This window comes from Luteimonas sp. MC1825 (assembly GCF_014764385.1).
Taxonomy (GTDB): Bacteria; Pseudomonadota; Gammaproteobacteria; order Xanthomonadales; family Xanthomonadaceae; genus Luteimonas.
Genome location: NZ_CP061714.1, coordinates 1239708 through 1353858, shown reverse-complemented (window position 1 = coordinate 1353858; position 114151 = coordinate 1239708). Strand labels below are relative to the sequence as shown.

Genomic DNA, 114151 nt, shown 5'->3' with positions numbered 1-114151 from the left:
TGCTGGCGGACGCGAAGAAGTTCGGCGACGCCCGCCGCTCGCCGCTGGTCGAGCGCGGTGCCGCGCAGGCACTGGCCGAGACCGACCTCGTGGCCAGCGAGCCGGTGACCATCGTGCTCAGCCAGAAGGGCTGGGTACGCGCGGCCAAGGGCCATGACGTCGAGGCCTCGGCGCTGTCCTACCGCGAAGGCGACGCGCCGCTGCAGGCGGTGCGTGGGCGCACCTCGCAGCAGGTGGCCTTCCTCGACTCCACCGGACGCAGCTATTCCACCCTCGCGCACGGCCTGCCGTCGGCGCGTGGCAATGGCGAGCCGCTGACCGGGCGCTTCTCGCCGGTGGCGGGCGCGGCGTTCGTGGCGATGGCCAGCGGCGAGAACGACAGCCGCTTCGCGCTGGCGTCATCGGCGGGCTACGGCTTCGTCACCCGCTTCGAGAACCTGACCGGACGGCAGAAGGCCGGCAAGGCGATGCTGTCGCTGTCGCCCGAGGCACGCGTGCTGCAGCCGGCGCCGGTTGCGAGCGTGGAGCGCGACCGGATCGTGGCGGTGACCAGTGCCGGACACCTGCTGGTGTTCCCGGTGTCGGAACTTCCCGAGCTCGACCGCGGCAAGGGCAACAAGATCATCGAGATCCCGAAGCCCAAGCGTGCCACCGAACGCGTGGTGGCGATCGTCTCGGTGCCGGAGGGCGGCAGCCTTTCGGTGAAGTCAGGCGCGCGCACCATGACCCTGTCCTGGCGCGAGCTGGAACCCTACATGGCGGCGCGCGGCAGTCGCGGTGGCCTGCTGCCGCGTGGATGGCAGAAGGTCGACGCGCTCTCGGTGGAATAAGACCGCATAATCGATCCTTCCTGAGGGGGAGGATCGTGCATGGTGCGCTGGTGCCTGCGGCTGGCGGCGTTGATGTTGCTGTGCGTGGCGCTGGCCGCGCTGGCGGGATGGTGGGCGCTGCGCGCCAGCCTGCCGCTGCTCGACGGCAATGCCGGGCTGTCCGGCCTCGCGGCACCGGTCACCGTGACCCGCGATGCGCTCGGCGTGGCCACCATCGACGCCGGCACCGAGGCCGATGCGATGCGCGCTCTGGGCTACGTGCACGCGCAGGAACGCTACTTCGAAATGGACCTGATGCGCCGCACCGCGGCCGGCGAACTCGCCGCGCTGTTCGGCCCGGTCGCGCTGGATGCCGACCGCGCGCATCGCGTGCACCGGATGCGCGCACGCATCGCGGCCAATCTCGACGCCATCCTCGGCGACCGGCGCGCGCAGCTCGATGCCTATGTCGAAGGCGTCAATGCCGGGCTGGCCGCGCTCGATGTGCGCCCATGGCCCTACCTGCTGCTGCGCACCGCGCCGGAGCCGTGGCGTGCCGAGGACTCGGCGCTGGTCGCATTCGCGATGTACTTCGACCTGCAGGACGCCGGCAACGCGCGCGAGCTCGCGCTGTGGAAGGTGCGCCCGCACCTGCCCGCGGCGCTGCATGCGCTGGTCACCCATGCCGGCTCCAGCTGGGACGCGCCGTTGTCCGGCGATGCGATCGGCGATGCCACGCTGCCCGGCGCGGACGTCCTCGACCTGCGCCGGCTGCCCGCGCCGGACCACGGCGGCACTGGTCCGCTGCCCGACGCGCCGGAGCCGGGCAGCAACAACTTCGCGGTGGCCGGCACTCTGACCGCGGATGGCCGCGCCATCGTCGCCGACGACATGCACCTCGGCCTGCGTGCGCCCGGCACCTGGTTTCGCGCGCGCCTGCACTACGCTGATGCGGGCGCGCAATCCGGCGGCGTGGATGTGTCCGGCTTCACCCTGCCCGGCCTGCCCGCGGTGATCGTGGGCTCGAATCGCCACGTGGCCTGGGGCTTCACCAACAGCTACGGTGACTACCTCGACTGGGCGCTGGAAACGCCCTGCGGCCCGAGCCCGGCCCGCGGGTGCGCCGCGGTGGAAACGCACCGCGAGACGATCCTGGTCGCCGGCGCGGACCCGGTGGCGCTGGACGTGCGCGAAACGCCGTGGGGCACGGTTTTGCACGAACTCGACGATGGCCGCGTGCTCAGCCTGCGCTGGACGGCGCACCTGCCGGGCGCGGTCAACTTCGGCCTGGCCGGCATGGCGCGCGCCCGCGGCATCGACCATGCCCTGGTGCTGGCGCGCGATGCCGCCATGCCCACCCAGAACCTCGTCATCGGCGACCGTGGTGGTCGCATCGCATGGCGGCTGATCGGCCCGCTGCCGCAGCGCGCATCCGGCTGCACGCCGGTGCAACCCGTCACGGAGGCGGGCAGCGACGCGTGTCCGCCGTGGGCGGCCAGCACCCGCAACGCCCCGACCCTCGCCTCGCCCACCGTGGATCGCCTGTGGACGGCCAACAGCCGCGTGGTGAGCGGGCCCTCGCTGGAACGCATCGGTGACGGCGGCTACGCGCTCGGTGCGCGCGGCGCGCAGATCCGCGACGCGCTGCGAGCGGCCGACCGCTTCAACGAGCGCGACCTGCTCGCCATCCAGCTTGACGACCGCGCGCTGTTCCTCGCGCGCTGGTGGCGGCTGTTGCGCGAGCGCTCGGCGACATCGCCCACGCCGGCACTCGCGGTCCTCTCCGCAGCCGCGGCGGAGTGGGAGGGTCGCGCCGATCCCGCGTCCACCAGCTACCGCGTGGTGCGTGCCTGGCGGATCGCGGTCAACGAGCGCATCGCCGATGGTCTGCTGGCGCCCGCACGCGCGGCACTCGGCGACGACTTCGCGATGCCGGCGCTGCCGCAGCTGGAAGGCGTGGCCTGGCCGCTGGTGTCGCAGCGGCCGGCGCACCTGCTGCCGCGACGCTTCGCCAGCTGGGAGGCGCTGTTCGAGGATGCCGCCGTGGCGGTGCGCGACGAACTGTCGGCCCAGGGCCCGCTGGCCGCGCGCAACTGGGGGGAATACAACACCGCGCGCATCTGCCATCCGCTGGCGTCCGCGCTGCCCAGGCCGGCGCGCGGGTGGCTGTGCATGCCGGCCGATGCGCTGCCCGGCGACACCCACATGCCGCGCGTGCAGGGCCCGGCCTTCGGCGCGTCGCAGCGCATGGTGGTGTCACCCGGCCGCGAGGCCGACGGCTTCATCCACATGCCCGGCGGACAGAGCGGCCATCCGCTGTCGCCGTTCTGGGGCGCGGGCCACGACGACTGGGTACACGGCCGGCCCACGCCGTTCCTGCCGGGCAAGGCCGAACATGCACTGGTGCTCGCACCGCGCTGAGGCGCGCAGGCGTCACACGCCGGCGGGCTGGTGCACGCCGATCACTGCGCGCCCGGACGGATCAGCCTGGCCTGCGAACGCCGCGTCCCAGGCAATCGCCGCGGGCGACGAACAGGCGATCGACGGCCCACCGGGCACGGTGCGCGCGCAGGCCGCGCCGGGGAATGCATCGTCGAACAGGCTGCGGTACCAGTACGCTTCGCGCGTCAGCGGCGGCGCGTACGGAAAGCGCTGAGCCGCTTCGGCGAATGCGCGCGCGCCGACGACCTGCGCGGCATGCGCCTTCAGCCCGTCGATCCAGCCGTAACCGACGCCATCGCTGAACTGCTCCTTCTGCCGCCACAGGATGGCGTCGGGCAGCAACCCGTCGAATGCCTCGCGCAGCACCGCCTTCTCGATCGGCGGGCGCGCCGTGCCGCGCTGGCGCACCATTTTCTCGTGCGCGTCCATGCCCATCGCCAGGTCGAGGAACTCCAGGTCGAGGAACGGCACGCGCGCCTCGACGCCCCAGGCCATCATCGCCTTGTTGGCGCGCAGGCAGTCGTACTGGTACAGCGCATCGAGCTTGCGCACCGTCTCCTCGTGGAACGCGCGCGCGTCGGGCGCCTTGTGGAAGTACAGGTAGCCGCCGAAGATCTCGTCGCTGCCCTCGCCCGACAGCACCATCTTCACGCCCATCGCCTTGATGCGCCGTGCCAGCAGGTACATCGGCGTGGATGCGCGCACCGTGGTCACGTCGTGGCTTTCGATGTGCCGGATCACCTCCGGCACCGCGTCGATGCCTTCCTGCAAGGTGTAGATGAAACCGTGGTGCACGGTGCCGAGTGCGGCGGCCGCGACTTCCGCCGCTGCGAGGTCTGGCGAGCCTTCCAGGCCGATGGCGAACGAGTGCAGCCGTGGCCACCACGCTTCGGACGCGTCGTCATCCTCGATCCGCCGCCGTGCGAAACGCGCCGCGCAGGCGGCGACCAGCGACGAATCCAGCCCGCCCGACAGCAGCACGCCGTAGGGCACGTCGCTCATCATCTGCCGATGGACGGCCGCTTCGAAGGCGTGCCGCAGCGCGTCCGCTGCGACCACCATGCCGCGCGTCGCGTCATGGTCGCGCCACGCGGGAGAGAAGTAGCGGTGCAGCGTGCCGGTCGCGGTGTCGTACCAGTGGCCCGGAGGGAACTGCGCCACGTCGTCGCAGTGCCGGGCCAGCGCCTTCATTTCGGATGCGACCCACAGCCGGCCGTCACCGTCATGGCCCCAGTAGAGCGGGCAGACGCCGATCGGATCCCGCGCAATCACCGCGCGACCGCGCACGCTGTCCCACAGGGCGAACGCGAAGATGCCGTTGAGCCGCGCCAGCCACGGGCCGATGTCATCCGCCTCTGCGCCGGTATCCGCGCGACCGGCGTGATGGCTGTACAACGCGTTGATCACCTCGCAGTCGGAACCGGTCTGGAACGCGTAGCCATCCTGCAGCCCGTCCTGCAGCTCGCGATGGTTGTAGATCTCGCCATTGACCGCCAGCACCAGGCTGCCGTCGGCCGAACGCAGCGGCTGCGCGCCGCCGGCCGGGTCGACGATCGCCAGCCGCTCGTGCACGAGGAGTGCGGCCGGTTCGGCATGCACGCCGGACCAGTCCGGACCGCGATGGCGCTGCAGCGTCGAGAGCGACAGCGCCAGGGGACGAAGCAGGGACACGTCGGCCCCGAGGCGAAGGTCGAAGATGCCGAGGATGGAACACATGGCGTAGCTCCTTGTGCCGGCAATCACCGGCGGTGGAACGCCTGCGCGGAAACGAAAAACCCGCGCCGGGCGCGGGTTTCGGGTTGCCTGGCTGGTGTCGCCTGCCTAGTCGCCCGCCCGCGGATCGCGCACGCGATTGTCCGAACCGCGATTGTTGCGGTTGCAGGCAGTGCGCGTGGCGGCGGGGTGGCGGGACATGGCCTCGAAACTAGCCTCCACTCCACGTGGCCGTCAAGCGCGCGTGACGCCCTCTTTCCTCCCACCCGCTGAACGCGTTCCGCACGGGTGCCGATGCATCACCCCCGATTCATCGCCTGGGGATCCAGAATGTCGCCACCCTCAAGGAGCGAACGAACATGACCCGGAACCACCGCATCCGCACGCTCGTACTCGCGCTGGGCCTTGGCCTGGCAGCCACCGCCGCCACCGCATCCGCCCAGACCATCGGCTACAACACCCGCACCGGCGATGTCTGGGTCGATTCACGCCTGGGCGAGATCAACGACTATGGCCGCCAGTACCGCGACCCGTTCATGGACGAGATGACCGGCTATTACGGTGCGCCGCGCCCGCTGCTGGTCGAACTGCTTGACCAGCGCCGCTGGGCCCCGGGCGACGTGTACTACGCCTGCGCGCTTGCGCATTCGCTGCGCATCCCGTGCCGCGACGTCGTGCGCGAGTACGACCGCCACCCCGGCCAGGGTTGGGGCGCGACCGCGCAGCGCTTGGGCATCAAGCCCGGTTCACCGGCGTTCCACGCGCTCAAGCGCGGCCAGGTGGATACCTACGGCCGCTGGGGCCATCCGATCGTGATCGACCGTGACGTGCGCGTCGACTGGTCGCGCCCGGATCGCCGCGGCGGCAAGGCCTCGCACGACAGGCCGGGCCGCGGGCACGCGGAGCATGCCGCGCCGGGCAAAGGCCAGGGTGCAAGCCAGGGCCGAGGCAATGGCAATGGCAATGGCAAGGGTAGCCAGGGCAACGGCAAGGGCCGCGGCAATGGCAACAACGGAAACGGCAACGGAAACGGCAAGGGTCCCGGCAAGCCCTGAACGTCGCGGCCGCGTACCGGCCACCTGATAATGGCGACGGCCACCGCATTCCGGTGGCCGTCGCCGTTTGCGGCTCAGGCGGGAGTGAGCAGGTGCTCGATCAGCGCCTGGTAGATCCCGGGCAGCGCTTCGAGATCGGCAACCGCCACATGCTCGTCGACCTGGTGGATGCTGGCGTTCACAGGCCCGATCTCGATGCACTGCGCACCCAGCGGCGCGATGAAGCGCGCATCCGAGGTGCCGCCACCCGTGCTCTCCTCGGGCTCGCTGCCGGTCATGCGCGCCAGCACCTCGCGCGCGGCGGCGCGCAGCGGCCCTTCCGGCGTGTGGAACGGCTCGCCGCTGCGATGCCAGCCAACGTCGAAGTCGAGGCCATGGCGGGCCAGCATCGATTCGATCGTCGACTCCAGCCGCGACGCATCCCAGTGCGGGTTGTAGCGCAGGTTGAAGTGCACCGTGAACTCACCCGGGATCACGTTGCCCGCGCCGGTACCGGCCTGCACGTTGCTGACCTGCAGGCTGGTGGGCGGGAAGCTCTCGAAGCCGTCGTCCCAGCTTCGCGCGGTCAGTTCCGCGAGCGCCGGCAATGCGGCGTGCACCGGGTTGCGGGCCTTCTCCGGGTACGCGACATGCCCTTGGATGCCGCGCACCAGCAACGTCGCCGACAGCGAACCGCGACGGCCGACGCGCACCAGGTCACCGAGGCGCGAGCTCGATGAAGGTTCACCGGTAATGCACCAGTCGATGCGCTGGCCGCGTTCGCGGAACACCTGCGCCACCCGGCGCACGCCGTCGATCGCATCACCCTCCTCGTCGGAGGTCAGCAGCAGCGCGACGGTGCCGCGATGGTCCGGGTGCGCGGCCACGAAACGCTCCATGGCGACCACGAACGCCGCCACGCTGCCTTTCATGTCGGCGGTGCCGCGACCGTACAGCCTGCCGTCGCGCACCTCGGGCACGAACGGGTCGCTGGCCCAGGTTTCGCGCGGGCCCGGCGGCACGACGTCGGTATGGCCCAGAAGCACCAGCACCGGCCCACTCTCGCCGTGCGTGGCCCACAGGTTGTCGACCGCGCCGAAGCGCAGCGGCTCGCAGCCGAACCCGGCGCGCGCCAGGCGCTCGGCGAGCAGCACCTGGCAGCCGGCATCGTCCGGCGTCACCGACGCGCGCATGACCAGTTCCTTGGTCAGCGCCAGCACCTCGCTCACGCGTCCACTCCAAAGCGCTTCCTGAAGCTGTTGTCGCTGAAGCCCTGGCTGAGCACGCCATCGTCGGTGACGACCACCGGGCGCCGGACCAGCTGCGGGTACTCGCGCAGCAGCAGCCTCCATTCGGCATCCGAGCCCGCCGCCTTGCGGTGCTCCGGCAGCTGGCGCCAGGTGGTCGACGCCTTGTTGACCAGCAGCGCAAAGCCGCCGGCCTGCGCCGCCCACTCCTGCAGCACCTCGGGCTCCGGCTTGCTGGCGCGGTAGTCGACGAACGTGTGCGCGATGCCGAAGCGGTCCAGCCACTTGCGCGCCTTGCGGCAGCTGTCGCAGTTGTCGAGCCCGTACAGGGTGGTCATCGCCGGCCTCCGCGCGCGCTCAGAGCGCGTGCCCGCGCAGCAGGTCATTGACCGAGGTCTTCGCGCGCGTGCGCGCGTCGACCTGCTTGACGATCACCGCGCAGTACAGCGAATGCGTGCCGTCCGCGGACGGCAGCGAGCCCGCCACCACCACGCTGCCCGGCGGCACCACGCCGTAGCTGGTCTCGCCTGTCATGCGGTTGTAGATGCGCGTCGACTGGCCGAGGAACACGCCCATGCCGATCACGCTGTGGTGGCCGACGATCACACCTTCCACGACTTCGGAACGCGCGCCGATGAAGCAGTGGTCCTCGATGATCGTGGGCGTTGCCTGCAGCGGCTCCAGCACGCCGCCGATGCCGGCGCCTCCGGAAATGTGGCAGTGCTTGCCGACCTGCGCGCAGGAGCCGACCGTCGCCCAGGTATCGACCATGGTGCCGGTGCCGATGTGCGCGCCGATGTTGACGAACGACGGCATCAGCACCACGTCCCTGTCGATGAAGCTTCCGCGCCGCGCGATGGCGCCCGGCACCACGCGCACACCGGCCTTGCGGAACGCGGCTTCGTCGAAATCCTCGAAGCGCAGCGGGATCTTGTCCCAGTACGGCGACGGCCAGCCTTCCATCACCTCCATCTCCTGGACGCGGAAGTACAGCAGCACCGCCTTCTTCAGCCATTCGTTGACCGTCCAGCCACCGGCGCCGTCCGGCTCGGCGACGCGCAGGCGGCCACTGTCGAGGCCGTCGATCACGCGCTCCACCAGTGGCCGGGTCGAGCCCTCGAGTTCCTCCGGCGTCAGCGTGGCGCGTCGCTCCCAGGCGCTGTTGATCATGAAGGCCAGGTCATGTTCCGGCTTCCTGGCGGCCGGTTCGACGGCCACCGAGGGCGCGGGCCTGGAGGCTTTCTTCGCGGACTTGGTGGCCGGCGCGGGGGCGGTGGCTGGCGTGGGTTTCGCGGCCGTCGACGGCGCGGTGGCCTTCGCCTCGGCGGTGGCCTTCGCGCTGGCTGCCTTCTTCGCCGGCAGCTTCTTCTTCGTGGTCATGCGGGGGGTTCTCCATCGATCCTGGCCAGCAGCGCGTCGTGCAGCCGTGCACAGGCGTCCTGGTCCAGCGGTGTGTTGTCCTGTCCGGTGATCCGGAACACGTCCTCGGCGCGTGCGCCGAAGGTGGCGATGCGTGCGTCGTGCACGCGCAGGCCTTCGCGGCGCAGGACATGCGCGACGTCGGCCAGCAGGCCTGGCCGGTCGGTGCAGACCAGGCTGAGCACGGTGGCACCGCCGTCTGCGGCAGTGGCGAAGTCGACCTGCGGCGGGATGCGGAAATGACGCAGGTGGCGCGGCTGCGCGCGCCGCGCCGGACGCACGCGGTCCAGCGGTGCGGCGAGCACCGCCGCCAGCCTGCGCGCGATGCCCTGCGCGTCACCCTCGGCACGCGCGTCGGCGGGAAGCACCTGGAAGCTGTCGAAGATGGCGCCGCCCGGCCCGTCCAGTGCGCGCGCGTGCTGGATCTCCAGGCCCAGGCGGTCGAGCGTGATCACGATCGCCGCGAACAGGCCGTCGCGGTCATCGCCATGCACGAACACCTCCATCGCCTGGCTGGCGGCGGCCAGCAGCCGCGCGCGCACCACGACCCCGGCGTCACCGGCTTCGCGCAGCGCGCCGGCCTGCCATGCGATCTGCTCGGGCCGCGCGCGCAGGAAGCTCGCCTCCGGGAACTGCCGGAGCAGCACCTCGGCCTCGTCATCGCCCACCCCGTCCGCGACCAGCAGCGCCTTGGCCGCGGCGTGCGCCTCCACGATGCGCTCACCGGCGGCCACGGGATGTTCCAGGCCGCGGCGAAGCGCCAGGCGCGTCGCGTTGCGCAGGTCGGCCAGCAGCCGATCCTTCCAGGCGTTCCACAGCTTGGGCGAGGTGCCTGCGATATCGGCGCAGGTGAGCAGGTAGAGATGGTCAAGGCGCTCGCGGTCGGCGACTTCCGTGGCGAAGCGGTGGATCACGGCCGGATCGCTGATGTCCTGCTTCTGCGCGGTGATCGACATCAGCAGGTGCCTGCGTACCAGCCATTCCACCAGCGCGGTGTCACCCTCGCCGAGGCCGTGCGCTTCGCCGAAGGCGCGCGCGTCGACCGCGCCGAGCTCGGAATGGTCGCCACCGCGTCCCTTGGCGATGTCGTGGAACAGCCCCGCCAGCAACAGCAATTCCGGCTTGCGCAACGTCGGCCAGACCTCGTGCGCCATCGAGAAGCGCGCGTCGCCATCATCGTTGGCAAATGCCGCCAGATTGCGCAGCACCGCCAGCGTGTGCTGGTCGACGGTGTACACGTGGAACAGGTCGAACTGCATGCGCCCGGACACCTGGGCGAACGCCGGGATCCAGCGCCCCAGTACGCCCAGGCGCGCCATGCGTTCCAGCGTGCGCACCGGCGACGGCCCGCGGAGCAGCGCCATGAACGCCGCACGCGCCGCGGACGTGGCGTCGCCATAGGCCGGCAGCACGGGGAGCGCTTCGGCCAGCGCACGCGCAGTGTGCGTGTGCAATCCGCGCAGTTCGCCAAGCCGCGCCCAGGTGGCGAACAGCGCGAACACCGCGCCGATGTCGCCATGCGGCCAGTGATGCTCGCGGGCGGCGAGGTAGCCACGGCGCAGCTCGAAGTCGTCATCCACCGGCTCGGGCGCGGCGGTGCCGTCGAAGTGCTCCTCGAAGCGCTGCAGCAGGCGGTCGCCGATCCGGCGCACCACCGCGGCGCTCTGGTAGAAGCCCTGCATCATCTGCTCGACGCCGAGGTTGTCACGGTCGTCGGCGAAGCCGAGGCGCGCGGCCAGCGGCTTCTGGTGGTCGAAGCGCAGCCGTTCCTCGGCGCGCCCGGCCACCAGGTGCAGGCCGAACCGCAGGCGCCCCAGCGCGCGGCGCTCGCGCTCCAGCGCCGCGGCCTCGTCGGCACCGACCTGGCCCAGTGCGACCAGCGGCTGCAGCTCGTGCGTGCCGAACGCGCGGCGCGCCATCCAGCCCACGGTCTGCAGGTCACGCAGGCCGCCCGGGCCTTCCTTGAGGTTGGGTTCGAGGTTGTCCGAGGTGTCGCCGAAGCGCGCGTGGCGGCGCGCCAGTTCGTCCGCCTTGGCCAGGAAAAAGTCGCGCGCCGGCCACGCGCGGTCCGGCGCGATCGCACGTGCCAGGGTGGCCAACGCATCCGCGTCCGCGACCAGCGCGCGCGCATCCAGCAGCGCGGTCATCACCGTCAGGTCGGCGGCGGCTTCGGTGCACTGCACGGGCGACCGCGTGGCGTGGCTGGCCGCGAGTCCGGCATCCCAGAGCAGGGCGATGAAGCGCGCCAGCGCCTCGCGATGGCGCAGCTGCGAGTCGGGCTCGGCCAGCACCAGCAGGTCGATGTCGGACTGCGGGAACAGCTCGCCACGGCCGTAGCCGCCAACGGCGAACAGTGCCGCATCGGCGCCTGCGGGAATGCAGCGCTCCCAGGCCGCGACCACGATGGCGTCGACCGCGCGCGCGCGCTGTGCGATCAGGCGATCGGCGTCGATGCCGAGGTCGAAGCGCCCGGCAAGATCCGCATCGCCCTGCAGCAGCGCGTCGCGCTGCGCGAGCACCCAGCCGGCATCGCCTTCGCGCGGCGCGCAACCGGTCGCGTCCGGGGGCATGGGCGCGGCGGTGGACATCTCAGAGCCCGTTGTCGTCGCCGGGCAGGCGGGTCAGGATCTCGACCCCGTCGGCGGTCACCGCGACCATGTGCTCCCACTGCGCGGACAGCTTGCGGTCCTTGGTGACCACGGTCCAGCCGTCAGGCAGCAGGCGCGTGTGGCGCGCGCCCTCGTTGATCATCGGCTCGATGGTGAAGGTCATGCCCTCGGCCAGCACCAGGCCTTCGCCCGGGCGGCCGTAGTGCAGCACCTGCGGCTCCTCGTGGTAGACCTGCCCGATGCCGTGGCCGCAGTACTCGCGCACCACGCTGAAGCGTTCGGCCTCGGCGTAGGACTGGATGGCGTGGCCGATGTCGCCCAGCGTGGCGCCCGGCTTCACCGCACGGATGCCGCGGAACATCGCCTCGCGCGTCACCTCCACCAGGCGCCTGGCCATCACCGACGGCGTGCCGACGAAATACATGCGGCTGGTGTCGCCGTGCCAGCCGTCCTTGATGACGGTGACGTCGATATTGATGATGTCGCCGTCCTTCAGGACCTTGGCGTCGTTGGGGATGCCGTGGCAGATGACGTTGTTGACCGAGATGCAGGTCGCCTTGGGATAGCCCTTGTAGCCGACGTTGGCCGGCGTGGCCTGCTGCACGTTGACGATATGGTCATGGCAGATGCGGTCGAGCTCCTCGGTGGTCACGCCCGGCACCACGTGCGGGGCGACCACCTGCAGCACCTCGGCGGCCAGGGCGCCGGAAACGCGCATCTTCTCGATCTGTTCGGGGGTCTTGGGGGTAATGGTCATCGGGCCATTATCGCCCACCCGGCTGCCAGCCCGCAGGACGGCGCGCGCATGGTCAGCGAATGCCCGGAATGTGACGTGCTGCGGCAGCTCGGCCGCCGTGCTCCGCCATCGCGGGATTCCGCGGGCGAACGCTGCCCGGATCCGACCATACCGCTGCGTACGCCACTGCAGACATGATGGCCCGCGGGTCTTCCGGAGTTGGCACGCCCTTTGCTTGAGGATCTCCGTCCGCAAGCGTGCGGCCCGTCACACTCACTCTGGGAACCACTATGCATCTCTCCAAGCAGTCCATCACGCTTTCCGTTCTCGCCAGCGCCCTGTCCCTTGGCATGATCGCCAGCGCGCACGCGGCCGAAGACAGCGCCACCTTCCAGGTCCGCATCGTGATCCAGGAGTCGTGCACCATCAGCGCCACCGCGCCGACCGACATCGACTTCCTGAGCCACACCCGCTCCACCGGCGCACCGGTGACTGCCACGGGCACCCTGAACGTGAACTGCTCGGCGGGCACGCCCTACGCCATCGGCCTCACCGGCGGCGTCAACTCGGCGGCCGATGCGGCGGCACCGGCGGCGGGTGATCGTCGCATGTTCAGCGGTGGCGCCTACGTGCCGTATGACCTGTACCGCGACGGCGGCTTCAGCAACTTCTGGGGCAACACCACCGCCGTCAACATGCAGACCGGCACCGGCAACGCCGCGAGCCAGACCTACACCGTGCATGGACGCGTGCCGTCCACCAACTTCCCGGCCGGCACCTACACCGACACGGTCACCGCGCGGGTGGTGTACTGAGCATCGGTCCCGGATGCGATCGGCGGCCATGACCCGGACGCACCTCCACTCCGCCCCGGCACCGCGGCGCCGGCCGTTCCGATGGCTGGCGTTCGCGCTGGCGGGGCTGGGCATGCTCGCGGCGCTGCCGGTCGGCGCCGCCAGCCTGCAGGTCGCCCCCATTTCCGTGGAACTGGAGGCGGGCGAGCAGGCCGAGGCCCTGTGGTTGAGCAACACCGGCGACCAGCCCATCCAGGCGCAGGTCCGGGTGATGGCGTGGTCACAGGATGCCGCAGCTGATCGGCTCGAGCCGAGCCGCGAGCTGCTGCCCAGCCCGCCGATCGTGCGGATCGCACCCGGCCAGCGACAGCTGGTGCGCATCGTGCGGCCGCAGGCCGGCGCGGTGCCGTCGGAGCGCGCTTTCCGCCTGCTCGTCGACGAGTTGCCAGACCCCGGGCAACCGGCCTCGTCGGGCCTGCAGTTCCTGTTGCAGTACTCGGTGCCGGTCTTCGTGCTGCCTGCGGGCGCCACGCCGCAGGACGCACCCGGGCCCCGCGCGCCCACCGATGCCTCCACGCTGTCCACCGTCGTGGAGGGGACCGGCGAGGACGCGCGCATGACGGTGGTCAACCTTGGCACGCGCCGCGTGCGGCTGAGCGACCTGGTACGGATCGACGCTGCCGGAGCCGAGACGCCGCTCATTGCCGGACTGGTGGGCTACGTCCTCGCTGGCCAGCGCATGCAATGGCCGCTGTCCCTGCCCGCCGACGGGCTCCGCGGCGCAAGCCTCAGGGTGAGACTGAATGACGACCAGGACCCGCAGATCCTGCCGCTTTCATCGCCGACTCCCTGAACTGTCCGTGCTGGCCATTGCCCTGTCGCTGTCCGCGGTCCCGGTCGGCGTGCAGGCGCGCGGCGCGGGCGCGGCCGCGGTCATGGCCGATGAAGCGGACAGCGCACAGGCAGCCACAACGCCTGGCAGCCAGGAGCTCTACCTCGACGTTTCACTCAACGAGGTCGCCACCGGCACGCTGGCGCGCTTCGTCCTGGTCCACCGGCGGCTCCACGCAAGTGCCGCCACGCTGCGCGGGCTGGGATTGCGCTGGACGGGCAGCGCAACAGCGCAGGGCCTGGTCGCGCTGGACGCCCTGCCGGGCCTGCAGGTGCAGTACGACGAAGCGCGGCAGCACCTGGCCCTGCTTGCACCGCTGGACCTGTTGGGGGCCGCGCAGGCGCGCGGCGGCTACGTCACCCCCGCTCCGCTGCAGGCCGACCCCGCCAGCCGCATCCCGGGCCTGATCCTGAACTACGACGTCTACGGGCAGCACGACGACAACAGTTCCAGCCTCGGCGCGTGGAACGAGTTGCGCCTCTTCGGCCTGGGGCCCGGCGTGTTCGTCAACACCGGCAGCAGCCGCGCCTTCCGCGCGCGCGGCGCGCGCGACGGGCACGAGGCAGTGCGCCTGGACTCGTTCTGGGAATACGACGACCCGGAGCGCATGCTCACCGTGACCGTCGGCGACACGCTTACCGGCGCGCTGTCGTGGACGCGCCCGACCCGCATCGGCGGGATCCGCATCTCGCGCAACTTCGCGCTGCAGCCATACCGCATCACAACCCCGCTGGCCTCCTTCGCCGGCGAAGCGGTGCTGCCGTCGACCGTCGACATCCTGATCAACGGCATCCAGCAGTCCAGCCAGCGCGTGCAGCCCGGGCAGTTCGTGATCGACAGCGCGCCGATGCTCAGTGGTGCCGGGCAGGCGCAGATGGTGCTCACCGACATCAACGGCCAGCGCCGGGTGCTGGATTTCGCCCTGTATGGCACGCCGCAACTGCTCGAGGCCGGGCTGGTGGACTGGTCGGTGGAGCTGGGTGCGATGCGTCGGAGCTACGGCCAGCAGTCCTTCGACTACGCCGATGATCCTGTGTTCAGTGCGACCGCCCGCCGCGGCATGAGCGACCGCGCCACGCTCGAAGGCCACACCCAGCTTGCCCCGGGCCTGCAACTGGCGGGCGTCGGGGGCGGCTGGCGCGTGGGCGCGCGCGGTGGCCTGCTGACCGGTGCCGCGGCCGGCAGCCGCCACGCCGGGCACAACGGCACGCTCGGCAGCCTTGGCTACCAGTGGAACTCGCCGGCGTTCAACCTGTTCGCCTCGAGCACCCACCGCAGCGCCGGATTCCGCGACGCCGGCAGCCTCGAAACCGGCGCGCTGCCACGCCGCACCGACCAGGCCTTCGCCGGCTTCAACACCCGGCTCGGTCAGCTCGGCGCCAGCTACATCCTGCAGGCCGACCAGGACAACCAGGCGCGCCGCTATGCCACGCTCAACTGGTCGCGACAGCTGCCGCGCAACGCGACGGTGAGCGTCAGCCTCAGTCGCGGGCTCGACGACGACGCCGGCGACAGCGCCTATCTGTACTGGTCGATGCCGCTGGACCGCCACGCTTCGGTGTCCGCGAGTGCACGCCATGGCGATCGCAGCCGCGGGCTGTCGATGGGCGCGCACCGCGCCCCGAACAGCGACCTGGGCGGCTGGGGATGGCGCGCCCAGGCCACGGCCGGCGACCAGCCGGGCGCGCAGGCCGAAGTCTCCCGGCTCAGCCAGAACGGGCAGTGGACACTGGGCGCCAACCACTGGCGCGGCGATGGCAACACGCCGTCGGCCACCACGACCTACGGCAGCGCCAGCGGCGGGCTCGTACTCGTGCGCGGCCACGCCTACGCCATGCGCCGGGTCGACGACGCGTTCGCGGTGGTGGACACGAGCGGTTTTGCCGGTGTTCCGGTGCGCCTGGAGAACCGGGTCGTGGGTCACACCGACGCGAACGGGCTGCTGCTGGTCAGCCGCCTGAACGCATGGCAGGCCAACCGGCTGTCGATCGATCCGCTTGACCTGCCGGTCGACACCCAACTGGGCGAAACCAGCATCGATGCCGTGCCGCAGCGTCGCAGCGGCATGCTGGCGGCGTTCAAGATGAAGCGCATCCATCCCGTGGACCTGGTGCTGCGCGACCACGCAGGCAGCTTGTTGCCCGTCGGCAGCCGGGTGTGGCTGGAACCCGCGGACGGCGAATTCGATGCCGACCGGGCACCCGATACCGTGGTCGGCCATGGTGGAATGGTGTGGCTCACGGACCTGCCGGAGGGGATGCGCCTGCGCGTCCAGACCGGCGACCAGCTGTGCATGGCCGCGCCCACCCTCCCCGCGGGCAGCGGAGCCCCCGACGAGCCAGGCGACCTGATATGCCGATGAACCGCATGCCGCTTCCTTCCAGCACGGGTACGTGCGCCGTGATGCGGCGGCACCGCACGACCGCTGCATGGAAACCGGCCTTCCTGCTGCTTCTTCTCGGCGGCGGCACACTGCTGCCCGCCCACGCCCAGAGCTGCTGGTCCACGGGAAGCCTGGCCATCGCATTTGGCGAGGTCGGCGGCACGGGCAAGTCCACCAGCGACAGCCTTGCGATCACCTGCAATCGCGGAAATGGACGTCCGGCCATCGCCTATCGCATCTGCATGTTCATCCCGGAGGGAACCCCGATCCCCGGCATCAATCCGCGCTGGATGACCAACTACAACGGCGCGCAGATGGCCTACGACCTGTATGCCGACCCGGCCCATTCGCAGCTCATCCCCCCCAATGCGGGCAGCAGTGGTTACGTCCTGCACAGCACAGTGCTGGATGTGCGAACGAACACGACCGGCGACCAAGGCACCGCCTACCTCCCCGTCCACGCCCGGGCACGCGCTGGACAGAGCCTGCCGGCTACCTACGGGTTCCAGAGCCAGATCCATGGCGGCCAGATCCGCTACGCGTACAACGAGGGCAGCCCCGGGAACGCTCCCACCGCCCCCGGCCCCGAGCGCTGCCTGCTGGACGCAACCCCGAGCGTCACCTTCTATACGCATGTCAGCGCGACCTTCGCCAACACCTGCCACGTCAGCACCGCCACCGACCTGGACTTCGGTGCCGTCGCCTCGCTTCCGGGCAATCGCGACCAGACCTCGACCATCCAGTTGCGTTGCCCCGCGGGGACACCCTGGCGCGTGGGCCTGGACGACGGGAGCAATGCCGCAGGCACCACCCGGCGGATGGCCGGGCCGAACGGCAACTACCTGCGTTATGAGCTGTACCGGGACGCGCAGCGCACGCAGCGCTGGGGTGGGAAGGCGATCGCCACCGACAACAGCATCGGAACCGGCACCAATGCCACGCAGAGCCTGACGGTGCATGGGCGCGTCCCTGCGCAGCCGACGCCGGCGGCCGGAAGCTATTCGGATACCGTCACCATCACGCTGGTGTTCTGACGTCCCCTGGGCCCGGAGTGTCTACGGCGTCCGGTCGCGGGGCGATGCAGGTCACAGATCGGCCAGGGGTTCCAACGTTGGTGGATGTCGAGGGGGATGATGCGGCGCATCCCTTCCACCTTCGTGCCAACCCCCGCCGATGTCCGCCCTGCGCATGTTCGTCCTGTGCCTCGCATTGCTTGCAACGGGCGCTGGCGAGGCAAGCGACCAGGTGCCGATGCGCGTCACGCTCGTCCTGGTGGACGCGTGCACCATCCAGTCGCGCGAACCTGCCTGGCCCGATGCGCTGCGGGTCACGTGTTCCTCCCCGCAGCCCTACCGGATCGACAACGCGCCCGTCGACGGCACGGGGGCCGCGGCGACCGAGGATGCGGCTCCGGTCACGACGGTCGTATTCTGATCCCCGACCGGCGTCTGGTTGCCAGCGGACCGCCGCGGGCGCTATGATCGTCGGGCTTTGCCGGCAGGTCTTGCCGCAATGCTGCCCACGCCGGGCATGGCGCATCCCTCAGCGAGGGACGCAGGCGAATACACACCTGCTGCAAACACCCGTTCCGGGGTGTCCCTGGTCCACGAGGACCCGGGATCTGGATACGGAGGCAGCGGGGAGGCCCAACCCCGGAACCTTTCGCCGACTGTCGCCCTCGCGGGCCGCGGTGGCGAGCCGCCCCTACCCTTCCGGCGGCCGGGTTCCCCATCAGGAGTCACATGCAATGTCCCAGGTCACCATGCGCCAGATGCTGGAAGCCGGCGTCCATTTCGGCCACCAGACCCGCTACTGGAACCCCAAGATGGCGCCGTACATCTTCGGCGCCCGCGGCAAGATCCACATCATCAACCTCGAGAAGACCGTTCCGCTGTTCACCGACGCGATGAACTTCATCTCGGGCATCGCGCAGAAGCGCGGCATGATCCTGTTCGTCGGCACCAAGCGCAGCGCGCGCGATCCGATCAAGGAAGAAGCCGAGCGTTGCAACATGCCGTACATGACCCAGCGCTGGCTCGGCGGCACGCTGACCAACTTCCGCACCGTGAAGCAGTCGGTGTCGCGCCTGAAGATGCTGGAAGCCGGCGAGACCGACGGCAGCTTCGACAAGCTGGTCAAGCACGAAGTCCTCGGCCTGCGCCGCGAGCGCGAGAAGCTGCTGGCCTCGCTGGGCGGCATCAAGGAAATGAACCGCCTGCCCGACGCGCTGTTCGTGATCGACATCGGCCATGAAGACATCGCCATCAAGGAAGCCAAGAAGCTCGGCATCCCGGTGATCGCGGTGGTCGACACCAACTACGACCCGGCCCTGGTCGACTACGCCATCCCCGGCAACGACGACGCCATCCGCGCCGTGCAGCTGTACGCCCGCGCCGCGGCCGACGCCGTGCTCGAGGGCAAGGCTGCCGCGCCGAGCGCCGCCAACGTGCGCGAGGAAGACTTCAGCGAAGGCGCCGATGGCGACAAGCCGCGCCGCGCCCCGGCCCGCAAGGCCAAGCCCACGGACGCCGCCAAGGGTGCTGACGAGGCCGCGGCCGACGCCCCGGCCGCCGACGCGGCACCTGTCGCCGATGAGGCGAAGGCTGCCGACGCGACGCCTGCGGCCGAGTAAGCCACACCTGCGCCCCAGCGGCGTACCAGGCGACCGCGCCATCGTGCGCGGCCGCCGACCATCGAACCCACAGCTACCGAGGTCCCCATGGAAATCACCGCAACCCTGGTCAAGGAACTGCGCGAGCGCACCGGCGCCGGCATGATGGAATGCAAGAAGGCCCTGACCGAGGCCGGCGGCAACGTCGACGCCGCCGCCGAGGCGCTGCGCAAGTCCGGCCTGGCCAAGGCCGACAAGAAGGCCGACCGCGTCGCCGCCGAAGGCCGCATCGTGGCCGCGCAGGCCGACGGCCGCGCCGTGCTGGTCGAAATCAACTCCGAGACCGACTTCGTCGCCAAGGACGAGAACTTCCTCGCCTTCACCCAGGCCGTGGCCGACGCCGCGCTTGGCGTGCAGGACATCGACGCGCTGAAGTCCGCCACCGTTGACGGCAAGACCGTCGACGAGGCGCGCGCCGCGCTGATCGCCAAGGTCGGCGAGAACGTGCAGGTGCGCCGCATGGCCACCATCGCCAGCACCGACAACGTCGCCGCCTACGTGCACGGCGGCCGCATCGGCGTGCTGGTCGAGCTCAAGGGTGGCGATGTCGAGCTCGCGCGTGGCCTGGCCATGCACGTGGCCGCGATGAACCCGCCCTACAACAAGGCGGCCGACGTTCCGGCCGAGTTCCTTGCCAAGGAAAAGGAAATCGAGCTGGCCAAGATGTCCGAAAAGGACCGCGCCAAGCCGGCCGAGATCCTCGAGAAGATCATCGGCGGCAAGGTCGCCAAGATCGTCAACGAGGTCTCGCTGTACGGCCAGGCCTACGTGCTCGACACCAACCAGACCGTCGAGCAGGTGTTGAAGGCCGCCGGCGCCGACGTCGTGCGCTTCGAGCGCCTGGCGGTTGGCGAGGGCATCGAGAAGGTGGTCGAGGATTACGCCGCCGAAGTGATGAAGCAGGCCGGCCTGGCCTGAGGCCCGGCCACCGCATCGCCCGATGCGGGTCAATCCCGTCGTACTGCCACACCGGGCCGCGGATCATTCCGCGGCCTTTTTTCTGCGCGTCCGGCCGCCTGTCGTGGCGCGATCGGATAGAATCCACGCCGCTTTCCGCCGGAGTCTCCCCATGTCGCAACTCGCCTACCGCCGTGTCCTGCTCAAGCTGTCCGGCGAGGCGCTGATGGGCGCCGAGGACTACGGCATCGACCCAAAGGTCATCGGCCGCCTGGCGCGCGAGATCATCGAAGCGCAGCATGCCGGCGCCGAGATCGGCGTGGTGGTGGGCGGCGGCAACATCTTCCGCGGCGCGGGCCTGGCGGCGGGCGGCATGGACCGCGTCACCGGCGACCAGATGGGCATGCTGGCCACCGTGATCAACGCGCTGGCCATGCAGGACGCGCTGGAGAAGCTCGGCGCACGCGCGCGGGTGATGAGCGCGATCAAGATCAACGACGTCTGCGAGGACTACATCCGCCGCCGCGCGATCCGCCACCTCGAGAAGGGCCGCATCGCGATCTTCGCCGCCGGCACCGGCAATCCGTTCTTCACCACCGATTCCGGCGCCGCCCTGCGCGCGATCGAGATCGGCGCCGACCTGCTGCTCAAGGCCACCAAGGTCGACGGCGTGTACGACGCCGACCCGAAGAAGCACCCCGGCGCAAAGCGCTTCGACCGCCTGACCTATGACGAAGTGCTCAGCCGCGACCTGCAGGTGATGGACACCGCCGCGTTCGCGCTGTGCCGCGACGCCGACATGCCGCTGCGCATCTTCGACATGGAGCAGCCGGGCCAGCTCCTGCGCATCCTGCGCGGCGAGCCGATCGGCACGCTGGTGCAGGGCCGCAGCTGACGCGCAACCAGCCGCCGCTGGAATAGTGTCCGCCCGCGGCGGCTGGCAGGCTCGAAACCATGCACGCCCCACACGACCCCGGCCATCACCATGACCACGGCCATGGCAGCAGCCATCAGCACGGCCCTTCCCCGGGTTCGTCGACGCGCGCCTTCGCCACCGTCACCCTGGTCAACCTCGCCTACACCGTGCTCGAGGCGGGCTACGGGTTCCTGACCAACTCACTGGCGCTGCTGTCCGACGCGCTGCACAACCTCGGCGACGTGCTCGGACTGGCGCTCGCCTGGGGTGCGGCGGCCATGGCCCAATGGCCGGCCACCGAACGCCACACCTACGGCTGGCGACGCGCCACCCTGCTCTCGCCGCTGGCCAATGCCACCCTGCTCGTGGGCCTGTCCGGCGCGCTGGCCTGGGAGGCGCTGCGCCGCCTGTCCGCCCCGCCCGAACTCCCCGGCATGACCATCGTGGTCGTCGCCACCATCGGCATAGCGGTCAACCTCGGCAGCGCGCTGCTGGTGCAAGGCGGGCACGGCCACGACCTCAACCGCCGCGGTGCCTACCTGCACCTGCTGGCCGATGCCGCGATCTCGCTGGCCACGGTGGTGGCCGGCATCGGCATGCTGGCCTGGGGCTGGACCTGGCTGGACCCTGCCACCGCACTCCTGGTCGGCGTGGTGGTCGCGGTCGGCGCGGCGCGGCTGCTGCGCGACAGCTTCGACGCCGCGATGGACGCGGTGCCGACGGGGATCGACCAGGCCGCGGTGCGCACGTTCCTCGCCGCGCAAGCGGGGGTCGACTCGGTGCACCACGTGCACATCTGGTCGCTGGGCGCCGGCGAAGTGGCGATGACCGCGCACCTGGTGCGCCCGTCGGGCGACGACGACGACCGCTTCCTGCATGACCTGGGCGCATCGCTTGCGGCGCGCTTCGGCATCGGCCACGCCACGCTGCAGGTCGAGCGGAGCGGCGCCGCCTGTGGCGGACACGAGCACGACGGCGGCGTTCCGGCGCGCGAGTGAGGCCGCGCGTGTCCCGGCATCGCCTATAATCCGCCGCTTGCTTACCGCAGCGAGGCCACGATGCCCAACCAGATCAAGAAGGACGCGCAGACGCGCATGGCGAAGAGCGTCGAGGCCCTGCGCCACGACCTGGGCAAGGTGCGCACCGGGCGCGCCTCCACCGCGCTGGTCGACCACCTGAGGGTCAACTATTACGGCTCCGACATGCCGCTGACGCAGGTCGCCTCCGTCACGGTCAGCGACGCGCGCACCCTGACCATCACGCCGTGGGAAAAGCCGATGGTCAGTGCCGTGGAGAAGGCGATCCTGGCCTCCGACCTCGGCCTGACGCCCAACACCTCGGGCATGGTCATCCGCATCAACCTGCCGGCGCTGACCGAGGAGCGCCGTCGCGACCTGACCAAGGTCGTGCACAGCGAAGGCGAGAGCGCGAAGGTCGCGATCCGCAACATCCGCCGCGACGCCAACCAGCAGGTCAAGGACATGCTCAAGGAAAAGGCGATCTCGGAGGACGACGAGCGCCGCAGCGAAATCGAGATCCAGAAGATCACCGACGAGGCGATCAAGGACGTCGATGAAGTGGTGAAGGCCAAAGAGCAGGAGCTGATGGCGGTCTGATGGCGGCACGATGAGCGCCACGGCCACATCGCAACCGGTACCGCGCCACGTCGCCGTCATCATGGACGGCAATGGCCGCTGGGCGGCACGTCGCAAGCGCCCGCGCGCCATCGGCCATCGCGCCGGCGCGCGCGCGGTCAACCTGTGCATCGATTTCTGCATCGAGCGCGGCATCCAGGCGCTCACGTTGTTCGCGTTTTCCAGCGAGAACTGGGGCCGTCCCGCCGAAGAGGTCGGGGCGCTGATGAAGCTGTTCCTCAATGCGCTGGAGCGCGAAGTCGGCGAACTGCACCGGCGCGGCGTGCGCGTGCGTTTCATCGGCGAGCGTGGCCGCTTCGACCCGGCCATCGCCGCGCGCATGCAGGCGGCCGAGGCACTGACCGCGGGCAATCGCCGGCTGGCACTGTCGATCGCCGCCAGCTACGGCGGGCGGCAGGACATCGCCCGCGCCGCGCGCGAACTGGCCGTGGAAGTCGCCGCCGGCCGCATGTCGCCGGACGACATCGACGAGGCGGCGCTCGCCGCGCGCCTGGCGCTGGCCGACCTGCCGGCACCCGACCTGTTCATCCGCACCGGCGGCGACCTGCGCATCAGCAATTTCCTGCTGTGGCAGCTGGCCTACACCGAACTGTGGTTCACCGACCTGCTGTGGCCCGACCTCGACGCCGCGACCCTCCAACAGGCGCTCGACGCCTTCGCCAGCCGCGAGCGCCGTTTCGGGCTGACCGGCGACCAGGTGGCCGTGGCCGCCGCACCGACCACGGACACCCCGACGCCATGACCCGCACCCGCCTCCTCGCCGCCTTCATCATGGGGCCGGCCACCATCGCCGCCGTGCTCCTGCTGCCGACCCAGTGGATGGTGCTGCTCGCCGCGATCGTCTTCCTCGCCGGCATGTGGGAGTGGTTCGCGCTGGCCGAGATCGAGGACACGCTGGCGCGCGGCGCGTTGCTGGTGCTCAACCTGCTGCTGATGGTCGCCCTGGCGTGGGCCACCGGCGGGTCGGGCGGCACGATGGTGCTGTTCAAGCTGGCGCTGGTGGTGGGCGTGGTGTGGTGGCTGCTGGCCATGCTGTGGCTGGTGCATTACGACTTCGCGTCCGACCACGACACCAATGCGCGGGTGTTCAAGCTGGCCGCGGCGACGCTGGCGGTGATACCCGCCTGGTGCGCGCTCGCGCTGCTGCACCACGACGGCCCGGGCTGGCTGCTGCTCGCCCTGGCCACCGTCTGGGCCACCGACACCGGCGCGTACTTCGCCGGCCGCGCCTGGGGCAAGCGCAAGCTGGCACCGCGCATCAGTCCCAACAAGACCGTCGCCGGCCTGGTCGGCGGCCTGGCCGTGGGCATCCTGGTCGCGGTGCTCGGTGCGTGGCTGCTGGGCACGTCGCCGGCGCAACTTGCGCTGGTGGCGCTGGTGGCGCTGCTGACGGTGCTGTTTTCGGTCGTGGGCGACCTGTTCGAGAGCCTGCTCAAGCGCCATGTCGGCGCCAAGGACTCGGGCAACCTGATCCCCGGCCATGGCGGAATCATGGACCGGCTCGACAGCGTGCTCGCCGCCCTCCCGGTGTTCGCGCTCGGCAAGTTCTGGCTGGGCTTCTGATGCAACGCGTGGCGATCCTCGGCGCGACCGGCTCGATCGGTGCGTCCGCGCTCGACGTCGTGGCGCGCCATCCGGACACGATGCGCGCCAGCGTGCTGGCCGCCGGCAGCAACGTCGCGGCGTTGGTCGCGCTGTGCCGCACGCACCGCCCCGACGACGCGGTGATCGCCGATGACGCAGGCTTTGCCGCGCTGCGCGACGGCCTGGCCGATGCCGGCCTGGCGACGCGCGCGCATGCCGGGGCCGCCGCCATCGACGCGCTCGCCTCGGGCCCGGCGTGCGACACGGTCGTGGCCGCGATCGTCGGTGCCGCCGGCCTCGATTCCACGCTGGCCGCGGCGCGCGCCGGCAAGCGCCTGCTGCTGGCCAACAAGGAATCGCTGGTACTGGCCGGCGAGCTGCTGATGGCCGCGGCCCGCGACGGCGGCGCACGGATCATCCCGATCGACAGCGAGCACAACGCCATCTTCCAGTGCCTGCCCGGCGACGGCGCCGCCGCTGGAGTGCGGCGCATCGTGCTGACCGCCTCCGGCGGGCCGTTCCGCGGGCGCGACCGCGCCGCGCTGGCCGATGTCACCCCGGCGCAGGCCGTGGCCCACCCCAAGTGGTCCATGGGCCCGAAGATCTCGGTGGATTCAGCCACGCTCATGAACAAGGGCCTCGAGGTGATCGAGGCCTGCCACCTGTTCGGCCTGGCGCCGGGCCGGGTCGACGTGCTCGTCCACCCGCAGAGCCTGGTGCATTCGCTGGTCGAGTTCATCGACGGCTCCACCCTCGCGCAGCTGGGGCTGCCCGACATGCGCACGGCGCTGGCGGTGGGGTTGGGCTGGCCGGAGCGGGTGCAGTCGGGCGTCGCCGGCCTCGACCTGCTGGCGCATGGCCGGCTCGACTTCGAGGCGCCGGACACCGCCGCCTTCCCCTGCCTCGGCCTCGCCTATGCCGCCCTGGCTGCCGGCGGAACTGCGCCGGCGGTGCTCAATGCCGCCAACGAGATCGCGGTTTCAGCCTTCCTTCAGGGCCGGGTAGGCTTCCTGTCCATTCCCGCGCTGGTCGCGGAGACCCTGGAGGCGCTGCCCGCGCGCGCCGCCGACTCGCTCGACGTACTGCGCGAAGCCGATGGCGAAGCCCGCCGCGTCGCCACCGCCGCCCTGTCCCGCCACCGCGCCTGACGCACACGGATCCGCGCCCCCATGAGTACGTTCCTCGGTTCCGTGTGGTGGATGATCGTCAGCCTTGGCGTGCTGGTGACATTCCACGAATTCGGCCACTACTGGGTGGCGCGCCGCAACGGCGTCAAGGTGCTGCGCTTCTCGATCGGCTTCGGCAAGCCGCTGTGGTCGCGCCGCGGCCGCGACGGCACCGAATACGTCATCGCCGCGCTGCCGCTCGGCGGCTACGTGAAGATGCTCGACGAGCGCGAGGGCGACGTCGACCCGGCCGAGGCCGGGCAGGCCTTCAACCGCAAATCCGTGTGGCGCCGGATCGCCATCGTCGCCGCGGGCCCGCTGGCCAACCTGCTGCTGTGCGTCGCGCTGCTGTGGGCGATGTTCGTGATCGGCCGGCCTGATTTCATGCCGGTGCTGGGCCAGGTTTCGGGCATCGCCGCCGAGGCCGGCCTCGCGCCCGGCGACACGGTGCTCGCGGTCGGCGAACGCGCCACGCCGACCTGGAGCGAGGCGGCGATCGCCCTGACGACCGCGGCGATGGACCGTGGCGACCTGGACGTGCGCGTTCGCACCGCCGCCGGCGACGAGGCCACCCGCGCCCTGCGGCTGTCCACCCTGCCCGCCGACATGGACGAGCGCCGCGCGGTCCGCGCGATCGGCCTGGTGCCGCGCAGCCACCTGCTGCCGGCGGTGGTGGGCAGCGTGCGCGAGGACGGCGCCGCCTGGGGCGTGCTGGCCGACGGCGACCGCATCACCGCCATCGACGGCAACCCCGTGGACTCGTTCGACGCGATCGGCCCGCTGGTGCAGGCGCTGGGCGAGCAGGGTGGCACCGGAATGGTCGAGGTGCAGCGCGACGGTGAGCGCCTGGCGCTGGAACTCGCCCCTGCCCTGGCCGAAGTCGAGGGCCGCGAACCCTTCTGGGCGCTCGGCATCACCCCCGATGCCGCCCGGGCGCCGACGCCCGATGCCCTGCTGCGCCATGGTCCGCTGGCCGCGCTGCCGGCCGCGGTCGCCGAGACCGGGCGCCTGGCCAGCGACTCGCTGGGCATGATCCGGCGCCTGCTGACCGGCCGCGCATCGGCGGAAAACGTGTCCGGCCCGATCACCATCGCCCGCTACGCCAATGCTTCGGCGAACCTGGGGCCCGCGTGGTTCCTCAGCTTCCTCGCCCTGCTGTCGCTCAGCCTGGCCATCATCAACCTGCTGCCGATCCCGATCTTGGACGGCGGTCACCTGTTGTATTACCTTATCGAGTTGGTCAAGGGCAGCCCGCTCGGCGAGCGCGCGATGGTTGCCGGCCAGTACGTCGGACTTGCGATGCTCGCCGGCCTGATGGGCCTGGCGTTCTACAACGACATCCTGCAACTGGTGCGCTGACGCCACCCGCAAGACCGCTGCACGACCCGTATACCCCCGAACCGCCACACCCGGACGCATTTGATGACGCGATACCCGAAACGCCGCCTGCTCGCCCTCGCCCTGGCCTCGTCGCTCGCGACCCCGGCCCTGGCCCAGCAGCCGGTCGATCCGCAGGCCGCCTTCGGCATTGCGCCGCCGCCCGCCACGCCGGCAAGTACAGCCGTGTCCCGGGGCGCCTTCACGGTCAGCGACATCCGTGTCGACGGCCTGCAGCGCATCGGCGCCGGCACCGTATTCACGTACCTGCCGATCGAACGTGGCGATACGGTCGACAGCAGCCGCGTCGGCGACGCCATCCGCGCGCTGTACAAGACCGGCTTCTTCGAGGACGTGCGCATCGGCCGCCAGGGCGACATCCTGGTGGTGACGGTGACCGAGCGCCCGGCCATCAACAAGCTCACGCTGGTCGGCAACAAGGACATCAAGACCGAGGACCTGAGCAAGGGCCTGCGCGACATCGGCCTGGCCGAGGGCGAGACCTTCGACCGCCTCGCGCTCGACCGCGTCACCCAGGAACTCACCCGCCAGTACAACAACCGCGGCAAGTACAACGTCGAGATCACGCCGACGGTGTCGACGCTCGACCGCAACCGCGTCGACGTGACCATCAACGTCAAGGAAGGCAAGGCGGCCAAGATCAGCCACATCAACCTGGTCGGCAACGAGACCTTCGACGACGAGGAGCTCACCGACAGCTGGGAGTCCGGCGAGAGCAACTGGCTCAGCTGGTACCGCCGCGACGACCAGTACTCGCGCGAGAAACTCGAGGGCGACCGCGAGAAGCTGCGCAACTTCTACCTCGACCGCGGCTACGTCGACTTCAGCGAAGACAACATCCAGGTCGCGATCAGCCCCGACCGGCGCGAGATGTACATCACCGCAGGGCTCACCGAGGGCGAGGTGTTCACCGTCGACAAGGTCGAGGTCACCGGCGACACGGTGCTGCCCAAGGAGGACATCGAGAAGCTGGTGCTGATGCAGTCGGGCATGTCGTTCTCACGCGCGCTCCTCGAGTTCAGCTCCGACCAGATCACCGCCACGCTCAGCAACATCGGCTACGCGTTCGCCCAGGTCAACGTGATCCCCGACATCGACCGCGAGAACCGCAAGGTCTCGATCAACCTGCAGGTGGTGCCGGGTCCGCGCGTCAACGTGCGCCGCATCGTGTTCAAGGGCAACTCGCGCACCTCCGACGAGGTCATGCGCCGCGAGATGCGCCAGTTCGAGGGCGCGTGGTATTCGCAGGCCGCGATCGACCGTTCCAAGGTCCGCCTGCAGCGCCTCGGCTTCTTCGAATCCGGCAGCGTCAACGTCGAGAGCAAGCCGGTCGCCGGCAGCAACGACCTGGTCGACGTGGAGTTCAGCGTCACCGAGACCACGTCGGGCAGCTTCATGTTCGGCCTCGGCTACTCGCAGCTCAGCGGCATGACCACGTCGGTGCAGCTGTCGCAGAACAACTTCCTGGGCAGCGGCAACCGGATCTCGATCGAGGCGCAGCGCAACGTCTACCTGCAGCGCTACTCGTTCTCGTACGTGAACCCCTACTTCACCGATGACGGCCTGTCGCTCGGCTACAACGTCTGGTGGCGCGAATTCGACAACTCCGAGTTCAACACCGCGCAGTACTCGTCGACCAGCCGCGCCGCGCAGGTCATGCTCGGCATCCCGATTTCCGAACACGACAGCTTCTCGGCGATGTTCGGCATCGACAGCAACCAGATCTTCGCATTCCGCGGAAGCTCGCCGCAGTCGATCGTCGATTACATCGATGTCATCGGCCAGCGCACCTTCCACGCCTGGCGCGGCGAGGTGGGCTGGGCCCGCGATACCCGCAACGATTTCCTGCAGCCGAGCCGCGGCACGCTGCAGCGGATCTCGGCCGAGGTCACCCTGCCGGGCTCCACCGCCGAGTACTACAAGCTCAACTACGAGTTTTCCAAGTACTGGCCCATCTCGCGCGCGCTGGTGCTCAACACCCGCGCCGAGATCGGCTACGGCGACAGTTACGGGCCGGCCCGCGAAGGCATCGTCTACGACCCGGACTCGCCCGAGGACACCGACGACCTGCCGCAGCGCCGCAACGCGATCGCCGACGGCCTGCCGTTCTTCGAGAACTTCTACGCCGGTGGTGCGCGCTCGGTACGCGGGTTCCGCGACAACACCCTGGGCCCGCGCGAGTCCGCGTTCGGCAGCAACTACCGCCAGGTCGTCGGCGGCGCGGTGAAGACCATCGGCGCGCTGGAGATGTTCTTCCCCACCCTGCTCGACTCGCCCGCGGCGCGCGTCTCGGCGTTCGTCGACTTCGGCAACGTGTTCAAGGACATGGACGCGTTCGATACCGGCGAACTGCGTTCGTCGGCCGGCGTGGCGCTGATGTGGCGCGCACCGGTCGGGCCGATCTCGATCAGCTACGCGTTCCCGCTGCGCAAGAAGGAAGGCGACGAGATCGAGCGCCTGCAGTTCACCTTCGGCGGCGCGTTCTAACGGCGGGCATCCCATGCACTCGACCACGACCCTGACGGCGGCGGCGCTGGCCGAACGCTTCGGGCTGGTGCTGCGCGGTGACGGCGGGACCGAGGTCGACGCGGTCGCCACGCTGTCCGGTGCCGGCCCGCGGCAGCTTTCGTTCCTGTCCAATCCGCGCTACCGCAGCCAGCTGACCGGCTCCGCGGCAGGCGTGGTGGTGGTGGGCGAGTCGGACGCCGACGGTCTTGACCGCACGCTGCTGGTCGCGCGCGACCCCTACGTCGCGTTCGCGCGCATCGCCGCGCTGTTCGATCCACCGCGGGCGCCGCGCGCTGGCGTGCACGCCAGCGCGGTGGTCGGGTCCGGGGCGAAAGTCGATCCTTCCGCCGAGATCGGTCCCTTCGTGGTCATCGGCGAGCGCTCGGTGGTGGGTGCGGGCGCGATCATCGGCGCGGGCTGCGTGATCGGCGAAGACTGCGTGGTCGGCGCGGGCAGCCATCTCGTGGCGCGCGTCACCCTGGTGCGCCGCGTGCGACTGGGCGAGCGCGTGCTGATCCACCCGGGTGCCGTGCTCGGCGCCGACGGTTTCGGCCTGGCGATGGACGGCGGGCGCTGGACCAAGGTGCCGCAGCAGGGCGGCGTGCGCGTCGGCGACGACTGCGAGATCGGCGCCAACACCACCATCGACCGTGGTGCCATCGAAGACACCGTGCTCGAGGAGGACGTGCGCCTCGACAACCAGATCCAGATCGGCCACAACGTCCGCATCGGCGCGCATACCGCCATGGCCGGCTGCGCGGCGGTTGCCGGCAGCGCGGTGATCGGCCGCTACTGCCTGGTCGGTGGTGGCGCCGGCATCCTCGGCCACCTCACCGTCTGCGACCGCGCGATGATCAACGCGATGGCCCTGGTCACCAGTTCGATCGACGCGCCGGGCGAGTATTCTTCCGGCACGCCACTGATGGACACGCGGAGCTGGCGCAAGAGCGCCGCTCGCTTCAGGCAACTCGACGCGCTGGCCCGGCAGGTGCAGCGCCTCGACAAGGAGACACCATGACCCCACCCGCCGTGCAGTTGCCGATCGGCGTCAATGCCATCCGTACCATGCTGCCGCACCGCTATCCGTTCCTGCTGGTCGACCGCGTGGTCGAATTCGAGGCGCACAGGCGCGTCCTCGCCTACAAGAACGTCACGGTGAACGAAGCGTATTTCCAGGGGCACTTCCCCGATCGCCCGGTGATGCCGGGCGTGCTGGTGGTCGAGGCACTGGCGCAGGCCGGCGGCGTGCTCACCCAGCTGTCGCAGGGCGGCACCGCCGAAGGACGCCTGTCGTACCTGGTGAAGATCGACAACGCGCGCTTCTCGCGCATGGTCGAGCCCGGCGACCGCCTCGACCTCGAGGTCACCATCAAGCGCGAGATCCGCAACATGACGCTCTATTGCGGCCTCGCCAGCGTCGACGGCGAACAGGTCGCGTGCGCAGACATCCTGTGCGCCGAGGTCAAGGACTGAGATGGCCGCCACGACGATCCACGCCAGCGCGGTCGTCGATCCTGCTGCGCGGATCGGCGAAGGGGTCACGATCGGCCCGTTCACCTCGATCGGCGCCGACGTCGAGATCGGCGATGGCAGCCGCATCGGCGGCCACTGCAGCATCCAGGGGCCCACCCGCATCGGCCGCGACAACCGTGTCCACGGCCATGCCGCGATCGGCGGCGAGCCGCAGGACAAGAAGTACCGCGGCGAGCGCGTCGAACTGGTGATCGGCGACCGCAACGTCATCCGCGAGTTCGTGACCATCAGCCGCGGCACCTTGGGCGGTGGCGGCGTCACCCGCATCGGCGACGACAACTGGCTGCTGGCCTACGCGCACGTGGCGCACGACTGCGTGGTCGGCAACCACTGCGTGTTCTCCAACAATGCCACCCTGGCCGGCCATGTCTCGGTCGGTGACCACGTCATCCTCAGCGGCTTTGCCGGGGTGCACCAGTTCTGCCGGGTCGGCGACCATGCCTTCGTGGGCATGGGCGCGTTCGTCAACGGCGACGTCGCGCCCTACCTGATGGTCGCGCAGGACGGCTACGGCCGGCCGCGCGGGATCAACGCCGAGGGCCTGAAGCGCCGCGGGTTCGACGGTGAGCGTATCGCCGCGATCCGCCGCGCCTACCGCGCGGTGTACATGTCCGGCGACAGCCTGGACGACGCGCGCGCCAGGCTCGCGGCGATGGCCGCCGACAGCGACGACGTGCGGCGCATGCTCGACTTCATCGAGGCCGGCGAACGGCCGCTGCTGCGGTGAGCGCGCGCGCGCCGCGCTTCGCGCTGGTGGCCGGCGAGGCCTCGGGCGACCTGCTCGGCGCGGGGCTGGTCGACAGCCTGCGGGCGCGTTTCCCGGATGCCGGGTTCGCAGGCGTCGGCGGCGATGCGATGCGCGCCGCCGGCGTCGACACCTGGCACGACGCCGGCGAGCTGGCGGTGATGGGCCTCAGCGAAGTGCTCGCGCACCTGCCGCGGCTGCTGGCGCTGCGACGCGGGCTGCGTGCGCGCCTTGTCGACTGGCGCCCGGACGTGTTCATCGGCATCGATGCGCCCGACTTCAACCTCGGGCTGGAACGCCAGCTCAAGTCCCGTGGCATCCGCACCGTGCATTACGTCAGCCCCTCGGTGTGGGCCTGGCGCCAGGGCCGCGCGGCGAAGATCGGCCGCAGCGCCGACCGCGTGCTGTGCCTGTTCCCGATGGAGCCGGCGATCTACGCCCGCCACGGCGTGGATGCGCGCTTCGTCGGCCACCCGATGGCCGATGCCATGCCGCTCGAACCCGATCGCGCCGCCGCGCGCGCGCGGCTTGGCCTGCCCAGCGACGCACCGGTCCTGGCCGTACTGCCCGGCTCGCGGCTCGGCGAGATCGGACGCCTCGGCCCCACCTTCCTGGCGGCGGCGGCACGGGTCGGGCAGCGCATTCCCGGCCTGCAGGTCCTGGTGCCGGCAGCGAACGCCGCGTGCCGCGGTGCCCTGTCCGCGCTGCTCCCCGGTCCGGCCCATACCCTGCCCGCGGTCCACCTGCTGGACGGCCAGGCGCGCGACGCGATGTTCGCCGCCGACGTGGTGCTGCTCGCCTCAGGCACCGCGACGCTCGAAACCATGCTGGCCAAGCGGCCGATGGTGGTCGGCTACCGCATCGCGCCGACCACGCATGCGATCGTCAAGGGCCTCGGCCTGCTGAAGGTCGACCGCTACGCGCTGCCCAACGTGCTGGCCGGCGAAACCATCGCGCCCGAACTGATGCAGGACGACTGCACGCCGGAGAAGCTGGCGGAGGCGGTGCTGGCCTGGTTTGCCGACCCCGATGCGGTCGCGGCTCTCGCGCCGCGCTACCGCGAACTGCACCTGATGCTGCGCCGCGACGCCTCGCACGAGGCCGCCGGCGCGGTGGCCGAACTCGTCGATCCTCGCCACCACGTCGCCGCGTCCGCAGAGGCGCCGGCATGAGGCAGCGCCCCCCACGCGCCGGCGGCATCACCCGCAGCGATGGGCATGACTGCAGCCTCGCGGCGACCCTGCTGGTCGCGGGCGTCGACGAAGCCGGCCGCGGCCCGCTGGCGGGCCCGGTCGTGGTGGCCGCGGTGGTGTTCGACCCGGCGCGGCCGCGCGTCAACGGACTCGACGACTCCAAGCAGCTGTGCGCATCGCGGCGCGAAACCCTGTATGCGCGCATCGTCGAGCGCGCGCTGGCCTGGCACGTGGTGACGATCGCCGCCTCCGAGATCGACCGGCTCAACATCCACCAGGCGACCATGCTGGGCATGCGCCAGGCCGTCGAAGGCGTCGCCCATGCCGCCGGCTGCGCACGCATCGACGGCAACGCGCTGCCACGCGGACTGCCCTGCCCGGCCGAGGCCTGGGTGGGCGGCGACGCGCGGGACCGCAGCATCATGGCCGCGTCGATCCTCGCCAAGGTCACCCGCGACCGCGCCCTGCAGGCGCTGCATGCGTGCTATCCGCACTACGGCTTCGATGCGCACAAGGGCTATGGCACGCCCGCTCACCTGCAGGCCCTGCGCGCGCACGGCCCCTGCCCCGAGCATCGCAGGAGCTTCGCGCCGGTGCGCGCATCCGAGTCCCGCGACCTGTTCGCGGACCTCGGCGTGTCCGCCCCTTGATTCAGCGGACGCGGCACGCCGGCGCGCGGGATCATTCGCGGAGCTGGCTTGCGCGGATCCGGGCGTCCGAAATCCCTGCTTCGCGCGCGCGTTCGAACTCCTGGCGCGCGGCCTCGCGCAGGCCCAGCATCGCCAGGCTCTCGGCGTTGTAGAGCGCGATCTCCGCGCGATCGCCGGTTTCCGCGGCGCCGGACGTCCGCACCAGGGCAAGTGCCTCGTCACGCTTGCCGAGGTTGGCGCAGTACCAGCCCAGCGCGGCCTGGGCATAGCCGTCTCCCTCGTTGATGCCCAGGTAGCGGCGCACGCGCTGCTCCGCCTCACTGTAGGCCGCCCGCACCTCCGCCGGTGCGGCGCCGCTGGCGCGCAGGCCGTCGGCCAGGTTGCCCCAGTTGATGTAGTCGTCGGGGTCGAGTTCGAGCGCGCGCCGGTACAGCGCGACCGCGCCCTCGTGATCGCCGGCCTGGCCGCGCAGGAGCGCGAAGTTCGCCAGCACGTCGGCGCTGGGCGTGATCGCGATCGACCGCTCGAAGGCGCGTGAAGCCTCGTCGTCCTCGCCCGCCAACAGGTGCAGGAACCCGAGGGTGTTCCAGTTGCCGGCGTTGTCGGGGTCCAGTTCCAGGGCGCGGCGGTAGGCGCGCCGCGCGTCCCCCAGACGCCCGTCGCGATACGCCTGGTAGCCGGTCTCGGCGTGAACCCGCGCGTCCTGCGGCGCCAGCGCCAGCGCCCGGTCGAACTGCCGGCGCGACCCTGCGACATCGCCACGCGCCGCCGCCACCTTGCCGAGGCCGACATGCGCCAGCGCCGCGACCGCCGGTGCGTGGCTGGCGGCGTTGAAATGGACCTCGGCCTTGTCCAGCTCGCCATCCACGCGCAGCAGGTTGCCGAGGGCGAGCGACGCCTCCGGCGGCACCGGCACCATCTCCAGCGCCCGCCTGCAGGCCGCCAGCGCACGCTGGTGGGCCTCGGCATCGTTCCAGTACTCGAAGCGCCGGGTTTCCGTGGTGCACAGCGCCGCCTGTGCGCGGGCGAACTCCGCGTCCTCGGCGAGCGCCGCGCGAAACGCCTCCGCGGCCTGGCCACTGCGCTCGCGGTCGAGCGGGGAGCGCGCGAGTTCCACGCCGCGCAGGTAGGCCTCGAACGCCGCCACGCTGCGCGTCGGCGCGAGGCGCCGCCGCAGCGACTCGCCCTGGCCCGGCACCGCGCCCAGCATGGATTCGACGACCTCGGCGGCGATCGCGCCCTGGGTGTCGAACACTTCCGAAAGCGCGTGTTCATAACTGCGGCTCCACAACACGTAGCCGGTGCCGGTATCGCTGAGGCGCGCGCTGATGCGCACCCGGTCGCCATCGCGGCGGACGCTGGCGTCGAGCACGGCGCGGACATCGAGCATGCGCCCTAGCTCGCGCACGTCGGCCTTGCGGCGCGGATCCGCCGGGTCCATCAGCGCCGCCACCCTGAGGCCCGGCACCGATGCCAGCGCGTCGTGCAACTCCACGGCGAGGCCTTCGGCGAACCAGGCATCGGCGGCGCTGCCGCCGACCATCGTGAACGGGCGAAGCGCGATCGTGGCCGCGGTAGGTGACGTGGCCTGGGGCGGGGCGAAGCGCCACCAGGCGGTCGCCGCGAGCACGACCAGCATTGCCACCGCCACCACGCGCAGCCAGGGAGACCGGCCCGCGCCCCGTTCCTCGGCCAGGTCGTGCACCGCCGAAATTTCCACCGCGGGCATGCCGTCTGAAATTTCCGATGCGACGGGTGGTGCCGGGGCGACATCCACTTCCGGATCGCACATGAACCGGTACCCGACCGCGTGCACGGTCTGGATGTAATGCGGATGCTCCGCATGATCGCCCAGCGCCTTGCGCAGCTGTGCAACCACCCGGTTCAGCACGCCTGGCGTGACATGGCGGTGTCCCCAGACCTGGTCCAGCAGTTCATCGCGCGAAATCGCGTAACCGGGTTGCGCCAGCAGCGCCAGCAGGACCGCGTAGGCCTTGGGTTCCAGCGCCACGGGGTGCCCGCCGCGCACGACCCGGTGTGCGGCGGTGTCGACTTCGACGTCACCGAATCGATAGACGCGTGCGTCATCCACCATGGAAATGCCGGCCCGATAGCGCCCAGCAGCGGGTCCCGGTAAGAACGCCGGAACCGCCCCGGACCGGCAACGTCGCATTCCCTCGCATTTCCATCATGGTCCCCGCACGGTTCCGTCAAGCTTCGCGGAGGAAACTGCAGCACGCTTGGATCCCGCCAGAAGGCGCTCCATGCGGAGAACGCCATGTACGTCCATCTCGACACTCTGCCGTTGCCCACGGCCGACCCTTCGGGGCGCGCGCGTCGCAACCACATCGCCGGCCGGGTCCCCGACCAGCGCACCATCGCGCGGTTCCAGAGCGTGGCCAGCGCGCTGGCCGGACCGGAGCATGTCCCGCAGCTCGACGTCATCGCAAGCGCCACGCGCCAGGTCCTCGGCCAACAGACGACCAGTTCCAGGCTCGCCGGCATCCGCCAGCGGGCGCGTTGCCTGCGTGCCCTGCGGATGCTCGCGCGGGAACCCGCCTGGCAGCTTGACCCCGGCCTCAAGGATCGCATCCGTTTGCTGGAGGACTACGCCAACGGCACCGAGCGCCTGTTGCCTGACGCCGTGCCGGTGGTTGGTGGCCTCGACTACGCATTGCTGGTCGACCTGGCCATGCCGGCGCTGATCGATGAACTCGAGGCCTACCTCGATTTCCGTCGCCTGCGGCTCGAGGAGGCGATCCTGCGCGGCGAACGCCCGCACGGGATCGCGTTCGGACGCGACGAGTGGCTGGAGGCGCGCGAGGCCGAGGTGCGGCTGCTGGCGCACATCCTCGAGCGCGGTCGCAGCACCTACCTCGACGAGGCCGGCGCGGCACGGTTCCAGGTTCACTGAGGGCGATCCGCGCGGATCGGGCTGTCAAGCCTTGTCCGCGCGGGAGCGGGCACCTAACCTGCGTGTTGCCACGCCGGTCCCGCGATGTCCCCTCGTTTCGTCCACCTCAACCTGCACAGCGAGTATTCACTCGCCGACTCGACGATCCGCATCCCGGACCTCGTCAAGCGCTGCGTGGCCATGGGCCAGCCATCGGTCGCGGTCACCGACCGCAACAACCTGTTTTCGCTGGTCAAATTCTTCAAGGCCGCCGAAGCCGCCGGCATCAAGCCGATCGCAGGCGCGGACATCAGTGTCGCAGACGGCAACGATGCCCCGGCCACGCTCACCCTGCTCTGCCGCGACCATGACGGCTACCTGGCGCTCTCGCGCCTGCTGACGCGGGCCTGGATGGAAGGCCAGCGCCACGATGGCGTGGTGGTGCGTCCGGAATGGCTGCGCGAGGACCACCGCGGCCTGTTCGCGCTCGCCGGTCGCCACTCCCCGGCCGGACGCCTGGTGGCCGCCGGCAAGCACGACCTGGCCGAAGCCTGGCTGCGCGACTGGCGCGGCGTGCTCGACGACGGCCTGCACCTGCAGCTGGCGCGCTGCGGGTTTGCCGACGAGGCCGCGTTCAACGACTTCGCGCTGTACGCCGCCGCGCCCTGCGGGGTGCCGCTGGTGGCCGGCAACGAGGTGCGCTTCCTCGATGGCGACGGCTTCGACGCGCACGAGGCGCGCGTGTGCATCGCCTCCGGGCGCGCGCTCGACGACCCGCGCCGCCCGCACGAGCACACCGCCGAGCAGTACCTGAAGTCCGCCGACGAGATGGTGGCGCTGTTCACCGACGCGCCCGACGCGATCGACAACGCCGTGGCGCTCGCGCAGCGCTGCAACCTCGAGCTGCGCCTGGGCACGTACTACCTGCCGGCGTTCCCGGTGCCCAGCGACCACACCCTGGATTCGTGGATCCGCAGCGAGGCGCGCGACGGGCTCGACCGGCGCCTGGCCGTGCAGCCGCTGGCGCCCGGCCACGACCGCGCCAGCTACGACGCGCGCCTGGACACCGAGCTCGGCGTCATCGTCTCGATGGGCTTCCCCGGCTACTTCCTGATCGTCGCGGACTTCATCAACTGGGCCAAGGACCACGGCATCCCGGTCGGTCCGGGCCGCGGGTCGGGCGCCGGCTCGCTGGTCGCCTGGGCGTTGGGCATCACCGACCTCGACCCGCTGCCCTACGACCTGCTGTTCGAGCGCTTCCTCAACCCCGAACGCGTGTCGATGCCCGACTTCGACATCGACTTCTGCATGGACCGCCGCGACGAGGTGATCGAGTACGTCGCCGCCAAGTACGGCCGCGACCGCGTCAGCCAGATCATCACCTACGGCACCATGGCCGCCAAGGCGGTGGTGCGCGACACCGGCCGCGTGCTCGGCTTCCCCTACGGCTTCGTGGACAGCGTCGCCAAGCTGGTGCCGATGACGCTGGGCGTGTCGCTCGCCGATGCACTCGGCCGCACCGAGAAGGGCCGCAAGGACGACGCCTGGCGCTCCGACGAACTCATCGCCCGCTACGGCGACGAGGACGATGTGCGCGACCTCATCGACCTCGCCCTGCAGCTCGAGGATCTGACGCGCAACGCCGGCAAGCACGCCGGCGGCGTGGTGATCGCGCCGTCGCCGCTGTCCGACTTCTGCCCGCTGTACGCCGAACACGACGGCGACGGCCGCGGCCGCAACCCGGTCACCCAGTTCGACAAGGACGACGTGGAAAGCGTGGGGCTGGTGAAGTTCGACTTCCTCGGCCTGCGCACGCTGACGATCATCGACTGGGCGGTGAAGGCGATCAACGCGCGCGCGCGGACCGGCGCGGAGCCGTCGGCCGCGCCGCTCGACATCACCAAGCTCGCGCTCGACGACAAGGCCACCTACGAGCTGTTCGCGCGCGGCGAGACGGTGGCGGTGTTCCAGTTCGAATCGCGCGGCATGCGCGAGCTCCTCAAGCGCGCCAGGCCAGACGTGTTCGAGGACATCATCGCGCTGGCCGCGCTGTTCCGCCCCGGCCCGCTGGGTTCGGGGATGGACAAGGACTGGGTGGACCGCAAGCACGGCAACGCCGTGGTCAGCTATCCGCATCCGTCGCTGGAAACGGTGCTCAAGCCGACCTACGGGGTGATCGTCTACCAGGAACAGGTGATGCAGATCGCCCAGGTCCTGGCCGGCTACTCGCTGGGCGGCGCCGACCTGCTGCGCCGCGCGATGGGCAAGAAGAACGCCGCGGAGATGGCCAAGGAGCGCGCCAAGTTCGAATCCGGCGCCGCCGGCAACGGCGTCGACCCGAAGGTGGCGACGCAGATCTTCGACCTGATGGAAAAGTTCGCCGAGTACGGCTTCAACAAGTCGCACTCGGCCGCCTACGCGCTGGTCGCCTACCAGACCGCGTGGCTGAAGGTGCACCACCCGGCCGAATTCATGGCGGCGGTGCTGTCGTCGGACATGGACAACACCGACAAGGTGGTCATGTTCCTGGACGAGGCGCGCAAGCTCGGACTCGACGTGCAGCCGCCGGACGTCAACGCCTCGGGCTACATGTTCCAGGCCATGGACGGCGTCACGCTGCGCTACGGGCTGGGCGCGGTGAAGGGCGTCGGCCAGGGTGCCTGCGAGGCGATCGCGGAGGAGCGGTGCAGGGGCGGACCGTACGCGGACCTGCTCGATTTCTGCCGCCGCGTGGAATCCGCGCGCCTCAACCGGCGCACGCTGGAGGCACTGGTCAACGCCGGCGCGCTCGACGCGCTCGGCCTCAACCGCGCCTCGCTCACGCTGCAGCTGCCCGAGGTGCTGAAGGCGACCGAACAGCTCGCGCGCGAACGCGAGGCCGGGCAGGCTTCGCTGTTCGGCGGGTTCGCCGAGCCGCAGGCGGCGGCGCGCATCGAGCTGCGCGAAACCGCGGAATGGCCGCTGCAGCAGAGGCTTGCCGGCGAACGCGAGACGCTCGGCCATTACCTCAGCGGCCATCCGCTCGACCCCTGCCGCGAGGAACTCAGGGCGCTGGTCGGCTGCGACCTCGGCCAGCTCGATGCGCTGTGGGAATCGGGTGCATCGACGCGCGGCGGCGGCAAGGACGGGGGGCGCGGCGGCTGGCGCCAGGAGGTCACGGTGGTGGTCGCCGGCCAGGTCGCGGGCATGCGCAAGCGCGGCGAGTCGCAGGCGTTCGTGCACATCGAGGACGGGCGCGGACGGCTGGAATGCGCGTTCTTCTCGGACGCCTGGTTCGAGAATGCGGCGCTCCTCACGCGCGACCGCATCGTGATCGTGGAAGGCGGGTTGCGCGAAGACGAGTTCAGCGGCGGGTTTTCGCTGCGCGCACGCCGCGCCTGGGATTTCCAGCAGGTCTGCGAGCAGGCCGCGCAGCGCATGTCGCTGCGCCTGGACCTGCGCGTGGCAGGCGTCCTGGAACGCGTCGAAGCGCTGCTCGCGCGCCACCGTCCGGGATCCACGCCACTGCGCTACGACCTGCTGCTGGCCAGCGGCGCGGCCGGCAGCCTCGACGTCAACGGCGCGCAGTCGGTGCGCGTGGACCCGACCATGGTCGGCGAACTGCGTGCGCAGCCCGGTGTCAAGGCGGTGCGCGTGGCGGTCGGCGCCAGGCCCTGGTCGCAACCGGCGCCGTAGTCGCGACCGCACGCCCGGGTACGGCCTTCGCGGGCGCCGTCGGCTAGACTGGCCGCTTTCCCGTGCCAAGACCGTCGATGAACCCGAATTACCTCGACTTCGAACAGCCGATCGCCGACCTCGAGGCGCGCATCCAGGACCTGCGCCATGCCGGGTCCGGCTCGTCGGTGAACGTGGACGCCGAACTGCGCACGCTGCAGGACAAGCTGCGCCTGCGCACCGCGCAGATCTTCCGCGACCTGTCGCCGTGGCAGGTGTCGCAGCTCGCGCGCCACCCGGCGCGGCCCTACATCAACGACTACATCCGCTTCATCTGCGACGAGTTCCAGGAACTGGCCGGCGACCGTGCGTACGCCGACGACCCGGCGATCGTTGGCGGGCTCGGCCGCATCGGTGGCCGCCCGGTGATGATCATCGGCCACCAGAAGGGCCGCGACACGAAGGCCAAGGTGCGCCGCAACTTCGGCATGCCGCGCCCCGAGGGTTACCGCAAGGCGCTGCGCCTGATGAAGATGGCCGAGCGCTTCAGGCTGCCGCTGCTGACCTTCATCGACACGCCTGGCGCCTACCCCGGCATCGGCGCCGAAGAACGCGGCCAGTCCGAGGCGATCGCCCGCAACCTGATGGAAATGGCCGAGCTGAAGACGCCGATCATATGTACGGTGATCGGCGAAGGCGGTTCGGGTGGCGCGCTCGCGATCGGCGTGGGCGACCGCACGCTGATGCTCGAATACAGCACCTATTCGGTGATCTCGCCCGAAGGCTGCGCCTCGATCCTGTGGAAGGACGCCGGCAAGGCGCGCGACGCCGCCGAGCAGCTCGGTCTCACCGCCAAGCGCCTGCTCGGCCTGGGCCTGGTGGACAAGCTGGTACGCGAGCCGATCGGCGGCGCGCACCGCAACCCGAAGCAGATGGCCAAGCGCCTGAAGGCCGTGCTGCTCAACGAACTCGACGCCCTCGACGGCATGTCCAGCGAGCTGCTGCTGGACAGGCGCTACAAGCGCCTGCGCAGCTACGGCGCGTACGAAGCCGCCTGAGCGGCACGCACGCGCCTGGGCCGCCTAGTCGCCCCAGGCGCGCTGGTACTGCACCGGCACCGCGGGCGTGACGCCCAGCGCCTTTGCCGCGCGCATCGGAAAGTACGGATCGCGCAGCGACTGGCGCGCCACCAGCACCACGTCGGCATCGCCGGTGGCCACGATCCGCTCGGCCTGCGCCGCTTCTGTCACCAGGCCCACGGCGCCGGTGGCGATGCCAGCCTCGCGGCGGATGCGCGCGGCGAACGGCACCTGGTAGCCGGGGCCGGTCGCGATCTCCTGCCGCCGGTCCAGTCCGCCGCTGGACACGTCGATCAGGTCGACGCCCAGCGCCTTCACGCCGCGCGCCAGTTCCACGCTCTGCTCCACGTCCCAGCCACCATCGACCCAGTCGGTGGCCGAGATCCGCATCCACAACGGCAGGCGCTCCGGCCACGCCTCGCGCACGGCGGACACCACCTCGCGGACGATCCGCGTGCGGCCCTCGAAGCCGCCACCCCAGGCATCGTCGCGGCGGTTGGCGAGCGGCGACAGGAACTGGTGCAGCAGGTAGCCATGCGCGGCATGGAGCTCGACCAGCTGGAAGCCCGCATCCAGCGCACGTGCCGCGGCGGCGCGGAAATCCGCGACCACGCGCGCGATCCCGTCCGCGTCGAGTTCCAGCGGCTGGGGATAGTGGTCGGCATAGGCTTCGGCCGAGGGCGCCACGACGGTCCAGCCGCCGTCCGCCAACGGCACCGCGCCATCGCCGCGCCACGGTGCATGGGTGCTGGCCTTGCGCCCGGCGTGCGCGAGCTGCATGGCGGGCACCGCGCCCTGGCCGGCGATGAAGCGCGCCACCGGCGCCCAGGCCACGGCCTGCGCGTCGTTCCAGATGCCCGCGTCCTGCGGCGAGATGCGCCCCTCGGCGCACACCGCCGCGGCCTCGGTCATCACCACGCCGGCGCCACCCGCGGCGCGGCTGCCCAGGTGCACCAGGTGCCAGTCGCCCGGCAGGCCATCGACCGAGGAATACATGCACATCGGCGATATGGCGATGCGGTTGCGCAGCACGATGTCGCGCTGGCGCAGTGGCTGGAACAGCTGGCTCATGGAGGTCTTCCGCGGACGTGGCGGACCACTGTAGGCGCAGCGCGGCCGCAGGCAGGTGACCGGCGACGGATCACTGCATTGCGGGGGCATGGCACCATCGTGGCATGCGCTCGCCTCCGTTTCCCGACAGCATCGCCCTGCCCGATTGCCCGGTGTCTGCCGGTGCGGTGCTGGTGGCGCTGAGCGGCGGGCTGGATTCCACGGTGCTGCTGCACTTGCTGGCCGCCGACGCCTCGATCCGCGCGCGCGGACTGCGCGCGATCCATGTCCACCACGGACTGCACGCCGATGCCGACGCCTGGGCCGCGCACTGTGCGCGCGCCTGCGCCACGCTCGACGTGCCCTTGCACGTGGCGCGCGTCGGCGTGGCGCGCGATGCGGGACTCGGGCTGGAGGCGGCCGCGCGCGCGGCGCGGCACGCCGCGTTCGCCGCCGCGCTGGGCGACGGCGAGGTGCTCGCGCTGGCGCACCATCGCGATGACCAGGCCGAGACCTTCCTGCTGCGTGCGTTGCGCGCATCCGGCCCCGACGGACTCGCATCGATGCGCGCCTGGCGCCGTTTCGCACGGGGCGGGCTGTGGCGCCCGCTGCTGGCGCTGCCGCGCGCCACGCTGCATGCCTACGCCACGCGGCACGCGCTTGCGTGGCTGGACGACCCGGCGAACACCGACTCCGTCCACGACCGCAACTACCTGCGCCACCAGGTCATGCCGCTGCTGCGCGCACGCTGGCCCGAGGCCGACGCCGCGCTCGCGCGCTGCGCGGCGCTGTCCGCGGAGGCCAGCGACCTGCTGGCCGCAGGCGACCAGAGGGCGCTCCATGCGGCACGCGATGCATCACCGACCACGTCGCCAGGCGATCCGGGCCTGTCCATCAGTGCCCTGCTCGCGCTGCCCGCGGCGCGGCGTGCGCGCGTGCTGCGCGCGTGGATCGCCGACCTGGCGCTGCCGCCATTGCCGGCCACCGGCGTCGCCCGCATCACGGACGACCTGCTCCCGGCGCGCGGCGACAGCGTGGCGGCGTTCGCCTGGGCGGGCGCGGTGGTCCACGCGTGGCGCGGCCGCCTGCACGCCGGCGCCCAGTTGGCGCCGCTGCCCGCGGACTGGGAAACCGGATGGGACGGCCGCGCGCCGCTGCCGCTGCCCGGGGGTGGCACGCTGTCGCTGCTCGGCGCGGACGGCTTCGATGCACCGCTGACAGCGCATGCGCGGCGCGGCGGCGAACGCATCGTGCTCCCTGGCCGCACGCACTCGCATGCACTGAAAGACCTGCTCCAGCGCGACGCGCTGCCGCCCTGGCAACGCGCGCGCATGCCGCTGCTGACGGCCGCCGACGGCATCCTGCTCGCGGCCGGCGACAGCCTGCTGTCGGCCCGCCTTGCCACGTGGCTGCGCGCCCGTGGCGCAGGCCTCCATTGGCGGCACATGGCGTAAACTGGCGGCATGCCACGCAAGCTCGCCACCACCAACGACGCCTCGCCCGTCGCCGATTTCGAAGCCTCGCTCGACCTGCTCGAGCAACTGGTGGAGAAGATGGAGCACGGCGAGATGAGCCTCGAGGATTCGCTTGCCGCGTATGAGCGCGGCGTCGGCCTCTACCGCCGCTGCCAGCAGGCACTGGAGCAGGCCGAGCTCCGCGTGCGCCTGCTGACCGATCCACAGCAACCGGAGCGCGCCGAGCCCTTCCCGGGCCGCGACATCGACGATGCCTGACCCCGAGGCAAGGGCCGCGCGGATCGCAGCGTGGCGCGAGCGCATCGACGCCGTCCTCGAACGTACGCTGGAACGCCACCCTGCCGCCGAACCGCGCCTGCACGCGGCCATGCGCCATGCCGTGCTGCTCGGCGGCAAGCGCATGCGCCCGCTGCTGGTGTACGCCACCGGCACCGCCTTTGGCGCGGATGAGGACGCACTCGACGCGGCCGCCGCGGCGATCGAGCTCGTGCATGCCTATTCGCTGGTCCACGACGACCTGCCGGCGATGGACGACGATGCCCTGCGCCGCGGCCAGCCCACCGTGCACGTCGCATTCGATGAAGCCACCGCCATCCTCGCCGGCGACGCACTGCAGGCGTTGGCCTTCGCCGTGCTGGCCGACGCCGGGACCAGCGATCCCGTGCGTGTTGCAATGCTGCGTGAACTCGCCGCCGCGGCCGGTGGCGCCGGCATGTGCGGCGGACAGGCGCTCGACCTGGCCGCAACCGGCGACGCATCGGCCACGCTGGTCGCGCTGGAGCACCTGCATGCGCTCAAGACCGGTGCCCTGATCCGCGCCGCCGTGCGCATGGGCGCGATCGTCGCCGGCGCGGATGCCGACGCACGCCTGCGCCTGGACGCCTACGCCGACGCGCTCGGGCTTGCGTTCCAGGTGCGCGACGACCTGCTCGATGTCGAGGGCGACAGTGCCACGATGGGCAAGACCGCCGGCAAGGACGCGGCGCAGGACAAGGCCACGTTCCCGGCGCTGGTCGGCGTGGACGCCTCACGCGGGCGCCTCGCGACGCTCGCGTCCACCATCCGCTACGCGCTGGCGCCGTTCGGCCCGCGCGCCGCCACGCTTGCCACGCTCGCCGAATTCGCGGTCGAGCGCAGGCACTGACGCGCGCGGGTCAGAACAGGCGCATCGTCAGCGGGTAGCGGTAGGACTCGCCGTTCCAGGCTTTCACCGCGGCGATGATGCTGCACACCAGCCACATCAGCGCGATCGCGGCGATGGCGACCATCAGCGCCAGTCCGGCCGGCGCGGTGAGGATGATGCCGATGCCGAGCGTGAGCACGGTGGCCCCGATCAGCACCACGCCGATCGCGAAGGCGATGCAGGCGTAGATGAACATGCTGAGGTTGAAGTTCAACGCCTCGCGGGCATGGTTGGCGACGAACGACGAGTCGCCGCGCTTGAACAGGTAGACGGCCCCGGCGCCGAGGATGCCGGCCACGCCGGCGATCCAGCTGGTGCACAGCGCAAGGACAAGGGCGGCAATGTGCGCCAGCGCGGCCCATTGGCGTTCGCTGCCGGTGGCGGGTGTGCTGGCGAGATGGGTGGTCTGTTGCATCACGGGTCTCCTGGCCGGCGCATCCGGGCCTCCCTATAGCATGGGGATGCCGCGAGGCAGCGCAACCCAACCGATGGCACCCGGCTCATTCCCCGGCGACGGTCATGCCACCGATGAGGATCGAGCCGGTGCGGATGTGCGAGCGCGGGTCGACGTCGCGCCCTACGGCGTCGATGGCGGAGAACATCTCGCGCAGCTTGCCGGCGATGGTGATGCCGTCCACCGGGAAGGCGACCACGCCGTCCTCGATCCAGAACCCGGCGGCGCCGCGCGAATAGTCGCCGGTGACGGTGTTCACGCCCTGCCCCATCAACTCGGTGACCAGCAGGCCGCGGCCCATGCCGCGCAGCATGTCCTCGAGGTCGCCGGCATTGGCCGCCACCTCCAGGTTGTGCACGCCGCCGGCATTGCCGGTGGTCTGCAGCCCGAGCTTGCGCGCCGAATAGCTGCCCAGCACGTAGCGCTGCAGCACGCCGCCGGCCACCAGCGGCGACTCGCGCGTCGCCACGCCCTCGCTGTCGTAGGCCGACGAACGCAGCCCGCGCTGCAGGAACGGCCGTTCGTCGATCGCGAACCAGTCGGGGAACAGCTGCTCGCCGACGCTGTCCACCAGGAAGCTCGCGCCGCGGTACAGCGCGCCGCCGGACACCGCGCCCAGCAGGTGCCCGACCAGCGAACGCGCGACCTCGGAGGCGAACAGCACCGGGTAGCGGCCGGTCGCCAGCGGCTTGGGATCGAGGCGCGCTGCGGCGCGCTGCGCTGCCTGGTGGCCGATCGCGGCCGGCGACTGCAGGTCTTCGGCCGCCAGCGCCACGCTGTACCAGCCGTCGCGCTGCATGGCGTCGCCTTCGCCGGCGATCAACGCGCAGCCGATGCTGTGGTGGCTGTCGCGCTCGGCGCCGACGAAGCCGTGGCTGTTGGCGTAGACGCTGAGCGAGGTGCCGCTGCCGACCGACGCGCCGTCGGAGTTGGCAATCCGCGGGTCGGCATCGCGTCCGGCCTGCTCGCAGGCCAGCGCCAGGTCGATCGCGTGGTCGGCATCCAGCGCCCAGGGATGCCAGGTATCGAATTCGCGTACCTCGCGCGCCATCAGCGCGGCGTCGGCAAGCCCGGCCGCCGGGTCGTCCTCCGTGTGGCGGGCAATCGCGCAGGCCTGCGCCACGGTCGCTTCCAGGCTCTCCGGGCGCAGGTCGGCGGTGCTCGCGCTGCCCTTGCGCTGCCCGAAGTACACGGTCACGCCGATGCCGCGGTCATGCGTGGATTCGACCGTCTCCACCGCGCCCATGCGCACGTTGACGTTCAGGCCGCGCTCCTCGGAGCACGACACCTCGGCCTGGCTGGCGCCCGCGGCGCGCGCGCGGTCGAGGAGTTCCGCGGTGATGCCCTGGAGCTGCGCCAGGCGCTCGCGGCTGTCGTCCGTGGCGGGCGGGACTACGGTCGGCTGGGTCTGCAATGGATTATCCTTCATGGTCTATACGGGGTGCGGCACATGCGTGGCAAGAACGAAGACACCGGCGAATTCCTTGGCGAGAGCCGCAGCGCGCAGCGCCGCGAGGCGCTCGACGTGCTGGCGCTCGCGCAGCAGCTGGTGGCGCTGGACCCGGGTCGGCTGGACAAGCTGCCGCTCGGCGACGACCTGCCGGAGTTCATCGAACGGGCGCGGCGCATCACCTCGCACATCGCGCGCAAGCGCGAGATCGCGTTCCTGGCCAAGCAGCTGCGCCGCGAGGACGACGACGCGCTGGACGCGCTCCGCGACGCGCTGGAAGTGGGCGGCGAAGCCGCGCGCATCGACGCCGCGCGCCTGCACCGCGCCGAGGACTGGCGCGAACGCCTGCTCGGCGACGACGGCGACGCCGCGCTGGCCGCGCTGCTGGACGAGTTCCCCGGCGCCGACCGCCAGCGCCTGCGGCAGCTGGTGCGCAACGCGCTCGCCGAGCGCAAGGCGAACAAGCCGCCGCGCGCGTTCCGCGAGCTGTTCCGCGAGGTGCGCACGCTGCTGCAGCCCGGCGACGGCGAGACCGAGCAGTTCAACGACGGGGGCGCCAACCCGGACGGCGACGACGCCACGTCCTGAGCCGGCAATGCCGGCTCCGGCAGGCGGTCCTCCTCCCGCGCGCATGGCAATGCGCGCCGGCATCAGGCGCGCGTGCCGCCGACGGTGATGCCATCGATCAGCAGCGACGGCTGGCCCACGCCCACCGGCACGCTCTGGCCGTCCTTGCCGCAGACGCCCACGCCGTCGTCGAGCGCCATGTCATGCCCGACCATGCGCACCTTCTGCATCGTCTCAGGGCCGTTGCCGATCAGGGTGGCGCCCTTCACCGGCGCGGTGACCCTGCCGTCCTCGATCAGGTAGGCCTCGGTGGCCGAGAACACGTACTTGCCGCTGGTGATGTCGACCTGGCCGCCGCCGAAGTTGACCGCGTACAGGCCCTTCTTCACCGAACGGATCATGTCGGCGGGGTCGTCCTGGCCGGCGCGCATGTAGGTATTGGTCATGCGCGGCATGACGAGGTGCGCGAACGACTCGCGGCGGCCGTTGCCGGTCGGCGCCACGCCCATCAGGCGCGCGTTCAGCGTGTCCTGCATGTAGCCGGTGAGCACGCCGTCCTCGATCAGGGTGGTGCACTGCGTGGGCGTGCCTTCGTCATCGACGTTGAGCGAGCCGCGGCGGTTGTCGAGCGTGCCGTCGTCGACGATGGTCACGCCCGGCGCGGCCACGCGCTGGCCCATGCGCCCGGCATAGGTGCTGGTGCCCTTGCGGTTGAAATCGCCCTCCAGGCCGTGGCCGACCGCTTCGTGCAGCAGCACGCCGGGCCAGCCGGGGCCAAGCACCACCGGCATGATGCCGGCCGGCGCGTCGATCGCATCGAGGTTGACCAGCGCCTGGCGCAGCGCCTCGCGCGCGAACTGCTCCGGACGCCCGTCGCCGAGCAGCTCTTCGTAGGAGTAACGGCCGCCGTAGCCGGCGTAGCCGCTCTCGCGGCGGCCGCCCTGCTCCACGATCACCTGCACGTTGAGCCGCACCAGCGGGCGCACGTCGCCGGCGACCACGCCATCCGAGCGCGCCACGAGGATCGTGTCGACGCCGCCCGACAGGCTCACCATCACCTGCTTCACGCGCGGGTCGGCGGCGCGCAGCAGCCGGTCCACGCGGCGCAGCGCCTCGACCTTGGCGTCGTTGCCCATCGCGTCGATCGGGTCGGTCGCCGCGTACAGCGAACGCGCGCCGGCCGGCACCAGCGTCTTCGCCGCATGCTCGTGTCCGCTGCGCGCGATGGCGCGCGCCGATTGCGCCGCCGCAAGCAGCGCCGCGCCGTTGATGTCGTCGGAATACGCGAACCCGGTCTTCTCGCCGCTGATCGCGCGCACGCCCACGCCCTGCTCGATCGAGTGCGAGCCGTCCTTGACGATGCCGTCCTCGACCGACCAGCTCTCGCGCCGCGCGTGCTGGAAATACAGGTCGCCGAAATCGATGCCCGGCCCCAGCAATTGCCCGAACGCACGTTCGAGGCCGCCGCCATCCAGGCCCGCGGGCAGCAGCAGGCGGGCTTCGGCAAGGGCAAGGGCTTGGGTCATCGGCTGGAGTCCTGGAAAGCGTAGCCCGGGAACATGCGGGCACCGGGCAGCGAATCAACCCGCGCCGCCCGGCTCCCTGTCCACCGGCGCCGTCTCCGCCGCGGGTGGCACCTCGCGCCCTTCAACCTCGACCTTGGGGTCCTTCCACGGCCCGGTGACGTGGTAGACCTTGGCGCCCACGCGGCCCAGCGGCCGCTCGAACACCGCGTTGGCCATCGCACCGACGGCGGCACCGACCGGGCCCGCGGTGAGCGCCCCGACCGCGGTCAGCAACCCGCCGGTGCGCGGCACGACCTCGATGCGCTGGTCGTAGGTCTGCGCGCGCAGGTCGGCCGTGCCGCGGATGCTGATCTCCGCCGCGGCGCCATCGATCAGCATGTCGTCGCTGCGCGCCTGGCCACCACCGAACACGACCGTGCCGCCGATGCGGTTGAAGGCGAAACCCTTCGAGAAGAAGTCGCGGAAATCCAGGGTGAGGCGCCTCGGCAGCTCGGTGATGCTGAGCAGGCCGAGGACGCGGCCGGCACCGGGTTCCACCTCCACCAGGCGGCCATCCTTGATGGTCACCGCCAGTTGACCCTGGAGTGCGTCGAGGCGGAAACCCGCGGGGCCACCAGGCCAGGTGGCGTCGAAGTTCGCCTCGCCTTCGCCGCCGTCCAGCCGCTGGCCCAGGCCGAAGCCGGACAGCAGGCTGCCGAAGTCGCGGCTTGCCAGGGTGACCTCCACGCGTGTGCGCGCCGCCTCGCCGCGCCCCAGCCAGTCACCTTCCACGTCGATGCGCTGGCGGCCCTGCACGGCATGGAACTCCTCGACCTGCAGCCCGTTCGCGGTCGGTCGGGTCCGCAGGCGGGCCGCGCCGAGCGTGGCAGCGCCGAAGCGGAGGTCGTCGACGCTGATGTCGAGTGGCGGGATGCGCGCCGGATCGATGGCCTCGCCCGGCAGGGCCTCTGTCTTCGCGTCGGCGGTCTGCCGGCCACCGCCAGCGCGCGCACCCGGTGCGGGGAAATGCAGGCGCTGCAGCCGTGCGGTCAGCGCCGCACCGGAACGTCGCGGCAGCAGCAGGCCACCGGCCAGTGCGGGTCCGTCGAAGCGCACCGCGGTTCCCGTCGCCACCGGTTCGGCCACCACGCGGGTCTGCGGGAACGCGCTGCCCAGCAGCTGCAGGCGCCCGGCCTGCACGTCGATCCGGCGCAGCGCGAGCCCGTCGCCACCGGCGCCGCCGTCCGCGCCACCACCGCCACCGGCCAGGCCCGCCCAGTCGAGCGCATCCAGCACCGGGGTGCGCCCGCTGACCACCAGCCCGGAGGCCGGCGGCTCGCCTTCGATGCGGTTGCCGCCGAGCACCGCGAGCACCCCGGTGCGGTTGCCGCGGCTGCGTGCGCGCAGCGCGACCCGGTTGCCGAGGACCACGTCCACGTCGCCCTCGCCCAGCGGCAGGTCGACATCGATGCGAGCCGCCAGCGGCGTGGCCGCCGCCTTGTCGAGTGGCGCCGGCAGCAGCAACTGCGTGCCCACCAGGTCCGAGCGCAGCTGCAGGCGCCCGCCACCGCCGTCGGCACCGGCGTCGACCGGGATCGCGACCGCCAGCGTCCAGCGCGAACGCCCGCGCAGGCGGTCGCCGAGCCAGGCCAGCTGCGGCGCGCGTGCGGCGAGCTCGGACGCGGCCAGGCTGGCGCCGAGTTCCGCCTCGAAGGCATTGCCGCGATCGGCGACGTGCCCGATGCCGGCGCGCAACGCCAGCGTGCCGGCCTGGCCGTCGCGGCGCACGCGCAGCCCTTCGGCGACGAAGCCCTGCCCGTCGTAGCGCGCTTCGCCGCGGACATCCTCGAACGCCACGTCCCAGCGCCTGTCGCCCAGCGTGGCGCCTTCCAGCAGCACCCGGCCGGAGATCACCGGCCTTGCCGGTGAGCGGTGCAGCGGCAGGTCGAGCGCGAACTGCGCGCGCAGCGGACCCGTGGCGGACAGCCCCTGCAGCAGCGCTTCGCGGCCCTTGCGGAGCGGGCTGGCACGCAGCAGCGCGAGCACCGGCCCGGCATCGCCGGCGATGTCGGCGCGCACCAGCAGCGGCGCGTCGCCGAAATGCGCGATGCCGCCGGACAGCGCCGGCAGTGGCACCCCGGCCACGCGGGCGCTGCCGGCCACCGAAAACCCGTCGGCGACGAAATCGACGTCGCCATCGAGGCCCTCGGCCAGCGGCCAGTCGGGATCGAAGCGCAGCACCACGTCGTCGAGTTGTGCACGCGCATGGAACATCCCCGGACCGGCGGCCTGCCCCGAGCCGTTGAACGGCCAGTCGTCGAGGTCGCCGGACAGCACGGCACGCCCGCCGCGCACATGGCCGCCGACGAGCGCCGCGTCCAGCCACGCCAGCGCCGCGCGCGGCATGCGGTGCCGCACCCAGAACCGCCGGGCCACGGCGATGTTGGCGTCGTCGATGGCCGCGACCAGGTCCACGCGCGGCCGCGAACCGTCGCCCTGGAACACCAGGCCACCGCGCACGTCGGCACCGTAGCCGTCGCCGGCCACGCGCAGCGCCGGCGTATCCACGTGCCAGCCCTCGCTGTCGCGCCAGCCGGTGACCTGGCCGGCCAAGCGCACCGCATGCGCCGGCGGCCCGAAGCCGCGCGGCCAGTCGAAACCCAGGGTCGCCTGGCGGTCGAATTCGAAGGTCACGCCGTCGGCGTCGCCGGACAGCGTGCCCGAGAGTCCCGACACCCCCGGCGCGTCGCCCACCGCGTCGAACCGCAGGCCCTCGACATGCGCACGGGCGCGGAAGCGGCCGCTGGCATCACCCGCGACATCCACAGCGCGCAGCACGCCGCCCGGACGCGTGTCGAGGAGCCATTTGGCGACTGCGGGCGGCATGGCGCCGGCGAGCGCCGCCAATCCCAGCAGCGGGCCGGCGTCGATCCGATCGGCGACCAGCGCGCGGCGCGCCCCGTCGGCGAGCAGCAGGCCGTCGAGCACCTGGGCGTCGTCGCCGGCACCGACGCGCAGCCGCGGCGCGTCGAAGCGCCAGCCACCCGCGACCGCCGACCAGCGCGCATCGATCTCGACGCGCCCGAAATCCAGCGACGGCGGAACGCCGCCCGCCACCGCGCTGCCGCGCAGGCGCACGTCGTCGAGCTTTCCCGCGACCTGCAGGGCAGTGACGCGGTTGCCACGCAGGTCCGCCCAGGCCTGGATCCTGCCGGTGCCCGCCGCCGCGCCGACGCCCGCCGCGCGCAGGCCGGACCAGGCCTCCAGGTCGGCATCGCGCAGCGCCAGCCAGGCACGGCCATCGCCGCTGCCGCGATCGAGTTCGGCGGTGATGTCCAGCGGCGAGACACCCTTGCGCATCCATGCGCGCGCCGCGATGCGCACGCGCGCACCGTCCACGCGCAGGCGCAGGTCGACTTCGCTCAGCCCGGCATCGATGCCGAGTGCCGGGGCGAGCACCGCCAGCCGCCCGTCGATGACCTGCAGCTCGCCGAGGCCTTCGAGCGCGGCGAATGGGTCGCCACCCGACTGCGCCTGGCCCGGCAGGCCGCGGACTTCCCAGCGCCCGTCATCGCCACGCTCGAGCGTGAGTTCCAGTCCGCGCAGCCGCAGTTCGGTGAAGGAACGCCCCGGCAGCAGGCCCGCGTACTGCGAGACCAGCACTTCGGCCGCGCCGATCGGGATCGCGTGCGGGCCGTCGCCGATGCGCAGGCCGTCGAGGCGCAGCAGGGGGCCGCGCCGGGTCCATTCGGTCTGCACATGGTCGAACGCCACCGTGCGCCCCGCGCGCTCTCCCAGCCAGGCGGCGATGCGGTCGGGATGGCGCTCGGCCAGCGGCAGCAACTGGCTGGTGATGCCGGCGCCCAGCGCCATCAGCACCAGCCCGATGGCCACCACGTACCAGGCACCGCGCCATGCCACGCGCACGCCACGGCGCAGCGGCGACGGCATCAGCCCCACCACGCGCGCCCGGCGTGGCTAGAGCAGCACCACATCGAACTGTTCCTGGAAGTACTGCTCGTCGGCCTGGAAGCGGATCGACTTGCCGAGGAATTCCTCGAGTTCGGCGACCGCCGCCGACTCCTCCTCGGTGATCCGGGTGACGACCTTCGGCGATGCGATCACCAGCAGGCGCTCGGCATCGAACTGGCGCACCGCGCGCACGATCTCGCGGAAGATCTCGTAGGTCACGGTCTCGTCGGTCTTGAGCATGCCGCGGCCGCCGCATTCGTGGCAGGTCTCGCTGAGCTGGCGCTCCAGGCTTTCCACCGTGCGCTTGCGCGTCATCTCCACCAGGCCCAGCGGCGAGAAGTCGTAGACCGTGGTCTTGGCGTGGTCGCGCAGCAGCGATTTTTCCAGCGTGCGCAGCACCTGGCGGCGATGCTCGACATCCACCATGTCGATGAAGTCGATGATGATGATGCCGCCCAGGTTGCGCAGCCTGAGCTGGCGCGCCACCGCCTGCGCGGCCTCCAGGTTGGTGCGGTACACCGTCTCCTCGAGGTTGCGCTGGCCGAGGAACGACCCGGTGTTGACGTCGACCGTGGTCATCGCCTCGGTCTGGTCGATGACCAGGTAGCCGCCGGACTTCAGCGGCACCTGCTTCTCCAGCGCGCGGCCGATCTCGTCCTCCACGCCGTACAGGTCGAACACCGGGCGCGCGCCGCTGTAGTGCTCGATCCGCTCGGCGAGCCCGGGCATGTACTGGGCCGCGAACACCTTCAGGCGATCACAGGTCTCGCGCGAATCCACCTTCACCTTTTCAACGTCGCGGCGCATCAGGTCGCGCACCGCACGCATCGGCAGGGTCAGGTCCTCGTAGACGCAGGTGCCGACGCGCGCGCTCGCCACCTGCCCTTCGACCAGCAGCCAGGCGCGCGCCAGGTAGGCGATGTCCTCGGCCAGGGCTTCCGCCGGCTGGCCTTCGGCGTTGGTGCGCACGATGTAACCGTGCTGGTTGCCGGCCGAGAACCCGGTGACGAGCGACTTCAGGCGCGCTCGCTCGGCTTCGTCCTCGATCCGCGCCGACACGCCGACCACGGTCGACTGCGGCAGCAGCACCAGGTAGCGCGAGGGGATGCTGATCTGCATCGTCAGGCGTGCGCCCTTGGTGCCGATCGGATCCTTGACCACCTGCACCACGATGTCCTGGCCGTCGCGCAGCAGCTCGCTGACCGGGGGGGTGGCCGCGGGCTGCGGCGGCTCGTCGCCGACCAGCTCGGGTGGACGCAGCGAGCGCATCACGTCGTTGGCATGCAGGAACGCGGCGCGTTCCAGGCCGATGTCGACGAACGCCGCCTGCATGCCCGGCATCACCCGCTGCACCTTGCCCTTGTAGATGTTGCCGACCACGCCACGCCGCCAGCCGCGTTCGATGTGCAGCTCCTGCAGCATGCCGTTCTCGACCACCGCCACGCGCGTTTCGCGCGGGGTCACGTTGACCAGGATCTCCTCGCTCATGCCGGGGCGCCGGCGCGCGGCGTGCGCGCGGTGATCCCGAAGCCGCGCAGGAGCTCGGCGGTCTCGTGCAGCGGCAGGCCCATCACCGCCGAGTAGCTGCCGGAGAGGCGGGTCACGAAGCGCTCGGCCCCGCCCTGCACGGCATACGCGCCGGCGCGACCCATCGGCTCGCCGCTGGCGACGTATTCGGTGATGTCCTCGTCGGACAGGTCGGCGAAGGTGACGTCGGTCGCCACCAGCACCGACGCCTCGCGTCCCGCCGACACCAGCGCGACCGCGGTCAGCACCTGGTGGCTGCGCCCGGACAGGCGGCGCAGCATCGCAGCCGCCTCGGCGGCGTCCGCTGGCTTGCCGAACACCGTGTCATCGAGCACCACTTCGGTGTCCGACCCCAGCACCACGGCAGCGGGCACCGCGACCACGCGCAGCAGTCCGGCCCCGGCTTTCTCGCGCGCGACGCGCGCCACGTAGCTGGCCGGCGCTTCGCCCGGCGCACGCACTTCGACGACGTCGACATCGAGCACGCCGAAGTCGAGGCCTAGGCGCGCGAGCAATTCGCGGCGGCGGGGGGATTGCGAGGCAAGATGCAGCATCGGGCAAGGATACCGCGCATGAACGCTGGCCCGACGCGCGCGCGCCGGCCAACCCCGGAACGGCTCACGACCCGTTCACTGCATGCGCAAGACCCTTGTTCCCTTCGCACCTGGAGACCACGATGCCCCATTCCGCCCTGCGCCCGCTGCTGCTCGCCTGCGCCCTCGCCCTCGGTGCCACCCCCATGACCGCTTCCGCACAGACCCCTGCCATGCAGGCCGGCGCCGACGCCACCCTGCTGTCGGTCTCGGCCCGCGGCCAGGCGAGCCGGGTGCCCGATGTCGCCACGGCGTCCGCCGGCGTCGTCACCCAGGCCACCGACGCCAGCGCGGCGATGCGCGCCAACGCCGCGCAGATGACCAAGGTGATGGCCGCGATCCGCGAAGCGGGCGTGGCCGAAAAGGACATCCGCACCACGGGGATCAGCGTCAATCCCGAATACCGCTACGCGGAGAACAAGGCGCCGGAAATCACCGGTTACCGCGCCAGCAACACGGTCAGCATCAAGGTGCGCGAGATCGACCGCCTCGGCAAGGTGCTCGACGCGCTGGTCGCCAGCGGTGCCAACGACATCAATGGCCCGGCGTTCGAGATCGACGAGCCCGAGGCGGTGTATGACGAGGCGCGCCGCGCCGCGCTGGAGCTCGCGCGCGCGCGCGCCGCGATGTATGCCAGGACGCTCGACCTGCGCGTTCGCCGCATCGTCAGCATCAGCGAGGGCGGCGCCTTCCAGCCCCCGCAGCCGATGATGAGGATGGTGAAGGCGGAGATGGCGAGCGATGCGGCGTCCACGTCGGTCTCGCCGGGCGAAACCACGCTCGACGCCAACCTCGACGTCGTATTCGAGCTGGGGCGCTGACATGGGCGGCTCCGATCGCAAGCCCGCACCACCATCCCCGGACACTCGGCCAGGCAAGAACCCGGGCTACGCCGAACCCCAGCCGCGTGATCGCGAGGATGCTCGGGACGGCGCGAAGCCACGCCCGGATCCGGAAGACGGCGGCCTGGCCCCCGACCGCGGCCACGACCCCGCACCCGGCGGCGACTGAGCCGGTCGCCGCACGGCCTCACCGGCGGTCGCCTGCAGGCGGCCGCGCGTCAGCGCGTGCCTTGCGACGTCCGCATCGAGCGGGCAATCTGGACACATCGCCCAGTCGCGCATGCGGCCCGCTCAACCCCTCGGCCGCGTCCCGCGCGTTGGCATCGATACCGGACATCAGCCGGTGCATCGAGGGAGGTGGTCCATGGTCCTGCAGCCCGTTGTCCCCGGTCACGACGCCGCACGCCCCGATCCCGGCCGCATCGCCGGCATCAGCGGCACCCTGCTGCTCAACGCGGCGGCATTCCTGCTGCTGCTCGCGCCGATGACGCGACCACTGGAGGTGCCTCGCGCCGAAGCGCCGCCGGTGGTCGTGCTGGTCCCCGACCGCCCCAGGCCCCCTGATCCGCCGCCGGTGCGGGTCGAGGTGGTGCGCCCGCAGCCCACCGTGCGCGCACCGGCACCGCTGCAACGCATCCAGGCAGCCGCCACGCCGGCGGCGGTCGTGGTCGAGCACGGCAGCATCGCGGTGGATCCGCAGCCCGCCATCGATCCCGGCGATACCGTCGCCGCGCAGCCCGGGCAGGGCCCGGTTACCGGCATGCGGCTGGAGTACGGCGACGCGAGTGCGCCACCCTACCCGCGCGACGCACTGCGCGATGGCGCCGAGGGCACGGTGATGCTGCAGGTGCTGGTGGGCGTGGATGGCCGGCCGCTGGAGGTCACGATCCATGCCGGCAGCGGCCATCGCCGCCTGGACGAGGCCGCGCGCCGCCACGTGCTGCGCCACTGGCGCTTCCGCCCGGCGCTGCGCGGTGGTGAGCCGGTCCAGGCGCTGGGCCTGGTGCCGATCGCGTTCAGCCTCGACCGCGGCTGACCGTCGCCGCGCCTAGGCGCGGTGGTAGGGGTGGTTGGCGAGCAGCGCGGCCGCGCGGTACAGCTGCTCCGCCAGCACCAGGCGCACCAGCATGTGCGGCAGCGTCAGCGGGCCCAGCGACCAGGTCTCGTCGGCGCGCGCCAGCACCTCGTCGGCGTGGCCCTCGGGCCCGCCGACGAGGAAGGCGAGGTCGCGCCCCTGGCCCCGCCAATGTTCCAGGCGGGTTGCCAGCGCCTCCGAATCCCAGGCGCGGCCGCGGCCGTCCAGGGCGACCACGTGCACGTCGCGCGGCAGCGCGGCCAGCACGCGCTGGCCTTCGTCAAAGGTCGCGCGCACGGCGTCGCGGCCCTTGCCGCGCAGGCCCGGGGTGATTTCGACAAGCTCCAGCGGCAGCCAGTGCGACAGCCGCTTGCGGTATTCGCCGAAGCCTTCGGACACCCAGCCCGGCGGGCGTTCACCGACGGCGACCAGGCGCGCCTTCATGGGGTCCGCGCGCCAGCAGCCTGCAGGCGAGGGATCAGCGCCGCGTCTGGCGGGGCGCGGGGACCGCGGCCATGTCGGCGGCGGCCTCGGGGGCATCGTCGCGGCCAGGCGGCTCGTCGCCGACCGTCCACAGGCGTTCGAGTGCATAGAACTCGCGTACGCGCGGCAGCATCAGGTGCACCACCACGTCGCCCAGGTCGACCAGCACCCACTCGGCCTCGCGCTCGCCTTCCACGCCCAGCGGCTGGCAGTCCAGGCGCTTGGCGAAGCGGACCACCTCATTGGCGATCGCCTTGACATGACGGGTCGAGGTGCCGGACGCCACCACCATGTAGTCGCAGACGCTGGTCTTGCCTCGGACATCGATTTCAACGACGTCCTGGGCCTTCAGTTCGGCGACCGCCTCGAGCACGGTGGCCAGCAGCACTTCAACGGCGGGGGGCGGGTTGGGCAGGCTGGTCTTGATGACTTGGGTGGGCGTGGTCAATGGGGTCGACTCGTTGGCGTGGCGGCGATTATAGCGAAGCGACGGTCCCGGGCCCGGTGACGTCGGCGTACAGCCCATGTTGGCGGATATGGGCGGCAACGGCTGCCGGCACCATCGGCGGCCAGTCTTCCCCGGCGGCGATGCGGCGCCGGACTTCGCTGGAGGATTCGTCGCGCAGCCCGGGCAAGGCCAGCACGGCGTAGCCACCGGCCGGTGAATCGGCAAGCGCGCCGGCCGCGCGGCGGCGGAACTCGATGCCACGGTGCACCGTGAACGCCAGGCGCTCCACCGTCGCCGCGTCCAGGGGCGCACCCGGACGCTCCACGGCCAGCACGTGGCCGTGCGCGAACAGCTCGCGCCAGCGGTGCCAGCTGTCGAGCTGGAGCAGCGAATCGCCGCCGACGACCCAGGCGATCGGGCGGTGCGGCCCCTGTTCGGCGCGGATCAGGCGCAGGGTGTCGACGGTGTACGACGGCCCGTCGCGGTGCAGTTCGCGCCGGTCGACGCGCATCCCCGGCTCGCCGGCGATCGCCAGCTCCAGCATCGCCGCGCGCGCCTCGGCGTCGGCATGCGTGTGCGTCTTGTGCGGCGGGTCCGCCGCAGGCACCAGTACGACCTCGGCGCCGAGCCGGTCGCGCACCGCGCGCGCGATGGCGAGGTGGCCGAGGTGCACCGGATCGAAGCTGCCGCCGTAGCAGGCCAGCAGTGTCACGCCGCGAGCAGCGGCAGCGCGCGCGCGTCGGCGACCGCGAGCAGCAGGCGCTCGAGCACTTGCCACGCATCACCCTCGCCGCGCCCCTTGGCGATGCGGTCGATGCGTCCGGCCACCGCCACGAAGCGCTCCCAGCGGGCGGCCGGGTGGCGTGCCAGGGCGCGCTTGTAGGCCGCCTGCTTCGCATCCCAGACCCGCTGCACCTTGAATTCCGCGGCCAGGTTGCCGCCACGCGCCTGCACCCGCGCCAGCGCCGCCGCGCGCTGCAGCTCCATCACCACCATGCCCATCAGCGCCGGGACCGCCTCGCCCTCGGCGCGCAGCCCGGCCAGCATGCGCACCGCCTGTGCGCCTTCGCCGTTGAGCGCGGCGTCGACCAGGCGGAACACGTCGAAGCGCGCGGCATCCGCCACCAGCACCTGCATGCGGGCGGCATCGATCACCCCGCCTTCGGCCAGCAGCACCAGCTTGTCGATTTCCTGCGCGGCGGCCAGCAGGTTGCCGTCGACGCGTTCGACCAGCAGCTGCACGGCGTCGCGGTCGGCGCGCACGCCGCGCCGCCGCAGCCGCGCCTCGACCCAGCCGTGCAGCTCATGCGGCTTGATCGCCCAGGCGACGGCGATGGCACCGGCACGCGCGATCGCCTCGCTCCACTTGCCGCCGTGCTTGCCGCTCCACTCGCCGCCGGTGACCAGCAGGCAGGTGTCGGGCGGCGGATCGGCACAATAGGTGGTGATGACCTCGGCACCCTGCTTGCCCGGCTTGGCGGTCGGCAGCCGCACCTCGATCACGCGCCGCGCCGAGAACAGGCTGGGCGCGCGCAGGCTGGCTTCCAGTCCGTCCCAATCGATGTCGCGACCGTCGACATCGAACACCTCGCGCTCGGCGAAGCCCTCCTCGCGCGCCCGCGCGCGGATCGCATCCGCCGCTTCCAGCACGCGCAGGGTTTCCGGGCCGGCGACCAGGTAGACGGGTGCCAGCGGCATGCCGGCAAGTGCCGAGGCCAGCTGCTCCGGGGTCAGATCCCGGGCCATGGCGACCGGTCCGGCCCGCTCAGGGCGTGCCCGCGTCGGGCTCGGCGACGGGGGGCACGGCCGGGACCGCGATGCCGGCCGCGGCGTCCGCCGCGCGGCTGCGCGTGACCGAATCGATCCGGCGCAGCACCGCCGACGCCATCTCGCGCTGCAACTCGCGCGACAGCAGCTCGCGCTCGCTTTCCGAGCCGGTGGAATCCTGGGGCAGCGACACGTAGTCGCGCGACAGTTCGATCACCTGCTGCGGCACGAGCGTGCCGCCCTCCCCGTCGACCAGGGAGAACACCGACGCGTAGCGCAGCGTGTATTCCTGGGCGCGACCGAACTGGTCGACGCTGAGCGGCTGCGACTCCCACTGCTCGGAGTGGATCCGCAGCACCGACGCACCCGGGCTGTCGCCCGCCGGCACCTCGATGCCGGCGCGCTCGAGCGAGCGCGACAGCGACTGGGCCAGCGCGCTGTAGGGGTCCTGCGCGATCACCCGGACCCGGTCCAGGTCTGCCGGCAGCGAGAGCGCGTCACGGAGGTGGAAGCCGCAGGCGGGGAGCGCGAGCACCAGCAGCGCGAGCACGAAGGTACGGAGATAAGAACGGGTCATCGACGGAGTCTGTACGAGGCGGACAGGCGCGGCAAGCGGGGGCGTGGCGGTCATGACGCCACCACGTTCACGATCTTGCCCGGCACCACGATCACCTTGCGCACCGTGAGTCCGTCCAGCATGCGCGCCACGCCCGGCTCGGCGAGCGCGGCGGCCTCGATGGCCTCGCGCGCCGCGTCGGCGGCGACCTCGATGGTGCCGCGCAGCTTGCCGTTCACCTGCACCGCCAGGGTCAGCGCGTCGCGCACCAGCGCCGCCGGGTCCGCGACCGGGAACGCGACATCCTCCAGCACCGTCTCCGCGTGGCCCAGCACCTGCCACAGCGCGTGGCAGGCATGCGGGGTGACCGGGTTCAGCAACAGCACCATGGCCGACAGCGCTTCGTGGCGCACGGCGCGGCCACCCGGCGAGGCGTCGTCGAACTTCGTGACGTGGTTCAGCAGCTCCATCAGTGCCGCGATCGCGGTGTTGAAGCTGTGCCGGCGGCCGTAGTCGTCGCCGACCTTCTGGATGGTCTCGTGCAGCTGGCGGCGCAGGGTCTTCTGCGCGGCGGTGAGGGGGGCATCGTCCCCCGCCGGCAGGGGCAGCGTATCGGCGTGTTTCTGCACCTCGCGCCAGAAGCGCCGCATGAAGCGCGACATGCCCTCCACGCCGGCCTCGTTCCACTCCAGCGACAGCGTCGGCGGCGAGGCGAACATCGAGAACAGGCGGACGGTGTCGGCGCCGTACTTGTCGACCATCGACTGCGGATCGACGCCGTTGTTCTTCGACTTCGACATTTTCTCGATGCCGCCGACCACCACCGGCCGGCCGTCGCTGCGCAGGTGCGCGCCGAGCACGCGGCCGCGCTCGTCGCGCTCCACCTCGACATCGGCCGGGTTGATCCAGTCGCGCGCGCCGTTGGCGGCCTCGCGGTAATAGGTGTCGGCGACCACCATGCCCTGGGTGAGCAGGTTGACCGCGGGTTCGTCGCTGTCCACCAGCCCCTGGTCGCGCAGCAGCTTGTGGAAGAAGCGGAAGTACAGCAGGTGCAGGATGGCGTGCTCGATGCCGCCGATGTACTGGTCGACCGGCGTCCAGTACCTGCCGCGCGCATCGACCATGTCGGCGGCGCCGGGGGAGGTGTAGCGCGCGTAGTACCAGCTCGACTCCATGAAGGTGTCGAAGGTGTCCGTCTCGCGCTCGGCCGGTTGGCCGCACTTCGGGCAGCTGGTGCGGCGCCATTCCGGGTCGGACTTGAGCGGTGAGTGCACCGTGCCGCAGGCAAACGCGGCCTCGACATCCTCGGGCAGGACCACCGGGAGCTGGTCTTCCGGCACCGGCACCGCGCCGCAGGCGCCGCAGTACACCACCGGGATCGGGCAGCCCCAGTAACGCTGGCGGCTGACGCCCCAGTCGCGCAGGCGGAAATTGACGCGGCGGCGGCCGATGCCCTCGGCTTCGAAACGCGCGGCCAGCGCCGCGAACGCGGCGTCGAAATCCATGCCGTCGTAGTCGCCGGAATTCACCAGCATGCCGCGCTCGGTGTACGCGCCGCGCTGTTCGATGCCCGCCATGAAGTCGCGGACCATCGCCACCGCGGCCGAGGTGTCGTACGCGTCGACCGAACCGCCGGCCAGCGCCGCCTGGAACGGATCAGAGTCGTGGGCGACATCGCTGGCGACCTCGCGCAAGGCGTCGGCAACACCCGGAGGCACGATCACCGGATGCACCGGCAGGCCGTAGGCCTTGGCGAACTCCCAGTCGCGCTGGTCGTGCGCCGGCACCGCCATCACCGCACCGGTGCCGTAGCCCATCAGCACGAAATTGGCGACATAGATCGGCAGGTCCTCGCCGGTCACCGGGTGGATGGCCCACTGCCCGGTGGCCATGCCGCGCTTCTCCTGCGCCTCGATGTCGGCTTCGGACACGCCTCCGCGGCGCAGTTCGGCGAGGAACGCGGCCAGTTCGGGGTTGTCGCGGGCGGCCTTCAGCGCCAGCGGGTGTTCACCGGCGATGCTGATGAAGGTCGCGCCCATCAGCGTGTCCGGGCGGGTGGTGTAGACCACCAGCGGCGCGTCCTCGCCGTCCACGCGGAAGCCGAGTTCCAGGCCTTCGCTGCGGCCGATCCAGTTGCGCTGCATGGTCTTGACCGGCTCCGGCCAGCCGGGCAGCCGGTCCAGTCCGTCTAGCAGCTCCTGGGCGTAATCGGTGATGCGCAGGAACCACTGCGGGATCTCGCGCTTCTCCACCGGCGCGCCGGAGCGCCAGCCGCGGCCGTCGATCACCTGCTCGTTGGCGAGCACCGTCTGGTCCACCGGATCCCAGTTGACCACCGAGTTGCGGCGGTAGGCGAGGCCCTTTTCCATCAGCCGCACGAACATGCGCTGCTCGTGGACGTAGTAGTCGGGATTGCAGGTGGCGAATTCGCGCGACCAGTCGATCGCGTAGCCCAGCGACTTCAACTGCGCGCGCATGTGGTCGATGTTGGCGTAGGTCCACTTCGCCGGCGCGGTGCGGTTCTTGATCGCGGCATTCTCTGCCGGCAGGCCGAACGCGTCCCAGCCCATCGGCTGCAGCACGTTGTGGCCGGTCATGCGCTTGTGCCGGCTGATCACGTCGCTGATGGTGTAGTTGCGCACGTGGCCCATGTGCAGCGCACCGGACGGGTACGGCAGCATCGCCAGGCAGTAGAACTTGGGCTTGGCGCTGTCCTCGGACACCTCGAACGCGCGCTCCCGATCCCAGAAGCCCTGCGCCGCCGCCTCGACGGCCTGTGGCTGGTAGCTGTGGGAATCAGGGCTTTCGGGGACGTTGGACACGTGGCTTGAACCGGTGGAAGGGGGCCCGGAAGCCTACCGCAGCGCACCCGGGGCCGCCATTCACGCCGCTGCGCGCCATGCCCGCCATCAGCCGCCGCGTTGCGCCGTGCCCGTGCCGGCGGCACCCGTCCAGGAGATCCATGCCAGCCAGCCGAACCACGCGGCGAACGCGATGCGCTGAACCAGCGGCGCCGGCAGCGCGTCGCCTGCCAGCGAGGCGAACACCAGCACGGCGGCGCCGGACGCGGCATGCACGGCGGCCATCGCCGGGCGCGTGCGCGCACCCGCCAGCGCCAGCAGCACCGTCGCGGCCACGAACGCGATCTCCCACATGGCCCACGCCGCGCCGTGCAGCCGGCTGCGCGCCTGGTCGGGCGCATCGAGGTCGAGCGGCAGCAGCCCCTGTGCGGCAAACGCGAGGGCCGCAAGCAGCGCCAGCGTCCAGCCCAGGCGTGCGGCAAGCGCAGCGGGAGGGCGCAGAGCGGTGCGCGCGCGCAGCGCCAGGACCGCCGCCAGCGCGCCGGGCACCAGAAATGCAAGCAGGTTGAATCCGGGCGCGTGCGGCACGCCGGTGGCCCCCAGCACCGCCACCGGATGCAGCTGGTGCGCAAATCCGTCGAGCGCCATCCCGAAGCCTGCAAGCGCGAGCACGAAGCTGGCCGCCGCGGCCAGGCCCAGCCACCGCCAGGGATCGCGCGTGCGTGCGTGCGTGTGCAACCTGTTGCGCGCTGCCGCCATGCGCCATGTGCCTGTCCGGGGGAGCGGCATCGTCGCCCCGCGCGCTTGCAAACGGCAAGCGCTGGCACAATCTCCTGTCGATCGCCGATTGGATCCCGCCATGTCCCCGTCCACCGCGTCACCCCACGTCTTCGATGCCACCGCCGACAACTTCGAGGCGGACGTCCTCGGCCGGTCTCTGCACACGCCGGTCCTGATCGACTTCTGGGCCGAATGGTGTGGCCCGTGCAAGACCATCGGGCCGATCCTCGAGAAGCTCGCGGCCGAGTACAACGGCGCCTTCGTGCTGGCCAAGATCGATGTCGACAGCCAGCAGGAACTGGCCGGTGCGTTCCAGGTCCGTTCCATCCCCACCATCATCCTGGTGAAGGACGGGCAGCCGGTCGACGGGTTCCCCGGCGCGCTGCCCGAGGGCCAGCTGCGCGAGTTCCTGACGCAGCACGGCATCGTGCCGGCCGCGGCCGAAGCCGAAGCCGCGGAGGCCGCCGCCCCGCCGCCGCCCGATCCGCACGCCGAGGTCCTGCGCCTGCGCCACGCCAGCGAAGCCGCGCCGGACGACGACAGCCTGAAGCTCGAGCTGGCACTGGCCCTGCTCGCCACCGGTGTCACCCAGGAAGCCAGCCAGCTGCTGGATGCCCTGCCCGCCAACCTCGCCACCGACGACCGCGCGGTGCGCGCCCGCGCCAGCCTCGACTTCGCGGCGCTGCTGCGCGATGCGCCGTCGGTCGAGGTGCTGGAGATGGCGATCAGCCGCGACCCTGCCGACCTGCGCGCCCGCCACCTGCTCGGCGCGCAGCACATCGTCGCCGGCCGCCCGGAAGCCGCGCTGCAGCAGTTCATGGACATGCTGCGCCGCGACCGCAGCTTCGAGGACGGCCTTCCGCGCAAGGCGCTGATTGAAGCGTTCCGCGTGATCGACGATGACGACCTCGTCGCCCGCTACCGCCGGCAGATGTCGGCGCTGCTGCTGTCCTGACGGCGTGCGGGCCTCCACGCTGCGGCGGATCATGAACGTATGGCCGCCATTCCTGTTCTCGGGCATCCGCATCACCGCGATCTCCGAGGACTACCGCCATGCACGCGTGCGCATGCGCCAGCACTGGTTCAACCGCAACTACGTCGGCACGCATTTCGGCGGCAGCCTGTTCGCCATGACCGACCCGTTCTGGATGCTGCTGACCATGCGCTCGCTGGGTCGCGGTTACCTGGTCTGGGACCAGGCCGCGGAGATCCGCTTCGTCAAGCCGGGCCGCGGCACGGTGGAGGCGAGCTTCGACCTCGGCGAGGACGTGCTTGAAACCATGCGCGCGGCGACCGCCAACGGCGGCAAGCACCTGCACTGGTTCGACACCCAGGTGCACGACGCCGGTGGGCAGGTGGTCGCCAGCGTGCGCAAGCAGCTGTACGTGCGCCGCAAGCAGGCGGCGCACCGAGGTGCCGGGGCGTGACCCGGGTCGCATCCCGCCGCAGGCGCAGCTGATGTCCAGCCGGTATCCTCGCTGGTGCCACAGGGGGGCGTGATGTCGCAAGCCAACGATCACAGCGCAGGGGCGCCAGCACCGATGCCGATGCCGGAGATCGCCGGCTACCGGCTCACGCGCGTGCTCGGTGCGGGCGGCATGTCCACGGTCTACCTCGGCGAGCAGCGCTCGCTGGGCCGCGAGGTGGCGATCAAGGTCATGCTGCCCGACGCGCTGACCGACGAGGTGAGCCGCCGCCGCTTCGAGAACGAGGCGCGCACCGTCGCCCGCCTGGACCACCCCAACATCGTCGGCATCCACGACGTCGGCCGCACCGGCGAGGGCCTGCCCTACTACTCGATGCCGCACATGGCCCACGGCCACCTCGGCCAGCGCGACCTGCGCGGCAAGGAACCGCAGGTCCGCGCCATCCTGCAGGCGCTGCTGGACGCGCTGCGCCATGCCCACGCGCGCGGCATCGTGCATCGCGACGTCAAGGCCGAGAACGTGCTGTTCGACGATACCGACCGGCCGCAGCTGGCCGATTTCGGCATCGCCCTGCGCCGCGGCTACGGTTCGCGCGTCACCACCGCGGGTCTGGCCGTGGGCAGCACCGCCTACATGCCACCCGAGCAGGCGCGCGGCGAGCCCGTGGACGCACGCGCCGACCTCTACAGCGTGGGCGTGCTGGCCTGGGAAATGCTGGTCGGGTCGCTGCCCTACAACGCACCCGATGCGCTGTCGATGGCGGTGATGCACGTCCAGGACCCGATCCCGCGCCTGCCGCGCGAACTGCGCCACTGGCAGCCATTCATCGATCGCGCACTTGCCAAGTCACCCGACCGGCGCTTCAGCGATGCCGCGCAGATGCTCGCGGCGCTGGACAAGGTGGAACGCGGCGGGCGCGGGCCGGCCGACGTCGGCCATGACCTGGGCAAGCGCCTGCGCGCGGTGCCGGCCAAGGCCTGGCTGGTCGCGGGCCTGGTGGTCGCCGCGGGGATCGGCCTGGCCTCGCGCGATGGCGCAGGGCCGCGCGCGTTCTATCGCGCCGGCGGCGCCGACGCCGCGGCGGCGGCAGCGACCGCAGGCGACGGGTCCATGGCCACGGGCATCGGTGACGGAAAACGCATCACCGCGCTCGCCAGCCCCGACGACGCGCTGCTGCGTGCCGCACCCGAGTCCGATGCCGAGACCTGGCTGGTGGCGGCCGAACGCCAGTTGCGCGAGCGCAAGCTCACCGCGCCCGCCGGCGACAACGCCTACACCAGCGTCCTCAATGCCTGGCAGGCCGACAGCGGCCACCTCAAGGTGGCGGGAACCGCGGACGCGCTGATCGCCGCGCTGGCCCTCGATGCCGAGCGCGAGATGCAGCGCGGCGACGATGCCGCGGCCCGCAGCAGCGTCATGCAGGCGACCCAGCTCGCGTCGCGCACCGCGCGCTCCGACGGGCCCGCGCTCGCGGGCCTGCGCGAACGGACACGCAAGGCCATCTCCAGTCGCGTCGATACCGCCGCGGCCGCCTACGACCGTACCGCCGCGCTCGCCGCGGTGGAGTCCGGGCGCAGGATGGGGCTCGACGCGCGTGCACTGGCGGCGCTGGATACACGCGCGCGCAAGATCCCGCTGCCCGGTGAGCGTATCGAGGGCGGAAGCATCGACACGGTGCTGGTGCAGCAAGGCGGCATGCGCCTGGCCGCGATGCGCCGCGCGGTCAGCCGTGCCGACTTCGGCGAATTCGCCGGCGCCACCGGCCGCGAGCCGGCCCGCTGCCGCGAACGCGCTTCGCTGCTGCGCGTGGTGGCGCCGCGCACCTGGCGCAGCCCCGGCTTTGACCAGGGTGCCGGCGACGCGGTGGTCTGCGTGTCGTGGGACGACGCCGTGGCCTATGCGCATTGGGCAGGCAAGCGCGACGGCCGCTCCTACCGCCTGCCGACGTCGTCGGAGTGGCGCCGCCTGCCCGCGACGGCCGGCGGATCGCGTGCGGTGGCCGAGTGGAACGTCGATTGCAGCGGCAGCTGCGAGTACCGCGTGACCAGCGGCGGCAGCTGGCGCGGTGACGCCGGCCGACGCGAGGGCGGCCGCGGCTACGACGACGTCGGGTTCCGGCTGGTCCGCGACCTCTGACCGCGCCGCTGCCCACGACCCGGAAATGAAAACGCCACCGGGCGGCTGCCCGGTGGCGCTCAAGCGTGACGCCCGGCCTGGATCAGGCGCGCGAGTCGCGCCTTCCCGCACCCTGGCCACGGCCACGGCTGCCCGGCACCTGCGGACCCGCATGCGGCTGCGCACTGCGCGGCTGCGCCTTGCCATGGCCACGATGCGCTGCCGGCCGCGCCGGACGCTGGTCGCCCGCCGGGCGCCCGCCACGGCCACCGTTCGGCGGCCTCGGCGCGTCGAGGCGGATCGGGCGGCTCGGCTCGAAGCCCGGCACCACCACCATCTCGATCTCGGCCTTCAGCATCTTCTGGATGTCGCGCAGCAGCGCGCCCTCTTCCGGGGACACCAGCGACAGCGCCTCGCCCGTCGCACCGGCGCGGCCGGTACGGCCGATGCGGTGCACGTAGTCCTCGGCGACCATCGGCAGGTCGTGGTTGATCACCAGCGGCAGGTTGGGGATGTCCAGGCCGCGCGCGGCGACGTCGGTGGCCACCAGGATGCGGGCACGCCCGGATTTGAACGCGTCGAGCGCCTTCTGCCGCTGTGCCTGGCTCTTGTTGCCGTGGATCGCCACCGCCGGCAGGCCGGACTTCTCCAGCTGTTCCGCCAGGCGATTGCAGCCGTGCTTGGTCTTGCCGAAGATCAGCACCTGTTCGGTGTGGCGCTTGGACAGGATGTCGACCAGCAGGTCGCGCTTGGCGGCCGAGTCGACCGGGTGGGCGCGGTGCACGATGGTGTCGGCGATGGTGTTCTGCGCGGCCACCTCGACCTGGCGCGGATCACGCATGAACTCCAGCGCCAGCGCCTTGATGCGCGCCTCGAACGTGGCCGAGAACAGCAACGTCTGGCGCTCCTTGGGCACGCGCGCAAGCACGCGCTTGATCGACGGCAGGAAGCCCATGTCGAGCATGCGGTCGGCCTCGTCGAGGATCAGCATCTCCACCGCGTCGAGCTTGGCGTGGCCGGACTGCATGTGGTCCAGCAGGCGTCCCGGGCAGGCGACGAGGATGTCCACGCCGCGGCGCAGGTTGTCGATCTGCGGCTGCATGCCGGCGCCACCGAAGATCGTGGTGACGTTGAGCTTCATGTGGTGGCCGTATTCCTTGATGCTTTCGGCAACCTGCACCGCAAGCTCGCGGGTCGGCACCAGCACCAGCGCACGCGGCTTGCGCGGGCCACGGGCCGGGGTTTCCTTGCCCAGGCGCTGCAGCAGCGGCAGGCCGAAGGCGGCGGTCTTGCCGGTGCCGGTCTGGGCCGCGCCGAGCACGTCATGGCCGGCGAGGATCAGCGGGATGGCCTGTTCCTGGATCGGGGTGGGCTGGGTGTAGCCGCTGGCGACAAGCGCGCGCAGCAGGCCTTGCGAGAGCCCAAGGCTCTCGAAAGTCCGGGTATCGGACGTCATGGAACAACTCCTGGTTCGACAGTTCGCCCGGCGATTTCCGTGATCCGCGCGGCGGGCAATCAATTTTTGACGGCAACCGGAGGGACCGGGCCGTGTCTGCGCTACGAAAGACGTGCGGGAGTAAAAGAGGCCGTGGTGTCGCCTTGCGGCGGCCGCGGCTTGGCAATGACCGGAGATACGGACTGCCGTGCGCCAACCCGGGCATCATACGGCATGAATGCGCGATGCGCGGCATGCCGCCATGCGGACAGCGCGTTTGGTTCATGGCACGCCGCCGGCGCGACCCGCGCGCATACTCGCCCGACCTTGCCCCGACGACGCCCTGCGCGCCCGAACGATGCCCATGGAAGCAGCCTCCGACACCTCGCAACTCGTCCACGTGGTCGCCCTGCTCGGCGCGGCGGTGATCGCGGTACCGCTGTTCCGCCGCCTCGGATTGGGTTCCGTGCTCGGCTACCTGGCCGCGGGCATGGTGATCGGCCCGTTCGGCTTCGGCTGGTTCGCGCGGCCCGAGGCGATCCTGCACGTCGCCGAGCTCGGCGTGGTGATGTTCCTGTTCGTGGTCGGGCTGGAGATGAGGCCGTCGCACCTGTGGAGCCTGCGCCGGGAGATCTTCGGCCTCGGCCCGCTGCAGATCCTGGGCTGCGCCGCCGCGCTGGCCGGCGTCGGCCTGCTGCTCGGGCTGCCCGCGCCGGTGGCGTTCATCGGCGCCGCCGGCTTCGTGCTGACCTCCACCGCGATCGTGATGCAGGTGCTGGCCGAACGGGGCGACATCGCCACCCCACGCGGCCAGAAGATGGTGTCGATCCTGCTGTTCGAAGACCTGCTGATCGTCCCGCTGCTGGCGCTGGTGGCGTTCATGTCGCCGCTGCCCGATGCCGACGGCGCCGCATCGCGGCTGGCATCGTCAGCCATGGCGGTCGCGTCGCTGGTCGCGCTGGTGGTGGCCGGCCTGTACCTGCTGAACCCGCTGTTCCGGCTGCTGGCGGCGTCGCGCGCGCGCGAACTGATGACGGCGGCCGCCCTGCTGGTGGTGCTGGGCGCGGCGCTGCTGATGGAAATGGGCGGACTGTCGATGGCGATGGGCGCGTTCCTGGCCGGCGTGCTGCTGTCGGAGTCGACCTTCCGCCACGAACTCGAAGCCGACATCGAGCCGTTCCGCGGCCTGCTGCTGGGCCTGTTCTTCCTCGCCGTCGGCATGTCGCTGGACCTGGCGGCAGTGGCCGCGGACTGGCGCCTGGTGGTGCTGGCGGTGCCGGCGATGATGATCGCCAAGGCACTTTGCATCTACACCGTGGCGCGCTTCATGCGCAGCAGCCACGGCAATGCGCTGGACCGCGCCGTGCTGATGGCGCAGGGCGGCGAGTTCGCATTCGTGCTGTTCGCCGCCGCCGAGTCCGCCGGCATCATCAGCGGCGGGGCCAACGACAGCCTGACCGCGATCGTGGTGCTGTCGATGGCGCTCACCCCGCTTGCGATGCTGCTGGTGCGGCGCGCGACGCGTGCCGCGGACGCCTCGCTGGACGGCATCGATGCCGCGTCCGGCCAGAGCGGCAGCGTGCTGATCATCGGCTTCGGCCGCTTCGGGCAGGTGGTCAGCCAGTCGCTGCTGGCGCGCGACATCGACGTGACCATCATCGACAGCGACGTCGACATGATCCGCAACGCGGCGGGCTTCGGCTTCAAGGTCTACTACGGCGACGGCACCCGGCTGGACGTGCTGCGTGCGTCGGGCGCCGGCAGTGCGCGCGCGATCGCGGTCTGCGTGGACGACAAGCACGCCGCCGACCGCATCGCGGCGCTGGCGCGCAGCGCGTTCCCGCAGGCGCGGCTGCTGGTGAGGGCCTACGACCGCGTGCACGCGCTTCAGCTCGCCATCGCGGGCGTCGACTACTCGGTGCGCGAGACCTTCGAATCCGCGGTGCTGTTCGGCGAGGCGGCGCTGCGACAGCTGGATGTCGATCCGGTCGAGGCGGCGCGGGTCACCGCCGAGGTCCGACGCCTCGAGGTGGAACGCTTCCAGCTGGAGCTCTCCGCGGGCATCGGCGCCGGCGTCGGCCTGATGCGCACCAACACCGGCGCCGGCCCCTCGCCCACGCCGCTTACCGCGCCCCGCCGCCAGGCACAGGTGCTCAACCCGGCGGGCGACCCCGGCCCCGGCACGCGGCGGCCGGACCCCGCCGAGGACGATGGCGCACCGGCGCCATGACCTCCGACACACCAACCCGCGGGGTTGGCGGGCGTAGAGTTGCGCGTCGGCCCGGACCCGGGCCGCGCCCTTTCCCATGCCCAACCGGGCGGAGCACACCGTGAGCCACAAGTCCAAGTCCACACCCCAGATCCTGCTGCTGTCGCTGGCGGTCACCGTCGCGCTCGCCGCCTGCCAGCGCGAGACGGCCGCCCCGCCCGTCGCCACCGCCACCCCCGCCGCCGCGCCGGCGCCCGCCGCGCTGACGCTCGACGAATCGAAGCTCCCCGGCGTCAACAGCTTCAAGGCCTCGGACCTCGATCCTTCGGTCGAGGCCTGCGTCGACTTTGGCGGCCACGTCAACGGCACCTGGCTCGCGGCCAACCCGATCCCCGGCGACCGCACCTCGTGGGGCGCGTTCGAGATGCTCGACGAGCGCTCGCAGGCCGTGCAGCGCCAGCTGGCCGAACAGGCCGCGGCCATGGCCGACGCCGGTGGCGTGGAAGCCATCGTCGGCAACTTCTGGTCCACCGGCATGGACGCGGAGAAGATCAACGCCCAGGGCATCACCCCGATCCAGGGCGAGCTGGACGCGATCGCCGCGCTCGACAGCCAGGAGAAGATCGTCGGCCACCTGCGCAGCAGCGCGGCCAAGGGCCAGAACACCCTGTTCGGCTTCGGTGCCGAGGCCGACTTCAAGAAGTCCGACATGAATATGGCCTACGCCATGCAGGGCGGCCTGGGCCTCCCGGATCGCGGCTACTACTTCGACGCCGACAAGAAGGACAAGCTCGACGCTTACCAGCAGCACATCGCCAAGGTGCTGGAGCTGTCGGGCATCGCCGCCGCCGATGCGCAGGCGCAGGCCAAGGACGTGATCGCGTTCGAGACGCGCCTGGCCAAGCCGTCCAAGTCGAGCGAGGAGATGTCGCGCGACGTGTCGCTGTTCTACAACCCGGTGAGCATCGCCGACGCCGACAAGCTGACCCCGAACTTCCCATGGGCGCCGTTCTTCGAGTCGCAGGGCGTGGCCACGCCGGCGACGTTCTCGCTGGCGATCCCGGCGTTCCATGCCGAGATCAGCAAGATGCTGGCCGACGTGCCGCCGGCGCAGTGGCAGGCCTACCTGCGCTTCCACGCCGTGGATGGCGCGTCGCCCTACCTGTCCGACGCGTTCGCGCAGGAACACTTCAACTTCTACAGCCAGGTGCTGCGCGGCCAGAAGGAAATGAAGGAGCGCGGCAAGCGCGTGCTCGACGTCATCGAATCGCAGGCCGGCGAGGCGCTGGGCCAGATGTACGTGAAGGTCGCGTTCCCGGCCGAGTCCAAGGCGCAGATGGAGACCCTGGTCAAGAACCTGAGCGATGCGCTGAAGCTGCGCATCGAAAACCTGGCCTGGATGTCGGACGAGACCAAGGCCAAGGCGATGGAGAAGTGGGCCGGCTTCACCCCCAAGATCGGCTACCCGGACAAGTGGCGTGACTGGAATGGCCTGGCCACCGGGCGCGACAGCTACATCGGCAACGTGCTGGCCGCCAACGAGTTCAATTACAAGTGGAACCTGTCCAAGATCGGCAAGCCCGTGGACAAGTCCGAGTGGGGCATGCCGCCGCAGATGGTCAACGCCTACTACAACCCGCTGCAGAACGAGATCGTGTTCCCGGCGGCGATCCTGCAGCCGCCGTTCTTCGATCCTGCGGCGCCGGCGGAGATGAACTACGGCGGCATCGGCGCGGTGATCGGCCACGAGATGATCCATGGCTACGACGACCAGGGCAGCCGCTTCGGTCCGACCGGCAACTTCGAGAACTGGTGGAGCGAGGCGGACGCCAGCGGCTTCAAGAAGCTCACCGACCAGCTCGTGGCGCAGTTCGACGGCTACGAGGCGGTGCCGGGCAAGAACGTCAATGGCAAGCTGACGCTGGGCGAGAACATCGCCGACCTCGGCGGCCTGGCGGTGGCCTACGACGCGATGAAGAAGGCGACCGATGGCACGGCCGATGCCGGCACCGACGGCCTGACGCGCGACCAGCGCTTCTTCGCCAACTGGGCCACGGTGTGGCGCCGCAACTTCACCGACCAGGAACTGGCCGTGCGCCTCAACACCGACCCGCACGCACCGGCGAACTTCCGCGCGATCGGCGCGCCGTCCAACCTCGGCTCGTTCGCGGCCGCGTACTCGTGCAAGCCGGGCCAGCCGATGGTTCGCGGCGGCAAGGACCAGGTCGTCATCTGGTAAGCGCCTGACCACGGGCAATGCGTGAAGGAAGGCCCGGCAGACGCCGGGCCTTCCGCGTTTCCAGGCTGCGCGCCGGGTTCATGGCCGCGCACGCACGGCTTGATAGACTGCCGCGATCCCACCGCAGGTCCCCCAGATGCCGAAGCACAAGCCGCTCGTCCTTGCCCTCGCCGCCAGCCTGCTGCTCGGCCTCGCCGCCCCCGACGCGGACGCGCAGCGCCGCCGCGCCGCGCCGAAGGCGCCGGCCGGCCCGACCGCCTGCGGCGATTTCTACGCCTTTGCCAACAAGGACTGGCTGGTTGCCAATCCGGTGCCCGCGACCGGCACGGTATCGGCGCTCGGAGAGCTGCAGGCGCGCGTGCTGGAGCAGCAGCGCGAACTGCTGTCGACGTCGATGAGCGCGCCACAGGGCAACGTGCAGAAGCTGCTCGGTGACTTCTGGGCCAGCGGCCTGGACGAGGCCGCGGTGGAGGCCGATGGTTCCAGGCCGATCGCGCCCCTGCTCGACCGCATCAATGGCATCAAGCGCGCCAAGGACGTGCCGCCGGCGATCGCCGCGCTGCACCAGGTCGGCATCCCGGTGGCGTTCAACTTCAGCGCCGACCTCGACCTGGCCGACCTCGAGCGCCACGTCGGCTATTTCGCCCAGGGCGGCACCGGCCTGCCGGACCCCGCGTACTACACCCGCGAGGACGCCGATGCGCGCGCCCTCCTCGGCCGCTACAACAACTACGTGCAGAAGATCCTCGCCCTCACCGGCACCGCCGAGAAGGACCTGGCGGGCGAAGCGCAGCAGGTGATCGACCTGGAAACCCGCATCGCGCGCGCCTCGCGTCCCATCCCGACACTGCGCGATCCGCGCCAGAACCACGCGCTGGTCGCCACCGACACGCTCGGCAAGACATACAAGCGCCTGCAGCTCGACGCCTTCCTCGCCGCGCAGGGCGTCACCGACGACAGCGTGTCGATCGCCAACCCCGCGCTGTTCACCGCGCTTGACGACATGGTCGGCAGCCTGAAGCCGGCGCAGTGGAAGACCTACCTGCGCTTCCAGGTCGGCAACGCGATGGCGCCTTACCTGTCGAAAGGGTTCCGCGACGCCGAATTCGACTTCCGTGGCCGCGTGCTGCGTGGCGAGACCGCTCAGCCCAGCCGCGAACTGCTGACGCTGCAGGCGATCAACCACGCCGCGGGGCAGATGGTGGCGCGCGAGTACGTCGGCCGCTACCTGCCCGACGCGAGCCGCAGCCGCGCCGAGGCGATCGCCGGCGAAGTCCGCGATGCGCTGGTGCGCGGGCTGGCCCGCAACACCTGGATGGACGAGGCCACCCGCGCCGAAGCCGGCAAGAAGCTCGCGGCGCTGAAGATCGAAGTCGGCGCACCGCGGCGCGACGTCGACTACACCGTGCAGCCGATGGGCCGCGGCAGCTTCGGCGGCAACATGCTGATCGCATCCACCTGGCACCACCGCGAAGAGATGAAGCGCATCGGGCGCGGCAACGCCGAGCGCCGCTGGAACGTGCAGCCGCACCAGCCCGCGCTGGCCTACGACGCCGCCCACAACCGCCTGGTCATTTCCGCCGCCGTGCTGCAGCCGCCAGTGCTGGACATGTCGCGTGACGGTGCCGCGCATTACGGAAGCCTCGGCGCGCTCATCGCGCACGAACTCAGCCACGCGATCGACGGCAAGGGTCGCATGCTCGATGCCTCGGGCACCGTGCGCGACTGGTGGACGCCGGGCACCGCCGGTGCGTGGAGTGACCGCCTGAACCGCCTGTCGGCGCAGTACGGTAGCTACGACATTCCCAACCTCGAAGGCCGCAAGGTCAATGCCACGCTGACGCGCGACGAGAACGCGGCCGACCTGGCCGCGGTGGAGCTGGCCTGGGACGCGCTGCAGCAGGCACAGCCCGCGCTGGAGAAAGACGGCAGGCAGGCGTTCTACACCGCCTGGGCGGAACTCTGGCGCCAGCAGCCCTCGGCCGCCTTCGCCGAACAGCAGGCGACCAGCGCTTCGCATGCGCCGGGCAAGTGGCGCGCCAACGGTCCGCTCAGCAACCAGCCTGCCTTCAGCGAGGTGTTCGCCTGCAAGGCGACGGACGCCATGCGTCGCAAGGACGACGACCAGGTCTCGCTCTGGCGCTGACCGCGCCAGCCACGCGACGGGCGATCAGAACCGTCGCGTGGGCGCGCGCCGCTTGAACGGCGGCTGGCCGCGCCAGTTGCGGATCAGCAGCCAGCCGAACAGCATGCCGCCGAGGTGCGCGAAATGCGCGACACCCGACTGCGTGCCGGTGATGCCCATCAGCAGTTCGATCGCGCCGTAGACCAGCACCAGCGTGCGCGCCTTCATCGGGATCGGCGGGATGAGCAGCATCACCCGCTGGTTCGGGAACAGCATGCCGTAGGCCAGCAGCAACCCGAACACGCCGCCGGACGCGCCGACCGTGGGGAATGCCCCACTGCCCTGCGACACCGCCCAGCTCCCCACCCCGAGCTGGCACAGCCCGGCACCCGCCACGCACACCAGGAAATAGGTCAGGAAGCGCTTCTGGCCCCAGGTGTATTCGAGCTGTGCGCCGAACATCACCAGCGCCAGCATGTTGAACAGCAGGTGCGCGAGGTTGCCATGCAGGAAGCCGTAGGTGAGCAGCTGCCACGGCTGGAACGCCTGGGCACCGGCCATCAGGTCGAAGGCATTGGTGCCCAGCGGCCACAGCATCAACGGCGCGAATGCCACGTTGCCGAGCACCGACTGCAGCAGGAACACGCCGGCATTGACGATCAACAGCCCCTTGGTGACGGGCGGCAGGTTGTTCAGCATTCCCGATCCTTCGACGGACAGCCTCCATGATAACGGCTGCGCACCCGCGATCCGGTCGACGCGCTCACGCCGGGCCCCAGATGTCGGCATCGAGCGAGCCTGCGCCACGCGGCATGCGCACCCTGCCTTCCACCACCGCCACGCCTTCAGCGCGCAGGCGCCTGGACTGCTCCAGCCATCCGGCTGATTCGCGCGGGAACGCGATGCGCCCGTCGCTGCGCAGCACGCGGTGCCAGGGCAGGCGCGGGTCGTCGTTGCCGGCCAGCACGCGCGCCGCCAGGCGCGCACGCCCCGGCAGGCCGGCGCGGCGCGCCACTTCGCCGTACGCCGCCACTTCGCCCGCGGGGATCGCGCGCACGGCGGCAAGGATCAGTTCGGCGGGGGTCGGCGCGTCCATTGCGCTAGCATAGCCAGCACGTCCATCCCCGGTCCCCGCCATGCAGAACTTCGAACAGGTCCGCCGCCACGTCGCCGGCAACGGGTTCAAGGTCACCATGCAGGAGCCGTACGTGCTCTGCGTGGAGCTGTCGCTCGACGCCGGCCGTCGCCACCAGGCGATCTTCCTTTCCGAACTGCACGACGATGACGGCCGCTGCTACCTGCGCGCCAGTACCGCCGTCGCGCCGATTACCGGCATCGATGCGCGCCGCGCGCTGTCATTCAACTGGGGCACGCGCGTCGGCTACCTGGCGATCGGCGAACTCGACGGCGTGCCCTACCTGCAGCTGTGCGAGAACCGCCCCTACGAGAGCCTGGATGCGGCCGAGCTCGGCCGCCTGGTGCTGGAGATCGGCGGCATGGGCGACCGCCTGGAGCGCGCGCTCGGCGCCGACGGCGACCTGCTCTGACAGACCGCGGGCCGCCTGCGGGACCGTCGGTCAGGCCGCCAGCTTGAACAGCAGGTAGGCGATGCCACCCGACATCGGGATGGTCAGGATCCACGCCCACAGCATCTTGTGCACCACCGACCACTTGATGGCGTTGAGCCGCTTGGCGGTACCCACGCCCATGATCGCCGACGAGATGTTGTGCGTGGTCGACACCGGGATGCCCAGCGACGACGCCGCCAGGATCACCGAGGCCGCGCTTGTCTCGGCCGCGAAGCCGTGGATCGGGTGCAGCTTCACCAGCTTGTGGCCCAGCGTCTTGATGATCCGCCAGCCGCCGGCGGCGGTGCCCGCCGCCATCACCAGCGCGCAGCTGACCTTGATCCAGGTGTCGATGTCACCCTCGGCCAGCGCCGCGTCCGACGGATGCAGGAAAGCCAGCCATGGGGGCAGCGCATCCAGGGTGCCGGCCGACTGCGCACTGACCAGCGCCAGGGCGATGATGCCCATGGTTTTCTGCGCATCGTTCATGCCGTGGGCGAAGCCCATGCCGGCGGCGCTGACGATCTGCGCCTTGCCGAAGAAGCCGTTGACCCAGCGCGGCCGGGCGATGCGCGCCAGCCAGCCGCCACTGCGCGCCATCATGGATATGGTGAAGAACAGCACCCCCATCAACAGGAAGCCCGCCGCGAACCCGAGTACCGGCGAACTCACCATCGGCACGATCACCTTCCACAACACGCCGGCACTCTGGTAGAGCGGCTCGGCGGGTTCGGACCAGATGATGCTCCCGAAATTGTTCGACGCCGCCGCCAGCGCGGCGCCCATCAGGCCGCCGATCAGCGCGTGCGACGACGATGACGGCAGGCCCCACCACCAGGTGATCAGGTTCCAGACGATGCCACCGAGCAGCGCGCACAGGATCAGCAGCGAACCGACGTCGACCACTCCGGCGTCGATCAGCCCCGAGGAGATGGTCTTGGCGACGGCGGTGCCGGCGAGCGCGCCGATCAGGTTCATGCCCGCGGCCATGCCCACCGCCTGCATCGGCGACAGCACCTTGGTGGCGACGACGGTGGCGATCGAGTTGGCGGTGTCGTGGAAGCCGTTGATGTACTCGAAGGCGAGCGCCACCACGACCACGGTCATCACGAGGGCGAGCATGGCGCGGCCTCAGCTGTTCTTCAGCACGATGCCGAACGCGACCACGCCGGCCTCGCGGCAGCGGTCGATGGCTTTCTCCAGGATCTCGAAGAACTCCTTGAGCAGGAACATCTGCCGCGCATCGAGCTTGCCGGAGTAGATGTCGCGGTACAGCTCCAGCATCAGCCGGTCGGCCTCGTTCTCGAGCGCGCGCAGCTCGTCGTTGAGCGCCTTCATCGGCTCAAGCTTCAGGTGGCGCAGCTGCCGGACCATCTTCAGCACCACGCCGGCGGCCTGCTCGAGCATCGCCGCGCGCGGCGCGAAGTCGATGTGCTCCAGGTGCTGGGTGGCCATCGAGTAGCGGTCGGCGAACTTCTCGATCTGCTTGGGGATCTTGTACAGCGCGGATCCCAGCGCCTCGATGTCCTCGCGCTCGATCGGCGTGATGAAGCTGTCCACCAGCGCCTGGCTGATCTTCTCCGAGGCCGCGCGCTCGCGCAGGCGCGCCAGCTTGAAGGCGTCGAGCGCCGGCTGGCGGTCGGCTTCCTTCAGCATCTGGTGCAGCGCGCGGGCCGCGTCCAGGGCGGCCTGTGCCGCCTCCTCGAGCAGCGTGTAAAACTGGTTGCCTTGGCCGAACATGGTCTGCAGGGAAAACATGGCGCGCTGCCTCGTCGCAGTCGAATGGGGTGCACCCGGCGTCGCGGGCGGCGAATTATGACGGTTTAAAGACCGTTGTGCCCCTGTATCCACCGTCCCGGCCGCTGTCGCGGCGCCTGCTATGATCGCCCCGCGCACCGCGCGCCCCTCCCCCGGAACCCGATGGAAAGCGAATCCAGACCGCCGCAGCACCGCCAGGCCCGCGCGCCTGCCGTGCTGCAGACACGCCCCGCGGCACCGCGCCGCGCCGCTTGCCGACGACAGGATCCGCCGCCGTGCTCGAACTGCTGATCGTGATGGCGCTGATCGCGCTGAACGGTTTCTTCGCCCTGTCCGAGATGGCGCTGGTCACCGCCCGCACGTCGCGCCTGCGCCAGCTCTCCGAGACCAGCCGCGGCGCGCGCGCGGCGCTCAAGCTGGCCGAGCACCCCGACAACCTGCTGTCCACCGTGCAGATCGGCATCACCCTGATCGGCGTGCTCACCGGCGTGTTCGGCGGCGAGGCGATCGGGCAGATGATCGCCAGCTGGCTGGCCGACGTGTTCCCGACCGCCATCGAGTACGCGCGCCCGATCGGCATCGGCACCGCGGTCGGGCTGATCACCGCCGGGTCGGTGATCTTCGGCGAACTGATCCCCAAGCGCCTGGCGCTGACCAACCCCGAGGGCATCTCGGCCGCGGTGGCGATCCCGCTGCAGGCACTGGCCACCGGTGCCAAGCCGGTGGTGGCGACGCTGGGCGCGATCAACCGCCTGGTGCTGCGGCTGCTCGGCATCCGCGACGACAACCGCAACGCGGTCTCCGAAGAGGAGATCCGCATGCTGGTGAGCGAGGGCCACGAGCAGGGCGTGATCGACGCCGACGAACGCAACATGATGAACCGCGTGCTCAGGCTGGGCGACCGTTTCGCCGAGAGCCTGATGACGCCGCGCACGCGCATCGCCTGGCTCGACGCCGCCAAGAGCTTCGAGGACAACCTGGCGATCATGCGCGCCACCCCGTTCTCGCGTTACCCGGTGTATCGCCGCGACGACAGCGACGTGGTCGGCGTGCTGGAGGTGAAGTCGCTGATCGACCGCATCGACACGGGTGAGTTCGACCTGTTCAAGGACATGCGCGAGCCGCTGTTCGTGTCCGAGTCCACGCCGGCGCTGAAGCTGGTGGAGATCCTGCGCGAAGGCCAGCAGTCACTGGCCCTGGTGGTGGACGAATACGGCGACGTCACCGGCATCATCAGCGTCAACGACGTGCTCGAGGCCGTCATCGGCCGCACCTCCAGCGGTGAAGGCGCCGACTCGCATCCGCTGGTGGTGCAGCGCGACGATGGCTCGTGGCTGGTCGATGGCGCGCTCGGCGCCGACTCGCTGCGCGAGCTGCTGGGTGGCGGACCGCTGCCCAACGAGGACGAACACGACTACAACACCGCCGCCGGCATGACCATCGCCCACTTCGGCCGCATCCCCAACGCCGGCGAGCACTTCGAATGGGGCGTGTGGCGCCTCGAGGTGGTCGATCTGGACGGTCCACGCGTGGACAAGCTCCTGCTGCAGCGCACCGACGCCACCGCTCCGGTCGGCGATGGCTGACCACGACGGCGCGACAGGCGGGCCGCGCGCGAAGCGGCCGCAGGCCAGCGTGCGCACCATCCTGGCCTCGTTGGTGGACGGGCCGGTCGACGAACTGCTGCCGCTGCGCACCCTGCTCGACGGCCTGGGCCGCAGCATGTTCGGCATGTTGCTGTTCATCGCCACCCTGCCGGCGTTCCTGCCGGTGCCCGGCGTGGCCGGCGCGCTCAGCGGGCCGCTGGTCAGCCTGGTGGGCCTGCAGCTGGTGCTCGGCCTGCGCCGCCCGTGGCTGCCGGGCTTCGTCGCCACGCGCGGCCCCAGGCGCGGCACGCTGGCGCGGTTCGAGCACCGGATCTCGCCGTGGCTGCTGCGCCTGGAACACCTGGTGCGGCCGCGCCTGGCGGCGCTCATCGACCACCGCGCGGCCACCATGTTCACCGGCGTGCTGCTGGTGCTGCTCGGCCTGCTGCTGGCGTTGCCGATCCCGTTCACCAACTACGTGTTCGGGGTCCTGCTGCTGGCGTATGCGCTGGCACTGCTCGAGCGCGATGGCGCGCTGCTGCTGCTGTCGTGGGGCGCCGGGATCGCGGCCATCGTGATCTTCGGCGTGACCGGTGGCACCCTCGCCGCGGTGGCCACGGAGTGGCTCGACCGCCTGTTCTGACGCTGTCAGGCCAGCAGGCGGCGGAAGTCGTGCACGGTCATCGGATAGCCCAGCCAGTAGCCCTGCGCGAGGTCGCAGCCGCGCTCGCGCAACACGTTGAACTGGCCTTCCTTCTCCACGCCTTCGGCGACCACGGTGATGCCCAGCGAATGCGCCATGGCGATGATCGCGGTGGTCAGCGCCAGGTCGTCGGGGTCGCGCAGCACGTCGGCGATGAAGCTGCGGTCGATCTTCACGCCGTCCACCGGCACCCGCCGCAGGTGGCTGAGGCCCGAGAAGCCGGTGCCGAAATCATCCAGCCAGACCTTCACCCCGGCCGTCCGCAAACGTGACAGCAGGCTGCTGACCCGCAACTCGTCGCCGATCACCGCGGTCTCGGTGAGTTCGACGTGCAGGCAGCCGGCCGGCAGGCCGGTTTCCTCCAGCACCCGCTCGACCTGCGCCGCGAGGTCGCCGGTGCGCAGCTGCCGCGCCGACACGTTGACCGAGACGAACAGCTCTTGACCCGGGAAGTCGCGGCGCCAGCGCATCGCATCCTGCGACGCCGCGCGCAACACCTGCGGGCCGATGACCTCGATCAGGCCGCTCTGCTCGGCGACATCGATGAACACCGACGGCGCCACCATGCCGTGCTCCGGGTGGTTCCAGCGCAGCAGCGCCTCGGCGCCGACCAGGCGGGTGTCCTCGAGCCGGAACACGGGCTGGTAGACGATGCTCAGCTCGCCGCGCTCCCAGGCGCCGCGCAGGTCCTGCTCCATGCGCACGCGGCGCTCGACCGCCTGGTCCATCGCACGGCTGTAGAAGCGGTAGCAGTTCTTGCCGGCCACCTTGGCCTGGTACATCGCGATGTCGCCGTTTTTCATCAGCATGCTGGCGCCGACGGCATCGTCCGGGAACAGGGTGATGCCGATCGAGGTCCCGAGGAACACCTGCCGGCCGCGCACCAGGATCGGGCGGCTCAGCTCCGCCACCAGTGTCTCCGCCAGCCGGCTGGCCACGCCGCGGATGCCGCCCTCGGCCAGCGCCTCGGATTCGATCAGCACCACGAACTCGTCGCCGCCGAACCGCGCGAGGTGCGCGCCTGCGCCGCCGTGGCGCTCCACCGCCTCCTGGATGCGGGTCGAGAACTGCACCAGCACCTCGTCGCCGGCGTCGTGGCCGAGGGTGTCGTTGATGCGCTTGAAGTCGTCGATGTCGGCGAACAGCAGCGCCAGCTGGTGGCCGGCGCCGTGCAGCTCCATCAGGCGGCGGTCGAGCACCTCGCGGAACGCCAGCCGGTTCGAAAGGCCGGTCAACGCATCGGTGTAGGCCATGCGCCGCATGTCGCGGTCGTGGCGCACGATGCTGTCGCCCATGCGGCCGAACGCGCGCATCAGGTCGCCGAGCTCGTCGCGCCGTCCGTCGCTGGGGACAGCGGCCGCAAAATTGCCGGCCTCGATCTCGCGCGCGGCGTCGGCGAGCTGGCGGATCGGGCGCACCAGCGTGCGCTGCACGAGGAAGCTGACCGCCGCGCCAAACACCACGAGCGCCGCCATCAACGCCGCGATCCAGCCGGCATGGCGGCGCCCGATCTCGGTCAGCCGCGCGCTCATGCCCTGCACGGCGCGCGCCTCGTCGTCCGCGACCGACGCCACCGAGTAGCCGATGCGCAGGCCGCCGAGGCGCTGGTCGCCCATCCGCACCGGCGTGGACACGTCGAGGATGCGGTCGCTGGACTGCACGTGCGGGCCGGTGCCGGCGATGGCCTCGTACGCCAGCGCGTCGTCCATCACCTGGCCGAAGGTCGCGATGTCGCCGGACCCGTCGTGGATCACCGCGCCGCTGGTGTCGTAGACCACCGCGTAGGCGACGTCGGGCTGCTTCATCACCGCGCGCAGCAGCGCGCCGATCTGGTCCAGGTCGAAGTAGTACAGCGGGTTGACCAGGCTCGCCGCGAGCTGCACCGCCGCCGCCTCGCCGCGTTCGGCAAGCCGGTCGAAGACCAGCGCGTGCATCGACTCCTTGCTGAGCGCCAACACTTCCCGGCGCATCACGTCCTGGCGATGCAGGACCAGCGTCACCACCGCCAGCACCACCAGCAGCGCCAGCACCACCGCAGCCAGGAACCGCGCATGCAGGCCGTCGCGCAGCCTCATTCGATCTTCGCCCCGACACGCGCCACGCCGGCGCGCAGCACGTCGAGTGAGCGCGCGGTCGCCGCGTCCATGGGCAGGAAGCGCGTGGTGTTGAAGAAGCGCAACAGCGCCTCGCTGGCATCCGGGTCGTTGGCGGCGGCGGCCAGCACCTCGCGCAGGCGCGCCTTGACCGCGGGTTCCAGGTCGCCGCGGACCATCTCCAGCGCGCGCGGGAAGTCGGGGGTGACGTGGAACGCCACCAGGTCGCTGCGGTAGCTCGCGGGCATGCGCTGCGGACTTTCCCAGTCGAGGTTGCTGAGCGCACCCGCATCGACCAGCCGCTTGTGCACCCAGGTGGCGATGTTGAGCTCCGAACGCGCGAACAGGTAGCCCACCGAGCCTGCCACCGGGCGGTCGCCGGGCGACAGCAGGATCTCCATCGGCAGGCCACGGCTGATGATCTCCATCGCCGGCAGGTAGTAGGCGCTGGTGGAATTGAGGTTCTGGAAGGCGATGCTGCGCCCGCGCAGGTCGTCGAGGCTGTCGATGCCGCTGTCGCGGCGCGCGAAGAACACCGTGCGGTAGGTACTCACGCCACTGCGCTCGGTGAGCAGCAGCGGTTCGGCGCCGGCACGCGTCTGCAGCTGCAGGGCGCTCGCGGTGGTCTCCGTGACCCAGTCCACGCGGCCGCGGCGCAGGTAGCTCTCCATCTGCTTCAGGTCGCGCGCCATCAGGATCCGGCCCTCGCGGATGCCGACATCCGCCATCCGCGGGACCACGTAATCAAGCAGCGGCTTGAGCTGGTCGTAGTGCGCGGCGGGGTCGTCGCTGATGCGCCCCAGCACCAGCACGCCGGCATCGTTGGCCGACGCCGCGGGCAGGAACGCGAGAAGGCACAGGACCATCGCGGCTGGCAGGTGGCGCAGGCGGCGGAACATCGCGGTCAAATGAGGCTCGCGTCACAGTGTCGGTGCAGCGTGGCAGCCTAGCGGAAAACACCCGCACTGGCACCTGCCACTCACGGCCCCGGGGGCGGCGCGGACGCCAGGCGCGCCATGCGCTGGGCGTCGGCGAGCACGCCGCGCAGCAGGCGTACCTCGCGCGCGTCGAGGCCACAGCGCAGGAAGATCCGCCGCAGCTTGCGCATCGCCGACTCCGGTGCCCTGCCCTTGTGGAAATCGATCGCATCGAGGGTCTCGCCGAACTGCGCGAAGAAGCCCTCCAGCTCGGCGTGGCTGGCCGGCGCGTCGCGCGGTTCCTCGGACGGCGCGACCGGCGTGGCCCGCGGGTCGCTTGCCAGTGCGGCCATCCGCAGTTCGTAGGACAGCACCTGCACCGCGGCCGCCAGGTTCAGCGAGCTGTAGTCGGGATTGGCGGGGATATGCACCGCCGCATGGCACAGCTGCAGCTCGTCGTTGTCGAGGCCGGTGCGTTCGCGGCCGAACACCAGCGCCACCTGCGCACCCGCGGCCGCGGCGTCGTGCAGGCGCGCGGCGGCGGCGCGCGGCGCAAGTTCCTCGAGGGCGATGCGCCGGCTGCGCGCGGTGCAGCCCAGCACCAGCGCGCAGTCGGCGACCGCCTCGGCGAGGCTGCCGACGATGCGCGCCGCATCCAGCACGTCGTCGGCACCGGCCGCCATCGCGATGGCATCGCCATGCGGGTAGCGCTCGGGCGCAACCAGCACCAGGCGCTCCAGTCCCATGGTCTTGATGGCCCGGGCGGCGGCACCGATGTTGCCCGGATGCTGGGTCCCGACGAGGACGATGCGGATTTCGCCGACTGGCTGCGCGATGTTCATGGGTGCGGATGGTAAACTGCGCGACGGCCTCGAGCCGCCCGTTCTTTTCCCCTGCCGTCCATCCCAAGCGCCCGGAGCCTGCCCGCGATGCTACAACCTGCTGTCAACATCATGGTCAAGGCGGCCCGCTCCGGCGGCAACGTCCTGTTGCGCAACATGAACAAGCTCGACGCACTCAACGTGGTCGAGAAGGAACGGATGGACTACGCCAGCGAGGTCGACGGACTGGCCGAAGCCGCGGTGATCAAGGAACTGCGTCGCGCCTATCCGGAGTACGCCGTGCTCGGCGAGGAAGGCGGGGCCCTCAAGGGCAGCCGCGGGCCAAGCCGCTACACCTGGGTCATCGATCCGCTGGACGGTACCAGCAACTACCTGCGCGGCTTTCCGCACTGGTGCGTCTCGATCGCGCTGTGCGAGGGTCCCGAGCCGCTGCATGCGGTGATCTTCGACCCGCTGCGCAACGAGCTCTTCACCGCCAGCCGCGGCAGCGGTGCGCAGCTCAACGGCCATCGCATCCGCATCGGCGAGCGCAAGGACCTGGCCGGCGCCACCATCACCACCGGCTTCGCGCCGCGCGAACGCGCGCGCGTGGCCGCGCAGTTCGACTGCATGCGCCAGGTGCTGGCGACGGCCGAGGACATCCGCCGCACGGGCTCCGCCGCGCTCGACCTGGCCTACGTGGCCGCCGGGCGCACCGACGGCTACTTCGAGGCCGGCGTGCAGGTGTGGGACGTCGCCGCCGGCATCCTGCTGGTGCGCGAAGCCGGCGGCCGCGTCAGCGACTTCCGCGGCGCCGCACTCGGCCCGATGCACATCGCCATGCAGAGCCGCCAGGTGCTGGCCGGCAACCTCAAGCTGGCCGACGCCCTGCAGAAGACCATCGAAGCCTCGGGCTACGCGGCCGCGTTCTGAACCTTGGGGGCTGGTGGCGGATGGATGAAGCCTTTGTCTCGCGAAGCTCGCTGAGGACGCGAAGAAAAGCAGGTCTTTCGGAGAGCGATGGCTGACAAAAAAACCCCGCACGATGCGGGGTTTTTCGTACGTGCACCCAGCCCCGCGCTCCGGGGCACGGAGACGCGGGCGATCAGGGCCGGCGGGCGAGTTCCTCGTCGTCACGGGCCTTCGGCAGCAGGTCCTGCTTGGTGACCTTCAGGAAGCCCATGGTCAGCAGCGGGCAGGCCGCGAAGATCGACGACAGCGTGCCGAACACGATGCCGATCATCATCGCCGACGACATGCCCTGCAGCGACCCGCCGCCGTACAGGTACAGCGCGAACACCGTCAGGAACGCCGCCACCGAAGTGATGATGGTGCGCGACAGGGTCTGGTTGATCGACGCGTTCAGCACCTCGTGCGGCGGCGCGCGCATGCTGCGGAAGTTCTCGCGCACGCGGTCGAACACCACGATGGTGTCGTTGATCGAGAAGCCCATCACCGACAGCAGGCCGGCCAGCACCGTGAGGTCGAACTCGCGCCCGGTGACCGCAAAGAACCCGGCGACGATCAGCACGTCGTTCAAGGTGGTGACGATGGCCGCGACCGCGAACTTCCACTCGAACCGGAAGCCGATGTAGATCAGGAACCCGACCACCACGAACAGCAGCGCGTACAGCCCGTTCCAGGCCAGCTCGCGGCCGACCTGCGGCCCGACGAACGCGTTGCCCTGGATGGTCGCCTCATTGCCGTCGGCGGAGGCCGCCGCGCGGACTTCCTCGGCGGTGCGCGCATTGGCGTCGGCGCTGGTCTCGCCGTCACGCGGCTGCAGGCGCACCAGCAGGTCGCTGCCGCTGCCGTAGGTCTGCACCTGCGCGCTGCCGTAGCCGGCCGCCTCCAGGCGTTCGCGCACGCCGTCGACGTCGGCCGCCTGCTCGAAGCGCAGCTCCACCACGGTGCCGCCGGTGAAATCCAGCGCGTAGTTGAAGCCGATGCCGGCGATCGCCGCGATCGAGCCGATGGTGAGCGCCAGCGACAGCAGCACCGACACCCAGCGAAGGCGCATGAAGTCGATGTTCGGGGTGGCCGGGATCAGCCGCAACGGGAAAATGGTCATGGTCGTGTTCCCGTCAGATGGGCAGGGTGGTGAGTTTCTTGCGCCCGCCGTACACCAGCGTGGCGATGCCGCGCGACACCGTCACCGCGGTGAACACCGAGGTCAGGATGCCGATCACCATCGTCACCGCGAAGCCCTTCAGCGGCCCGGTGCCGAACGCGAACAGCGCGATGCCGGCCAGCAGTGCGGTCATGTTGGAGTCGAAGATGGTGCCCGAGGCCTTGTCGTAGCCGTTGGCGATCGCCGCCCGTGCCGGCATGCCCGCGCGCAACTCCTCGCGTATGCGTTCGTTGATGAGCACGTTGGCGTCCACCGACATGCCGATGGACAGCGCCAGGCCGGCGAAGCCCGGCAGCGACATGGTGGCACCGAACAGGCTCATGATCGCGACCACCATCAGCAGGTTGAGCAGCAGCGCGATGCAGGTGAACAGGCCGAACATGCGGTAGTAGATGCCGAAGAACAGCAGGGTGAACACGAAGGCGTAGAGCACCGCCGTGGTGCCGCGCGCGACGTTTTCCTTGCCGAGGCTGGGGCCGACGATGCGCTCTTCGATGAAGTCCATAGGCGCCGCCAGCGAACCCGAGCGCAGCAGGCGCGCCAGGCCGTCGGCCTCGGCCTTCTCCAGGCCCGTGGTCTGGAACTGCTTGCCGAACACGCCGTTGATGTTGGCGACCGAGATCACCTCTTCGCTGACGCGGAAGCTGCGCACTTCCTCGCCGGCGGCATTTGTCGTCAGCTGCGGGATGCGCTCGATGTACACCACCGCCATGGGCTTGCCGACGCTCATCGAGGTGAAGTCGAACATGCGCTGGCCGCCGAGGTTGTTGAGCGTCACGCTCACCGCCGGCATGCCGTTCTCGTCCAGGGTCGACTGCGCGGTGACCATCTGCTCGCCCGAGGCGATCACGCGCTTGTTGAGCAGCACCGGGATCGGGCGGCCGTCGACGCCGACTTCGCGGCGGTAGTACACGCGCGCCTCGGGCGGCACGTTGCCGCTGGCCACCGCGTCGAAGGGATCGCCGTCCACCACCGCGCGGTATTCCAGCGTGGCGGTCGCGCCGATCATGCGCTTGGCCTCGGCCGTGTCCTGCACGCCGGGCAGCTGCACCACCACGCGGTCGGCGCCCTGGCGGGTGATCACCGGGTCGCCCACGCCGATCTCGTCGATGCGGTTGCGCAGCGTGGTGATGTTCTGGTCGATCGCGTCGGTGGAGATCTGGTTGAGTTCGACGTCCGGGACGCGGGTGGTGATGCGCTTGCCGACCGCCTCGCGCAGCAGCGTCGGCTGCGCGGTGGCCAGCAGGCGCATGGCGCGGTCGGCGTCGGCGGCATCGGCCAGGTTGGCGACGGTCACGCCGCCGGCGGTGCGCTCCACCGACTCGTAGCGGATGCGGTTGTCGCGCAGCACCGCGCGGATCTCGTCGGCGTAGGCATCAAGGCGCTTGTCCAGCGCCGCCTTCTGGTCCACCTGCAGCACGAAATGCACGCCGCCCTGCAGGTCCAGGCCCAGCAGCATGGGCCGCGCGCCGACGGCTTCCAGCCACGCCGGCACGGTGGACGCGAGGTTGAGCGCGACGATGTAGTCCTCGCCCAGCACCGGGCGCAGCGCGTCGGCGACCAGCGTCTGGTCGGACAGGCTGGCCAGCCGCACCATCATTTCCTTGTCGTCGGTATCGACCGCCTTGGCGGTGACGCCCGCTTCGGCCAGCGCGGCGTCCACCTTGCCGCGCAGCTCGGCGCCGATGGTGGCGCCGCGGTTGGCGGTGATCTGCACGGAGGGATCCTGCGGATAGATGTTGGGCAGCGCGTACAGCGCGCTCAACAGCACCACGATGAGGATGACGACGTACTTCCAGCGGGGAAATTCAAGCATGGCTTCGTCTTGCGGGAGGTCTTCCCGCGGACGGGAGCGACATGGTCGGGGCCCGGCGGCGGAACCGCTCGCCGGGCTCGGGAGAGCGTGTGGCGGCGGTCAGGCCGCCTTGAGCGTGCCCTTGGGCAGGACGTTGCCGACCGAACCCTTCTGCACGCGGATCTCGACGCCGTTGGCGATCTCGACGGTCAGGAAGCTGTCGCCGATGTTGCGCACCACGCCGGCGATGCCGCCGCTGGTGATCACTTCGTCGCCGACCGCGAGCTTTTCCAGCATGCCGCGATGCTCCTTGGCGCGCTTCATCTGCGGGCGGATCATCAGGAAATACATGATCAGCAGCAGGATCACCGGGAACGCGAGGGTGGTGAGCATGCTCGGCGCCGCGGCCGGGGCGGCGGCCTGGGCATAGGCGGGGGCGATCAGCAGGTCGAGCGGGTTGGGCAGGCTCATGGGTTCATCCATCAAGGCGGAAATCAGCGGGGAAGTATGCCATGCGGCCGGCGGCGGGCGCTTTCAACGCCTGATGCAGGCCGCGCGGTCAGCCTGGCCGGGTGGCCGCGGCCGCGCGCACGGCATGGAATGACTCGCGGAAGGCCTGGAAGGTTCCCGCCTCGATCGCCTGGCGCATCCCCGCCATCAGCGACTGGTAGTACCAGAGGTTGTGCAGGGTGCCGAGGATCGGGCCGAGCATCTCGTTGCAGCGGTCCAGGTGGCGCAGGTAGGCGCGGCTATAGCCGCCGGCACACGCCGGGCAGCCGCAACCGGCCTCGATCGGCCCGTTGTCGCGGTCGTAGCGGGCGTTGCGGATGCGCACGGTTCCGGTGGAGGTGAAGTAGTGGCCGTTGCGCGCGTTGCGGGTCGGCATGACGCAATCGAACATGTCCACGCCGCGCGCCACCGACTCCACCAGGTCCTCGGGCCTGCCCACGCCCATCAGGTAGCGCGGGCGGTCTTCCGGCAGCTGCGGGCAGGTGTGTTCGAGCATGGCGTTGCGCTCGGCCTCGGTCTCGCCCACCGCCAGGCCGCCGATCGCGTAGCCGTCGAAGCCGATCGCCTTGAGGCCTGCCGCCGAGCGCGTGCGCAGGTCGTGGTGCACCCCGCCCTGCACGATGCCGAACAGCGCCGCGTCGTTGCCCTCGTGGGCCCGCCGGGAGCGTTCGGCCCAGCGCAGCGACAGCTCCATCGAACGCTCCACGACGCGCGCGTCGACGGGCGCGCCGTCCACCTGCACCGGCGGGCACTCGTCGAAGATCATCACGATGTCCGAGCCGAGGACCTTCTGGATGTGCATCGACTCCTCGGGCCCCAGGAAGACCTTGGAGCCGTCGGTGGGCGCCGAGAAGGTCACGCCGGCCTCGGTGATCTTGCGCCGGTGCGCCAGCGAGAACACCTGGAAGCCGCCGGAGTCGGTGAGGATCGGCCCGTCCCAGCGCATGAAGCCGTGCAGCCCGCCGTGCGCTTCGATCACCTCCAGGCCCGGCCGCAGGTACAGGTGAAAGGTGTTGCCCAGGATGATCTGCGCGCCCAGCGCCTTGACCTGTTCCGGCAGCAGGCCCTTGACCGTGCCGTAGGTGCCGACCGGCATGAACGCCGGCGTTTCGATCACCCCGCGCGGAAACGTGAGCCGGCCGCGGCGGGCGCCGCCGTCGCGGGCGGACAACTGGAACTGCATGCGGGACATGGACGGTGCTGCCGGGGCGTGGACAAGGCCGGCCATTGTCGCGGATCGGGCGCGGCCACGGAAACCGCGCTCAGCGCGGGAAGCGCACCAGCCCGTCCTCGTCCAGGCGCAGGCGGATCGCGCCGCCCGGCACGTGGCCGGCCTCGAGGTCGATCTCCACCACGCAGCCACCAGGCAGGCGCACGCTGCCGGCGTGCCCGGGGCCGCGGAATGCAGACGCCAGCAGCTCGCCGTGGATCGTGCCCTCCGCGTGCGGGTACAGCGCCTCGGGACGCAGCAGCACGTCATCGTCGCCCGCCAGGCCCAGGGACGCCGCCGGCACCAGCGCGCCGCGCCCGATGAAGCCGGCCACGAAGCGGTCCGCCGGCTGCCGGTACAGCGCCTCGGCGCCGTCCCACTGCAGGATCCGGCCGCGGTCCATCACCCCGATGCGGTCGGCCATGGCGAACGCCTCCGCCTGGTCGTGGGTGACCATCAGCACCGTGGTACCGGCCGCCTTGAGCAGCGCGCGCAGCTCCAGTGCCAGGTGTTCGCGGGTATCGGTGTCGAGGTTGGAGAACGGCTCGTCGAGCAGCAGCAGCGCCGGGCCCGGCGCCAGCGCGCGCGCGAGTGCCACGCGCTGCTGCTGTCCGCCGGAGAGCTCGTGCGGATAGGCCCCGGCCGAGGTCGACAGGCCAACCAGTGCCAGCAGTTCCGCCACCCGCGCGGCGCGCGGCGCACGCGCCAGCCGCTGCAGTCCGAACGCGACATTGGCCGCCACGTCGAGGTGCGGGAACAGCGCGTAGTCCTGGAACATCATCCCCACCAGGCGCTGCTCCGGAGGCAGCGACAGCCCGGGCCTCGACACGCAGCCGCCATCCAGGGTGATGGATCCCTTGCGCACCGGTTCGAAGCCGGCGACCGCGCGCAGCACGGTGGTCTTGCCGCAGCCCGAAGCACCGAGCAGGCAGCCGATGGTGCCGGCCTCGAGCTGCAGCGAAAGCCGGTCGACCACCACCTTCGGCCCGCCGGGTGCGGGATAGGAGACATCGATCGCGTCCAGCTGCAGCAGCGCCGCGCTCACGACGCGCGCTCCTGGCCGAAACGCAGCCCGGTGCGTGCCAGCAGCACCACCGGCAACAGTCCCACCAGCACGATCAGCAATGCCGCCACCGCTCCCTCCTCGTAGGTGCCACGCGATGCCTCGGCATACAGCCAGGTCGCCAGTGTCTCGAAATCCAGCGGCCGCAGCAGCAGCGTCGCCGACAGTTCCTTCATCGCGTCCACGAACACCAGCAGCGCGGCCGCGGCCAGCGACGGGCGCAGCAGTGGCAGGTGCACGCGGCGCAGGGTCGCGCCGGCACGGTGGCCGAGGCTGGCCGCAGCCTGGTCGAGCGACGGCGGGATACGCGCCAGGCCGGATTCGATGCCGCCGGCCGCGATCGCCAGGAAGCGCAGCAGGTACACCAGCACCAGCGCCGCCATCGAGCCCATCAGCAGCATCCGCGGTTCCATGCCGAGCGCGCGCAGCGCCAGGTTGGCACCATCGTCGAACCACGCCAGCGGCATCAGCAGGCCGATCGCCAGCACCGTGCCGGGCACGGCGTAGCCGAGGCTTGCCGCCCGCAGCCTCAGCGCGGCGGATGCCTCGCGGCGACGGCCCTGCGCAAGCCGCAGCGCCCACGCCATCACCAGGCCGGCGAACACCGTGGCCAGGGTCGCGGCCACCGCCACCAGCACCGTGTTGCGCGTGCTCGCCAGCAACTGCGGCGACACCCCGCCGTTGCCCATCCGCGCCAATGTCTCCACCACCAGGTAGGCGGCCGGCAGCACGAAGCCCACCACCACCGGCAGCAGCGCGAGCGAGAAGGCCAGCACCGCACGGCCACCACGCAGCCGCAGCGGCTGCATCGGCCGCGGCCGCTGTCCGGAGGCGTAGCGCTGGCGGCGGCGTGCGTGGCGCTCCAGCGCCAGCAGCGCCACCACCACCACCAGCATCGACAGCGCGATCTGCGCGGCACCGGGCAGGTCGCTACGGGTGATCCAGGTCGTGTACACCGCCACGGTAAGCGTCTGCACGCCGAGGAATTCGGAGGCGCCGATGTCGTTGAGCGCCTCCATCAGCGCCAGTGCCGTGCCCACCGCGATCGCGGGCCGCGCCAGCGGCAGCGCCACGCGCCGGAACACCGCCGCCGGCGAGGCGCCCAGCGTGCGCGCGGCCTCGATCAGCCCGGCCGCCTGGGTCATGAACATCGCGCGCGTGGTCAGGTACACGTAGGGATACAGCACGAAGCCGAGCAGCACGATGCAACCGGCCAGCGAGCGGATGTCGGGCAGGCGGAAGTCGCGCGGGCTGTCGTAGCCCAGCAGCGCGCGCACCACGCCCTGCACCGGGCCCAGCGGATGCAGCAGGTCCAGGTAGGCGAACGCCACGATGTACGTCGGCACCGCCAGCGGCAGCAGCAATGCCCACGCCAGCGTGCGCCGGCCCGGGAAGTCATAGGCGGTGACCAGCCAGGCCGCGCCGGTGCCGATCGCCACCACCAGCACGCCCACGCCGCCCAGCAGCAGCAAGGTGTTGCGCGCGGCGGTCGGCAAGACGTGCACCGCGACATGCGACCACATGCCGGCGCTGCCCTGCAGCGCGGTCCAGGCCAGCGACAGCAGCGGCAGCAGCACCACCGCGGCGATGCCTGCCGCGGCCAGCTGCCATGGGTCGAGGCGGCGCAGCGCCGCCGCGGCACCGCGGTTTGCGTGAAGCGTCATGCGCTGGGCGTCGGCCGGACCGGCACGCGGGACCGGCACCGGTTCAGTTGTCGAAGCCCACCTTGTCGACCAGTTCGCTGGCCTGGCGGCGATGGCGCACCACCTCGGTCAGCGGCAACGGGTCGACGCGCAGCTCGCCGAAGCTCGCCACCACCGGATCCAGTTCCACGCCGGCCTTCACCGGATACTCGTAGTTGGCACGCGCGTACAGGCTCTGCGCCTCGTCGGAGACCAGGTATTCCAGCAACCGCACCGCGTTGTCGCGGTTCGGCGCATGTCGCGCAATTGCCGCGCCGCTGATGTTGACGTGCGTGCCGCCGCCGTCGGCGAACACCGGGCGGATGACCTTGATGGCCTCGCCCCACTGGTGCTGCTCGGAACCCGGCTCGGCGTTCTTCATGCGGCCGACGTAGTAGGCGTTGGCCAGGCCGATGTCGCAGATGCCGGCGAGGATGTCGCGGGCGACATCGCGGTCGCCGCCGGCCGCCTTGCGCGCCAGGTTGGCCTTGACGCCACGCAGCCAGGTCTCGGTGGCCTCCTCGCCGTTGTGCGCGATCATCGCCGCGAACAGGCTGGTGTTGTAAGGGTGCTGGCCGGAGCGGATGCACACCCTGCCCTTCCACTTGGGGTCGGCGAGGTCCTCGTAGGCGAACGACTCCAGCGCCAGGTCGCGGTGCGCGTACAGCACGCGGTCGCGCAGCGAAAGCGCGAACCAGTGGCCGTCGGCACCGCGCAGGTGCGCCGGGATTGCGGATTCGAGCACGTCCGAGTCCACTGCCTGGGTGTGGCCGGCCTCGACCACGTCAAGCAGGTTGCCGGTGTCGACGGTCATCAGCACGTCGGCCGCCGAGCGCTCGCCTTCGGCCTTCAGGCGCTCCATCAACCCGTCCTTGAGCAGCACCGTGCTGACCGTGATGCCGGTATCGCGGGTGAACGCGTCCAGCAGCGGCTGGATCAGGCCGGGCTCGCGGGTGGTGTAAAGGTTGACCGCGCCGGCCACCGCGTCGGCATGCGGCGTCGCGGTACCGGCTTCCTGCGCAGGCGCCGCCTGCTTGCCGCAGGCGGCCAGGAGCAGCGCGGCGCAGGCTGCGGCGAGCAGGCTCGAAGTACGGGGGAATCGGGACGGCATGTGCACGGAGACTCCTGGCGATGATTGGCGGGCGCGGCGACCACCGCCGGCACGTCGGTAATGAGAATCACTATTGTCTCACCCGCGACCCGCAGCGACCAGCCGCACCGTGCACGGGCCCCGCTGCGTCCTGCCGCTGCGGCCGGCCACTGCGGCGAAAGCGCCTACAATCGCCTGCTTTGCGCGGACCCATCCCATGGCCCCCAATGCCACCGTCTACAAGGTCGAGCTGCAGGTCAGCGACATGGACCGGCACTACTACGCCCTGCACAACCTCACCCTGGCGCAGCACCCGTCGGAGACCCCGGGCCGGCTGATGGTGCGGCTGCTGGCGTTCGCGCTGTTCGCCGACGAGCGCCTCGAGTTCGGCCGCGGGCTGAGCAACGAGGAGGAACCGGACCTCTGGCGCCGTGACTACACCGGCGACATCGAGCAGTGGATCGACCTCGGGCAGCCGGATGAAAGCCGCATCCGCAAGGCCGCCGGCCGTGCCAGGCAGGTCGTGGTGGTGACCTACAGCGGCGGCGGCGCCGCGATCTGGTGGACCAAGAACAGCGCGGCACTGGCGCGCGTCAGGAACCTGGTGGTGGTCGACATCGGCGCCGACACCGTGGCCGCGATGGAAAGCCTGCTCGAACGCGGCATGCGCCTGACCGCGATGATCCAGGACGGCGAGCTGCAGCTGATGAGCGATGCCGCCAACGTCGTGTTCACCCCGCGCTGGCTGCAGGGCGGCCCTCAGCTGCCGGGGTAAAGCAGCATCGCATCGCCGTAGGAGAAGAAGCGGTAGCGCTCGCGCACCGCGTGCGCGTACGCCGCGAACACCCGGCCCTTGCCCGCGAACGCCGACACCAGCATCAGCAGGGTCGACTCGGGCAGGTGGAAGTTGGTCAGCAGCACGTCCGCCGAGGTGATGCGGTAGCCGGGGAAGATGAAGATGCTGGTCTCGCCGGCGAACGGCCGCAACACGCCGTCGACCGTGGCCGACTCCATCGCCCGCACCACCGTGGTGCCCACCGCCACCACGCGTCCGCCGGCCGCGCGCGTCGCGTGCACCTGCTCCACCAGTTCCGCGCCGACGTTGATCCACTCGCTGTGCATGTGGTGGTCGCGCACATCGTCCACGCGCATCGGCTGGAACGTGCCGGCGCCGACATGCAGCGTGACGTGGCCAAAACCGACGCCGCGCGCGCGCAGCGACGCGAGCAGCGCCTCGTCGAAATGCAGGCCGGCGGTGGGCGCGGCCACCGCGCCGGACTCGCGCGCGAACACCGTCTGGTAGCGCTCGGCGTCATCGGCGCCGGCATCGCGCTGGATGTACGGCGGCAGCGGCAGGCGGCCGGCCTTCAGCAGCCACGACTCCAGCGCGCCGTCGACATGGAAGCGCAGGTGGTGGAAGGCGCCGTCGCGGGCCAGCACTTCGGCTTCGCCGCCGGCGTCGAACAGGATGCGGTTGCCCGGCTTCGGCGTCTTGCTGGCACCCACCTGCGCGCGGGCCTCGTTGCCGGGCAGCAGGCGCTCGATGAGGATTTCCACGCGTCCGCCGGTGCCGGCCTTGTGGCCGAACAGCCGCGCCGGGATCACCCGCGTGTCGTTGAACACCACGAGGTCGCCGCTGCGCAGGAACCCGGCGAGGTCACGCACCTGGCGGTCCTCGAACGCGGCATTTCCCGGCGGCACCACCAGCATGCGGCTGGCCGACCGCTCGGCCAGCGGCGCCTGGGCGATCAGCGCCTGCGGCAGGTCGAAATGGAAATCGGACTTTTTCAAAGCGGGGTTTCCGTCAGCGCTGGAACTTGGTGGACAGCACGAGCGACGAGGTGGTGCGTTCCACGCCGTCGAGCGCACCGATGTGGTCGGTCAACGCATCCATGTCGCCGATCGTCGGCACCACGGCCTGCGCCACCAGGTCCCAGGGACCGCTGACCGACTGCAGGCTGCGCAGCTCCGGCATCTGCCGCAGCGCCTCGACCACGGCCGGTGCCTGTTTGGGGAACACGGTGACCATGATCAGCGCGCGGATGCGCTCGCGTTCGAAGTCATCCTTCACCCGCACCGTGTAGCCGGCAATCACGCCCATGCGCTCCAGGCGCTCGATCCGGCTCTGCACCGTGGTCCGCGACAGTTGCAGGCGCCGGGCGATCTCGGCGGTGGACGCGCGGGCATTCTCGCGCAGCAGCGACAGCAGGGCCTCATCGGAGCCTGTGAGCTTCATCTCGCACATTCCATACGTCGATTCGACGAAAGCTACCCGACTATTGCGCAATTCGCACCTACCAAGCGCCGAACCCATGGCGATAATAGAGGTCGAGGCGCCGGAGGGGTGCCACTCCAACCCGAGGATCAGCACCATGTCCGTGACCGCCAGGCTCGCCACGCTCCGCGCCCGCAAGGGCCACCGCCGCACCCCCGGCCTCGATGACGCCACCGTGGAGCGGTTTGCCGCCAATCACGCCGACCTCGTCGCCGCGATCGACGCAGCGGCAGCGGAATTCTCGCGTATCGAAGCCGACTTCGCCGACCTGCTCGACCTCGACGAGGACGCGCAGATCCAGGCCGTGCAGGCCGGCTACGTCAACTTCTATCCGCAGGACGGCGTGAACCCCTACGTCGCGCTCGCAGCGCGCGGGCCGTGGATCGTGACCCTCAAGGGCGCGGTGCTGTACGACACGGGCGGCTACGGCATGCTCGGCTTCGGCCACGCGCCGCAGGCGGTGATCGAGGCGATGGCCAAGCCGCAGGCGATGGCCAACGTCATGACGCCCAGCCTGTCGCAGCTGCGCCTGGACCGCGCGCTGCGCGCCGAGATCGGCCACAGCATCGGCGGTTGCCCGTATGCCGCCATCATGTGCCTCAACTCCGGCTCCGAGTCGGTGTCGCTGGCCGCGCGCATCGCCGACACCAACGCCAAGACCATGACCGAGTCCGGCGCCCGCCACGCCGGCCGCACGATCAAGCGCCTCGTCGTCAAGGGCGCCTTCCACGGCCGCACCGAGGCACCGGCGCTGTACTCAAATTCCTCGCGCAAGGCGTACGAAGGAGCGCTGGCCAGCTACCGCCACGAGGACAGCGTCATCGTCGTGCCGCCCTACGACCAGGCCGCGCTGAAGCAGGCCTTCGCCGACGCCGATGCCAAGGGCTGGTTCATCGAGGCGATGTTCCTTGAGCCGGTGATGGGCGAAGGCGACCCGGGCCGCAGCGTGCCGGTCGCGTTCTACGCCGCCGCGCGCGAGTTCACCAAGGCGCATGGCTCGCTGCTGCTGGTCGACTCCATCCAGGCCGGCCTGCGCGCCACCGGCGCGCTGTCGATCGTCGATTACCCCGGCTTCGAAGGCCAGGAGGCGCCCGACATGGAAACCTATTCCAAGGCGCTCAACGCCGGCCAGTACCCGCTGTCGGTGCTGGCGGTGAACGCGCGCGCCGCGGGCATCTACAAGCGTGGCACCTACGGCAACACCATGACCGCCAACCCGCGCGCGGCCGATGTCGGCGTGACCGTGCTGGGCCTGGTCACCCCGGAAGTGCGCGCCAACATCCGCACCCGCGGCCAGCAGGCGCTCGACAAGCTGGAGGCGCTGAAGGCCGAGCTCGGCGGGCTGATCACCAAGGTGCAGGGCACCGGCCTGCTGTTTTCCTGCGAGCTTGCGCCCGGCTTCAAGGGCTACGGTGGGGGATCATCGGAAGAATGGCTGCGCGAGCAGGGCCTGGGCGTTATCCACGGCGGCGAGAACTCGCTGCGCTTCACCCCGCGCTTCGAGATGGGCGAGGACGAGCTGGACCTGGTGGTGTCGATGGTCAAGCGCGCGCTGCTCGAAGGGCCGCGGGTGCAGGCGGCGGCCTGATTGCCTCGCGCTGCTACTCCGTGGCCTGAGGGGCGTTGGAGGCCTGGCGGGCCCTGTGGTGGCCGTGAGGCCTTCGCGGCTCATGTCCCCCGGCATCCGCCTCGCGGCGGATGCCTCCTCCTTGACTTCCCCGCGAAGGCCTCCCGGCCACTTTGGGGCCGGGTCGCGGCTGTGGGGCGGGTGCCAAGGGCCTTGAGGGCGAAGTCAAGGAGGAGGCGATGGCCAAGGCCATCGCCGGGGGACATGAGTCCTCAAGGCCCTTGGTACCCGCCACCCAAGTGAAGCGCCCTACTCCCAGCAGCGATCCGTGCGGCCCTTGAGCGTGGCCGAGCGGCCGCAGTCACGCTGCCCGATCCGGCCTTCGGTGTGTTCGATGATCCGGCGGCCCGTGGCGCGATCGCCGACCAGCGAGAAGGCGTCGTAGAGACGACCGGTGGCGGTGCGCGCCTCGTAATGCAGGGTGTCGCCGTCGATGCGGATCACCTGGAACAACTGCGTGTCCTCGGCAACCGGCGCCATGGTCTCGCGCGCTTCCTGCGACAACAGGTACTGCTTGGCACCGGCCACCGACACCACGTATTGCGGCGTGGCCTTGCCGGCGTCGCCGGCGCGGCGACCGTAGGTGTGGTCGTGGCCCTGCAGCACCAGGTCGACGGCGTGGCGCTCCAGTACCGGCATCAGGTGACGGCGCAGCACGCGGTTGTCGCGCCCTTCGCGCGGCGAGTACATGGGCTGGTGGATGGCCACGACCGTCCACGCGCGCGGGCTGTCGCGCAGCACGCCGTCGAGCCACGCGGCCTGCGCCCTGACGGTGCCGAGGTCGAGCGCCGAGGTGCCATCGAGCACCACGAAGCGCGCGTCGTGCATGTCGAACCAGTAGGTCGTCGCCTCAGCGCCCGGCGCGCCGTTGCCGGGCAGCGCGAACATGTGCGCCCAGTGCGCGCCCAGCACGCGGCGCTCCCGGGGCGTGTCCTCGAACTCCTCGAAGTACTCGTGGTTGCCGGCCAGGGGCGCGACCAGCATGGTCGATGCCAGCGGCGCGGCGATGTCGGACCACTCGCCCCACTCGTTGTCGTCTTCGCCGTCCCCGCCGCTCACCAGGTCACCGGCGAACAGCGCCAGGCGCGCCTCGGGGGCGTGGCGCATCGCCTCGAGCACGACGCGCGTGCCAAGGCTGGCGTTCTTGTTCTGGGTGTCGCCGAAGTACAGGAATTCCAGCGGCGCACCCGCGGCCGCCGCGGTGCGCAGCTGCCGCCACGGGCTCCACCAGCCGTTGCCGCCCTGCACACGGAATGCGTACAGCGTGTCGGGGTCGAGTCCGTCGACCGTGAGCCGGTGCTGCCGGCCCGTGCCGTTTTCCGTCGTGAACGCGCGACTGCGCGCGGCGACACGGAGCGGCGCGCCCATGTCCGGCGAGTCGCCGGCGACGACCAGCTCCAGCAGTGGTGCATCCACGCCGTCGGCAGTGCGCCATGCCACGTGGAAACCGCGCGCCGGATCCGCGGCGGGCGAGGCGATGACGCGGTCCGGCCGCGCTGCGGGCGCGTAGCGCGGGTCGCCCGCAGGCACCAGGGTGTTGGGCTCCGCTTCGCGCGCGTCACCCGCGGCATCGACTGCCGTATCGCGGGCGATCACGGGGTTGGCCGCGGCCAGCGCGAGCAGTACTGCAAGCAGGGCGGAAACAGAAACGGAAACCGGGCGCTGGAGCATCGGCAATCAACCTTGCATCGGGGGCGGGTGTCATGGAACCGCAACATCTTCGCTTCGCTCCATGACGCCCGGATTGCAGCTGATGCACCGCTGTCCCCGGCATGTCCTGTTGCAAGCACTGCGTTCTGACCGGGTTTGCTGCAGACTTCGCGCATCGCACGCCTGGATAGCGCATGAAGATCGTCGAAGTCCGCCACCCGCTGGTGCAGCACAAGCTCGGCCTGCTGCGCCGCGCCGACAACAGCACCAAGACCTTCCGCGAGCTGTCGGCCGAGGTGGCCACCCTGCTCACCTACGAAGCCACCGCCGACCTCGAGACCGAAGACGCCGAGGTGGCCGGCTGGGCCGGCGCGGTGCGCGTGACCCGCATCAAGGGCCGCAAGGTGACCCTGGTGCCGATCCTGCGCGCGGGGCTGGGCATGCTGCCCGGGGTGCTTGAACTCATCCCGGCCGCCAAGGTCAGCGTGGTCGGCATCAAGCGCGACGAGGCCTCGCTCCAGGCGGTGCCCTACTACGAGAACCTGGTCGGCGAGATGGCCGACCGCACCGCGCTGATCCTCGACCCGATGCTGGCCACCGGCGGCACCCTGATCGCCACCGTCGACATGCTCAAGGCCGCCGGATGCAGCCGAATCAAGGGCCTGTTCCTGGTGGCGGCACCGGAAGGCCTGCGCGCGCTCGAGGCGCGGCACCCGGATGTCGAGGTCTTCACCGCAGCCATCGACCAGCGCCTCGACGACACCGGCTACATCCATCCCGGCCTCGGCGACGCCGGCGACAAGATCTTCGGCACCCGCGCCTGAGTCCGCCGGCGCGGCCGGCGCGCCTTGCACGCGCCGATGGCCTGCCTGGCGCACGCCTGGCGTTGGGCCAAGTGTGGCCAGCCCCTTGTTCACGCTGTTTTCCGGTCCTGCCGGCTCGCGCCGGTCGCATGCGGCCGGCGGCGCACCGGCGGGCGCGCACTGGCTGTTCGGGCGCAACCGCCTCGACATCGACAGCCACCAGCTGATCCGCGACGACTACCGCGCACAACTCGACGAGCGTGCCTTCGCAGTCCTGGGCTGCCTGCTGCGGCATGCCGAGCAGGTCGTGCCGCGCAGCACCCTCGTGGCCGAAGCCTGGCCAGGCGTGGAGCACGTGAATGACAGCGCGGTGTCCAAGACCATGCGCCGGCTGCGCATCGCCCTGGGCAGCGAGGCCGGGCGGACCCTGTCCACGGTCTACGGCGTGGGCTACCGGCTGACGACGCCGGCGGTGCTGGTCCCGGCGGGCGCGACCCTGCCAGGGAACGGTGCCGCAACCAGCGGCACGCCGGTCCAGGCTGCGGCGCGCGGGCAGCGCGCCCCGGCGCCACCGGGCAGCGGGCACGTGACGCCGAACATCAGTGCCGACGCGCCGGGCGCGCCCGAGCATGCCGGGCACGCGCGCCGGCATCGTCTCGTGGTCATCGTCGTCCTGCTGCTGTCGGCACTGCTGGCCGCCTGGTTGCTGCTGGCCCCCGTCGCGCGCTGAGCGCCGCGCTCAGGCAGCGCCCAGGCTCCGTGCGTGCAGTCCGGCCAGCCGGTGCTCCGCCGTGAACCGGCCGCGCGCGTCGCGCGCCAGTTGCGCCAGCGCGCATTCCGGGTCGTGGGTAAAGAACAGGTGCACGTTGCGCGCCAGCTTGTCCTCGAGGAACGCCTGCTTCTCGTCGATCAGGGTCTCGGCGCAGCGGTCGTAGCCCATCGTGATCGGCACGTGTACCCAGGGCAGGCCCGGTACCAGGTCGGCGCAATACACCACCCCGCCGTGCGCCTCGCCGCCACGCAGGTCGGGGCCGACGATCTCGGCCAGCATCATCCCCGGCGTGTGGCCGTCGCTGTAGTGGAAACGCACGCTGTTGCCGAGCGCGGGCGTGTGCACGCCGTCCACCAGCTCCAGGCGTCCGCTGGCCTCGAGCAGCCCGGGCAACTCCGGGATGTAGCTGGCCCGGTCGCGCGGATGCGGGTCCACCGCGCGCGCCCATTGCTCGCGGCCGAGCACGAAGGTGGCATTGGGGAACAGCAGTGCCGGCGCCGCGCCTTCCGCCCACGGAGCGAGCAGGCCGCCGGCGTGGTCGAAGTGCAGGTGGCTCAGCACCACCACGTCGATGTCCTCGTGGCGGAAGCCGGCGGCGGCCAGCGAATCCAGCAGCACGTGGCGGTCCTCGGTGACGCCGAATCGCTCGCGCAATTTCGGCTCGAAGAACGCGCCGATCCCGGTCTCGAACAGCACGGTGCGCCCGGCAAGTGGCGTGGCCAGCAGGCAGCGCGTGGCGAGCGGGATGCGGTTGGCGTCGTCGGGCGCCGCCCACTTGGCCCAGACCGCGCGTGGCGCATTGCCGAACATCGCGCCGCCGTCGAGCTTCTGGGTGTTGCCGTCGATCGACCAGAGTTTCATGGGCAGATAGTACTCAGTCGGCGGCGGTTGCCGAGAAATGCAGGATGAAATGGCCGCCGGCCGGATCGATCGCCACCACCTCGAGCGGCGCGATGGCGCCATCCAGCGCCAGCCTGCCCTGCCCGCTGGCATCGGGCTCCGCGCTCGGCAGCCGCAGCCGGCTGCCGCGCCAGGCCTTCACCGTCACCAGCGACCCCGCCGGGGCGACCCGCAACGTGGTGCGCGCGCTGGCCGGCAGCGCGACGTTGCGCCCGGCGGTGTCGTCGAGCGCGTCCTGTTGCAACACGAACAAGGGCTCGCCGTCGGCCTCCACCGCGAAGCGCCAGTCGGTGGTGCCGACCGTGCCATCGCCAAGCACCACGATGCGCTCCAGCTGCAGGGCCAGGCGCCGCGCCGTCGGCGGTGCCGCCGGCGTCCCGTCGGGGTCGGCAGGCGCCGGCACCGCGATGGTGGCCGCCGGCGCGAGCTGCTCCGCCCGCTCGCGCCGCTTGGCGTCGAGCTCCAGCAGGTTGCCGATCAGCGTGGTCAGCGCGACCAGGAAGAACACGGTCGCGCCCAGCTTGGCCGGCAGTTTGAGGTACCAGGGTTTCGGAGGTGGCTCGATCACGACGCGCCCCGTGGCCTAGCGGGCGGGCGCTGCCGGCGCGGCCACGACCGCGGCCTTGCCGACCGGATTGCGTGGATCGCTGCCACCCTCGAGGGTGTTGGTGGTGCGGTCCCACGCCACCGTCTGCATGTTGCCCCAGACGTGGCTGGAGGCGCGGCCGTCGCGCTCGGGCTCCGGCAGGTCGACCACGTGGCCCATCGCCTGCAGCGCGCGCGCGACGCCAGGGGTGAAGGTGCCGGTCTCCGCCGAGATGCGGTCCGGCATCCACTGGTGGTGGTAGCGCGGCAGGGCCGCGACATCCTGCGCGGACAGGCCGGCGTCGTAGCCGAGGGCGCCGAGCAGCACCATGGTGATGATGCGCGAGCCGCCGGGCGTGCCGAGCACGGCGATGCGTTCGGCGGAGACCATGAAGGTGGGCGTCATCGAGCTCAGCATGCGCTTGCCCGGCGCCGGCGCGTTGGCGTCGTACCCCATCACGCCGAACGCGTTGGGCGTGCCCGGCATGAGCGCGAAATCGTCCATCTCGTTGTTGAGCAGCACGCCGGTGCCGGGCGCCACCAGGCCGGAGCCATAGAGCAGGTTCACCGTCTGCGTCGCCGCCACGCGGTTGCCGTCGGCGTCGATGATCGAGAAATGCGTGGTCTCGTCGTCTTCCAGCGGCGTCGGCGCACCCGACAGCAGGTCGCTGGGCGTCGCCCTCTCGGGATGGATGGTGGCGCGCAGGCCGGCCGCGTAATCGGGGCTGGCGAGCAGGCGCTGCGGCACCTTCACGAAGTCGGGATCGCCCAGGTAGAAGGTGCGGTCGCGGAACGCGCGGCGCATCGACTCCACCACCAGGTGGGCGCGCTGCGCCTCGGGCAGCGCATCCAGGTCGTACGGCGCGAGGATCTGCAGCATCTGCGCCATGGCGATGCCGCCCGACGACGGCGGCGGCGCGGTCACCACCTCCCAGTCGTGGTAGCGGAAGCGCATCGGCTCGCGCACGCGCACCCGGTAGGCGGCGAGCTCTTCGGCGGTCCATTCGCCGCCGGCGTCGCTCACCCCGGCCAGCAGCTTTTCCGCCACGTCGCCGCGATAGAAGCCGTCGAACCCGCGGTCGGCCAAGGCCTGCAGCGTGCGCGCCAGGTCGGGCTGGAGGAACAGGTCGCCTTCGGCGATCGGCCGGCCGCCGGCCAGGTACACCTCGCGGGTACCGGGGTAGCGCTCCATCACCTCGCGCCGCGCCTGGTAGCCGCGCGCCATGCGCGCATACACCGGGAAGCCGTCGCGGGCGATGCGGATCGCCGGCGCCAGGCTGCGCGCAAGCGGCAGCTGGCCATGCTCCGCCTGCAGGTGCACGAACGCCGCCGGAAGGCCCGGAATACCGGCCGCCCACGCACCGTTGGTGGCACGGTCGCGGTCGAAGCCACCGTCGGCCTGCACGTACTTCGCAGCCGTGGCAGCGGCCGGCGCGGTCTCGCGCGCGTCCACGAACAGGTCCTTGCCGCTGGCGGCATCGTGCAGCAGGAAGAATCCGCCACCGCCGATGCCCGAACTGATCGGCTCCACCACCGACAGCACCGCCGACACCGCGATCGCGGCGTCGAAGGCGTTGCCGCCAGCGGCCAGGATCTCCAGGCCGGCGTCGGTGGCCAGCGCGTGCGCCGAGGCCACGGCCACGCCCGGCGGCCTGGACGCAGGCGCGGCGGATGTCGCGCCGGCGGTGATGCGTTCGCCATCGGCCACGCTGGCGCAGGCGGGCACCAGGGACAACAGCAGCGACAGCGCGCCAAGGTGCAACAGGTGGCGAAGGCTCATGCAACGTTCTCCCGCAGTCGCATGAGCTTGGCAAGCAACTGGTCGTGGGTTTCAGGGATGTCCAGGTCCGGGTCGATGCATTCGACCGGGCAGACGACGACGCACTGCGGCTCGTCGAAATGACCCACGCACTCGGTGCAGCGCGCGGGATCGATCACATAGATGGTCTCGCCCTGCGAGATCGCCTCGTTCGGGCAGGCAGGCTCGCAGACGTCGCAGTTGACGCAGAGTTCGTTGATGCGCAGGGCCATGGGGTCATTGTAGACCCTGCCCGCAAGGGCCGCCGCCGGACGATGCCGGCGGCGGCGCCTGGATCACTTCGCTTCGATGAAGACGTATTCGACGCCGGCCGGAGCCACGGCGGTCGCCACGCGGTCCTTGTCGGCCGCGGCGCCGATGAACAGCACGCGCACGCCCTTCATGGTGTCGGCCGGCACGCCGGCGAACGACTCCACCACGATGTCGCCCATGCGGGCGGAATCGGCCGACGCGTAGGCAAGCAGGTTGCCCTTGACGATGCCGCGGGCCACGTCGCCCTTGGCCTTGTCGAGCAGGCGCTCATAGGCGCCGGTCTGGTCCTCTGCGCCCGCCGTGGACGGCAGGAAATACACGAAGGGCTGGTTGCCGATGCCCTCCATGTTGCGCGTCACCACGTCGGAGACGTAGGCGCGCCACGCGGCGTCGTCGGACCCGGCCGCGGGTGCGGTCAGCGGCGCCGCGACGGCGACGGGCGCGGCTTCTTCCTTCTTGCACGCGGCCAGCAACGGAAGTGCGAGGCAAGCGGTCAGCAGCAGGCGGGACATCGTGTTCATTGCAGTTTCCCCATGTTTTTCTGGAAGGTCGGAACGTGTGGTTCCGCTGGTCAAAGCTTGGTGCGCCGCCATTCGGCCTGCAGCGCATCGGCCACTGCCGCCGGCACGAACCCCGAGACATCGCCGCCAAGACGGGAGATCTCGCGTACCAGCGATGATGAGATGAAGCCATATTGTTCCGCGGGGGTCAGGAACAGCGTCTCGACTTCGGGAATCAGGTGCCGGTTCATGCTGGCCAGCTGGAACTCGTACTCGAAATCCGACACCGCGCGCAGGCCGCGCAGCAGCACCCCGCCGCCGACCTCGGCCACGAAGTGCGCCAGCAGCGAATCGAAGCCCATCACCTCCACGTTGGCGTGCGCGGCCAGCGCCTCGCGGGCGAGCTCGACGCGCAGCGCCAGCGGCAGCGCTGGACCCTTGCCCGGGCTTTCGGCAACCCCGACGATCAGCTTCTCGAACAGCGGCGCGGCCCGGTCCACCAGGTCGACGTGGCCGTTGGTGATCGGATCGAAGGTGCCGGGATAGACGGCGATCCTGTTGCGTGCTGTGGTCATCGCGTCGCTGCGCCGGGTCGGGTGGCTGGGGCCGCGGCGAGTGTAGCAGCGCCGCGCCCGGTGGCGCTCAAGCCGGGGCGTGCCCGGCCGCGTCGGCGGGCGCCTGGCGGTACAGCGCGTGGCGCGCATCGCGCGTGGCGGACTCGCGATGCAGGCGCCAGCCCGCACCGGGCGCGGGCGCAACGCCGGCGGGCGACTCCATGTACAGCCATGCGCCGCGCGCGAGCCACGGCGGCAGGCGCTGCAGCGCCGTGGCCCAGGCATCGTCGGCGAATGGCGGGTCCAGGAACACCAGGTCGAACTGCCCGTGCACCGGCAGGCGCAGCCAATCCAGTGCGTCGGCACGCACCACGGTCGCGGCATCACCCGCGTGCAGGCGGGTGCAACTGGCGTGCAGCGCCTGGGCCAGCACAGGATCGCGTTCGACCAGCAGCGCTTCGGCGGCACCGCGCGAGAGGGCTTCAAGTCCGAGTGCACCGCTGCCGGCGAACAGGTCGAGCACGCGCGCGCCGGGCAGCATCGGCTGCAGCCAGTTGAACAGGGTCTCGCGTGCGCGGTCGGAGGTCGGGCGCAGGCCGGGCGCATCGGCCACCGGCAGCTTCGACCCGCGCCAGCGCCCACCGATGATGCGCACGCTGCCGGCGGGTCCGGCGCGTGTCGGAAGGGTCGGATTTCGGGCCGGTGATACCATGCCGCGTCATTGTCCGCGCTCGCGCGGCGATGTGCACCCCCTCCCCCACACGGTCCGGTTGCCAGCGCAATGGTCAGCTTTTTCCGCCGCAAGAAACCCGAAGCAGGCACCGGCGGAGGGAATGCCGGCAGGCCGAAGCTGGACATCGAGGCGCTGGCGGCGGCGTTTCCGAACGCGCCTGGCCGCGACTTGCCCGCGAGCGACGCGGCCGCGTCGCCGGTTGGCGACGTGGACCACGCAGCTGGCACCGCCCACGCGGCTGATGCGGCTGCTGCGGCCGATGCCGCAGCGGAAGGCGAAGCCAAGGTGCAGGCGTTCATGGATGCCGCGCCGCTTGCGGCAGACCTGGCCACGCCCGTGCCGGCCACGCCTGCTTCGTCGACCACCCAGGAAAAGCCCGCCGCCGCACCGGGCAAGTCGGGCTGGCGCGAACGCCTGAAGGGAAGCGGCTTCGCCCGTGGCCTGGGCGGCCTGTTCTCGCGAAATCCACGCCTCGACGACGACCTGCTCGACGAGATCGAAACCGCGCTGCTGACCGCCGACGTCGGCGTCACCGCCACCACCCAGCTGGTCGAGTCGCTGCGCAAGCGCATGAAGGCGCGCGAGTTCGCCGATGCCAACGCCATGCTTGGCGCGCTGCGCGGCGACCTGATCGCCATGCTGGAGCCCGTGGCGCGCCCGCTGGTGATCGACCCGGCGGTGCGCCCGTTCGTGATCCTCACCGTTGGCGTCAACGGCGTGGGCAAGACCACCACCATCGGCAAGCTGGCGCGCCGCTACAAGGACGAGGGCCGCAGCCTGATGCTGGCCGCCGGCGACACCTTCCGCGCCGCGGCGGTCGCGCAGCTGCAGGCCTGGGGCGAGCGCAACGGCGTTCCGGTGATCGCGCAGGGCCAGAATGCCGACGCCGCATCGGTCGCCTTCGACGCGTTGCAGGCCGCGCGCGCCCGCGGCACGGAGATCCTGATCGCCGACACCGCCGGGCGCCTGCACACGCAGCAGGGGCTGATGAACGAGCTCGGCAAGATCAAGCGCGTGCTCGGCAAGCTCGATGACGCCGCACCGCACGAGGTGCTGCTGGTCATCGACGGCACCACCGGCCAGAACGCGCTGTCGCAGCTGCGCCAGTTCCACGCCGCGGCCGGCGTGACCGGGCTGGTGGTCACCAAGCTCGACGGCACCGCCAAGGGCGGCGTGGTGTTCGCGCTGGCGCGCGAGTTCGGCATCCCGATCCGCTATGCCGGCATCGGCGAGCGCCCCGAGGACCTGCGCGTGTTCGACGCCGAGGCCTTCGTCGACGCACTGCTGCCGGAAGCGCTGGGCGCGTGACCCGGCGCCGCGTTGCCGCCTGGCTGGCGGGGACGCTGGTACTGCTGCTGCTCGCAGCCGTCGTCGCGCTGTCGCTGCTGCTGCAGCCGCAGCGGCTGTCGCGGCTTGCGCTGGACACGGTGGGGGGCATCCTCGGGCTCGAGATCAGCGCGTCCGGCGAGGCACGCTACCGGCTGCGCGGCACGCCGATGCTCGAGGTGCGCGATGTCGTCGCACGGCAGCCAGGTGCCGCCACGCCGCTGCTGCGCGCCGAGCGCGTCTTCCTCTCCCTGCCCTGGTCCACGTTGCGCAACCGCGCCGCGCCGCTCGAACTCGACCGCATCGAACTCGACGCGCCACGGCTCGATGTCGCCGCACTGCAGGCCTGGCTTGCGACGCGGCCACCCGGCGACGGCCGGATCCCCACGCTGCGCAACGGCCTGCTGGTCAACGACGGCCGGATCGACGGCGATGGCTGGCACGTCGAAGGGTTCGGCCTGTCTCTGCAGGCGCTGCGCGCCGGCGCGCCGCTGGCTGCGAAGGCACGCGGTCGCCTCGTGCTTGCGTCCCCCACGACGGTCGAGTTCGACCTGCGCACCGCAGCCGAACGCGTTGAAAACGGCAGCGGCGCCGCCGTCACCGGCCATGCCACGCTGGACAACGGCAGCTGGCGGCTGCCCGCCTACCTCACCGCATCCGGGCCGCTGCGCTACGACGCTGGCATCCTCCGCCTGCAGCCGCTGCGCTTCGGCGCCAGCGCGCGCTACGAAGGCGGCGACACTTCGCTGCCGTTCACGCTCGGGCTGCACGGACCGCTGCGCCTGCGCGACGGTGCGTGGTCGCTCGCGCCGGCGGACGTGGTGCTGCACGGCGAAGGCGTGGTGCCAGACCTGGATGCACGCGGGCGGATCGCATTGTCACGCGCACTGCTGCTTGGGCTGTCCGGGCACATGGCGGAATGGCCGCAGGCCTGGCCCACGCTGCCGCCGCCGCTGGACGCACCTGGCGCGCCGCTGCCGTTCTCGATCGCCTACGCCGGCGCGCCGACGCTTGCCGACCCCGTCGCGCTGCAGTTGGCGCATGGCGACGCCCGCGCCGACGCCGTGTTCCGCATCGCCGACGTCCTTGGCTGGTCGCAGGACGCGGCCAACGGCTCCCCGCTGCCGCCGCTGCGTGCGCGTGCCAGCGCACCGCGCATCGAAGTGCCCGGTGGCGTGCTGGAAGGCGTGGAAGTGACGATCGAAGAATCGCCGTGAACAAGGCTGCCGACAGCGGCTTCGCGCCGCGGCTGCTGGCGTGGTTCGACATCCACGGCCGCCACGACCTGCCCTGGCAGCACCCGCGCTCGCCGTACCGGGTGTGGCTGTCGGAAATCATGCTGCAGCAGACGCAGGTGCGCGTTGTGGTGCCCTATTTCGAGCGCTTCGTGGCTGCCCTGCCCGACCTGCCGGCGCTGGCCGCGGCGCCGCTGGACGACGTGCTCGGGCTCTGGTCGGGCCTGGGTTACTACGCACGCGCCCGCAACCTGCATGCCGCGGCACGCGCGTGCGTCGAACGCCACGACGGCGGACTGCCGCGCGATTTCGATGCGCTGCTGGCGCTGCCGGGCATCGGCCGCAGCACCGCGGGCGCGATCCTGTCGCAGGCCTGGGGCGACCGACACGCGATCCTCGACGGCAACGTCAAGCGCGTGCTGGCCCGCGTCCATGGCGTCAGCGGCTGGCCCGGCCTGCCGGCGGTCGAGAAGCAGCTCTGGCAGCACGCGCAGGCGCAGCTGCCCGACGCGCGCCTGGCCGACTACACACAGGCGCAGATGGATCTCGGCGCCACCCTGTGCACGCGTCATGACCCGGCGTGCATCCTCTGCCCGCTGCAGGACGGCTGCGTCGCGCGCATCGAAGGTCGCGTCGCCGAACTGCCCACGTCGAAGCCCGGCAAGGCGCTGCCGCAGCGCGAGGCCGTGCTGCTCGTGCTGCGCGACGGCGAAGGCCGCGTGCTGCTGAGGCGACGCCCTCCGGCCGGTGTGTGGGCCCAGCTCTGGTCCCTGCCCGAAGCCGAAGACCACGACGCCGCGCGCGCGCTGTTCCACGCCCACGCCGACGGCGACTATGCGCAAGGCGAGGCGCTGGAGCCGATCGCCCACGCGTTCAGCCATTACCGGCTCAGGTTGCTGCCGCTGCGCTGGCGCGCCGTCGCCCCCGCCGCCGCGGTGGGCGACAATGACGACCTGCGCTGGGTGTCGCATGACGCGATCGATGCTCTCGGGATCCCGGCGCCCGTCAGGACACTGCTCGACATGCAGTTCGCCGAGCACCAGGAGAATCCGCCGCAATGAGCCGCACCGTGTACTGCGAATACCAGAAACAGGATGCTGAAGGCCTCGCCTTCGTGCCGTGGCCCGGCGCGCTGGGCAAGCGCGTGTTCGCGCATATCGGCAAGGCCGGCTGGGCGGCGTGGCTGGCGCACCAGACCATGCTGATCAACGAGAACCGGCTGTCGCCGCTGGATCCCGCCACCCGCGCCTTCCTCGAAGGCGAGATGGAGAAGTTCCTGTTCGGCGGCGGCGCCGAAGCGCCCGCCGGCTACGTGCCCGAAGACGCGCCCTGATCGTCGCGGGCCGCCTTCTCGGCGGCCTTGATCTGCCGGGTGTCGAGCGGCCGGATCTCGCGGATGCGGCAGGGGATCTGCATGGAGCCGTGGCCGCTGGCCAGCACCTTGTCGAAGCGTGCCATGACACGCCCGCCCTCGCTGCTGGTCACGGCGATCACCGGACTGAAGTCGATGTCCGGGCAAGGGCCGTCGAGGTCCAGCAACCAGGCGCGACTCGGGCCGGTCCACAGCGCGATCGCGCCATCGCCCAGCGGCGTCCAGCCAGTGATGCTGCCGTGGTACGGAAAACTGCCCACCGGCGCACCCGCCGCGGCGCGATAGATGGTGAGTTTTTCCCCCGCGTCCAGGCGTCCGCGACCCGTCGCGCATGCCGACACCACCAGCGCCGCGGCGAGCGCCATGCCCATCCGGGCGACTGTTTGCGTGGCCATCGTTGCCTCCCGCCGCCGTGCGGCATCTACCATCGGTGACGCCATCATGCAACGCGCCGCATGCGCCGGCTGCGGCACCTCGCGGGCAGGTTCAGCTGCGGTGATGCTTGCCGCCCGCGCGCCGCCGCCGTATCATTCCGCGCTCGCCAGTGGCCGGGTAGCTCAGTTGGTAGAGCAGGGGATTGAAAATCCCCGTGTCGGGGGTTCGATTCCCTCCCCGGCCACCATTGCGACGCAACAGCAAGTCTGACCGCAAGCCCTGCACGGCATTTGCCCTGCGGGGCTTTTCGTTCGTGGACATGTGAAAATCCACGCCATGAATGATTCCGGGCCGCAGCCCACGGCACAAGCGGCCACTGCCACCACGCGCGTCCTGACCGAAGCACTGAAAGACGACATCCGCGCCGCCTACGGCAGCCTGCAGGCAAACACGCCCGGCTTCAGCACGCGGCGTGCGCAGAGCCACATGATCGGCGTGGTGTCGAGGGCGCTGGCGACCACTGGCGGCATCGGCATTGCGGAGGCACCGACCGGCGTCGGCAAGAGCCTCGCCTACCTGACGGCCGGCGTGCCGATCGCGCTGGCCACCGGCAAGAAGCTGGTCATCAGCACCGGCACCGTCGCCCTGCAGTCGCAGCTGGTCGGGCGCGACATCCCCGCGTTCCTCGCCGCGACCGGACTGCAGGCGCGCGTGGCGCTGGCCAAGGGCCGCACCCGCTACCTGTGCACGCGCAACGCCGCCGAAATGCAGGGCGGCTCAAGCCAGGATGCGATGTTCCCCGACGAGGAGCCACTGTACGACCGTCCGCTGTCCCCGTTCGAGATCGAGGCCGCGACGCGTCTGCTCGAGGCCTATACCGATCGCCTGTGGGATGGCGACCTCGATGCCGCGCCGGAGCTCGTCAGCCCTGCCCTGCGCAGCCAGATCACCACGCCGGCGTCGGCCTGCGCGGGACGTCGTTGCGGCTATGCCGCGCAGTGCCCGGTGCTCACCGCGCGCACCACCGTGCGCGACGCGCAGATCGTGGTCACCAACCACGCGCTCTTGCTCTCGTCGCTGTCGCTGGGGGATGCGGAAAACAGCCAGCCGTTGCTGGCGGCGCCCGCGGACATGCTGCTGGTGCTCGATGAAGGCCACCACGTGGCCAGCGTCGCCATCGACCAGGGCGCGGCGCGCCTGCCCATGGGCGACATGGCCAAGCGCGTGGCACGGATGCAGGGCCTGGTCACCGCCAGCTACCGCCTGGTCGGCAAGGACACGATCGGCACGCTGCTGCCGAGCGACGCCGTGGAGCTGGCGGCGCGCGTCGCCAAGGCGCTCAAGGCGTTCCGCGTCGAACTCGAACACGCGTGGACGCCCGAACCCGGTGACCGCGATCCCTTGTGGCGCGCGCCGCATGGCCGCCTGCCCGCGGACTGGATGCCCGCCGTGGAAGCGCTCGGCGACGACACGCGCAGCCTGTTCAACTGGGTGCATTCCGCGCAGCAGATCGTCGCCAAGTCGAAGCAGGACGATCCCGCCAAGGAGCGCCTGCAGCGCAATCTCGGCATGGCGCTGGAGATGGTCGAGGAACAGCACGCGCTGTGGTCGGGCTGGCGGCGCGAAGACCGCGACGGGCAGCCGCCCATGGCGCGCTGGCTCACGCAGGCCCGCGACGGCGACCTGGTCTGCCACTGCTCGCCGGTGTCGGCCGCGCAGGTGCTGCGCCAGCTGCTGTGGAAGGACGTCGACTCGGTGGTGATGACATCGGCCACGCTCACCGGCGGCGGCGACTTCCAGGCGTTCGCCATCGACACCGGGCTGCCCGACCACGCCGAAATGGTGAGCCTGCCCTCGCCTTTCGACCTGCCGCGCCAGGCGCAACTGGTCATCCCGCAGTTCCCGGCCACGCCCGACGATCGCGAAGGCCATCCCGTGGCCGTCGCCGACTACCTCGAGCGCGAGCTCGACTGGGGCAAGGGCAGCATGGTGCTGTTCACCTCGCGCTGGAAAATGGAAAAAGTCGCGGAGCTGTTGTGCGACGCGCGCCGCAAGCAGGTCCTCGTGCAGGGCATGGGCAACAAGTCGCAGACAGTGGCCGACCATGTCGCACGCATCGCCGCGGGCAAGGGCTCGGTGCTGTTCGGCCTGAACTCGTTCGGCGAAGGCCTCGACCTGCCCGGCGAGGCCTGCACCACGGTGGTGATCACCCAGGTGCCGTTCTCCGTGCCCACAGACCCGCAGACCGCCACGCTGGGCGAATGGCTGGAGAGCCGCGGCCACAACGCCTTCAACCTGATCGCCGTGCCGCATGCCCTGCGCACGCTGACCCAGTTCGCCGGGCGCCTGATCCGCACATCCACCGACACCGGACGCGTCATCATCCTCGACTCGCGCCTGCTTACGCGTCGCTACGGCAAGCGCATCATCGATGCGCTGCCGCCGTTCGAACGCGTGATCGGCTGACGCGCGGGCTAAGGCTTCGCGGGGTCGCGCGGCTTCGGGTCGGACTCGGTGGTGCGCTGCGTGCCGCCGTGGAAGTTGCGATCCACGTCGTCCGGTGCTGAGGGCGAGACCGTGTTGCGGTCGCCCGAGCCGTGCGGGTACTCGCGCTGTTCGCGGTGGGCGTCCTCGCCTGCGGGGCGGTCCTTGAGGACGTCGGACTTCTTGTCAGGCTGGGTCATGGTCGTGGCCTCGCTGGTGGGGTCTCAGATGCTCGACCACGGCGCGTGCGCTGCATGTCAATTCGGCGTCACGCGCGCGTTGTCGTGATGCGCGCATCAGCCACGCGGCCCGCCCATCACCGGCAGGATCACGCCATTCACGTACGACGACATCACCGGTGACGCCAGGAACACGTACGCCGGCGACACCTCTTCCGGCTGCGCCGGGCGCTTCATGTCGCTGTCCTTGCCGAACTCCGCGACATCCTCGGCGGGTTTGTCGGCCGGGTTGAGCGGCGTCCACACCGGGCCTGGCGCCACGCAGTTCACGCGGATGCCGCGCTCCAGCAGGTTGGACGCCAGCGACATGGTGAATGCGTGGATCGCGCCCTTGGTCGCGGAATAGTCGAGCAGCTTCGGGCTGCCGAAGATGCCGGTCTCGGAGCCGGTGTTGATGATGCTGGCACCGCGCTCCATGTGCGGCAGCGCGGCGCGCGCCATATGGAAGTAGCCGGCGATATTGGTCTGCAGCGTCTCCTGCAGGTGGCGGTTGCCCAAATCTTCCAGGCGATCGACGTGCTGCTGGAAGGCGGCATTGTTGACCAGCACGTCCAGCCGTCCGAACGCCTTGACCGCCTTGCGCACGGCCTTCCTGCAGAATTTCGGATCGCGGACATCGCCGGCGATCACCAGGCAGCGGCGGCCTTCGGCCTCGACGTGGCGCTTTGTCACCGCGGCGTCTTCGTCTTCGTCCAGGTGCATCACCGCCACATCGGCGCCTTCGCGTGCGAACAGCACCGCCACCGCCCGGCCGATGCCGGAATCGCCGCCGGTGATGATGGCCGCCATGCCCTCCAGCTTGCCACTGCCGACGTAATCCGGCGCCTCGAACCGTGGCGCCAACGCCAGCGCATGCTCGTGACCTGGCTTGGCCAGATGCTGCGCAGGCATCGGATTCTCCGGCTGCCGCCGCGTCCCCGCCTGCGTCGCCTTCTTCGCCGCCTTCTTGCCGGCACGCTTCTTCGACGCGCGCTTCGAGGCTGCATCTGCCTTCGCCTGGATCTCACGCTGGCGAGCGACAGTTG

General features: G+C 71.0%; 100 protein-coding genes and 1 tRNA gene (2 of these 101 only partly in view). 52 read left to right on the top strand and 49 right to left on the bottom strand.

Going from position 1 to position 114151, the window contains the following annotated elements:
* Together parC and IDM46_RS06225 are read left to right on the top strand one after the other, a co-directional pair.
* Positions 1–830 carry the 3' end of a DNA topoisomerase IV subunit A gene (gene parC / locus IDM46_RS06230; protein ID WP_185115136.1) on the top strand. The gene continues 1414 nt to the left of window position 1, outside the view, so 830 of the gene's 2244 nt are visible here — the last part of the coding sequence; its start codon lies off the left edge, out of view; the stop codon is at positions 828–830.
* Positions 831–869: 39 nt separating this feature from the next.
* The gene (locus IDM46_RS06225; protein WP_185115135.1) at positions 870–3230 is read left to right on the top strand and encodes a penicillin acylase family protein; all 2361 of its coding nucleotides are present in this window, start codon (positions 870–872) and stop codon (positions 3228–3230) included.
* Positions 3231–3242: 12 nt separating this feature from the next.
* Here IDM46_RS06225 and asnB read toward each other — a convergent pair whose 3' ends face one another.
* Complete coding sequence (gene asnB / locus IDM46_RS06220) at positions 3243–4967, bottom strand: asparagine synthase B (protein ID WP_182821392.1); 1725 nt, start codon at positions 4965–4967, stop codon at positions 3243–3245.
* Positions 4968–5323: 356 nt separating this feature from the next.
* Between asnB and IDM46_RS06215 the strand changes: the two genes are divergently transcribed.
* Positions 5324–6019 carry a hypothetical protein gene (locus IDM46_RS06215; RefSeq protein WP_182821393.1) on the top strand — a complete coding sequence of 232 codons (696 nt, stop codon included), beginning with the start codon at positions 5324–5326 and terminating at the stop codon, positions 6017–6019.
* A gap of 74 nt (positions 6020–6093) precedes the next feature.
* Here IDM46_RS06215 and dapE read toward each other — a convergent pair whose 3' ends face one another.
* From dapE to map, 5 genes are read right to left on the bottom strand one after another with little or no spacing between them, the layout of a single operon-like run.
* On the bottom strand, positions 6094–7227 hold the full coding sequence (dapE, locus tag IDM46_RS06210; protein ID WP_185115134.1) for a succinyl-diaminopimelate desuccinylase: 1134 nt from the start codon (positions 7225–7227) through the stop codon (positions 6094–6096).
* Positions 7224–7583 (bottom strand): Spx/MgsR family RNA polymerase-binding regulatory protein, encoded by a 360-nt coding sequence (locus IDM46_RS06205; protein WP_185115133.1) that lies wholly within the window; start codon positions 7581–7583, stop codon positions 7224–7226. The genes dapE and IDM46_RS06205 overlap by 4 nt, the downstream gene beginning before the upstream one ends.
* A gap of 19 nt (positions 7584–7602) precedes the next feature.
* A complete protein-coding gene (gene dapD, locus IDM46_RS06200) occupies positions 7603–8625 on the bottom strand; it encodes a 2,3,4,5-tetrahydropyridine-2,6-dicarboxylate N-succinyltransferase (RefSeq protein ID WP_185115132.1) in 1023 nt (340 codons plus the stop codon).
* Positions 8622–11234, bottom strand: coding sequence for a [protein-PII] uridylyltransferase (glnD, locus tag IDM46_RS06195; protein WP_182823723.1), 2613 nt, complete (start codon positions 11232–11234; stop codon positions 8622–8624). Before glnD ends, dapD begins: the two co-directional genes overlap by 4 nt.
* Before the next feature lie 19 nt (positions 11235–11253).
* Positions 11254–12030, bottom strand: a complete 777-nt coding sequence (gene map, locus IDM46_RS06190) for a type I methionyl aminopeptidase (RefSeq protein WP_182821402.1) — start codon at positions 12028–12030, stop codon at positions 11254–11256.
* Positions 12031–12299: 269 nt separating this feature from the next.
* Here map and IDM46_RS06185 point away from each other — a divergent pair, with 269 nt between their 5' ends.
* The 20 genes from IDM46_RS06185 to IDM46_RS06090 all read left to right on the top strand — a co-directional run bounded on the left by IDM46_RS06185 (position 12300) and on the right by IDM46_RS06090 (position 32994).
* A complete protein-coding gene (locus IDM46_RS06185; protein ID WP_182821404.1) occupies positions 12300–12824 on the top strand; it encodes a spore coat U domain-containing protein in 525 nt (174 codons plus the stop codon).
* Between the two features lie 28 nt (positions 12825–12852).
* Complete coding sequence (locus tag IDM46_RS06180; protein WP_182821406.1) at positions 12853–13656, top strand: molecular chaperone; 804 nt, start codon at positions 12853–12855, stop codon at positions 13654–13656.
* 7 nt (positions 13657–13663) lie between these two features.
* Positions 13664–16057 carry a fimbria/pilus outer membrane usher protein gene (locus IDM46_RS06175; protein WP_182821408.1) on the top strand — a complete coding sequence of 798 codons (2394 nt, stop codon included), beginning with the start codon at positions 13664–13666 and terminating at the stop codon, positions 16055–16057.
* Complete coding sequence (locus IDM46_RS06170; RefSeq protein WP_185115131.1) at positions 16054–17112, top strand: spore coat protein U domain-containing protein; 1059 nt, start codon at positions 16054–16056, stop codon at positions 17110–17112. Before IDM46_RS06175 ends, IDM46_RS06170 begins: the two co-directional genes overlap by 4 nt.
* A 139-nt stretch (positions 17113–17251) precedes the next feature.
* A complete protein-coding gene (locus IDM46_RS06165; protein ID WP_182821413.1) occupies positions 17252–17512 on the top strand; it encodes a hypothetical protein in 261 nt (86 codons plus the stop codon).
* Between the two features lie 313 nt (positions 17513–17825).
* Positions 17826–18710, top strand: coding sequence for a 30S ribosomal protein S2 (gene rpsB / locus IDM46_RS06160; RefSeq protein ID WP_182821416.1), 885 nt, complete (start codon positions 17826–17828; stop codon positions 18708–18710).
* Positions 18711–18797: 87 nt separating this feature from the next.
* Positions 18798–19667 carry a translation elongation factor Ts gene (gene tsf, locus IDM46_RS06155; RefSeq protein WP_182821418.1) on the top strand — a complete coding sequence of 290 codons (870 nt, stop codon included), beginning with the start codon at positions 18798–18800 and terminating at the stop codon, positions 19665–19667.
* Positions 19668–19818: 151 nt separating this feature from the next.
* Positions 19819–20541, top strand: coding sequence for a UMP kinase (gene pyrH / locus IDM46_RS06150; protein WP_185115130.1), 723 nt, complete (start codon positions 19819–19821; stop codon positions 20539–20541).
* Positions 20542–20600: 59 nt separating this feature from the next.
* Positions 20601–21560 carry a cation diffusion facilitator family transporter gene (locus tag IDM46_RS06145; RefSeq protein ID WP_185115129.1) on the top strand — a complete coding sequence of 320 codons (960 nt, stop codon included), beginning with the start codon at positions 20601–20603 and terminating at the stop codon, positions 21558–21560.
* 60 nt (positions 21561–21620) lie between these two features.
* Entirely contained in the window at positions 21621–22178 is a 558-nt protein-coding gene (frr, locus tag IDM46_RS06140; protein ID WP_185115128.1) for a ribosome recycling factor, read from the top strand.
* Positions 22179–22188: 10 nt separating this feature from the next.
* Complete coding sequence (uppS, locus tag IDM46_RS06135; protein WP_182821426.1) at positions 22189–22959, top strand: polyprenyl diphosphate synthase; 771 nt, start codon at positions 22189–22191, stop codon at positions 22957–22959.
* Positions 22956–23780: a phosphatidate cytidylyltransferase gene (locus IDM46_RS06130; protein WP_182821428.1), complete on the top strand. Its 825-nt coding sequence runs from the start codon at positions 22956–22958 to the stop codon at positions 23778–23780. Before uppS ends, IDM46_RS06130 begins: the two co-directional genes overlap by 4 nt.
* On the top strand, positions 23765–24949 hold the full coding sequence (locus IDM46_RS06125; protein ID WP_185115281.1) for a 1-deoxy-D-xylulose-5-phosphate reductoisomerase: 1185 nt from the start codon (positions 23765–23767) through the stop codon (positions 24947–24949). Before IDM46_RS06130 ends, IDM46_RS06125 begins: the two co-directional genes overlap by 16 nt.
* A gap of 21 nt (positions 24950–24970) precedes the next feature.
* Positions 24971–26326 (top strand): RIP metalloprotease RseP, encoded by a 1356-nt coding sequence (rseP, locus tag IDM46_RS06120; RefSeq protein ID WP_185115127.1) that lies wholly within the window; start codon positions 24971–24973, stop codon positions 26324–26326.
* 63 nt (positions 26327–26389) lie between these two features.
* Positions 26390–28852 (top strand): outer membrane protein assembly factor BamA, encoded by a 2463-nt coding sequence (bamA, locus tag IDM46_RS06115; RefSeq protein WP_182821433.1) that lies wholly within the window; start codon positions 26390–26392, stop codon positions 28850–28852.
* A 13-nt stretch (positions 28853–28865) separates the two neighbouring features.
* Positions 28866–29891, top strand: a complete 1026-nt coding sequence (gene lpxD, locus IDM46_RS06110) for a UDP-3-O-(3-hydroxymyristoyl)glucosamine N-acyltransferase (RefSeq protein WP_185115126.1) — start codon at positions 28866–28868, stop codon at positions 29889–29891.
* Complete coding sequence (gene fabZ, locus IDM46_RS06105; protein ID WP_182821436.1) at positions 29888–30346, top strand: 3-hydroxyacyl-ACP dehydratase FabZ; 459 nt, start codon at positions 29888–29890, stop codon at positions 30344–30346. The genes lpxD and fabZ overlap by 4 nt, the downstream gene beginning before the upstream one ends.
* 1 nt (position 30347) lies before the next feature.
* Entirely contained in the window at positions 30348–31133 is a 786-nt protein-coding gene (lpxA, locus tag IDM46_RS06100; protein WP_185115125.1) for an acyl-ACP--UDP-N-acetylglucosamine O-acyltransferase, read from the top strand.
* Positions 31130–32323 (top strand): lipid-A-disaccharide synthase, encoded by a 1194-nt coding sequence (gene lpxB / locus IDM46_RS06095; RefSeq protein WP_185115124.1) that lies wholly within the window; start codon positions 31130–31132, stop codon positions 32321–32323. Before lpxA ends, lpxB begins: the two co-directional genes overlap by 4 nt.
* Complete coding sequence (locus IDM46_RS06090) at positions 32320–32994, top strand: ribonuclease HII (RefSeq protein WP_185115123.1); 675 nt, start codon at positions 32320–32322, stop codon at positions 32992–32994. Before lpxB ends, IDM46_RS06090 begins: the two co-directional genes overlap by 4 nt.
* A gap of 31 nt (positions 32995–33025) precedes the next feature.
* Here IDM46_RS06090 and IDM46_RS06085 read toward each other — a convergent pair whose 3' ends face one another.
* Entirely contained in the window at positions 33026–35086 is a 2061-nt protein-coding gene (locus tag IDM46_RS06085; protein ID WP_185115122.1) for a tetratricopeptide repeat protein, read from the bottom strand.
* Positions 35087–35272: 186 nt separating this feature from the next.
* Here IDM46_RS06085 and IDM46_RS06080 point away from each other — a divergent pair, with 186 nt between their 5' ends.
* From IDM46_RS06080 to IDM46_RS06070, 3 genes are all read left to right on the top strand, one after another.
* Positions 35273–35908 carry a hypothetical protein gene (locus IDM46_RS06080; protein ID WP_185115121.1) on the top strand — a complete coding sequence of 212 codons (636 nt, stop codon included), beginning with the start codon at positions 35273–35275 and terminating at the stop codon, positions 35906–35908.
* An 84-nt stretch (positions 35909–35992) separates the two neighbouring features.
* Complete coding sequence (dnaE, locus tag IDM46_RS06075) at positions 35993–39562, top strand: DNA polymerase III subunit alpha (RefSeq protein ID WP_185115120.1); 3570 nt, start codon at positions 35993–35995, stop codon at positions 39560–39562.
* A gap of 77 nt (positions 39563–39639) precedes the next feature.
* Positions 39640–40599, top strand: a complete 960-nt coding sequence (locus IDM46_RS06070) for an acetyl-CoA carboxylase carboxyltransferase subunit alpha (protein ID WP_185115119.1) — start codon at positions 39640–39642, stop codon at positions 40597–40599.
* Between the two features lie 24 nt (positions 40600–40623).
* Here IDM46_RS06070 and IDM46_RS06065 read toward each other — a convergent pair whose 3' ends face one another.
* Positions 40624–41691, bottom strand: coding sequence for an NADH:flavin oxidoreductase/NADH oxidase (locus IDM46_RS06065; protein WP_185115118.1), 1068 nt, complete (start codon positions 41689–41691; stop codon positions 40624–40626).
* Between the two features lie 104 nt (positions 41692–41795).
* Between IDM46_RS06065 and tilS the strand changes: the two genes are divergently transcribed.
* The 3 genes from tilS to IDM46_RS06050 are packed head-to-tail and all read left to right on the top strand — an operon-like array spanning position 41796 to position 44289.
* Positions 41796–43124, top strand: a complete 1329-nt coding sequence (gene tilS / locus IDM46_RS06060) for a tRNA lysidine(34) synthetase TilS (protein ID WP_185115117.1) — start codon at positions 41796–41798, stop codon at positions 43122–43124.
* Positions 43125–43133: 9 nt separating this feature from the next.
* Positions 43134–43403, top strand: coding sequence for an exodeoxyribonuclease VII small subunit (locus tag IDM46_RS06055; protein ID WP_185115116.1), 270 nt, complete (start codon positions 43134–43136; stop codon positions 43401–43403).
* Positions 43396–44289, top strand: coding sequence for a farnesyl diphosphate synthase (locus tag IDM46_RS06050; RefSeq protein ID WP_185115115.1), 894 nt, complete (start codon positions 43396–43398; stop codon positions 44287–44289). Before IDM46_RS06055 ends, IDM46_RS06050 begins: the two co-directional genes overlap by 8 nt.
* A 10-nt stretch (positions 44290–44299) precedes the next feature.
* On the opposite strand, the gene IDM46_RS06045 is transcribed toward IDM46_RS06050, so the two are convergent.
* Together IDM46_RS06045 and pmbA are read right to left on the bottom strand one after the other, a co-directional pair.
* The gene (locus IDM46_RS06045) at positions 44300–44743 is read right to left on the bottom strand and encodes a DUF4870 domain-containing protein (protein ID WP_185115114.1); all 444 of its coding nucleotides are present in this window, start codon (positions 44741–44743) and stop codon (positions 44300–44302) included.
* Between the two features lie 85 nt (positions 44744–44828).
* The gene (gene pmbA / locus IDM46_RS06040) at positions 44829–46142 is read right to left on the bottom strand and encodes a metalloprotease PmbA (RefSeq protein ID WP_223878059.1); all 1314 of its coding nucleotides are present in this window, start codon (positions 46140–46142) and stop codon (positions 44829–44831) included.
* Between the two features lie 90 nt (positions 46143–46232).
* Between pmbA and yjgA the strand changes: the two genes are divergently transcribed.
* On the top strand, positions 46233–46820 hold the full coding sequence (gene yjgA, locus IDM46_RS06035; protein ID WP_185115112.1) for a ribosome biogenesis factor YjgA: 588 nt from the start codon (positions 46233–46235) through the stop codon (positions 46818–46820).
* A gap of 62 nt (positions 46821–46882) precedes the next feature.
* Here yjgA and tldD read toward each other — a convergent pair whose 3' ends face one another.
* The 4 genes from tldD to IDM46_RS06015 are packed head-to-tail and all read right to left on the bottom strand — an operon-like array spanning position 46883 to position 54357.
* Complete coding sequence (gene tldD / locus IDM46_RS06030; protein WP_182821468.1) at positions 46883–48325, bottom strand: metalloprotease TldD; 1443 nt, start codon at positions 48323–48325, stop codon at positions 46883–46885.
* Between the two features lie 54 nt (positions 48326–48379).
* Positions 48380–52255 carry a YhdP family protein gene (locus tag IDM46_RS06025; RefSeq protein WP_185115111.1) on the bottom strand — a complete coding sequence of 1292 codons (3876 nt, stop codon included), beginning with the start codon at positions 52253–52255 and terminating at the stop codon, positions 48380–48382.
* 27 nt (positions 52256–52282) lie between these two features.
* Positions 52283–53764, bottom strand: a complete 1482-nt coding sequence (rng, locus tag IDM46_RS06020) for a ribonuclease G (protein ID WP_185115110.1) — start codon at positions 53762–53764, stop codon at positions 52283–52285.
* Positions 53761–54357: a Maf family nucleotide pyrophosphatase gene (locus IDM46_RS06015; RefSeq protein ID WP_185115109.1), complete on the bottom strand. Its 597-nt coding sequence runs from the start codon at positions 54355–54357 to the stop codon at positions 53761–53763. Before IDM46_RS06015 ends, rng begins: the two co-directional genes overlap by 4 nt.
* A 122-nt stretch (positions 54358–54479) precedes the next feature.
* Between IDM46_RS06015 and IDM46_RS06010 the strand changes: the two genes are divergently transcribed.
* Both IDM46_RS06010 and IDM46_RS06005 read left to right on the top strand, forming a co-directional pair.
* Positions 54480–55217 carry an SIMPL domain-containing protein gene (locus IDM46_RS06010; RefSeq protein ID WP_182821477.1) on the top strand — a complete coding sequence of 246 codons (738 nt, stop codon included), beginning with the start codon at positions 54480–54482 and terminating at the stop codon, positions 55215–55217.
* 385 nt (positions 55218–55602) lie between these two features.
* Entirely contained in the window at positions 55603–56274 is a 672-nt protein-coding gene (locus IDM46_RS06005; RefSeq protein ID WP_182821479.1) for an energy transducer TonB, read from the top strand.
* 12 nt (positions 56275–56286) lie between these two features.
* Here the strand turns inward: IDM46_RS06005 and rlmH are convergent, their stop codons facing one another.
* The 7 genes from rlmH to IDM46_RS05970 form a co-directional block, all read right to left on the bottom strand.
* On the bottom strand, positions 56287–56757 hold the full coding sequence (rlmH, locus tag IDM46_RS06000) for a 23S rRNA (pseudouridine(1915)-N(3))-methyltransferase RlmH (RefSeq protein WP_182821481.1): 471 nt from the start codon (positions 56755–56757) through the stop codon (positions 56287–56289).
* 34 nt (positions 56758–56791) lie between these two features.
* A complete protein-coding gene (rsfS, locus tag IDM46_RS05995) occupies positions 56792–57244 on the bottom strand; it encodes a ribosome silencing factor (protein WP_182821482.1) in 453 nt (150 codons plus the stop codon).
* Positions 57245–57272: 28 nt separating this feature from the next.
* Positions 57273–57956, bottom strand: coding sequence for a nicotinate-nucleotide adenylyltransferase (gene nadD, locus IDM46_RS05990; protein WP_185115108.1), 684 nt, complete (start codon positions 57954–57956; stop codon positions 57273–57275).
* Entirely contained in the window at positions 57953–58990 is a 1038-nt protein-coding gene (gene holA, locus IDM46_RS05985; RefSeq protein WP_185115107.1) for a DNA polymerase III subunit delta, read from the bottom strand. Before holA ends, nadD begins: the two co-directional genes overlap by 4 nt.
* Positions 58991–59009: 19 nt before the next feature.
* Positions 59010–59588 carry an LPS assembly lipoprotein LptE gene (gene lptE, locus IDM46_RS05980; RefSeq protein WP_185115106.1) on the bottom strand — a complete coding sequence of 193 codons (579 nt, stop codon included), beginning with the start codon at positions 59586–59588 and terminating at the stop codon, positions 59010–59012.
* Between the two features lie 50 nt (positions 59589–59638).
* Complete coding sequence (gene leuS / locus IDM46_RS05975; protein WP_185115105.1) at positions 59639–62389, bottom strand: leucine--tRNA ligase; 2751 nt, start codon at positions 62387–62389, stop codon at positions 59639–59641.
* Between the two features lie 87 nt (positions 62390–62476).
* Entirely contained in the window at positions 62477–63127 is a 651-nt protein-coding gene (locus IDM46_RS05970) for a DUF998 domain-containing protein (RefSeq protein WP_182821492.1), read from the bottom strand.
* 100 nt (positions 63128–63227) lie between these two features.
* On the opposite strand from IDM46_RS05970, the gene trxA reads away from it, so the two are divergent.
* The 3 genes from trxA (at position 63228) to IDM46_RS05955 (ending at position 66711) form a co-directional block, all read left to right on the top strand.
* The gene (trxA, locus tag IDM46_RS05965) at positions 63228–64103 is read left to right on the top strand and encodes a thioredoxin (RefSeq protein WP_182821494.1); all 876 of its coding nucleotides are present in this window, start codon (positions 63228–63230) and stop codon (positions 64101–64103) included.
* A 4-nt stretch (positions 64104–64107) separates the two neighbouring features.
* Positions 64108–64575, top strand: coding sequence for a DUF4442 domain-containing protein (locus IDM46_RS05960; protein WP_185115104.1), 468 nt, complete (start codon positions 64108–64110; stop codon positions 64573–64575).
* 120 nt (positions 64576–64695) lie between these two features.
* Entirely contained in the window at positions 64696–66711 is a 2016-nt protein-coding gene (locus IDM46_RS05955) for a bifunctional serine/threonine-protein kinase/formylglycine-generating enzyme family protein (protein ID WP_185115103.1), read from the top strand.
* 82 nt (positions 66712–66793) lie between these two features.
* On the opposite strand, the gene IDM46_RS05950 is transcribed toward IDM46_RS05955, so the two are convergent.
* Entirely contained in the window at positions 66794–68146 is a 1353-nt protein-coding gene (locus tag IDM46_RS05950) for a DEAD/DEAH box helicase (protein WP_185115102.1), read from the bottom strand.
* A 343-nt stretch (positions 68147–68489) separates the two neighbouring features.
* Between IDM46_RS05950 and IDM46_RS05945 the strand changes: the two genes are divergently transcribed.
* From IDM46_RS05945 to IDM46_RS05935, 3 genes are all read left to right on the top strand, one after another.
* Positions 68490–70355, top strand: coding sequence for a monovalent cation:proton antiporter-2 (CPA2) family protein (locus tag IDM46_RS05945; RefSeq protein ID WP_185115101.1), 1866 nt, complete (start codon positions 68490–68492; stop codon positions 70353–70355).
* 133 nt (positions 70356–70488) lie between these two features.
* The gene (locus tag IDM46_RS05940; RefSeq protein ID WP_182823726.1) at positions 70489–72573 is read left to right on the top strand and encodes a M13-type metalloendopeptidase; all 2085 of its coding nucleotides are present in this window, start codon (positions 70489–70491) and stop codon (positions 72571–72573) included.
* A 136-nt stretch (positions 72574–72709) separates the two neighbouring features.
* Entirely contained in the window at positions 72710–74719 is a 2010-nt protein-coding gene (locus tag IDM46_RS05935) for a M13 family metallopeptidase (RefSeq protein ID WP_185115100.1), read from the top strand.
* Between the two features lie 24 nt (positions 74720–74743).
* Here the strand turns inward: IDM46_RS05935 and IDM46_RS05930 are convergent, their stop codons facing one another.
* On the bottom strand, positions 74744–75397 hold the full coding sequence (locus IDM46_RS05930) for a rhomboid family intramembrane serine protease (protein WP_182821508.1): 654 nt from the start codon (positions 75395–75397) through the stop codon (positions 74744–74746).
* Between the two features lie 64 nt (positions 75398–75461).
* Positions 75462–75794, bottom strand: a complete 333-nt coding sequence (locus IDM46_RS05925; RefSeq protein ID WP_223878042.1) for an MGMT family protein — start codon at positions 75792–75794, stop codon at positions 75462–75464.
* Between the two features lie 40 nt (positions 75795–75834).
* Between IDM46_RS05925 and IDM46_RS05920 the strand changes: the two genes are divergently transcribed.
* Positions 75835–76245: a hypothetical protein gene (locus IDM46_RS05920; RefSeq protein ID WP_182821513.1), complete on the top strand. Its 411-nt coding sequence runs from the start codon at positions 75835–75837 to the stop codon at positions 76243–76245.
* A gap of 30 nt (positions 76246–76275) precedes the next feature.
* Here IDM46_RS05920 and IDM46_RS05915 read toward each other — a convergent pair whose 3' ends face one another.
* Positions 76276–77388, bottom strand: a complete 1113-nt coding sequence (locus IDM46_RS05915; RefSeq protein ID WP_182821515.1) for an inorganic phosphate transporter — start codon at positions 77386–77388, stop codon at positions 76276–76278.
* A 9-nt stretch (positions 77389–77397) separates the two neighbouring features.
* A complete protein-coding gene (locus IDM46_RS05910) occupies positions 77398–78024 on the bottom strand; it encodes a DUF47 family protein (protein ID WP_182821517.1) in 627 nt (208 codons plus the stop codon).
* Positions 78025–78299: 275 nt separating this feature from the next.
* Here IDM46_RS05910 and IDM46_RS05905 point away from each other — a divergent pair, with 275 nt between their 5' ends.
* Positions 78300–79610, top strand: a complete 1311-nt coding sequence (locus IDM46_RS05905; RefSeq protein ID WP_182821520.1) for a hemolysin family protein — start codon at positions 78300–78302, stop codon at positions 79608–79610.
* Entirely contained in the window at positions 79603–80253 is a 651-nt protein-coding gene (locus tag IDM46_RS05900) for an exopolysaccharide biosynthesis protein (protein ID WP_182821522.1), read from the top strand. The genes IDM46_RS05905 and IDM46_RS05900 overlap by 8 nt, the downstream gene beginning before the upstream one ends.
* Positions 80254–80258: 5 nt before the next feature.
* Here IDM46_RS05900 and IDM46_RS05895 read toward each other — a convergent pair whose 3' ends face one another.
* The 3 genes from IDM46_RS05895 to IDM46_RS05885 all read right to left on the bottom strand — a co-directional run bounded on the left by IDM46_RS05895 (position 80259) and on the right by IDM46_RS05885 (position 84165).
* Entirely contained in the window at positions 80259–82388 is a 2130-nt protein-coding gene (locus IDM46_RS05895) for a GGDEF domain-containing phosphodiesterase (RefSeq protein ID WP_182821525.1), read from the bottom strand.
* Positions 82385–83305 carry a phosphate/phosphite/phosphonate ABC transporter substrate-binding protein gene (locus IDM46_RS05890; RefSeq protein ID WP_223878041.1) on the bottom strand — a complete coding sequence of 307 codons (921 nt, stop codon included), beginning with the start codon at positions 83303–83305 and terminating at the stop codon, positions 82385–82387. The genes IDM46_RS05895 and IDM46_RS05890 overlap by 4 nt, the downstream gene beginning before the upstream one ends.
* An 80-nt stretch (positions 83306–83385) precedes the next feature.
* Entirely contained in the window at positions 83386–84165 is a 780-nt protein-coding gene (locus tag IDM46_RS05885; protein ID WP_185115098.1) for an RNA methyltransferase, read from the bottom strand.
* A gap of 87 nt (positions 84166–84252) precedes the next feature.
* Here IDM46_RS05885 and IDM46_RS05880 point away from each other — a divergent pair, with 87 nt between their 5' ends.
* On the top strand, positions 84253–85077 hold the full coding sequence (locus tag IDM46_RS05880; RefSeq protein WP_185115097.1) for an inositol monophosphatase family protein: 825 nt from the start codon (positions 84253–84255) through the stop codon (positions 85075–85077).
* A gap of 172 nt (positions 85078–85249) precedes the next feature.
* Here the strand turns inward: IDM46_RS05880 and secF are convergent, their stop codons facing one another.
* From secF to IDM46_RS05845, 7 genes are all read right to left on the bottom strand, one after another.
* On the bottom strand, positions 85250–86215 hold the full coding sequence (secF, locus tag IDM46_RS05875) for a protein translocase subunit SecF (RefSeq protein WP_182821532.1): 966 nt from the start codon (positions 86213–86215) through the stop codon (positions 85250–85252).
* Positions 86216–86228: 13 nt separating this feature from the next.
* Positions 86229–88091 (bottom strand): protein translocase subunit SecD, encoded by a 1863-nt coding sequence (secD, locus tag IDM46_RS05870; RefSeq protein WP_182821534.1) that lies wholly within the window; start codon positions 88089–88091, stop codon positions 86229–86231.
* Between the two features lie 99 nt (positions 88092–88190).
* A complete protein-coding gene (yajC, locus tag IDM46_RS05865; RefSeq protein WP_182821537.1) occupies positions 88191–88541 on the bottom strand; it encodes a preprotein translocase subunit YajC in 351 nt (116 codons plus the stop codon).
* Between the two features lie 88 nt (positions 88542–88629).
* On the bottom strand, positions 88630–89772 hold the full coding sequence (gene tgt / locus IDM46_RS05860) for a tRNA guanosine(34) transglycosylase Tgt (RefSeq protein ID WP_182821538.1): 1143 nt from the start codon (positions 89770–89772) through the stop codon (positions 88630–88632).
* Between the two features lie 70 nt (positions 89773–89842).
* Entirely contained in the window at positions 89843–90835 is a 993-nt protein-coding gene (locus tag IDM46_RS05855; protein WP_182821541.1) for an ABC transporter ATP-binding protein, read from the bottom strand.
* Entirely contained in the window at positions 90832–92517 is a 1686-nt protein-coding gene (locus IDM46_RS05850; protein WP_182821543.1) for an iron ABC transporter permease, read from the bottom strand. The genes IDM46_RS05855 and IDM46_RS05850 overlap by 4 nt, the downstream gene beginning before the upstream one ends.
* A 43-nt stretch (positions 92518–92560) precedes the next feature.
* Positions 92561–93646, bottom strand: a complete 1086-nt coding sequence (locus tag IDM46_RS05845; RefSeq protein WP_185115096.1) for a Fe(3+) ABC transporter substrate-binding protein — start codon at positions 93644–93646, stop codon at positions 92561–92563.
* Between the two features lie 196 nt (positions 93647–93842).
* On the opposite strand from IDM46_RS05845, the gene IDM46_RS05840 reads away from it, so the two are divergent.
* Positions 93843–94400 carry a YaeQ family protein gene (locus IDM46_RS05840; RefSeq protein ID WP_182821547.1) on the top strand — a complete coding sequence of 186 codons (558 nt, stop codon included), beginning with the start codon at positions 93843–93845 and terminating at the stop codon, positions 94398–94400.
* On the opposite strand, the gene queA is transcribed toward IDM46_RS05840, so the two are convergent.
* The gene (gene queA / locus IDM46_RS05835) at positions 94385–95416 is read right to left on the bottom strand and encodes a tRNA preQ1(34) S-adenosylmethionine ribosyltransferase-isomerase QueA (protein ID WP_185115095.1); all 1032 of its coding nucleotides are present in this window, start codon (positions 95414–95416) and stop codon (positions 94385–94387) included. The genes IDM46_RS05840 and queA overlap by 16 nt on opposite strands.
* Before the next feature lie 13 nt (positions 95417–95429).
* Positions 95430–95861 (bottom strand): Lrp/AsnC family transcriptional regulator, encoded by a 432-nt coding sequence (locus IDM46_RS05830; RefSeq protein ID WP_182821551.1) that lies wholly within the window; start codon positions 95859–95861, stop codon positions 95430–95432.
* Positions 95862–95997: 136 nt separating this feature from the next.
* Here IDM46_RS05830 and IDM46_RS05825 point away from each other — a divergent pair, with 136 nt between their 5' ends.
* Entirely contained in the window at positions 95998–97488 is a 1491-nt protein-coding gene (locus tag IDM46_RS05825) for an aminotransferase class III-fold pyridoxal phosphate-dependent enzyme (protein ID WP_185115094.1), read from the top strand.
* A gap of 288 nt (positions 97489–97776) precedes the next feature.
* Here the strand turns inward: IDM46_RS05825 and IDM46_RS05820 are convergent, their stop codons facing one another.
* The gene (locus IDM46_RS05820; protein WP_223878040.1) at positions 97777–99204 is read right to left on the bottom strand and encodes a metallophosphoesterase family protein; all 1428 of its coding nucleotides are present in this window, start codon (positions 99202–99204) and stop codon (positions 97777–97779) included.
* A gap of 167 nt (positions 99205–99371) precedes the next feature.
* On the opposite strand from IDM46_RS05820, the gene upp reads away from it, so the two are divergent.
* The gene (gene upp, locus IDM46_RS05815; protein WP_182821557.1) at positions 99372–100001 is read left to right on the top strand and encodes a uracil phosphoribosyltransferase; all 630 of its coding nucleotides are present in this window, start codon (positions 99372–99374) and stop codon (positions 99999–100001) included.
* A gap of 73 nt (positions 100002–100074) precedes the next feature.
* Positions 100075–100710, top strand: coding sequence for a winged helix-turn-helix domain-containing protein (locus tag IDM46_RS05810; protein ID WP_221441782.1), 636 nt, complete (start codon positions 100075–100077; stop codon positions 100708–100710).
* A gap of 9 nt (positions 100711–100719) precedes the next feature.
* On the opposite strand, the gene IDM46_RS05805 is transcribed toward IDM46_RS05810, so the two are convergent.
* From IDM46_RS05805 to rsmD, 7 genes are all read right to left on the bottom strand, one after another.
* Positions 100720–101613: an MBL fold metallo-hydrolase gene (locus tag IDM46_RS05805; RefSeq protein WP_182821561.1), complete on the bottom strand. Its 894-nt coding sequence runs from the start codon at positions 101611–101613 to the stop codon at positions 100720–100722.
* Positions 101614–101626: 13 nt separating this feature from the next.
* Complete coding sequence (locus tag IDM46_RS05800; protein ID WP_185115091.1) at positions 101627–102220, bottom strand: hypothetical protein; 594 nt, start codon at positions 102218–102220, stop codon at positions 101627–101629.
* Positions 102221–102235: 15 nt separating this feature from the next.
* Complete coding sequence (gene ggt, locus IDM46_RS05795) at positions 102236–104017, bottom strand: gamma-glutamyltransferase (RefSeq protein WP_185115090.1); 1782 nt, start codon at positions 104015–104017, stop codon at positions 102236–102238.
* Positions 104014–104268, bottom strand: coding sequence for a YfhL family 4Fe-4S dicluster ferredoxin (locus IDM46_RS05790; protein ID WP_182821567.1), 255 nt, complete (start codon positions 104266–104268; stop codon positions 104014–104016). Before IDM46_RS05790 ends, ggt begins: the two co-directional genes overlap by 4 nt.
* Before the next feature lie 63 nt (positions 104269–104331).
* Positions 104332–104829, bottom strand: coding sequence for a hypothetical protein (locus IDM46_RS05785; protein ID WP_182821569.1), 498 nt, complete (start codon positions 104827–104829; stop codon positions 104332–104334).
* Between the two features lie 50 nt (positions 104830–104879).
* A complete protein-coding gene (gene coaD / locus IDM46_RS05780; RefSeq protein ID WP_182821571.1) occupies positions 104880–105383 on the bottom strand; it encodes a pantetheine-phosphate adenylyltransferase in 504 nt (167 codons plus the stop codon).
* Between the two features lie 67 nt (positions 105384–105450).
* Positions 105451–106074, bottom strand: a complete 624-nt coding sequence (rsmD, locus tag IDM46_RS05775; RefSeq protein ID WP_185115089.1) for a 16S rRNA (guanine(966)-N(2))-methyltransferase RsmD — start codon at positions 106072–106074, stop codon at positions 105451–105453.
* A gap of 69 nt (positions 106075–106143) precedes the next feature.
* Here rsmD and ftsY point away from each other — a divergent pair, with 69 nt between their 5' ends.
* The 4 genes from ftsY to IDM46_RS05755 are packed head-to-tail and all read left to right on the top strand — an operon-like array spanning position 106144 to position 109989.
* Positions 106144–107403, top strand: a complete 1260-nt coding sequence (gene ftsY, locus IDM46_RS05770) for a signal recognition particle-docking protein FtsY (RefSeq protein ID WP_185115088.1) — start codon at positions 106144–106146, stop codon at positions 107401–107403.
* On the top strand, positions 107400–108638 hold the full coding sequence (locus tag IDM46_RS05765) for a hypothetical protein (protein WP_185115087.1): 1239 nt from the start codon (positions 107400–107402) through the stop codon (positions 108636–108638). Before ftsY ends, IDM46_RS05765 begins: the two co-directional genes overlap by 4 nt.
* On the top strand, positions 108635–109717 hold the full coding sequence (gene mutY / locus IDM46_RS05760) for an A/G-specific adenine glycosylase (protein ID WP_223878039.1): 1083 nt from the start codon (positions 108635–108637) through the stop codon (positions 109715–109717). The genes IDM46_RS05765 and mutY overlap by 4 nt, the downstream gene beginning before the upstream one ends.
* A complete protein-coding gene (locus IDM46_RS05755; RefSeq protein ID WP_185115086.1) occupies positions 109714–109989 on the top strand; it encodes an oxidative damage protection protein in 276 nt (91 codons plus the stop codon). Before mutY ends, IDM46_RS05755 begins: the two co-directional genes overlap by 4 nt.
* On the opposite strand, the gene IDM46_RS05750 is transcribed toward IDM46_RS05755, so the two are convergent.
* Entirely contained in the window at positions 109965–110423 is a 459-nt protein-coding gene (locus IDM46_RS05750) for a DUF6491 family protein (RefSeq protein WP_223878038.1), read from the bottom strand. The two genes, IDM46_RS05755 and IDM46_RS05750, sit on opposite strands and share 25 nt — an antisense overlap.
* Before the next feature lie 151 nt (positions 110424–110574).
* Between IDM46_RS05750 and IDM46_RS05745 the strand changes: the two genes are divergently transcribed.
* Positions 110575–110650: transfer RNA gene (locus IDM46_RS05745), tRNA-Phe, on the top strand.
* Between the two features lie 89 nt (positions 110651–110739).
* On the top strand, positions 110740–112869 hold the full coding sequence (gene dinG, locus IDM46_RS05740) for an ATP-dependent DNA helicase DinG (RefSeq protein WP_185115085.1): 2130 nt from the start codon (positions 110740–110742) through the stop codon (positions 112867–112869).
* Between the two features lie 8 nt (positions 112870–112877).
* Here the strand turns inward: dinG and IDM46_RS05735 are convergent, their stop codons facing one another.
* Complete coding sequence (locus IDM46_RS05735; RefSeq protein WP_182821584.1) at positions 112878–113087, bottom strand: hypothetical protein; 210 nt, start codon at positions 113085–113087, stop codon at positions 112878–112880.
* A gap of 96 nt (positions 113088–113183) precedes the next feature.
* A protein-coding gene (locus IDM46_RS05730; RefSeq protein ID WP_223878037.1) for an SDR family oxidoreductase crosses the window boundary here: on the bottom strand, positions 113184–114151 show its 3' portion. The gene runs 82 nt beyond the window's last position; 968 of the gene's 1050 nt are visible here — the last part of the coding sequence; its start codon lies off the right edge, out of view; the stop codon is at positions 113184–113186.

What these genes read in the sequence shown, in the direction of transcription:
- IDM46_RS06225 (WP_185115135.1), top strand. Translation starts at nt 870, where the DNA reads ATGGTGCGCTGGTGCCTGCGGCTGGCGGCGTTGATGTTGCTGTGCGTG.
- asnB (WP_182821392.1), bottom strand. Translation starts at nt 4,967, where the DNA reads ATGTGTTCCATCCTCGGCATCTTCGACCTTCGCCTCGGGGCCGACGTG.
- IDM46_RS06215 (WP_182821393.1), top strand. Translation starts at nt 5,324, where the DNA reads ATGACCCGGAACCACCGCATCCGCACGCTCGTACTCGCGCTGGGCCTT.
- IDM46_RS06205 (WP_185115133.1), bottom strand. Translation starts at nt 7,583, where the DNA reads ATGACCACCCTGTACGGGCTCGACAACTGCGACAGCTGCCGCAAGGCG.
- dapD (WP_185115132.1), bottom strand. Translation starts at nt 8,625, where the DNA reads ATGACCACGAAGAAGAAGCTGCCGGCGAAGAAGGCAGCCAGCGCGAAG.
- glnD (WP_182823723.1), bottom strand. Translation starts at nt 11,234, where the DNA reads ATGCCCCCGGACGCGACCGGTTGCGCGCCGCGCGAAGGCGATGCCGGC.
- map (WP_182821402.1), bottom strand. Translation starts at nt 12,030, where the DNA reads ATGACCATTACCCCCAAGACCCCCGAACAGATCGAGAAGATGCGCGTT.
- IDM46_RS06185 (WP_182821404.1), top strand. Translation starts at nt 12,300, where the DNA reads ATGCATCTCTCCAAGCAGTCCATCACGCTTTCCGTTCTCGCCAGCGCC.
- IDM46_RS06180 (WP_182821406.1), top strand. Translation starts at nt 12,853, where the DNA reads ATGACCCGGACGCACCTCCACTCCGCCCCGGCACCGCGGCGCCGGCCG.
- IDM46_RS06170 (WP_185115131.1), top strand. Translation starts at nt 16,054, where the DNA reads ATGAACCGCATGCCGCTTCCTTCCAGCACGGGTACGTGCGCCGTGATG.
- IDM46_RS06165 (WP_182821413.1), top strand. Translation starts at nt 17,252, where the DNA reads ATGTCCGCCCTGCGCATGTTCGTCCTGTGCCTCGCATTGCTTGCAACG.
- rpsB (WP_182821416.1), top strand. Translation starts at nt 17,826, where the DNA reads ATGTCCCAGGTCACCATGCGCCAGATGCTGGAAGCCGGCGTCCATTTC.
- tsf (WP_182821418.1), top strand. Translation starts at nt 18,798, where the DNA reads ATGGAAATCACCGCAACCCTGGTCAAGGAACTGCGCGAGCGCACCGGC.
- pyrH (WP_185115130.1), top strand. Translation starts at nt 19,819, where the DNA reads ATGTCGCAACTCGCCTACCGCCGTGTCCTGCTCAAGCTGTCCGGCGAG.
- IDM46_RS06145 (WP_185115129.1), top strand. Translation starts at nt 20,601, where the DNA reads ATGCACGCCCCACACGACCCCGGCCATCACCATGACCACGGCCATGGC.
- frr (WP_185115128.1), top strand. Translation starts at nt 21,621, where the DNA reads ATGCCCAACCAGATCAAGAAGGACGCGCAGACGCGCATGGCGAAGAGC.
- uppS (WP_182821426.1), top strand. Translation starts at nt 22,189, where the DNA reads ATGAGCGCCACGGCCACATCGCAACCGGTACCGCGCCACGTCGCCGTC.
- IDM46_RS06130 (WP_182821428.1), top strand. Translation starts at nt 22,956, where the DNA reads ATGACCCGCACCCGCCTCCTCGCCGCCTTCATCATGGGGCCGGCCACC.
- rseP (WP_185115127.1), top strand. Translation starts at nt 24,971, where the DNA reads ATGAGTACGTTCCTCGGTTCCGTGTGGTGGATGATCGTCAGCCTTGGC.
- bamA (WP_182821433.1), top strand. Translation starts at nt 26,390, where the DNA reads ATGACGCGATACCCGAAACGCCGCCTGCTCGCCCTCGCCCTGGCCTCG.
- lpxD (WP_185115126.1), top strand. Translation starts at nt 28,866, where the DNA reads ATGCACTCGACCACGACCCTGACGGCGGCGGCGCTGGCCGAACGCTTC.
- fabZ (WP_182821436.1), top strand. Translation starts at nt 29,888, where the DNA reads ATGACCCCACCCGCCGTGCAGTTGCCGATCGGCGTCAATGCCATCCGT.
- lpxA (WP_185115125.1), top strand. Translation starts at nt 30,348, where the DNA reads ATGGCCGCCACGACGATCCACGCCAGCGCGGTCGTCGATCCTGCTGCG.
- IDM46_RS06090 (WP_185115123.1), top strand. Translation starts at nt 32,320, where the DNA reads ATGAGGCAGCGCCCCCCACGCGCCGGCGGCATCACCCGCAGCGATGGG.
- IDM46_RS06080 (WP_185115121.1), top strand. Translation starts at nt 35,273, where the DNA reads ATGTACGTCCATCTCGACACTCTGCCGTTGCCCACGGCCGACCCTTCG.
- dnaE (WP_185115120.1), top strand. Translation starts at nt 35,993, where the DNA reads ATGTCCCCTCGTTTCGTCCACCTCAACCTGCACAGCGAGTATTCACTC.
- IDM46_RS06070 (WP_185115119.1), top strand. Translation starts at nt 39,640, where the DNA reads ATGAACCCGAATTACCTCGACTTCGAACAGCCGATCGCCGACCTCGAG.
- IDM46_RS06065 (WP_185115118.1), bottom strand. Translation starts at nt 41,691, where the DNA reads ATGAGCCAGCTGTTCCAGCCACTGCGCCAGCGCGACATCGTGCTGCGC.
- tilS (WP_185115117.1), top strand. Translation starts at nt 41,796, where the DNA reads ATGCGCTCGCCTCCGTTTCCCGACAGCATCGCCCTGCCCGATTGCCCG.
- IDM46_RS06055 (WP_185115116.1), top strand. Translation starts at nt 43,134, where the DNA reads ATGCCACGCAAGCTCGCCACCACCAACGACGCCTCGCCCGTCGCCGAT.
- IDM46_RS06050 (WP_185115115.1), top strand. Translation starts at nt 43,396, where the DNA reads ATGCCTGACCCCGAGGCAAGGGCCGCGCGGATCGCAGCGTGGCGCGAG.
- IDM46_RS06045 (WP_185115114.1), bottom strand. Translation starts at nt 44,743, where the DNA reads ATGCAACAGACCACCCATCTCGCCAGCACACCCGCCACCGGCAGCGAA.
- yjgA (WP_185115112.1), top strand. Translation starts at nt 46,233, where the DNA reads ATGCGTGGCAAGAACGAAGACACCGGCGAATTCCTTGGCGAGAGCCGC.
- tldD (WP_182821468.1), bottom strand. Translation starts at nt 48,325, where the DNA reads ATGACCCAAGCCCTTGCCCTTGCCGAAGCCCGCCTGCTGCTGCCCGCG.
- IDM46_RS06025 (WP_185115111.1), bottom strand. Translation starts at nt 52,255, where the DNA reads ATGCCGTCGCCGCTGCGCCGTGGCGTGCGCGTGGCATGGCGCGGTGCC.
- rng (WP_185115110.1), bottom strand. Translation starts at nt 53,764, where the DNA reads ATGAGCGAGGAGATCCTGGTCAACGTGACCCCGCGCGAAACGCGCGTG.
- IDM46_RS06015 (WP_185115109.1), bottom strand. Translation starts at nt 54,357, where the DNA reads ATGCTGCATCTTGCCTCGCAATCCCCCCGCCGCCGCGAATTGCTCGCG.
- IDM46_RS06010 (WP_182821477.1), top strand. Translation starts at nt 54,480, where the DNA reads ATGCCCCATTCCGCCCTGCGCCCGCTGCTGCTCGCCTGCGCCCTCGCC.
- IDM46_RS06005 (WP_182821479.1), top strand. Translation starts at nt 55,603, where the DNA reads ATGGTCCTGCAGCCCGTTGTCCCCGGTCACGACGCCGCACGCCCCGAT.
- rlmH (WP_182821481.1), bottom strand. Translation starts at nt 56,757, where the DNA reads ATGAAGGCGCGCCTGGTCGCCGTCGGTGAACGCCCGCCGGGCTGGGTG.
- holA (WP_185115107.1), bottom strand. Translation starts at nt 58,990, where the DNA reads ATGGCCCGGGATCTGACCCCGGAGCAGCTGGCCTCGGCACTTGCCGGC.
- lptE (WP_185115106.1), bottom strand. Translation starts at nt 59,588, where the DNA reads ATGACCCGTTCTTATCTCCGTACCTTCGTGCTCGCGCTGCTGGTGCTC.
- IDM46_RS05970 (WP_182821492.1), bottom strand. Translation starts at nt 63,127, where the DNA reads ATGGCGGCAGCGCGCAACAGGTTGCACACGCACGCACGCACGCGCGAT.
- trxA (WP_182821494.1), top strand. Translation starts at nt 63,228, where the DNA reads ATGTCCCCGTCCACCGCGTCACCCCACGTCTTCGATGCCACCGCCGAC.
- IDM46_RS05955 (WP_185115103.1), top strand. Translation starts at nt 64,696, where the DNA reads ATGCCGGAGATCGCCGGCTACCGGCTCACGCGCGTGCTCGGTGCGGGC.
- IDM46_RS05950 (WP_185115102.1), bottom strand. Translation starts at nt 68,146, where the DNA reads ATGACGTCCGATACCCGGACTTTCGAGAGCCTTGGGCTCTCGCAAGGC.
- IDM46_RS05945 (WP_185115101.1), top strand. Translation starts at nt 68,490, where the DNA reads ATGGAAGCAGCCTCCGACACCTCGCAACTCGTCCACGTGGTCGCCCTG.
- IDM46_RS05935 (WP_185115100.1), top strand. Translation starts at nt 72,710, where the DNA reads ATGCCGAAGCACAAGCCGCTCGTCCTTGCCCTCGCCGCCAGCCTGCTG.
- IDM46_RS05930 (WP_182821508.1), bottom strand. Translation starts at nt 75,397, where the DNA reads ATGCTGAACAACCTGCCGCCCGTCACCAAGGGGCTGTTGATCGTCAAT.
- IDM46_RS05925 (WP_223878042.1), bottom strand. Translation starts at nt 75,794, where the DNA reads ATGGACGCGCCGACCCCCGCCGAACTGATCCTTGCCGCCGTGCGCGCG.
- IDM46_RS05920 (WP_182821513.1), top strand. Translation starts at nt 75,835, where the DNA reads ATGCAGAACTTCGAACAGGTCCGCCGCCACGTCGCCGGCAACGGGTTC.
- IDM46_RS05915 (WP_182821515.1), bottom strand. Translation starts at nt 77,388, where the DNA reads ATGCTCGCCCTCGTGATGACCGTGGTCGTGGTGGCGCTCGCCTTCGAG.
- IDM46_RS05910 (WP_182821517.1), bottom strand. Translation starts at nt 78,024, where the DNA reads ATGTTTTCCCTGCAGACCATGTTCGGCCAAGGCAACCAGTTTTACACG.
- IDM46_RS05900 (WP_182821522.1), top strand. Translation starts at nt 79,603, where the DNA reads ATGGCTGACCACGACGGCGCGACAGGCGGGCCGCGCGCGAAGCGGCCG.
- IDM46_RS05895 (WP_182821525.1), bottom strand. Translation starts at nt 82,388, where the DNA reads ATGAGGCTGCGCGACGGCCTGCATGCGCGGTTCCTGGCTGCGGTGGTG.
- IDM46_RS05890 (WP_223878041.1), bottom strand. Translation starts at nt 83,305, where the DNA reads ATGTTCCGCCGCCTGCGCCACCTGCCAGCCGCGATGGTCCTGTGCCTT.
- IDM46_RS05885 (WP_185115098.1), bottom strand. Translation starts at nt 84,165, where the DNA reads ATGAACATCGCGCAGCCAGTCGGCGAAATCCGCATCGTCCTCGTCGGG.
- IDM46_RS05880 (WP_185115097.1), top strand. Translation starts at nt 84,253, where the DNA reads ATGCTACAACCTGCTGTCAACATCATGGTCAAGGCGGCCCGCTCCGGC.
- secF (WP_182821532.1), bottom strand. Translation starts at nt 86,215, where the DNA reads ATGACCATTTTCCCGTTGCGGCTGATCCCGGCCACCCCGAACATCGAC.
- secD (WP_182821534.1), bottom strand. Translation starts at nt 88,091, where the DNA reads ATGCTTGAATTTCCCCGCTGGAAGTACGTCGTCATCCTCATCGTGGTG.
- yajC (WP_182821537.1), bottom strand. Translation starts at nt 88,541, where the DNA reads ATGAGCCTGCCCAACCCGCTCGACCTGCTGATCGCCCCCGCCTATGCC.
- tgt (WP_182821538.1), bottom strand. Translation starts at nt 89,772, where the DNA reads ATGTCCCGCATGCAGTTCCAGTTGTCCGCCCGCGACGGCGGCGCCCGC.
- IDM46_RS05850 (WP_182821543.1), bottom strand. Translation starts at nt 92,517, where the DNA reads ATGACGCTTCACGCAAACCGCGGTGCCGCGGCGGCGCTGCGCCGCCTC.
- IDM46_RS05845 (WP_185115096.1), bottom strand. Translation starts at nt 93,646, where the DNA reads ATGCCGTCCCGATTCCCCCGTACTTCGAGCCTGCTCGCCGCAGCCTGC.
- IDM46_RS05840 (WP_182821547.1), top strand. Translation starts at nt 93,843, where the DNA reads ATGGCCCCCAATGCCACCGTCTACAAGGTCGAGCTGCAGGTCAGCGAC.
- IDM46_RS05830 (WP_182821551.1), bottom strand. Translation starts at nt 95,861, where the DNA reads ATGAAGCTCACAGGCTCCGATGAGGCCCTGCTGTCGCTGCTGCGCGAG.
- IDM46_RS05825 (WP_185115094.1), top strand. Translation starts at nt 95,998, where the DNA reads ATGTCCGTGACCGCCAGGCTCGCCACGCTCCGCGCCCGCAAGGGCCAC.
- upp (WP_182821557.1), top strand. Translation starts at nt 99,372, where the DNA reads ATGAAGATCGTCGAAGTCCGCCACCCGCTGGTGCAGCACAAGCTCGGC.
- IDM46_RS05805 (WP_182821561.1), bottom strand. Translation starts at nt 101,613, where the DNA reads ATGAAACTCTGGTCGATCGACGGCAACACCCAGAAGCTCGACGGCGGC.
- ggt (WP_185115090.1), bottom strand. Translation starts at nt 104,017, where the DNA reads ATGAGCCTTCGCCACCTGTTGCACCTTGGCGCGCTGTCGCTGCTGTTG.
- IDM46_RS05790 (WP_182821567.1), bottom strand. Translation starts at nt 104,268, where the DNA reads ATGGCCCTGCGCATCAACGAACTCTGCGTCAACTGCGACGTCTGCGAG.
- IDM46_RS05785 (WP_182821569.1), bottom strand. Translation starts at nt 104,829, where the DNA reads ATGAACACGATGTCCCGCCTGCTGCTGACCGCTTGCCTCGCACTTCCG.
- coaD (WP_182821571.1), bottom strand. Translation starts at nt 105,383, where the DNA reads ATGACCACAGCACGCAACAGGATCGCCGTCTATCCCGGCACCTTCGAT.
- rsmD (WP_185115089.1), bottom strand. Translation starts at nt 106,074, where the DNA reads ATGGTATCACCGGCCCGAAATCCGACCCTTCCGACACGCGCCGGACCC.
- ftsY (WP_185115088.1), top strand. Translation starts at nt 106,144, where the DNA reads ATGGTCAGCTTTTTCCGCCGCAAGAAACCCGAAGCAGGCACCGGCGGA.
- IDM46_RS05755 (WP_185115086.1), top strand. Translation starts at nt 109,714, where the DNA reads ATGAGCCGCACCGTGTACTGCGAATACCAGAAACAGGATGCTGAAGGC.
- IDM46_RS05750 (WP_223878038.1), bottom strand. Translation starts at nt 110,423, where the DNA reads ATGGCCACGCAAACAGTCGCCCGGATGGGCATGGCGCTCGCCGCGGCG.
- dinG (WP_185115085.1), top strand. Translation starts at nt 110,740, where the DNA reads ATGAATGATTCCGGGCCGCAGCCCACGGCACAAGCGGCCACTGCCACC.
- IDM46_RS05735 (WP_182821584.1), bottom strand. Translation starts at nt 113,087, where the DNA reads ATGACCCAGCCTGACAAGAAGTCCGACGTCCTCAAGGACCGCCCCGCA.